At 63.8% G+C, this 115,343-nt stretch carries 97 protein-coding genes (2 of these 97 cut by a window edge); 52 read left to right on the top strand and 45 right to left on the bottom strand.

Features of this window, described 5'->3' with window-relative positions:
* The 9 genes from murD to lpxC form a co-directional block, all read left to right on the top strand.
* Positions 1-1,338 carry the 3' portion of a UDP-N-acetylmuramoyl-L-alanine--D-glutamate ligase gene (gene murD, locus PVE35_RS20435; RefSeq protein WP_277372816.1) on the top strand. 9 nt of this gene lie to the left of the window's left edge, so 1,338 of the gene's 1,347 nt are visible here — the last part of the coding sequence; its start codon lies off the left edge, out of view; its stop codon occupies positions 1,336-1,338.
* A complete protein-coding gene (ftsW, locus tag PVE35_RS20430) occupies positions 1,338-2,570 on the top strand; it encodes a putative lipid II flippase FtsW (protein ID WP_277372815.1) in 1,233 nt (410 codons plus the stop codon). Before murD ends, ftsW begins: the two co-directional genes overlap by 1 nt.
* On the top strand, positions 2,560-3,630 hold the full coding sequence (gene murG, locus PVE35_RS20425; protein ID WP_268178911.1) for an undecaprenyldiphospho-muramoylpentapeptide beta-N-acetylglucosaminyltransferase: 1,071 nt from the start codon (positions 2,560-2,562) through the stop codon (positions 3,628-3,630). Before ftsW ends, murG begins: the two co-directional genes overlap by 11 nt.
* Before the next feature lie 34 nt (positions 3,631-3,664).
* Entirely contained in the window at positions 3,665-5,065 is a 1,401-nt protein-coding gene (gene murC / locus PVE35_RS20420; RefSeq protein ID WP_268184377.1) for a UDP-N-acetylmuramate--L-alanine ligase, read from the top strand.
* Positions 5,062-6,003, top strand: coding sequence for a D-alanine--D-alanine ligase (locus PVE35_RS20415; RefSeq protein WP_277372814.1), 942 nt, complete (start codon positions 5,062-5,064; stop codon positions 6,001-6,003). Before murC ends, PVE35_RS20415 begins: the two co-directional genes overlap by 4 nt.
* A 3-nt stretch (positions 6,004-6,006) precedes the next feature.
* Positions 6,007-6,873 (top strand): cell division protein FtsQ/DivIB, encoded by an 867-nt coding sequence (locus PVE35_RS20410; protein ID WP_268178909.1) that lies wholly within the window; start codon positions 6,007-6,009, stop codon positions 6,871-6,873.
* Positions 6,874-6,889: 16 nt separating this feature from the next.
* Positions 6,890-8,137, top strand: a complete 1,248-nt coding sequence (gene ftsA / locus PVE35_RS20405; RefSeq protein ID WP_268178908.1) for a cell division protein FtsA — start codon at positions 6,890-6,892, stop codon at positions 8,135-8,137.
* A 45-nt stretch (positions 8,138-8,182) separates the two neighbouring features.
* Positions 8,183-9,376 (top strand): cell division protein FtsZ, encoded by a 1,194-nt coding sequence (ftsZ, locus tag PVE35_RS20400; RefSeq protein WP_268178907.1) that lies wholly within the window; start codon positions 8,183-8,185, stop codon positions 9,374-9,376.
* A gap of 111 nt (positions 9,377-9,487) precedes the next feature.
* A complete protein-coding gene (gene lpxC / locus PVE35_RS20395) occupies positions 9,488-10,399 on the top strand; it encodes a UDP-3-O-acyl-N-acetylglucosamine deacetylase (protein ID WP_268178906.1) in 912 nt (303 codons plus the stop codon).
* 1,136 nt (positions 10,400-11,535) lie between these two features.
* Here the strand turns inward: lpxC and PVE35_RS20390 are convergent.
* Positions 11,536-11,991: a DciA family protein gene (locus tag PVE35_RS20390; protein ID WP_268178905.1), complete on the bottom strand. Its 456-nt coding sequence runs from the start codon at positions 11,989-11,991 to the stop codon at positions 11,536-11,538.
* A 78-nt stretch (positions 11,992-12,069) separates the two neighbouring features.
* On the opposite strand from PVE35_RS20390, the gene PVE35_RS20385 reads away from it, so the two are divergent.
* The 5 genes from PVE35_RS20385 (at position 12,070) to PVE35_RS20365 (ending at position 19,308) form a co-directional block, all read left to right on the top strand.
* Positions 12,070-12,990, top strand: coding sequence for a M23 family metallopeptidase (locus tag PVE35_RS20385; protein ID WP_268178904.1), 921 nt, complete (start codon positions 12,070-12,072; stop codon positions 12,988-12,990).
* Positions 12,991-13,233: 243 nt separating this feature from the next.
* The gene (secA, locus tag PVE35_RS20380; RefSeq protein WP_277372813.1) at positions 13,234-15,969 is read left to right on the top strand and encodes a preprotein translocase subunit SecA; all 2,736 of its coding nucleotides are present in this window, start codon (positions 13,234-13,236) and stop codon (positions 15,967-15,969) included.
* A gap of 282 nt (positions 15,970-16,251) precedes the next feature.
* Positions 16,252-17,469 carry a bifunctional glutamate N-acetyltransferase/amino-acid acetyltransferase ArgJ gene (argJ, locus tag PVE35_RS20375; protein WP_277372812.1) on the top strand — a complete coding sequence of 406 codons (1,218 nt, stop codon included), beginning with the start codon at positions 16,252-16,254 and terminating at the stop codon, positions 17,467-17,469.
* Positions 17,470-17,731: 262 nt separating this feature from the next.
* Positions 17,732-18,364 (top strand): glutathione S-transferase family protein, encoded by a 633-nt coding sequence (locus PVE35_RS20370; protein WP_277372811.1) that lies wholly within the window; start codon positions 17,732-17,734, stop codon positions 18,362-18,364.
* Positions 18,361-19,308, top strand: coding sequence for a Nudix family hydrolase (locus PVE35_RS20365; protein ID WP_277372810.1), 948 nt, complete (start codon positions 18,361-18,363; stop codon positions 19,306-19,308). The genes PVE35_RS20370 and PVE35_RS20365 overlap by 4 nt, the downstream gene beginning before the upstream one ends.
* Positions 19,309-19,404: 96 nt before the next feature.
* Here the strand turns inward: PVE35_RS20365 and PVE35_RS20360 are convergent, their stop codons facing one another.
* The 4 genes from PVE35_RS20360 to PVE35_RS20345 all read right to left on the bottom strand — a co-directional run bounded on the left by PVE35_RS20360 (position 19,405) and on the right by PVE35_RS20345 (position 23,992).
* Positions 19,405-19,980 (bottom strand): cob(I)yrinic acid a,c-diamide adenosyltransferase, encoded by a 576-nt coding sequence (locus tag PVE35_RS20360; protein ID WP_277372809.1) that lies wholly within the window; start codon positions 19,978-19,980, stop codon positions 19,405-19,407.
* A 3-nt stretch (positions 19,981-19,983) separates the two neighbouring features.
* On the bottom strand, positions 19,984-22,005 hold the full coding sequence (locus PVE35_RS20355) for an ATP-binding protein (protein ID WP_268178898.1): 2,022 nt from the start codon (positions 22,003-22,005) through the stop codon (positions 19,984-19,986).
* A 116-nt stretch (positions 22,006-22,121) separates the two neighbouring features.
* A complete protein-coding gene (locus PVE35_RS20350) occupies positions 22,122-23,033 on the bottom strand; it encodes a putative 2-dehydropantoate 2-reductase (RefSeq protein ID WP_277372808.1) in 912 nt (303 codons plus the stop codon).
* The gene (locus tag PVE35_RS20345; RefSeq protein ID WP_268178896.1) at positions 23,030-23,992 is read right to left on the bottom strand and encodes a response regulator; all 963 of its coding nucleotides are present in this window, start codon (positions 23,990-23,992) and stop codon (positions 23,030-23,032) included. The genes PVE35_RS20350 and PVE35_RS20345 overlap by 4 nt, the downstream gene beginning before the upstream one ends.
* A 136-nt stretch (positions 23,993-24,128) precedes the next feature.
* Between PVE35_RS20345 and PVE35_RS20340 the strand changes: the two genes are divergently transcribed.
* Both PVE35_RS20340 and PVE35_RS20335 read left to right on the top strand, forming a co-directional pair.
* A complete protein-coding gene (locus PVE35_RS20340; protein WP_003459380.1) occupies positions 24,129-24,608 on the top strand; it encodes a YajQ family cyclic di-GMP-binding protein in 480 nt (159 codons plus the stop codon).
* Between the two features lie 102 nt (positions 24,609-24,710).
* Positions 24,711-25,538 carry a mechanosensitive ion channel domain-containing protein gene (locus PVE35_RS20335; RefSeq protein WP_277372807.1) on the top strand — a complete coding sequence of 276 codons (828 nt, stop codon included), beginning with the start codon at positions 24,711-24,713 and terminating at the stop codon, positions 25,536-25,538.
* A gap of 687 nt (positions 25,539-26,225) precedes the next feature.
* Here the strand turns inward: PVE35_RS20335 and PVE35_RS20330 are convergent.
* Both PVE35_RS20330 and PVE35_RS20325 read right to left on the bottom strand, forming a co-directional pair.
* Entirely contained in the window at positions 26,226-28,025 is a 1,800-nt protein-coding gene (locus PVE35_RS20330; protein WP_277372806.1) for an AmpG family muropeptide MFS transporter, read from the bottom strand.
* 42 nt (positions 28,026-28,067) lie between these two features.
* Positions 28,068-28,430 (bottom strand): MGMT family protein, encoded by a 363-nt coding sequence (locus PVE35_RS20325; RefSeq protein WP_268178893.1) that lies wholly within the window; start codon positions 28,428-28,430, stop codon positions 28,068-28,070.
* A 199-nt stretch (positions 28,431-28,629) separates the two neighbouring features.
* Between PVE35_RS20325 and PVE35_RS20320 the strand changes: the two genes are divergently transcribed.
* Positions 28,630-29,643 (top strand): DUF481 domain-containing protein, encoded by a 1,014-nt coding sequence (locus tag PVE35_RS20320; RefSeq protein ID WP_268178892.1) that lies wholly within the window; start codon positions 28,630-28,632, stop codon positions 29,641-29,643.
* Between the two features lie 57 nt (positions 29,644-29,700).
* Here PVE35_RS20320 and PVE35_RS20315 read toward each other — a convergent pair whose 3' ends face one another.
* Both PVE35_RS20315 and upp read right to left on the bottom strand, forming a co-directional pair.
* The gene (locus PVE35_RS20315) at positions 29,701-30,963 is read right to left on the bottom strand and encodes a uracil-xanthine permease family protein (RefSeq protein WP_268178891.1); all 1,263 of its coding nucleotides are present in this window, start codon (positions 30,961-30,963) and stop codon (positions 29,701-29,703) included.
* 2 nt (positions 30,964-30,965) lie between these two features.
* Positions 30,966-31,604, bottom strand: a complete 639-nt coding sequence (upp, locus tag PVE35_RS20310) for a uracil phosphoribosyltransferase (protein ID WP_268178890.1) — start codon at positions 31,602-31,604, stop codon at positions 30,966-30,968.
* Between the two features lie 306 nt (positions 31,605-31,910).
* On the opposite strand from upp, the gene PVE35_RS20305 reads away from it, so the two are divergent.
* Complete coding sequence (locus tag PVE35_RS20305; RefSeq protein ID WP_277372805.1) at positions 31,911-32,468, top strand: hypoxanthine-guanine phosphoribosyltransferase; 558 nt, start codon at positions 31,911-31,913, stop codon at positions 32,466-32,468.
* A gap of 133 nt (positions 32,469-32,601) precedes the next feature.
* Here PVE35_RS20305 and dauA read toward each other — a convergent pair whose 3' ends face one another.
* Positions 32,602-34,329, bottom strand: coding sequence for a C4-dicarboxylic acid transporter DauA (gene dauA / locus PVE35_RS20300; RefSeq protein ID WP_277372804.1), 1,728 nt, complete (start codon positions 34,327-34,329; stop codon positions 32,602-32,604).
* 163 nt (positions 34,330-34,492) lie between these two features.
* Between dauA and PVE35_RS20295 the strand changes: the two genes are divergently transcribed.
* Positions 34,493-34,780 (top strand): PA4642 family protein, encoded by a 288-nt coding sequence (locus tag PVE35_RS20295; protein ID WP_268178887.1) that lies wholly within the window; start codon positions 34,493-34,495, stop codon positions 34,778-34,780.
* Between the two features lie 242 nt (positions 34,781-35,022).
* Here PVE35_RS20295 and rpsT read toward each other — a convergent pair whose 3' ends face one another.
* On the bottom strand, positions 35,023-35,301 hold the full coding sequence (gene rpsT / locus PVE35_RS20290; protein WP_277372803.1) for a 30S ribosomal protein S20: 279 nt from the start codon (positions 35,299-35,301) through the stop codon (positions 35,023-35,025).
* Between the two features lie 190 nt (positions 35,302-35,491).
* Between rpsT and murJ the strand changes: the two genes are divergently transcribed.
* The 6 genes from murJ (at position 35,492) to ispH (ending at position 42,892) form a co-directional block, all read left to right on the top strand.
* On the top strand, positions 35,492-37,033 hold the full coding sequence (gene murJ / locus PVE35_RS20285; protein WP_277372802.1) for a murein biosynthesis integral membrane protein MurJ: 1,542 nt from the start codon (positions 35,492-35,494) through the stop codon (positions 37,031-37,033).
* Positions 37,034-37,094: 61 nt separating this feature from the next.
* Positions 37,095-38,045, top strand: coding sequence for a bifunctional riboflavin kinase/FAD synthetase (ribF, locus tag PVE35_RS20280; protein ID WP_277372801.1), 951 nt, complete (start codon positions 37,095-37,097; stop codon positions 38,043-38,045).
* Positions 38,042-40,876 (top strand): isoleucine--tRNA ligase, encoded by a 2,835-nt coding sequence (gene ileS / locus PVE35_RS20275; protein ID WP_277372800.1) that lies wholly within the window; start codon positions 38,042-38,044, stop codon positions 40,874-40,876. The genes ribF and ileS overlap by 4 nt, the downstream gene beginning before the upstream one ends.
* The gene (gene lspA / locus PVE35_RS20270) at positions 40,869-41,378 is read left to right on the top strand and encodes a signal peptidase II (protein ID WP_268178883.1); all 510 of its coding nucleotides are present in this window, start codon (positions 40,869-40,871) and stop codon (positions 41,376-41,378) included. The genes ileS and lspA overlap by 8 nt, the downstream gene beginning before the upstream one ends.
* Positions 41,375-41,812, top strand: a complete 438-nt coding sequence (locus PVE35_RS20265) for a peptidylprolyl isomerase (RefSeq protein ID WP_268178882.1) — start codon at positions 41,375-41,377, stop codon at positions 41,810-41,812. The genes lspA and PVE35_RS20265 overlap by 4 nt, the downstream gene beginning before the upstream one ends.
* 135 nt (positions 41,813-41,947) lie before the next feature.
* Positions 41,948-42,892, top strand: a complete 945-nt coding sequence (ispH, locus tag PVE35_RS20260) for a 4-hydroxy-3-methylbut-2-enyl diphosphate reductase (RefSeq protein WP_277372799.1) — start codon at positions 41,948-41,950, stop codon at positions 42,890-42,892.
* A gap of 85 nt (positions 42,893-42,977) precedes the next feature.
* On the opposite strand, the gene PVE35_RS20255 is transcribed toward ispH, so the two are convergent.
* The 7 genes from PVE35_RS20255 to PVE35_RS20225 form a co-directional block, all read right to left on the bottom strand.
* Positions 42,978-43,349: a type IV pilin protein gene (locus tag PVE35_RS20255; protein WP_277372798.1), complete on the bottom strand. Its 372-nt coding sequence runs from the start codon at positions 43,347-43,349 to the stop codon at positions 42,978-42,980.
* A gap of 3 nt (positions 43,350-43,352) precedes the next feature.
* The gene (locus PVE35_RS20250; RefSeq protein WP_277372797.1) at positions 43,353-47,924 is read right to left on the bottom strand and encodes a PilC/PilY family type IV pilus protein; all 4,572 of its coding nucleotides are present in this window, start codon (positions 47,922-47,924) and stop codon (positions 43,353-43,355) included.
* 44 nt (positions 47,925-47,968) lie between these two features.
* Entirely contained in the window at positions 47,969-48,406 is a 438-nt protein-coding gene (locus PVE35_RS20245) for a PilX N-terminal domain-containing pilus assembly protein (RefSeq protein WP_277372796.1), read from the bottom strand.
* Between the two features lie 4 nt (positions 48,407-48,410).
* Entirely contained in the window at positions 48,411-48,995 is a 585-nt protein-coding gene (locus PVE35_RS20240) for a prepilin-type N-terminal cleavage/methylation domain-containing protein (RefSeq protein ID WP_277372795.1), read from the bottom strand.
* The gene (gene pilV / locus PVE35_RS20235) at positions 48,992-49,531 is read right to left on the bottom strand and encodes a type IV pilus modification protein PilV (RefSeq protein WP_277372794.1); all 540 of its coding nucleotides are present in this window, start codon (positions 49,529-49,531) and stop codon (positions 48,992-48,994) included. The genes PVE35_RS20240 and pilV overlap by 4 nt, the downstream gene beginning before the upstream one ends.
* A gap of 14 nt (positions 49,532-49,545) precedes the next feature.
* Complete coding sequence (locus PVE35_RS20230; protein ID WP_277372793.1) at positions 49,546-49,968, bottom strand: GspH/FimT family pseudopilin; 423 nt, start codon at positions 49,966-49,968, stop codon at positions 49,546-49,548.
* A 146-nt stretch (positions 49,969-50,114) separates the two neighbouring features.
* A complete protein-coding gene (locus PVE35_RS20225; protein WP_277372792.1) occupies positions 50,115-50,624 on the bottom strand; it encodes a GspH/FimT family pseudopilin in 510 nt (169 codons plus the stop codon).
* A gap of 56 nt (positions 50,625-50,680) precedes the next feature.
* Between PVE35_RS20225 and thiO the strand changes: the two genes are divergently transcribed.
* Positions 50,681-51,784 carry a glycine oxidase ThiO gene (thiO, locus tag PVE35_RS20220; RefSeq protein WP_277372791.1) on the top strand — a complete coding sequence of 368 codons (1,104 nt, stop codon included), beginning with the start codon at positions 50,681-50,683 and terminating at the stop codon, positions 51,782-51,784.
* Between the two features lie 50 nt (positions 51,785-51,834).
* Here the strand turns inward: thiO and PVE35_RS20215 are convergent, their stop codons facing one another.
* The 3 genes from PVE35_RS20215 to rluD form a co-directional block, all read right to left on the bottom strand.
* The gene (locus tag PVE35_RS20215; protein ID WP_277372790.1) at positions 51,835-52,944 is read right to left on the bottom strand and encodes an NADH:flavin oxidoreductase; all 1,110 of its coding nucleotides are present in this window, start codon (positions 52,942-52,944) and stop codon (positions 51,835-51,837) included.
* A 171-nt stretch (positions 52,945-53,115) separates the two neighbouring features.
* Complete coding sequence (gene pgeF, locus PVE35_RS20210) at positions 53,116-53,847, bottom strand: peptidoglycan editing factor PgeF (protein WP_277372789.1); 732 nt, start codon at positions 53,845-53,847, stop codon at positions 53,116-53,118.
* Positions 53,844-54,818: a 23S rRNA pseudouridine(1911/1915/1917) synthase RluD gene (rluD, locus tag PVE35_RS20205; RefSeq protein ID WP_268178868.1), complete on the bottom strand. Its 975-nt coding sequence runs from the start codon at positions 54,816-54,818 to the stop codon at positions 53,844-53,846. Before rluD ends, pgeF begins: the two co-directional genes overlap by 4 nt.
* Before the next feature lie 139 nt (positions 54,819-54,957).
* On the opposite strand from rluD, the gene PVE35_RS20200 reads away from it, so the two are divergent.
* The 4 genes from PVE35_RS20200 (at position 54,958) to PVE35_RS20185 (ending at position 59,292) form a co-directional block, all read left to right on the top strand.
* A complete protein-coding gene (locus PVE35_RS20200; RefSeq protein WP_268178866.1) occupies positions 54,958-55,950 on the top strand; it encodes an outer membrane protein assembly factor BamD in 993 nt (330 codons plus the stop codon).
* 171 nt (positions 55,951-56,121) lie between these two features.
* Positions 56,122-56,364 carry a PP0621 family protein gene (locus PVE35_RS20195; RefSeq protein WP_268178864.1) on the top strand — a complete coding sequence of 81 codons (243 nt, stop codon included), beginning with the start codon at positions 56,122-56,124 and terminating at the stop codon, positions 56,362-56,364.
* Positions 56,348-57,949: an ATP-binding protein gene (locus tag PVE35_RS20190; protein WP_268178862.1), complete on the top strand. Its 1,602-nt coding sequence runs from the start codon at positions 56,348-56,350 to the stop codon at positions 57,947-57,949. Before PVE35_RS20195 ends, PVE35_RS20190 begins: the two co-directional genes overlap by 17 nt.
* 2 nt (positions 57,950-57,951) lie before the next feature.
* On the top strand, positions 57,952-59,292 hold the full coding sequence (locus tag PVE35_RS20185) for a sigma-54 dependent transcriptional regulator (RefSeq protein WP_268178860.1): 1,341 nt from the start codon (positions 57,952-57,954) through the stop codon (positions 59,290-59,292).
* 8 nt (positions 59,293-59,300) lie between these two features.
* Here the strand turns inward: PVE35_RS20185 and PVE35_RS20180 are convergent, their stop codons facing one another.
* Positions 59,301-60,497 carry a glycosyltransferase family 1 protein gene (locus PVE35_RS20180; protein WP_268178859.1) on the bottom strand — a complete coding sequence of 399 codons (1,197 nt, stop codon included), beginning with the start codon at positions 60,495-60,497 and terminating at the stop codon, positions 59,301-59,303.
* 68 nt (positions 60,498-60,565) lie between these two features.
* Positions 60,566-61,297, bottom strand: coding sequence for a sulfate transporter CysZ (gene cysZ / locus PVE35_RS20175; RefSeq protein ID WP_268178858.1), 732 nt, complete (start codon positions 61,295-61,297; stop codon positions 60,566-60,568).
* 258 nt (positions 61,298-61,555) lie between these two features.
* Here cysZ and trxB point away from each other — a divergent pair, with 258 nt between their 5' ends.
* The gene (gene trxB / locus PVE35_RS20170) at positions 61,556-62,503 is read left to right on the top strand and encodes a thioredoxin-disulfide reductase (protein ID WP_277372788.1); all 948 of its coding nucleotides are present in this window, start codon (positions 61,556-61,558) and stop codon (positions 62,501-62,503) included.
* A gap of 1,182 nt (positions 62,504-63,685) precedes the next feature.
* The gene (locus PVE35_RS20165; RefSeq protein ID WP_277372787.1) at positions 63,686-66,085 is read left to right on the top strand and encodes a membrane-bound PQQ-dependent dehydrogenase, glucose/quinate/shikimate family; all 2,400 of its coding nucleotides are present in this window, start codon (positions 63,686-63,688) and stop codon (positions 66,083-66,085) included.
* 28 nt (positions 66,086-66,113) lie between these two features.
* On the opposite strand, the gene PVE35_RS20160 is transcribed toward PVE35_RS20165, so the two are convergent.
* Both PVE35_RS20160 and PVE35_RS20155 read right to left on the bottom strand, forming a co-directional pair.
* Positions 66,114-66,818: a response regulator gene (locus PVE35_RS20160; protein WP_277372786.1), complete on the bottom strand. Its 705-nt coding sequence runs from the start codon at positions 66,816-66,818 to the stop codon at positions 66,114-66,116.
* A complete protein-coding gene (locus PVE35_RS20155) occupies positions 66,793-70,188 on the bottom strand; it encodes an ATP-binding protein (protein ID WP_277372785.1) in 3,396 nt (1,131 codons plus the stop codon). The genes PVE35_RS20160 and PVE35_RS20155 overlap by 26 nt, the downstream gene beginning before the upstream one ends.
* Before the next feature lie 360 nt (positions 70,189-70,548).
* Here PVE35_RS20155 and urtA point away from each other — a divergent pair, with 360 nt between their 5' ends.
* From urtA to PVE35_RS20110, 9 genes are all read left to right on the top strand, one after another.
* The gene (gene urtA / locus PVE35_RS20150) at positions 70,549-71,781 is read left to right on the top strand and encodes an urea ABC transporter substrate-binding protein (protein WP_277372784.1); all 1,233 of its coding nucleotides are present in this window, start codon (positions 70,549-70,551) and stop codon (positions 71,779-71,781) included.
* 96 nt (positions 71,782-71,877) lie between these two features.
* Positions 71,878-72,795 carry an urea ABC transporter permease subunit UrtB gene (gene urtB / locus PVE35_RS20145; protein ID WP_277372783.1) on the top strand — a complete coding sequence of 306 codons (918 nt, stop codon included), beginning with the start codon at positions 71,878-71,880 and terminating at the stop codon, positions 72,793-72,795.
* Positions 72,796-72,883: 88 nt separating this feature from the next.
* Entirely contained in the window at positions 72,884-74,059 is a 1,176-nt protein-coding gene (urtC, locus tag PVE35_RS20140) for an urea ABC transporter permease subunit UrtC (protein WP_277372782.1), read from the top strand.
* Positions 74,056-74,817: an urea ABC transporter ATP-binding protein UrtD gene (gene urtD / locus PVE35_RS20135; RefSeq protein WP_277372781.1), complete on the top strand. Its 762-nt coding sequence runs from the start codon at positions 74,056-74,058 to the stop codon at positions 74,815-74,817. The genes urtC and urtD overlap by 4 nt, the downstream gene beginning before the upstream one ends.
* Positions 74,818-74,919: 102 nt before the next feature.
* A complete protein-coding gene (urtE, locus tag PVE35_RS20130; RefSeq protein ID WP_277372780.1) occupies positions 74,920-75,609 on the top strand; it encodes an urea ABC transporter ATP-binding subunit UrtE in 690 nt (229 codons plus the stop codon).
* 275 nt (positions 75,610-75,884) lie between these two features.
* Entirely contained in the window at positions 75,885-77,114 is a 1,230-nt protein-coding gene (gene fmdA / locus PVE35_RS20125; RefSeq protein ID WP_277372779.1) for a formamidase, read from the top strand.
* A 61-nt stretch (positions 77,115-77,175) separates the two neighbouring features.
* Positions 77,176-77,523 (top strand): zinc ribbon domain-containing protein, encoded by a 348-nt coding sequence (locus PVE35_RS20120; RefSeq protein ID WP_277372778.1) that lies wholly within the window; start codon positions 77,176-77,178, stop codon positions 77,521-77,523.
* 94 nt (positions 77,524-77,617) lie between these two features.
* Complete coding sequence (locus tag PVE35_RS20115) at positions 77,618-78,658, top strand: aliphatic amidase (RefSeq protein WP_277372777.1); 1,041 nt, start codon at positions 77,618-77,620, stop codon at positions 78,656-78,658.
* Positions 78,659-78,721: 63 nt separating this feature from the next.
* Positions 78,722-79,756, top strand: coding sequence for an AAA family ATPase (locus tag PVE35_RS20110; protein WP_277372776.1), 1,035 nt, complete (start codon positions 78,722-78,724; stop codon positions 79,754-79,756).
* An 81-nt stretch (positions 79,757-79,837) separates the two neighbouring features.
* Here PVE35_RS20110 and PVE35_RS20105 read toward each other — a convergent pair whose 3' ends face one another.
* Positions 79,838-81,421, bottom strand: a complete 1,584-nt coding sequence (locus PVE35_RS20105) for a peptide chain release factor 3 (protein ID WP_277372775.1) — start codon at positions 81,419-81,421, stop codon at positions 79,838-79,840.
* Between the two features lie 235 nt (positions 81,422-81,656).
* On the opposite strand from PVE35_RS20105, the gene PVE35_RS20100 reads away from it, so the two are divergent.
* From PVE35_RS20100 to PVE35_RS20090, 3 genes are all read left to right on the top strand, one after another.
* A complete protein-coding gene (locus PVE35_RS20100; RefSeq protein WP_277372774.1) occupies positions 81,657-84,173 on the top strand; it encodes a sulfite reductase flavoprotein subunit alpha in 2,517 nt (838 codons plus the stop codon).
* A gap of 446 nt (positions 84,174-84,619) precedes the next feature.
* Positions 84,620-85,783 (top strand): type III PLP-dependent enzyme, encoded by a 1,164-nt coding sequence (locus PVE35_RS20095; RefSeq protein WP_277372773.1) that lies wholly within the window; start codon positions 84,620-84,622, stop codon positions 85,781-85,783.
* Between the two features lie 200 nt (positions 85,784-85,983).
* Positions 85,984-86,871 (top strand): PA4780 family RIO1-like protein kinase, encoded by an 888-nt coding sequence (locus PVE35_RS20090; protein WP_268178852.1) that lies wholly within the window; start codon positions 85,984-85,986, stop codon positions 86,869-86,871.
* A 1,173-nt stretch (positions 86,872-88,044) separates the two neighbouring features.
* On the opposite strand, the gene PVE35_RS20085 is transcribed toward PVE35_RS20090, so the two are convergent.
* From PVE35_RS20085 to yaaA, 17 genes are all read right to left on the bottom strand, one after another.
* Positions 88,045-89,205 carry an AAA family ATPase gene (locus PVE35_RS20085; RefSeq protein WP_277372772.1) on the bottom strand — a complete coding sequence of 387 codons (1,161 nt, stop codon included), beginning with the start codon at positions 89,203-89,205 and terminating at the stop codon, positions 88,045-88,047.
* 21 nt (positions 89,206-89,226) lie between these two features.
* The gene (locus PVE35_RS20080; RefSeq protein WP_277372771.1) at positions 89,227-89,595 is read right to left on the bottom strand and encodes a hypothetical protein; all 369 of its coding nucleotides are present in this window, start codon (positions 89,593-89,595) and stop codon (positions 89,227-89,229) included.
* Complete coding sequence (locus PVE35_RS20075) at positions 89,592-90,425, bottom strand: SDR family oxidoreductase (RefSeq protein WP_268178849.1); 834 nt, start codon at positions 90,423-90,425, stop codon at positions 89,592-89,594. Before PVE35_RS20075 ends, PVE35_RS20080 begins: the two co-directional genes overlap by 4 nt.
* 179 nt (positions 90,426-90,604) lie before the next feature.
* A complete protein-coding gene (locus PVE35_RS20070; RefSeq protein ID WP_268178848.1) occupies positions 90,605-91,069 on the bottom strand; it encodes a multidrug transporter in 465 nt (154 codons plus the stop codon).
* A 178-nt stretch (positions 91,070-91,247) separates the two neighbouring features.
* Positions 91,248-92,684, bottom strand: coding sequence for a mannose-1-phosphate guanylyltransferase/mannose-6-phosphate isomerase (locus tag PVE35_RS20065; RefSeq protein WP_277372769.1), 1,437 nt, complete (start codon positions 92,682-92,684; stop codon positions 91,248-91,250).
* A gap of 97 nt (positions 92,685-92,781) precedes the next feature.
* Positions 92,782-93,429: an alginate O-acetyltransferase AlgF gene (locus PVE35_RS20060; RefSeq protein WP_268178846.1), complete on the bottom strand. Its 648-nt coding sequence runs from the start codon at positions 93,427-93,429 to the stop codon at positions 92,782-92,784.
* Between the two features lie 22 nt (positions 93,430-93,451).
* A complete protein-coding gene (locus PVE35_RS20055) occupies positions 93,452-94,585 on the bottom strand; it encodes an alginate O-acetyltransferase (RefSeq protein WP_277372768.1) in 1,134 nt (377 codons plus the stop codon).
* 13 nt (positions 94,586-94,598) lie between these two features.
* The gene (locus tag PVE35_RS20050; protein ID WP_277372767.1) at positions 94,599-96,065 is read right to left on the bottom strand and encodes an MBOAT family protein; all 1,467 of its coding nucleotides are present in this window, start codon (positions 96,063-96,065) and stop codon (positions 94,599-94,601) included.
* A gap of 133 nt (positions 96,066-96,198) precedes the next feature.
* Positions 96,199-97,272, bottom strand: coding sequence for a mannuronate-specific alginate lyase (locus tag PVE35_RS20045; RefSeq protein WP_268178842.1), 1,074 nt, complete (start codon positions 97,270-97,272; stop codon positions 96,199-96,201).
* 8 nt (positions 97,273-97,280) lie between these two features.
* Entirely contained in the window at positions 97,281-98,711 is a 1,431-nt protein-coding gene (locus PVE35_RS20040) for an alginate O-acetyltransferase (RefSeq protein WP_268178841.1), read from the bottom strand.
* Positions 98,712-98,723: 12 nt separating this feature from the next.
* Positions 98,724-100,256 (bottom strand): mannuronan 5-epimerase AlgG, encoded by a 1,533-nt coding sequence (gene algG, locus PVE35_RS20035; protein ID WP_277372766.1) that lies wholly within the window; start codon positions 100,254-100,256, stop codon positions 98,724-98,726.
* Between the two features lie 11 nt (positions 100,257-100,267).
* The gene (locus tag PVE35_RS20030) at positions 100,268-101,716 is read right to left on the bottom strand and encodes an alginate export family protein (RefSeq protein WP_277372765.1); all 1,449 of its coding nucleotides are present in this window, start codon (positions 101,714-101,716) and stop codon (positions 100,268-100,270) included.
* A gap of 14 nt (positions 101,717-101,730) precedes the next feature.
* A complete protein-coding gene (gene algK / locus PVE35_RS20025; RefSeq protein WP_277372764.1) occupies positions 101,731-103,107 on the bottom strand; it encodes an alginate biosynthesis TPR repeat lipoprotein AlgK in 1,377 nt (458 codons plus the stop codon).
* A 10-nt stretch (positions 103,108-103,117) separates the two neighbouring features.
* Positions 103,118-104,281: an alginate biosynthesis protein Alg44 gene (locus PVE35_RS20020; RefSeq protein WP_277372763.1), complete on the bottom strand. Its 1,164-nt coding sequence runs from the start codon at positions 104,279-104,281 to the stop codon at positions 103,118-103,120.
* A gap of 26 nt (positions 104,282-104,307) precedes the next feature.
* A complete protein-coding gene (gene alg8 / locus PVE35_RS20015; RefSeq protein ID WP_268178835.1) occupies positions 104,308-105,789 on the bottom strand; it encodes a mannuronan synthase in 1,482 nt (493 codons plus the stop codon).
* Between the two features lie 52 nt (positions 105,790-105,841).
* Positions 105,842-107,152, bottom strand: a complete 1,311-nt coding sequence (gene algD / locus PVE35_RS20010; RefSeq protein ID WP_268178834.1) for a GDP-mannose 6-dehydrogenase — start codon at positions 107,150-107,152, stop codon at positions 105,842-105,844.
* A 626-nt stretch (positions 107,153-107,778) separates the two neighbouring features.
* A complete protein-coding gene (gene yaaA / locus PVE35_RS20005) occupies positions 107,779-108,558 on the bottom strand; it encodes a peroxide stress protein YaaA (RefSeq protein WP_277372762.1) in 780 nt (259 codons plus the stop codon).
* Positions 108,559-109,198: 640 nt separating this feature from the next.
* On the opposite strand from yaaA, the gene PVE35_RS20000 reads away from it, so the two are divergent.
* The 4 genes from PVE35_RS20000 (at position 109,199) to moaE (ending at position 111,979) form a co-directional block, all read left to right on the top strand.
* The gene (locus tag PVE35_RS20000; RefSeq protein ID WP_268178832.1) at positions 109,199-110,590 is read left to right on the top strand and encodes a PhoH family protein; all 1,392 of its coding nucleotides are present in this window, start codon (positions 109,199-109,201) and stop codon (positions 110,588-110,590) included.
* 177 nt (positions 110,591-110,767) lie between these two features.
* The gene (moaC, locus tag PVE35_RS19995; RefSeq protein WP_268178831.1) at positions 110,768-111,244 is read left to right on the top strand and encodes a cyclic pyranopterin monophosphate synthase MoaC; all 477 of its coding nucleotides are present in this window, start codon (positions 110,768-110,770) and stop codon (positions 111,242-111,244) included.
* The gene (locus tag PVE35_RS19990) at positions 111,241-111,483 is read left to right on the top strand and encodes a MoaD/ThiS family protein (protein WP_268178830.1); all 243 of its coding nucleotides are present in this window, start codon (positions 111,241-111,243) and stop codon (positions 111,481-111,483) included. The genes moaC and PVE35_RS19990 overlap by 4 nt, the downstream gene beginning before the upstream one ends.
* Before the next feature lie 40 nt (positions 111,484-111,523).
* The gene (gene moaE / locus PVE35_RS19985; protein WP_277372761.1) at positions 111,524-111,979 is read left to right on the top strand and encodes a molybdopterin synthase catalytic subunit MoaE; all 456 of its coding nucleotides are present in this window, start codon (positions 111,524-111,526) and stop codon (positions 111,977-111,979) included.
* Positions 111,980-112,067: 88 nt separating this feature from the next.
* Here moaE and PVE35_RS19980 read toward each other — a convergent pair whose 3' ends face one another.
* Together PVE35_RS19980 and PVE35_RS19975 are read right to left on the bottom strand one after the other, a co-directional pair.
* On the bottom strand, positions 112,068-112,232 hold the full coding sequence (locus tag PVE35_RS19980; protein ID WP_268178828.1) for a hypothetical protein: 165 nt from the start codon (positions 112,230-112,232) through the stop codon (positions 112,068-112,070).
* Between the two features lie 68 nt (positions 112,233-112,300).
* Positions 112,301-112,627 (bottom strand): Rieske (2Fe-2S) protein, encoded by a 327-nt coding sequence (locus PVE35_RS19975; protein ID WP_277372760.1) that lies wholly within the window; start codon positions 112,625-112,627, stop codon positions 112,301-112,303.
* A gap of 492 nt (positions 112,628-113,119) precedes the next feature.
* On the opposite strand from PVE35_RS19975, the gene PVE35_RS19970 reads away from it, so the two are divergent.
* The 4 genes in view from PVE35_RS19970 to PVE35_RS19955 are tightly spaced (at most 20 nt apart) and all read left to right on the top strand, a layout consistent with a single transcriptional unit that may run on beyond the window.
* Complete coding sequence (locus tag PVE35_RS19970) at positions 113,120-113,242, top strand: hypothetical protein (RefSeq protein WP_268178826.1); 123 nt, start codon at positions 113,120-113,122, stop codon at positions 113,240-113,242.
* A complete protein-coding gene (locus tag PVE35_RS19965) occupies positions 113,242-114,276 on the top strand; it encodes an iron ABC transporter permease (RefSeq protein ID WP_277372759.1) in 1,035 nt (344 codons plus the stop codon). The genes PVE35_RS19970 and PVE35_RS19965 overlap by 1 nt, the downstream gene beginning before the upstream one ends.
* On the top strand, positions 114,276-115,043 hold the full coding sequence (locus PVE35_RS19960) for a heme ABC transporter ATP-binding protein (protein ID WP_277372758.1): 768 nt from the start codon (positions 114,276-114,278) through the stop codon (positions 115,041-115,043). Before PVE35_RS19965 ends, PVE35_RS19960 begins: the two co-directional genes overlap by 1 nt.
* 20 nt (positions 115,044-115,063) lie before the next feature.
* On the top strand, positions 115,064-115,343 hold the beginning of the coding sequence (locus PVE35_RS19955) for a ChaN family lipoprotein (RefSeq protein ID WP_277372757.1). Its footprint extends 605 nt past the window's final position; the window shows 280 of its 885 coding nt (coding positions 1-280); the start codon lies at positions 115,064-115,066; its stop codon lies beyond the right edge, outside the window.

Here is a 115,343-nt window from a genome sequence, read left to right as displayed (position 1 = left end):
ATCGCTTCCGACCAATTCCGCATCGTTGTCGGCCTCGGCAAGAGCGGCATGTCCCTGGTGCGCTTCCTGGCGCGTCAGGGCGTGCGTTTTGCCGTGGCCGATACGCGCGCGAATCCGCCGGAGCTGGAAGCGCTCAAGCGTGACTACCCGCAGGTGGAAGTACGTTGCGGCGAGCTGGACGTGGACTTCCTCTGCCGCGCCTCGAAACTGTACGTGAGCCCGGGCCTGGCTGTGGCGACTCCAGCGTTGGCCGAAGCGGCTGCGCGCGGGGTGAAGCTGTCCGGTGATATCGACCTGTTCGCCCGCCACGCCAAGGCGCCGATCGTCGCCATCACCGGCTCCAACGCCAAGAGCACCGTCACCACCCTGGTGGGCGAGATGGCCGCCGCCGCTGGCAAGCGTGTCGCCGTGGGCGGCAACCTGGGCACCCCGGCGCTGGATCTCTTGGCCGACGACATCGAGCTGTACGTGCTGGAACTGTCCAGCTTCCAACTGGAAACCACCGATCAGCTCAACGCGGAAGTGGCCACCTGCCTGAACCTCAGCGAAGACCACATGGATCGCTACAGCGGCCTGCCGGCCTACCATCAGGCCAAGCACCGCATCTTCCGTGGTGCGCGTCAGGTGGTGGTGAATCGTGACGACGCCTTGTCGCGGCCGCTGATCGCCGACCAGGTGAGCTGCTGGGAATTTGGCCTGGGCAAACCCGACTTCAAACGTTTCGGCCTGCTGGAAGAGAACGGCGAAAAGTGCCTGGCGTTCCGCTTCGAGGCCCTGCTGCCGGTGAGCGAACTGAAGATCCGCGGCGCGCACAACCAGTCCAATGCCCTGGCGGCGCTGGCCCTCGGCCATGCCGTCGGCCTGCCGATGGAGGCCATGTTGGCCACCCTGCGCCAGTTCGCCGGGCTACCGCACCGCTGCCAGTGGGTCGGTGAACGCGCCGGCGTGAACTACTACGACGACTCCAAGGCCACCAATGTCGGCGCGGCGCTGGCAGCCATCGAAGGCCTCGGTGCGGATATCGCCGGCAAGCTGGTACTGATCGCCGGTGGCGACGGCAAGGGCGCCGATTTCTCCGCGCTGAAGCAGCCGGCCGCGCGCTTCTGCCGCGCCGTGGTGTTGCTGGGCCGCGATGCCGAGCGCCTTGCCGAGGCGCTGGGTGACGCCACGCCGCTGGTGCGGGTGAAAACCCTGGACGAAGCCGTGCAGCGCTGCAGCGAGCTGGCCGAGCATGGCGACGCCGTGCTGCTGTCGCCGGCCTGCGCCAGCCTGGACATGTTCAAGAATTTCGAGGAACGCGGGCGCCTGTTCGCCCAGGCCGTGGGAGGGCTCGCCTGATGTTGAGCTTCCTGCGCGTTCGTCCTTCACCTTTGCTGGGTCGTGGCTTCGATGTCGACTTCCCCATGCTGGCCGGCTGCCTCGGCCTGCTCGGCCTGGGTCTGGTGATGATCACCTCGGCTTCTTCGGAAGTGGCGGCGGCGCTGTCCGGCAATCCGCTGTACTACATGATCCGCCATATCGTTTACCTGCTGATCGGGCTGGGGGCAGCCGGCGTGGTGCTGATGATCCCCATGAGCTTCTGGCAGCGCTATGGCTGGATGATGCTGCTGGCCGCCTTTGCCCTGCTGGTGCTGGTGCTGATTCCCGGCATCGGCCGCGAGGTCAACGGTGCGCGGCGCTGGATCGGCTTCGGTGCGTTCAACGTGCAGCCCTCGGAAATCGCCAAGGTGTTCGTGGTGGTCTATCTGGCCGGTTATCTGGTGCGACGCCAGGAAGAAGTGCGCGAGAGCTGGATGGGCTTCTTCAAACCCTTCATCGTCCTGCTGCCGATGGCGGGGCTGCTGCTGCTGGAGCCGGACTTCGGTGCCACTGTGGTAATGATGGGCTCGGCCATGGCCATGCTGTTCCTCGGCGGCGTCGGTATGCTGCGCTTCGGCCTGATGGTGGCGCTGGCCGTGGGCGCGGTGTTCGTGCTGGTACAGACTCAGGAATACCGCCTGCAGCGTCTGATCACCTTCACCGACCCCTGGGCCGATCAGTATGGCGCCGGCTATCAGCTGACCCAGGCGCTGATCGCCTTTGGCCGTGGCGAATGGTTCGGCGTCGGCCTGGGCAACAGCGTGCAGAAGCAGTTCTACCTGCCCGAAGCGCATACCGACTTCGTGTTTTCGGTGTTGGCCGAAGAGCTGGGGCTGATCGGCTCGCTGGCGACCCTGGTGCTGTTCGTCTTCGTTTGCGTGCGCGGCCTGTACATCGGTCTGTGGGCCGAGAAGGCCAAGCAGTTGTTCTCCGCCTATGTCGCCTATGGCCTGTCGTTCCTGTGGATCGGCCAGTTCCTCATCAATATCGGGGTGAACACCGGCCTGCTGCCGACCAAGGGCCTGACCCTGCCGTTCCTCAGCTATGGCGGTTCGTCCCTGGTGATCTGCTGCATCAGCCTGGCGATCCTGCTGCGTATCGAGTGGGAAAGCCGTCACGTGCTGGGCAATGAGGATGTGGAGTTCGACGAATCGGATTTCGCCATCGAGCCGCCTTCCTTCGTCCTGGAGGAGCCTCGTCATGCGCGGTAACGTCCTGATCATGGCCGGCGGCACCGGCGGGCACGTGTTCCCGGCGCTGGCCTGCGCGCGCGAATTCCAGACCCGTGGCTATGCCGTGCACTGGCTGGGCACGCCGCGCGGCATCGAGAACGAGCTGGTGCCGCAGGCCGGTCTGCCGTTGCACCTGATCAATGTCAGCGGCCTGCGTGGCAAGGGCAAGCTGTCCCTGCTCAAGGCACCGTTCCAGCTACTGCGCTCGCTGCTGCAGGCGCGGCGCATCGTGCGTGAGCTGCAGCCGGTGTGCGTGCTCGGCATGGGCGGTTATGTCACCGGGCCGGGCGGTCTGGCCGCGCGCATGGCCGGCGTGCCGTTGATCATCCATGAGCAGAATGCCGTCGCCGGTACCGCCAACCGTTTGCTGTCACGTATCGCCACGCGCATCTGCGAGGCCTTCCCGGACACCTTCGCGGCTTCCGCCAAGCGTCGCACCACCGGCAATCCGGTGCGCGAGGAGTTGTTCCTGGAAACCCCGCGCGAGCCGCTGGCCGGGCGCAAGCCCAAGCTGCTGGTGCTGGGCGGCAGCCTGGGCGCCGAGCCGCTGAACAAGCTGTTGCCCGCCGCGCTGGAAAAACTGCCTGGCGAGATTCGTCCGCAGGTCTTCCACCAGGCCGGCAAGCAACACGCCGAGATCACCGCGGAGCGTTATCGCGATGCTGCGGTCGAAGCCGAGGTCGCGCCCTTCATCAAGGACATGGCGCGGGCCTATGGCTGGGCCGATCTGGTGATCTGCCGCGCCGGTGCGCTGACCGTCAGCGAACTGGCCGCCGCCGGCCTGCCCTCGCTGCTCGTACCGCTGCCGCACGCCATCGACGATCACCAGAGCCGCAATGCCGAATACCTGGCGAAGGAGGGCGCTGCCGTCCTGCTTGCGCAACATGCCACTGACGCGGCCAAGCTCGCCGCGCAGCTCACCGAGGTTCTGATGCACCTGGAAAAACTCACTGTCATGGGCGCCACCGCGCGTCGCCTGGCCAAGCCCGATGCCACCCGCACGGTGGTCGACATCTGCCTGGAGGTGGCCCGTGGCTAAGTCTCCCGCTGCGGTCAAGGCCGAAGTCCGGCGCATGCGCCGCATCCGCCGCATTCACTTCGTCGGCATCGGCGGCGCCGGCATGTGCGGCATCGCCGAAGTGCTGATGAACCTGGGCTACGAAGTGTCCGGCTCCGACCTCAAGGCCTCGGCCGTGACCGAGCGCCTGGCGAACTTCGGCGCCACCATTTTCATCGGCCACCGTGCGGAAAACGCCGAGCAGGCCGACGTGCTGGTGGTGTCCAGCGCCATCAACACCGCCAACCCGGAAGTGGCCACTGCTCTGGAACGCCGTATCCCGGTGGTGCGCCGCGCCGAGATGCTCGCCGAGCTGATGCGCTACCGCCACGGCATCGCCGTGGCCGGCACCCATGGCAAGACCACCACCACCAGCCTGCTGGCTTCGGTGTTCGCTGCCGGTGGCCTGGATCCGACCTTCGTCATCGGTGGCCGGCTGAACGCCGCTGGCACCAACGCACAGCTCGGTTCCAGCCGCTTCCTGATCGCCGAGGCCGACGAGAGCGACGCCAGCTTCCTGCACCTGCAGCCGATGGTTTCGGTAGTCACCAATATCGACGCCGACCACATGAGCACCTATGGCGGCGACTTCAATGTATTGAAGAAAACCTTCATCGAGTTCCTCCACAACCTGCCGTTCTATGGCCTGGCCGTGCTCTGCGTGGACGACCCTGTGGTACGCGAGTTGCTGCCGCAGGTGGGCCGCCCCACCGTCACCTACGGTTTCTCCGAGGACGCCGACGTGCGCGCGATCAACGTGCGCCAGGAAGGCATGCGCACCCATTTCACCGTGCTGCGCCCGGACTGCGAGCCGCTCGATGTGTCGGTGAACATGCCGGGTAACCACAACGTGCTCAATGCCCTGGCCACCATCGCCATCGCCACCGACGAGGGTATCGACGACAGCGCCATCGTCGCCGGGCTGTCGGGCTTCCAGGGTGTCGGCAGGCGCTTCCAGGTCTACGGCGAACTGCCGGTGGACGGCGGCAGCGTGATGCTGGTGGACGACTACGGCCATCACCCGCGCGAAGTGGCCGCGGTGATCAAGGCCGTACGTGGTGGCTGGCCGGAGCGGCGTCTGGTGATGGTCTACCAGCCGCACCGCTACAGCCGCACCCGTGATCTGTACGACGACTTCGTGCAGGTGCTGGGCGAGGCCAACGTGTTGCTGCTGGTGGAGGTCTACCCGGCCGGCGAAGAGCCGATCCCCGGTGCCGACAGCCGGCAGATGTGTCACAGCATTCGCCAGCGTGGCCAGCTCGACCCGATCTACGTCGAGCGCGGCGTGGATCTGGCGCCGCTGCTCAAACCGCTGCTGCGTGCCGGCGACATCCTGCTGTGCCAGGGCGCCGGCGATATCGGCGCGGTGGCGCCGCAACTGATCAAGCACCCACTGTTCGTCGGGGAGTCGAAATGAGCCTGCACAGTACCCTCGATCCCAAGGCCTTCGGTCGCGTCGCCGTGCTGTTCGGCGGCAAGAGCGCCGAGCGCGAGGTGTCGCTGAAATCCGGCAATGCCGTGCTCAGTGCCCTGCAGGCGGCCGGCGTGGACGCCTTCGGCATCGACGTGGGCGATGACTTCCTGGCTCGCCTTGCCAGCGAGAAGATCGACCGTGCCTTCATCGTGCTGCATGGCCGTGGTGGCGAGGATGGCTCCATGCAGGGCCTGCTCGAATGCGCCGGTATTCCCTACACCGGCAGCGGCATCCTCGCTTCGGCGTTGGCCATGGACAAGCTGCGTACCAAGCAGGTCTGGCACAGCCTCGGTCTGCCGACACCGCGCCATGCCGTGCTGAGCTCGCAGGCCGATTGCGAGGCCGCTGCGCTCGAACTTGGCTTCCCGCTGATCGTCAAACCGGCCCATGAAGGTTCCAGTATCGGCATGGCCAAGGTCGACAGCGTCGAGGCGCTGATCGCGGCCTGGCAGGACGCCGCGCGTTATGACAGCCAGGTGCTGGTGGAGCAGTGGATCGCCGGCCCGGAATACACCATCGCCGTACTGCGTGGCCAGGTGCTGCCGCCCATCGGCCTGGGTACACCGCACACTTTCTATGACTACGACGCCAAGTACCTGGCCGATGACACCCAGTACCGCATTCCCTGCGGCCTGTCTGCGGAGAAGGAGGCCGAGCTGAAAGACCTCACCGCGCGTGCCTGCGAAGCCGTGGGTACCCAGGGCTGGGCGCGCGCCGACGTGATGCAGGACGCCAATGGCCAGTTCTGGCTGCTGGAAGTGAATACCGTTCCGGGCATGACCGATCACAGCCTGGTGCCGATGGCCGCGCGCGCCGCCGGACTGGATTTCCAGCAACTGGTGCTGGCGATCCTGGCCGACAGCGTCGAGGCGAGGGGTTAAGCCATGGTCACCGCCGTGCGTCATCAGGATTCGCTGAGGGCTCCGCTACGCGGCAAGCCCGTGCCGCGTGGCGCCAGCCGTCTGGTGGCCAAGGAGCCGGTGCGTCTGCGCCTGCCCAAGGCGGACTTCTCCTGGGTTACCCGTCTGGCCTGGCCGTTGTTGCTGGTTGGCCTCGGCTTCGGTGCCTACGAAGGCGCACAACGTTTGCTGCCTTACATGGATCGGCCGATCGCGCGCATCAGTGTGCAGGGCGATCTGGCTTATGTCAGCCAGGACGCGGTGCAGCGGCGCATCGCGCCTTTTACCCAGGGCAGCTTCTTCAGCGTCGATCTGCGCAGCATGCGCGAGGAACTGGAGCGCATGCCCTGGATCGCCCATGCCGAAGTGCGCCGGGTATGGCCGGATCAGATCGATGTGCGCCTGGAAGAACAACTGCCCATCGCCCGCTGGGGCGACGAGGCGCTGCTCAACAACCAGGGCCAGGCCTTCGCCCCGCAGGAGCTGAACAACTATCAGCACCTGCCGCAACTGTCCGGTCCCAAGCGGGCGCAGCCGCAGGTGATGCAGCAGTACCAGATGCTCAGCCAGTTGCTGCGCCCCATGGGGTTCACCGTGGTCGGGCTGCAGTTGCGCGAGCGTGGTAGCTGGTACCTCTCGGCCACCGAGAATGCCAGCGGGCAGCGCATCGAGATACTCCTGGGGCGCGACCATGTGGTGGAGAAGATGCGTCGGTTCGCCGCCATCTACGAACGCGAATTGAAGGAACAGAGCGCGAACATCGCGCGCATCGACCTGCGTTATGCCAACGGCCTGGCCGTGGCCTGGCGTGAGCCGGTGGAGCCGGCCACGGCCGAGCAGAAAGTGAATTGAGAAGAGGCAGGACACTATGAGTAGCGCGCAAAGCGGCAAGATGATCGTCGGCCTGGACATCGGCACCTCCAAGGTAGTGGCGCTGGTGGGCGAGGTGACGGCCGATGGCCAACTGGAAATCGTCGGCATCGGCACTCATCCGTCGCGCGGGCTGAAGAAGGGCGTGGTGGTCAATATCGAGTCCACCGTGGCATCGATCCAGCGCGCCGTGGAAGAGGCGCAACTGATGGCCGGCTGCCGTATCCACTCGGCCTTCGTCGGCGTGGCTGGCAACCATATCCGTAGCCTCAACAGCCATGGCATCGTCGCCATTCGCGACCGTGAGGTCAGTGGCGCGGATATCGAGCGCGTGCTCGACGCCGCCCAGGCCGTGGCCATTCCGGCCGACCAGCGGGTGCTGCACACCCTGGCGCAGGACTACGTGATCGACAACCAGGAAGGCGTGCGCGAGCCGCTTGGCATGTCCGGCGTGCGCCTGGAGGCCAAGGTGCATGTGGTCACCTGCGCGGTGAACGCCGCGCAGAACATCGAAAAATGCGTGCGCCGCTGCGGCCTGGAAGTTGACGACATCATCCTCGAGCAGCTCGCCTCGGCCTACTCGGTACTGACCGAGGACGAGAAGGAACTGGGCGTGTGCCTGGTGGACATTGGCGGTGGTACCACCGACATCGCCATCTTCACCGAGGGCGCCATTCGCCACACCGCGGTCATTCCTATTGCCGGCGACCAGGTCACCAACGACATCGCCATGGCCCTGCGTACGCCGACCCAGTACGCCGAGGAAATCAAGATCCGCTATGCCTGCGCCCTGGCCAAGCTGGCCGGCGCCGGCGAAACCATCAAGGTGCCCAGCGTCGGTGATCGTCCGCCGCGCGACCTCTCGCGCCAGTCCCTGGCCGAGGTGGTCGAGCCGCGTTACGACGAGCTGTTCACCCTGATCCAGGCCGAGCTGCGTCGCAGCGGTTACGAAGACCTGATTCCCGCCGGCATCGTCATGACCGGTGGCACGGCGAAGATGGAAGGCGCAGTAGAGCTGGCCGAGGAGATCTTCCACATGCCGGTGCGCTTAGGCGTGCCACATAGCGTCAAGGGCATGGCCGATGTGGTGCGCAACCCGATCTATTCCACTGGTGTGGGCTTGCTGTTGTACGGGCTGCAGAAGCAGCACGACGGCATTTCCATGTCGGTTGGCAGTCCTTATCAGGACGAAGGCAAGACCCCGGTATTCGAGCGCATCAAGCGCTGGGTACAAGGCAATTTCTGATTTTTGCAGTAGGCGTTACACAACTAGAAGGGAAGGAGAGAGATCATGTTTGAACTGGTAGATAACGTTCCACAAAGCGCGGTGATCAAGGTCATCGGTGTCGGTGGTGGCGGCGGTAACGCGGTCAATCACATGGCGGTCAGCAACATCGAGGGCGTCGAGTTCATCTGCGCCAACACCGATGCGCAGGCCTTGAAGAACATCGGTGCGCGCACCGTGCTGCAGCTCGGCCCAGGCGTGACCAAAGGCCTGGGCGCTGGCGCCAATCCGGAGGTCGGTCGTCAGGCCGCGCTGGAAGACCGTGAGCGCATCGCCGAAGTCCTGCAGGGCACCGACATGGTGTTCATCACCACCGGCATGGGCGGCGGTACCGGTACCGGCGCTGCCCCGGTGATCGCCGAAGTGGCCAAGGAGCTGGGCATCCTCACCGTTGCGGTGGTGACCCGTCCGTTCCCCTTCGAGGGTCGCAAGCGCATGCAGATCGCCGATGAAGGCATCCGCGCGCTGGCCGAGAGCGTCGACTCGCTGATCACCATTCCCAACGAGAAGCTGCTGACCATCCTCGGCAAGGACGCCAGCCTGCTGTCCGCCTTCGCCAAGGCTGACGACGTACTGGCTGGTGCCGTGCGCGGTATCTCCGACATCATCAAGCGTCCGGGCATGATCAACGTCGACTTCGCCGACGTGAAGACCGTGATGAGCGAGATGGGCATGGCCATGATGGGCACTGGCTGCGCCAGCGGTCCGAACCGTGCGCGTGAAGCCACCGAAGCGGCCATCCGCAACCCGCTGCTGGAAGACGTCAACCTGCAGGGCGCCCGTGGCATCCTGGTGAACATCACCGCCGGCCCGGATCTGTCCTTGGGTGAATACTCCGACGTGGGTAACATCATCGAGCAGTTCGCCTCCGAGCACGCCACCGTCAAGGTGGGTACCGTGATCGACGCCGACATGCGCGACGAACTGCACGTCACCGTGGTCGCTACCGGCCTCGGTGCGCGCATGGAGAAGCCGGTCAAGGTGGTCGACAATACCGTGCAGGTCGCTGCCAGCCAGCCGGTTGCCCAGCAGCCCGTGACCCAGCCGCGCGGCGAGCAGTCGGTCAACTACAAGGACTACGAGCGCCCGACCGTACAGCGTCAGAGTCATAGTGGTGCGGCCACTGCAGCCAAGCTCAATACCCAGGACGATCTCGATTACCTGGATATTCCGGCTTTCCTGCGTCGTCAGGCCGATTGATGGAATGTATCAGGAGTATGAAGGTGATTGGTGTTCAGCAAAGGTCGGTTCTGCTATCATCCCCGACCATTGTTGAAAACAGTTCGCAACTAGCGATATAGCGGCCAAGCCATGATCAGACAACGCACCCTGAAGAACATCATCCGTGCCACCGGCGTTGGCCTGCATTCGGGGGAAAAGGTTTACCTGACCCTGAAGCCGGCTCCGGTGGATACCGGCATCGTGTTTCGTCGCACCGATCTCGACCCTGTCGTGGAAATCCGCGCACTGGCCGGGAACGTCGGCGAAACCACCATGTCGACCACATTGATCAACGGTGATGTCAAGGTAGATACGGTAGAGCACCTGCTTTCGGCCATGGCAGGCCTGGGCATCGATAACGCCTACGTCGAGCTCTCCGCATCCGAAGTGCCGATCATGGATGGTAGCGCTGGTCCCTTCGTATTCCTGATTCAATCGGCTGGCCTGCAGGAGCAGGACGCGCCGAAGAAGTTCATCCGCATCCTGCGTGAGGTCACGGTGGAGGAGGGCGACAAGCGCGCCACCTTCGTGCCTTTCGATGGCTTCAAGGTGAGCTTCGAGATCGATTTCGATCACCCTGTGTTCCGCAATCGCACGCAGAGCGCCAGTGTGGATTTCTCCAGCACCTCTTTCGTCAAGGAAGTCAGCCGGGCCCGCACCTTTGGCTTCATGCGTGACATCGAGTTCCTGCGTTCGCAGAACCTGGCACTCGGTGGCAGCGTGGAAAACGCCATCGTGGTCGACGAGTATCGCGTATTGAACGAAGACGGCCTGCGGTACGAGGACGAATTCGTCAAACACAAGATTCTCGATGCCATCGGTGACCTGTACCTGTTGGGTAACAGCCTGATCGGCGAGTTCAAGGGCTTCAAGTCCGGTCACGCACTGAACAACCGTTTGCTGCGTACGCTGATCGAGCAGACCGATGCCTGGGAAATGGTGACCTTCGAGGACGCCACACTCGCGCCGATCTCCTACATGCGCCCGGCTGCGGCGGTGTAAAAAACTCTCTTTCCAGCTTTATTTGAGGCCACCTTCGGGTGGCCTTTTTTTATGATTCTTTGCGGAGTTTCGGGAAGGCCAATCTTTACATCGGACTGGCAATTGTGTGTTTTGGTGTTCAAGCTGCTTATCGGCGTTTAGCTGATATATCCCGTTTCGCCCCCCCCCGGCGACCTTCTTTTGTCAAACGCCACAAAAGAAGGCAAAAAGGCTTGGCCCCGCCACCCGAGCTAGGCGCCCCCGCCCTGCTGCGCCGGGGTTCGTTACTCGCTTCGCTCGCCCTTCGGGCCAGCCTCCGGCTGTTACTCCGCTTCGCTACGTTTCGCTCCATCGTCGCTCCGAGGGTCTGCGTACATGGGTCATCCCTGGCTCATTACGCCTCTCGCCGCGTCCCTGCGGCTCGCCCCTCTGCGCAACGATTCCACTCACCCTCCTGAAGGGGCCATTCGCGCGCCTGAACGAACCGGCATTCCAAAGAATGCTCGGCGTGTTCTGGTAACAGTGGAACCACGACGTGGCTGTCGAATTAAACCAATAGTTTCATTCGCGCAATTTCATGCAGTGAACAGCTTGCCGGCTTCCAGCCGGCATCCTGGTCAGCCTTAAGGCTGACCCATGTTCAAGCACTCCACGCTAATTCTGGGTTACCGCAGGTTCAGGCGCGTGCAGAGCCCGCCCAGGAGGGCGAACGGAATCGTCGTGGAAGAGGTTGAGCGGCATGGATGCCGCGACGACTGCATGGATGCAGAAGGTAGAGCGACGCAGGATGCCAAAGCCGAGAGCCGCGATGGGCCAGGGATGGCCCTTCGTCGGTGGGCCGCATCCGGTCGGGCCTCTGGAACGGCGATGGAGTGAGCGAACCCTCGCGTAGCGAGGGCCGGATGAAAGGGCGGAGGTTTTGGTTACTTTTGCCCCAAAAGTGATTCGCCCGGGAGGGCGAAACCAAAAACATCAACGAAAACGCGGCAATCCGGAACAGGCACAAGAACAACCAACACAAGCTCGCCAGCCCAGCATGAACCGACCCCTGACCATAACGAAATCAGGCCACTAGCCATGGCCAGTCGGCCTCAATCAGATCAATCCGGTGCCTGATGGCGATTTGACGTCAAATTTGCCGACGAGCGGCAACAGCCTCATTCGTCTTCACGGACATGACTGGCCAGCCGCTCGAGAGCCGCGCGCAGTCTGGGGTCACTGATGCCTTCGGCGCTGGTCTGGATACCTTGCGCGGCGCCCTTTGACAGGTAAGGGGCGTGACGAGTTCCACGATTATGTCCGCTTTGTGGTTGCACCTTGAACAGTATTTTCGTTAAGGTCGCGAACTCTTCCAGTAGCTGTAGCTGCCTCTGCAGTCGGCGTTGCTGGTAGCGCAATCGTGTTGCCCAGTGGCCATCGGTCACGATCAACAACAGACAACCGCCTCGCCAGGACGCGACATGACAGTGTTCCCGGGCGGCAGGTTGTAGCTGGCTTTCGACAAGACGCTGCAGATGCGCGAGGCGTTGGGCCTCATCGAACAGCGCTTTCAGGGGCTTGGCTTCGCGTAACAGCGTAGCGGGTGCCTGGGCCGGCAAGGGACGGAACGACATGGCAGGAAGCCTTGAGTTACGGAGTCGCCATGGTAGCAGAACCCTCCATCGGCTGATCCTCCGTCATTAGGGGAAGCCATGCACATCATCTTGCTCAATGGTCGACAGGGTTCGGCCAGATCCATTCATATCAATCTGCGCTGGCTGGCGCTGGCTGCCGTATTGGCGGTGCTGTCGAGCCTGGCGGCAGGTGCCGCGTTGGGCGCCAAGTGGCTGACCGCCGAGCCGCTGTCCGACAGCCGCTTGGCCGCGGCGCTCGATCAGCAGCGCCAGCAGGTTGGTGCGGTGCGCGAGGATGCTCAGCGCCAACTGGACGCCTTCGCCGCGCACGTGGCCGAGCTGCAGGCCCGCCTGACCCGTCTCGATGCCCTGGGTGAGCGTCTCACCGAGCTGGCCGACCTCGACTCCAGCGAGTTCGACTTCTCTCTCGATGTCGGTCAGGGTGGTGCCGAGGATTCGCTCGGCGCTTCGGTTTATGCGCCGCCGCCTTTCATGACTGCACTCGATGAACTGGCGCTGCGCGTGGATAGCCGCGAACAACAACTGGAAGTACTTGAACAACTGCTTGGCGAGCGTCGCCTGAATGAGGCGGAAACCCTCTCCGGGCGGCCCGTGCTGCAGGGCTACATCTCTTCGCCCTTCGGCCGGCGGGTGCATCCGCTGACCGGACGGGTCAGCGTGCACAAGGGCATCGACTTCGCCGCCAAGCCCGGCAGCGATGTGGTGGCCGTGGCAGCAGGCGTGGTGACCTTCGCCGGGCGCAAATCGGGTTACGGCAATGTCGTGGAGATCAGCCACTCCGACGGCTACACCACCCTCTACGCGCACAACCGCGGTAACGTCGTGCAGGTTGGCGATCTGGTGCAGCGTGGCCAGACCATCGCCAAGGTGGGCAGCACCGGGCGTTCCACTGGCTCGCACGTGCATTTCGAGGTGACCAAGAACGGCCGTGCGGTCAACCCGGCGCTGTACATCGCCCGTAACAGCGGTGTCGAGTGATGCCTTGCCCTGTCACGACCTTGAATTCTCCTTGCGCGCCCCCATCTAGAACCCCGTGATCACTCGCCTCGGCGCTACCGAGGCGGTGTGGCGTACCTCGGTCGATGCCTGTAGCGAGCTGAGAACGTCACTTTCCTCCCGGGTTTTTCCGGGTAGAATGCTCCCTTCGTCCAGCAGCCATGCTGGCTGCCAGGTCGCGATTTGCGCCGACCTCCATCCATTTCGCCGGAAGACCCTGCCGATATGTTTGCGCCTTTGTTGAAAAAACTTTTCGGAAGCAAGAATGAGCGTGAAGTCAAACGCATGCTCAAAGCGGTGCAGTCCGTGAACGCCCTGGAAGAGCAGATGATCGCGCTCTCGGACGAGCAACTGCGGGGCAAGACCGAAGAGTTCAAGGCCCGTCTGGCCAAGGGCGAAACCCTCGATCAATTGTTGCCCGAAGCCTTCGCCGTGGCTCGTGAGGCTGGCAAGCGGGTGATGGGCATGCGCCACTTCGATGTGCAGCTGATCGGTGGCATGACCCTGCACGAAGGCAAGATCGCCGAGATGCGTACCGGCGAGGGCAAGACCCTGGTGGGCACTCTGGCCGTCTACCTCAACGCACTCTCCGGCAAGGGCGTGCACGTGGTCACGGTCAACGAATACCTGGCACGCCGCGACGCCAACTGGATGCGTCCCTTGTACGAGTTCCTCGGCCTCTCCGTGGGCATCGTCACTCCCTTCCAGCCGCCGGAAGAGAAACGCGCTGCCTACGCTGCCGATATCACCTACGGCACCAACAACGAGTTCGGCTTCGACTACCTGCGCGACAACATGGCCTTCAGTCTGGAAGACAAGTTCCAGCGCGAGCTGAATTTCGCCGTGATCGACGAAGTCGATTCCATCCTCATCGACGAAGCCCGTACTCCGCTGATCATCTCCGGTCAGGCCGAAGACAGCTCCAAGCTGTACATCGAGATCAACAAGCTGATTCCGCGCCTCAAGCAGCACATCGAGGAGGAGGAAGGCGTGGTGACCCAGGAAGGGCACTACAAGGTCGATGAGAAATCGCGTCAGGTCGAGCTCAACGAAGCCGGCCACCAGCAGGTCGAAGAAATGCTCACCGCAGTCGGTCTGCTGGCCGAGGGGGAGAGCCTCTACTCGGCGCACAACCTCGGTCTGCTGACTCACGTCTATGCCGGCCTGCGTGCGCACACGCTGTTCCACCGCAACGTCGAGTACATCGTGCAGAACGGCCAGGTCATCCTGATCGACGAGCACACCGGCCGTACCATGCCGGGCCGCCGCCTGTCCGAGGGCCTGCACCAGGCCATCGAGGCCAAGGAAGGGGTGAACATCCAGGCCGAGAGCCAGACCCTGGCCTCGACCACCTTCCAGAACTACTTCCGTCTGTACACCAAGCTCTCCGGCATGACCGGCACCGCCGATACCGAGGCCTTCGAGTTCCGCCAGATCTACGGTCTGGACGTGATGGTGATTCCGACCAACAAGCCGGTCGCGCGCAAGGATTTCAATGACCTGGTCTACCTGACCCAGGAAGAGAAGTACCAAGCCATCATCGCCGACATCAAGGACTGCCAGGCCCAGGGCCGGCCAATTTTGGTCGGCACCGCGACCATCGAGACTTCCGAGTACGTCAGCCAGTTGCTGAACAAGGAAGGCATCGAGCACAAGGTGCTCAACGCCAAGTTCCACGACAAGGAAGCCGAGATCATCGCCCAGGCCGGTCGTCCGGGGGCACTGACCATCGCCACCAACATGGCCGGTCGTGGTACCGACATCCTCCTCGGTGGTAACTGGGAAGTGGAAGTCGCCGCGTTGGAAAACCCCACCGACGAGCAGATCGCGCAGATCAAGGCCGAATGGCAGAAGCGTCACCAGCAGGTGATCGAGGCCGGCGGCCTGCATGTGATTGCCTCCGAGCGTCATGAATCGCGGCGTATCGACAACCAGTTGCGCGGTCGTGCCGGCCGCCAGGGTGACCCGGGTTCCAGCCGCTTCTATCTGTCGCTGGAAGACAACCTGATGCGCATCTTCGCCTCCGACCGGGTGAAGAACTTCATGAAGGCCCTTGGCATGCAGTCCGGCGAGGCCATCGAACACCGCATGGTGACCAACGCCATCGAGAAGGCGCAACGCAAGGTCGAGGGCCGCAACTTCGACATGCGCAAGCAACTGCTGGAATTCGACGATGTGGCCAACGAGCAGCGCAAGGTGATCTATCACATGCGCAACAGCCTGCTGGCGGCCGAGAACGTGGGTGACACCATCGCCGAGTTCCGCGAGGAAGTGCTGACCGCTGCCATCAACGGCCACATTCCGCCGCAGTCGATGCCCGAGCAGTGGGATGTCGCTGGCCTGGAATCCACCCTGCAGAGCGACTTCGGTCTCAAGCTGCCGATCCAGCAGTGGCTGGACGAAGACGACAAGCTGTACGAAGAGACTCTGCGCGAGCGCATCCTCGCCGAGCTGATCGCCGCCTACAACGAGAAGGAAACCCAGGCCAGCGCCGAAGCCCTGCGTACCTTCGAGAAGCAGATCCTGCTGCGCGTGCTGGATGACCTGTGGAAGGATCACCTGTCCACCATGGATCACCTGCGTCACGGCATTCACCTGCGTGGTTATGCGCAGAAGAACCCCAAGCAGGAATACAAGCGCGAGTCCTTCACCCTGTTCCAGGAACTGCTGGATTCCATCAAGCGCGACACCATCCGCGTGCTCTGCCACGTGCAGGTACGCCGCGAAGACCCGGCCGAGGAAGAGGCCCGTCTGCGCCGCGAAGCCGAGGCCATGGCCGAGCGCATGCAGTTCCAGCACGCCGACGCCTCGGCCCTGGCCGCTACCGAAGGTGCCGCCGAGGAGGGCGATGTCGCAGTCGCTACCGCCCCGGTGCGCGCCGAGCAGAAGGTCGGCCGCAACGAGCCCTGCCCCTGTGGCTCGGGCAAGAAGTACAAGCACTGCCACGGTCAGATCGGCTGATCGCGCCACTTGCAGTAGCGGGCGCTTCGGCTATGCTGCCAGCGCCCTGACAACGCCGCGAACGGCCAGAGACTATCCATAATCTGCTGCGCGTCGGCCATGCTTTGTCAAAAGCAAGCTCGGAATGCTCATTTACAGCTCGTAAACTGCGCTTCCTCGCTTGCTTTTTCCTCGCATGGCTCTAGCTCGCAAGATTCTGAATGGTCTCTTAGCCGCTCGCGGCGTTTTACCATCTCATCCGGTCGCCGAGGCGATCACCGCATACTTGAAGGAGCGCATCTCATGGCTGTTGGTCTTGGCCCGCTGTCTACCCTGCACCCGGTTCCCGGTTTCGAGCTGGGCATCGCCTCGGCCGGCATCAAGCGTCCCGGGCGCAAGGATGTGGTAGTGATGCGCTGCGCCGAAGGTTCGCGCATCGCCGGGGTGACCACCACCAATGCCTTCTGCGCCGCGCCCGTGCTGCTCACTCGTGAGCGCCTGGGGGGTGAGGTGCGTTACCTGCTGACCAACACCGGCAACGCCAACGCCGGTACTGGCGACGATGGCCTGGCCCGCGCACGCCGTGCCTGCGCGCGCCTGGCCGAGCTGACCGGCGTGGCGGAGAGCGCCGTGCTGCCGTTCTCCACTGGGGTGATCGGCGAGCCGCTGCCGGTGGAGAAGATCGAGTCCGCTCTGCAAGCGGCGCTGGATGATCTCAGAACCGACAACTGGGAAGCGGCCGCCACCGGCATCATGACCACCGACACCCTGCCCAAGGGCGCCAGCCGTCAGTTCCAGCACGATGGCATCACCATCACCGTCACCGGCATCAGCAAGGGCGCCGGGATGATCCGCCCGAACATGGCCACCATGCTCGGCTACATCGCCACCGACGCCAAGGTCGCCCAGGGCGTGCTGCAGGATCTGGTACGCGACGCGGCGAACAAGTCGTTCAACCGCATCACCATCGACGGTGACACCTCCACCAACGACTGCTGCATGTTGATCGCCACCGGTCAGGCCGCACTGCCGGAAATCGCCGAGGCCAGTGGCGAGCTGTTCGCCAAGCTCAAGCAGGCGGTGTTCGAGGTGTTCATGGAAGTGGCGCAGGCCATCGTCCGCGATGGTGAAGGCGCGACCAAGTTCGTCACCGTGCAGGTCAATGGCGGCAGCACTCATCAGGAGTGCCTGGACGTGGCCTACGCCGTGGCCCACTCGCCGCTGATCAAGACCGCGCTGTTCGCCTCTGACCCTAACTGGGGGCGCATCCTCGCCGCTGTGGGCTATGCCGGCGTGCCGCAACTGGACGTGAGCAAGATCGACGTCTTCCTCGGCGAGGTCTGCATCGCCAGCAAGGGCTGCCGTGCCATCACCTACACCGAGGAGCAGGGCGCGGCGGTAATGGCCCGCGAGGAAATCACCATCCGCATCGAGCTGGGCTGTGGCGACTGCAGCGAAACCATCTGGACCACCGACCTGTCTCACGAATACGTCAAGATCAACGCCGAATACCGGACTTAAAAGCAGCTACAAGCTGCAAGCCATAAGCTGCAAGTAAACGCCTGGATACTTGACACTGAAGTCGGAATCGCCCTTCGCTTGCAGCTTGCAGCTTGCAGCTTGCAGCTTGCAGCTTGCAGCTTGCAGCTTGCAGCTTGCAGCTTGCAGCTTGCAGCTGCTCTGCCATTCCCGCGCCTCATGACCCCATGAGGCGCGGGAATTTGCTATTGCGGCGGCGGACTTTTAACGTCGAATCAGGACTTTCATCTGACAGGGGCGCGAAATGGCTTTGCAATTGGTGGTGGGCGACAAGAATTACTCTTCCTGGTCGTTGCGTGCGGCGCTGGTCGTCGAGCTGGCGGGGGCTGCCTGCGATGAGGTGCGGGTGCGGCTTTACCAGCCTGACAGTCGCGCCCGCCTGCTCAGCCATTCGCCGGCGGGCAAGGTGCCGGTGCTGCTCACCGAGCATGGCCCGGTGTGGGACTCACTGGCGATTGCCGAGTACCTGGCCGAACATTTTCCCGAGGCCGGGCTGTGGCCCCGGGACGTTGCTGCCAGGGCCTTGGCACGCAGCGTCTGTGCGGAAATGCACAGCGGTTTCGTCGCCTTGCGCAGCCACCTGCCGATGGATCTGGCCCGTGACCAGGCATTGGCCGAGATTCCGGCGGATGCCAAGGCCGATATCGAGCGCGTGTGTGCGATCTGGGCTGACTGCCGCGAACGTTTCGCCGATCAGGGTGACTACCTGTTCGGCCAGGCCAGCATCGCCGATGCCTTCTACGCGCCGGTTGCGGCGCGTTTGCGCAGCTATCGGGTGGCGCTGCCGGAGACAGCAGCGGCCTATGTCGAAACCATCTACCGCTGGCCGGCCTTCCAACGCTGGTACCAGGCAGCGTTGCAGGAGATAAAGGGGTGAAGCGTGTACATGTCGCAGCGGCGGTGATTCGGGGTGTCGATGGTCGCATCCTGATCGCCAAACGTCCGCAGGACAAACACCAGGGCGGCCTGTGGGAGTTTCCCGGCGGCAAGGTGGAGGAGGGCGAGGCGGTGAGCCTCGCTCTGGCCCGTGAGCTGGAGGAGGAGCTGGCCATTCGCCCCACGGCGGCGCGTCCGCTGATCCAGATTCGCCATGACTACCCCGACAAGCAGGTATTGCTGGATGTCTGGGAAGTCACGGCCTTCACCGGCGAACCGCACGGCGCCGAAGGTCAGCCGCTGGCCTGGGTCAGCGAGCGGCAGTTGCTGGAGTACGAATTTCCCGCGGCCAACAAACCCATAGTGGCAGCGGCACGCTTGCCCGAGCGCTACCTGATCACCCCCGATGGGCTGGAGCCGGGCGAGTTGCTGACCGGGGTGCGCAGTGCCTTGGCAGAAGGCGTGCGGCTGATCCAGTTGCGCGCGCCGAAGATGTTCGATGCACAGTACCGTGACCTGGCGGTGGACGTGCAGGGCCTGTGTGCCGGCAAGGCGCAACTGATGCTCAAGGGGCCGCTGGAGTGGCTGGGGGATTTCCCGGCAGCCGGCTGGCATCTGACAGCCGAGCAGTTGCGCAAGTATGCCGCCGGTGGCCGACCCTTCCCTGAGCAGCGTTGGCTGGCTGCGTCCTGCCACAGCGCCGAGGAGCTGGCCCTGGCGGCGCAGATGGGGGTGGACTTCGTCACCCTCTCCCCGTTGCAGGCGACCGCCACTCACCCCGAGGCGCAGCCTTTGGGCTGGGAGGCAGCCCGCGAGATGCTGTTGGCCTGCAATCTGCCGACATACCTGCTCGGTGGCGTCGGCCCGACGGATATCGAGCGTGCCTGGCAGGTTGGCGCCCAGGGGGTGGCGGGCATCCGCGCGTTCTGGCCGCACGCTCGGTAGGAGCGGATTTATCCGCGAAGAGCGGTTGGCGCCGAGGCCGTGATGATCGCGAATGAATTCGCTCCTACAGGCCTGGCGTGCCGGGCGTAATCGCTTCTACGGTTTGTCTGCGGCTTTCCATAGGACTTCGTCGATGCCCTGGCGCCTGGCAATCAGGCGTGCGGCGACGAACAGCAGGTCGGAGAGCCGGTTGATGTAAGCCAGGCCTGCGGCGCGCAGCGGCTCGACGGCGTTGAGGTGCTGGCAGCGGCGCTCGGCGCTGCGGGCGAAACTGCGGCAGACGTGGGCCTGAGCAATCAGTCGCGAGCCAGCTGGCAGAATGAAGTTCTCCAGCGGCCCGACCTCTTCGTTCCAGCGGTCGATCACCGCCTCCAGGCGCTCCACTTCGCCAGGTTGCAATGCCTGGTACTCGGGCATCGCCAGTTCGCCACCGAGGTCGAACAGGCGGTGCTGGCAGGGGCCGAGCACCTCGATCAGCTCATTCAGCGCCGGGTATTGCGCTGTCGCCTCGGCCAGCTCGGCCAGCAACAGCCCCAACTGGCTGTTGAGGGTATCCAGCTCGCCGATGGCTTCGATGCGTGGGTGATCCTTGCCGACCCGGCGGCCGTCGGCGAGGCCGGTTTCGCCCTTGTCGCCTGTACGTGTGTAGATCTTGGAAAGGCGGTAACCCATGGTTCAGAGTCCTGTACTGCTGTCGTGAGGAGCATTCAGGGGCAGGCGCAGGGTGAAGCAGGTACCCTGGCCCTGGCGCGAGTGCACTTCCATCTGCCCCTTGTGGTTGTTGGTGATGATGAAATACGACACGGCCAGGCCCAGGCCGGTGCCCTGGCCGACCTCCTTGGTGGTGAAGAAGGGCTCGAAGATGCGCTTGCGGGTGGCCTCGCTCATGCCGGTACCGTTGTCTTCTACCTGTATCTCCGCCCAATGCCCGACCTGACGTGTACGCAGGGTGATGCGCCCCGGTTCGCTGCGCTGCTCGACCTGGTGAATGGCCTGGGCGGCGTTCTTCAACAGGTTGAGCAGCACCTGTTCCAGTTCGTTGGCGGTGGCCGGTACCGGGCCCAGGTGCGGGTCGAAGTCGCGGACGATCTGCAGGGTCTTGAAGTCGAAGCGATCGGCCAGGTCGAAGTCGTTGCCGGCGATCTCCAGGGCCTGGTCGATCAATCCGGGCAGATCGCAAGGGGCTAGTTGCCGGTCGCTGCGACGGCTGAAACTGAGCATGTGGCTGACGATCTTGGCCGCACGCTGGCCTGCCTGCTGGATACCGTCGAGCAGTCTCGGGATGTCCCGCGCCTGCAGATACTGGTCGATGGCCTGCAGACTCACGCCCGTCTGTTCGGCTTGCTCCAGGTTCTTTTCCAGCTCCGGCGACAGGCGCCTGCGGATGTTCTGCACGTTGTGCAGGATGGCGCCGAGCGGGTTGTTGATTTCGTGCGCCATGCCGGCGGCCAGGCCGCCGACCGAAAGCATCTTTTCCGATTGCACCATCATTTCTTCCAGGGACAGGCGCTGGGTGATGTCGTCGATGCGAATGACCACGCCATGGCCAATGCCGCCCATTAGCGGGTAGAACGTCAGGGCGTAGTAGCGTGGTTCATCGTCCTTGGGCCAGGTGATGCGCTCGATCTTTTCCACTCGTAGCTGCTCGGCGGTGCGCTTGAGTTGCGGCAAAAAGGGTTTGAGCAGGGGGAAGGCGAGGAACACCGGCTGATTCAGCGCCTCGTTCATGGGGGTGCCGGAAAGCGCGCTGGCCTCCTGGTTCCATTGGGTGACGTAGAGCTGCTCGTCGAGGGCGATGAGCGCCGAGGGCATGGAGTCGATGATGCTGTTGAGGTAGTTCTGGAAGCCGGTGAGTTTCTTCTCGATCTTGCTGCGCACCTGCACTTCCAGTTCCAGCTTGCGGTTGGAGTGGCGGGTTTCCTCGGCCAGGCTCTGCGCCTGATCGAAGGCCTGCTGGGCATCGTCGCGCGCGCGCTTGAGCTGTTGTTCGCGCGCCTCCATGCGCATCAGCATGGTATTGAAGGCGTCGGCCAGGCTGCCGATCTCGTCCTTGTGGCCACGCTGGGCGCGCAGGGCGTAGTTTTCCTCGCGGGTGACCTGGCGCGAGAGTTCTTCCAGGCGACGGATGGGTTTGGTCACCAGGCGGCGGATCTGCCGCGCTACCAGGAACCACAGCGCCACGCTCAGCGCCAGGATCGCCAGGCTGGCGGTCAGGGTGCCGGTGTAGAAGGCGCCGGGCAGCTCGCTGGAGGCCACCAGCAGCAGGGCGCCCGGGCGGCCGCTGGGGTGCGGCAGCTCCACCAGCAGGTTGGTGCGAAAGGCCGTTTCCCGCCAGCTTTCCAGTTCGCCGAGGTGTTGTGGCAGTTTCAGTTTCTCGCCGCGTTGCAGTTGCGCCAGGCTGTCGCCATTGCTGTCGTAGATCACCGCCGCGCGCAGCGGCGCATAGTCGTCCAGGCGACGCAGCACGGCTTGCGCCGAGTTTGCCGAGTGCAGCGCCTCACCACTCAGCGCCGGGCTGGCGATCAGCCGGCCGAGGGTGTGCAGGGCTTGTGGTGCCATGCTCTGCTGGGTGATCCAGTAGGCCGCGCTGATGAAGGCCAGGTTGGCGATCAGCAGCACCGCACTGAGCAGTACGAGCAAGGCCGCGAGCAGCTTGCGGCCGACGGGCAGGTTTTCGAGGTGCTGGCGCAGGGTCATGGCTGGGGGCGTCGTCGGGCGAACTGGCAGGTTAGCGCGCTCGCGTCGTCATTGCCATCTAGGGTCTGTTGCCATTTGGCGCAGCAATGCGGCTCGCGTCGAAACGGCAACAGCCCCTAATCCAGGGGCAGGCCGCGTTTGGCCAGGTGGGCACGCAGCCGTTGCAGCAGGGCTTCGAGCCGTGGCAGGTGCAGATCCTGCTGCCGGGCTGCGGTGCAGGCGTAGCCGAGCAGGTAGCTGATCTCGGTACGGCGCCCCTGCGTCACGTCCTGATGCATGGATGAGTAGTTGGCGGCGGTGGCGTCGATGACGCGCAGCACCTCTTCGTGCAACTGCTCGGCGGCGGCTGCCTGGCCGCATTGCTGCAGCAGCTCGCTGAGTTCCTGGCACAGGCCGGCGACTTCGTCGGCATGCTCGTGCAGGCCGCCGTTGCGGCAATCATGCAGCACGGTCAGCGGGTTGATCGCGCAGTTCAGTGCCAGCTTGCGCCACAGCCGGCCGAGGATGTCCGGGCTCCACTGATGGGGGATGTCGGCGGCCTGCAGATCGGCCAGGCAGGCGGGCGGACTGGCATCCTGCGGGTCGCCCAGCCAGGTATGCCCGGCGCCGGCGAACACCACCTGGAAATCTGCCTGGCGAAAGGCGCCTTCGGTACTGGAGAGGAACAGGCAGCGTTGAGTCGGCAGATGGCGCGCCACGGCGTCCTGACTGCCGAGGCCGTTCTGCAGCAGGAGGATCTCGGCGTCAGGCTGCAGGCGCGGCAGTACTTCGAGGATCGCCGCTTCGGCATCGTAAGCCTTGCAGGCCAACAGCAGGCGCTGGATTGGCGTCTCGGCATCGGCCAGCTCGGCGCCTATGGCATGGCGTTGCACCTGGCCTTGCTCGACCAGGGTCAGGCCACCGGCCTGCACGAACGCGGTGAGGCGTTGGCGGTCGCGCAGGATCAGGCGTACGGGCAGGCCGACGCGGGCCAGGCGGGTGGCCCACAGGGTGCCCAGGCTGCCGGCGCCGAGTACGTGCCAGCTCATGCCAGCGGCAGGCGCGTGGCGGCGACCCGGCCGCTGGCATAGGCGTCGGGCAGCGCCTTCTCGGCATGTTGCATCAGGTTGTCGGCCTCCAGTGGCAGTGCCTTGGCATCCAGGCCTACCAGGCTGATGCCGGCCTTCAGCGTGATGAAGCCCTCGCTGGTCTTGAAGGCCTTGAGGTTGAGTCCCTCGTGCAAGCGCTTGAAGCTGCTCGGTGAGCACTCGTGGAGGTCTTCGAGCAGGGTCAGCAGGCCGAAGTGGTTGCCGTCCAGGCGGCTCAATACGTCGAGCGGGCGCACCAGTTGCTGCAGGCGTCGGGCTACGCCGTGGATCAGTTCGTTGTAGAAGCGCTCGCCATGCTTGCTGCGCAGTTGCTCCACCTCCTGCAGACCGATCAGCAGGTAGCACAGGGCGCCGCCGCGCGATTCGATCTGGCGCAGGCTGTCGGTCATCTTCTGGCGCAGATAGCGCAGGTTACCCAGGCCGGTAAGCGGATCCACCAGATTGCGCCGTTCCAGGCTGGCGACGCTCTGGGTGAGCATGCGGTTTTCCTGCAGCAGGCGCTGCAGGGTATTGCACAGACGGTCAGCGGCATACACGCGCGGCACCAGTTGCTCGTTCATCGCCGCCTTGCTGATGAAATCGTCGACACCACGGTCGAAGGCTTCGCCGAGCACGTTCTCGCCTTCCTTGCCGGTGAGCAGGATGACGTAGGTGTAGTGATCGGCGGTTTCGTCCAGTTGGCGTACCCGGGTGGTCAGCGCCAGGCCGTCCATTTCCGGCATCAGCCAATCGGCCAGGAGCACACTGGCCGGGCGCTGCTCCAGTTGCTGCAGGGCTTCGGCGGCGCTGCTGGCGAAGCGCACGTCCTGATAACCGGCCTGGGCGAGCGCGCGACCGATCATGGCACTGGAAAACTTGGCGTCGTCCACCACCAGAATGCTGAGATGGGGGTTGGGCATGGGGCTGGCTCACGGCAGAAGGAAGGACGCCAAACGGCGATAATCAGTCCGGGTATAATGAGCCGGCTACAGTTATCGTCAAGTCAGGCGTGCTCCCTCCGTGAAGCGGATCGCGCCGTCCATCAGGAGCTTACTCATGCCTTCGTTCGACGTGGTGTCGGAACTGGACAAACACGAACTGACCAATGCGGTCGACAACGCCATCAAGGAACTCGACCGTCGTTTCGATCTGCGCGGCAAGTGCAGCATCGAGAGCAAGGACAAGGCGCTGACCTTGACCGCCGAAGCCGAATTCATGCTCGAGCAGATGCTCGACATCGTGCGCAGCAGCCTGATCAAGCGCAAGATCGACTGCCAGTGCATGGAGACCAAGGAGCCCTATGCCTCGGGCAAGGTGATGAAGCAGGAAGTCACTTTCCGCGAAGGCATCGACAAGGAGCTGGCGAAGAAGATCGTCGCTCACATCAAGGATGCCAAGCTCAAGGTGCAGGCCGCCATTCAGGGCGAGCAGGTGCGTGTCACCGGCAAGAAGCGTGACGATCTGCAGGAAGCCATCGCCTTGTTGCGTGGTCACGAGTTCGGCATGCCGCTGCAGTACAACAACTTCCGCGATTGAACCTTTGCGCCGCTTCGCTATCGCACTCTAGGTTGATAGCACTTTGACCGCCATGGCCTGCCATGGCGGTTTCGTTTCATGTACGGGAAACAGGAGCACCCCATGGAGATGAACGTCGATGAACTGGTCAAGCTGTCCGAAGCCTGGCTGCCCGTGGTGCTGGAGTACAGCGGCAAGCTGACCCTGGCACTGTTCACCCTGCTGATCGGCTGGTGGCTGATCGGCAAACTGACCAGCAACGTCGGCCGCCTGCTCGAGGCGCGCAAGGTCGACCGCGCCCTGAGCAGTTTCATCGGTAGCCTGGTCAGTATCATCCTGCGCATTCTGCTGCTGATCAGCGTGGCTTCGATGATCGGCGTGGAGACCACCTCCTTCATCGCCATGATCGGTGCGGCCGGTCTTGCCATCGGTCTGGCCTTGCAGGGCAGCCTGGCGAACTTCGCCGGTGGCGTTCTGATCATGCTGTTCCGCCCGTTCCGCGCTGGTGACTGGATCGAGGCCCAGGGTGTGTCGGGCAGCGTCGACAGCATCCATATCTTCCACACCACGCTGAAGACCGCCGACAACAAGGTGGTGATCGTGCCCAATGGCTCGCTGTCCAATGGCCACATCACCAACTACTCGCGCGAGGCCACACGCCGTGCCGAGATCGTCGTCGGTATCGATTACTCCAGCGACATCAAGCGTGCCCGCGAAGTGCTGCTGGAGATCGCCAACGACCCGCGCGTGCACCGCGATCCGGCCCCGGTGGTGTTCGTCACCGGACTGGGCGACAACGCGGTGAACCTGTCGCTGCGCGTGTGGGTCAACACCGGTGACTTCTGGCCGGTGACCTTCGAGTTCATCGAACTGGCCAAGGAGCGCCTGACCGCTGCCGGTATCGGTATTCCCTTCCCGCAGCGTGTGGTGCATATGGCCAAGGCCGACTGAAGACCCTGCTGGGGCTTCCTCGAAAATCCGATGTCAGGTTCTGGCATCGGATTTTTTGTTTTCGGGGTGGGCAAGGTTGTGTGACTGGTTGTTTTAGTCTTTAAGCTGTTTATCGGCGTTTCGCTGATGGCTCTCGTTTCGCCCTCCCGGGCGAGTCACTTTTGACGGGCAAAAGTAACCAAAACCCTCCGCCCGATCATCCGGCCCTCGCTGCGCGAGGGTTCGTTACTCGCTTCGCTCGCCCTACGGGCCAGCCTTCGGCTGTTACTCCGCTTCGCTACGTTTCACTCCATCGCCGCTCCAGAGGCCCGCCACGGTGGGCCATCCCTACCTAGGCGGCCCCGGCCATCGTGGCTCTCGGCTTTGGCATCCTGCGTCGCTCTACCTCCTGCATCCATGCAGTCGTCGCGACATCCATGTCGCTCAACCTCTTCCACGACGATTCCGTTCACCCTCCTGGGCGGGCTCTGCACGCGCCTGAACCTGCGGTAACTCAGGTGGAGCTCGGAATACTCTGGCAAGAGCAACAGCGAACGACTGTGGTCGTCGAATCGAACCGATAATTTCAGGCGCCCGAGGGGGCGAAACCCGGAATACCTAAAAAAAACGAAGTAGCGTCAAGAACACCAAAGCAAGACAACGCACAAATCTTCCAAGGGGCTTCATCTGACGCTTGTCATTTCGAGCTCAGGTTTTCTCTACAAGGTCGGGCGTGTCGCTCGGCTGGCTGGGCGCCTGCTGGTCGCGGCGCCACTGCAGGACGATGAGGATGAGCGTGGGAATACCCAACAGCGCAGTGGCCAGGAAGAAGTGGGCATAACCCAGTTTCTCCACCATGACCCCCGAGTAGCCGCCGATCAACCTGGGCAGCAGCAGCATGATGGAGCTGAGCAGGGCGTACTGGGTGGCGGAGAACTTGAGGTTGGTCAGGCTCGACAGGTAGGCGACGAAGGCCGAGGTGGCCAGGCCGGCACTGAAGTTGTCGCAACTGATGGTCACCACCAGCATCTGCAGGTGGGCGCCCATGCCCACCAGGGCCATGAACAGCAGGTTGGTCGCCGCCGAGGCCAGGGCGCCGAGGAAGAGGATCGGCATGATGCCGAAGCGCACGATCAACAGGCCTCCGGCGCCGGCGCCGAGCAGGGTCATGATCAGGCCGAAGACCTTGCTGACGCTGGCGATCTGCTCCTTGGTGAAGCCCTGGTCAATGTAGAACACGTTGGCCATCACCCCCATCACCGTATCCGACAGGCGATAGGTGGCGATCAGCGTCAGCAGCAGCAGGGCCTGCCAGCGGTAGCGCAGGATGAAGTCGTTGACCGGCGTCAGCACCGGCGCCATGCCGCCCCAGAACAGGCTGGAAATCGACAGCCCGGTGAGCAGGGTATAGAGCAGGGCACGGAGGAAGGCGCGGTCGTAGTACAGCAGCTCCTGCAGGCTCATCTGGCCCTGGAACACCAGGCCCAGATCACTTTCGTAGAACTGCGTGAGCATCGCCGGCACCGAGATCAGCAGGATGATCAGCAGCAGCACCGAGAGCAACTGGTGGAAGAAGCCGTATTTGGCCGCCGCCGTCTTCAGCACCGGCGCCAGACCACCCCAGAACAACCCCGAGGCGCAGACGCAGGCCAGGGTGGTGTAGAGCATGGCGCGCAGGAAGGCGCGGTCGTTGTACAGCAGCTCCTGGGCGCTGACGTCGCCCAGCAGCATCGGCACCAAGTCGCTCTGGTAGAACTGGATGAACAGGGTCGGCACGGAAATCACCAGTACGATCACTGCCAGGATCGACAGCAACTGGTGGAAGAAACCGTGCTTGGGTGGCGCTGCGTGGATATGTGGCGGAGCCGCTGGCTCGCGCATCCAGATCGAGGTCAGCAGGCCCGGTAGCATGAGCAGGGCGAACACCAGGTAGGTGCCGGTCCAGGCGCTGAATTGGTAGCTCTGCGCGGTGGAGCCGAAGCCTTCGGCGAAGTACAGGGCGCCGGCCGTGGCCAGCAGGGCGGCGACCCGGTAGCCAGTCATGTAGGCGGCGGCCAGGGCGGCCTGATGCTCGTCGCCGAGAATTTCCAGACGGTAGGCGTCGACGGCGATATCCTGAGTGGCCGAGGCGAAGGCCACCAGCACGGCCAGTGCGATCAGCCAGGACAGGTGCGTCTGCGGGTCGAAGTTGGCCATGCCGACCAGGCCGATGGCGACCAGGCCCTGCGACAGTACCAGCCAGGAGCGGCGGCGGCCGAGTTTGCCGAGCAGCGGCAGGCGCCATTGGTCGAGCATCGGCGCCCACACCCACTTGAAGGCATAGGCCAGGCCGATCAGGCTGGCGAAGCCGATGGTCTCGCGCGCCACGCCGGCCTCGCGCAGCCAGACCGAAAGGGTGGAGAACACCAGCATGTAGGGCAGGCCGGCGGCGAAGCCCAGGAGCAATAACGCCAGCGTGGCGGGGTTGGCATAGGTAGCGAGAGCTTCTCGCCAGGATTTGCGTGGCATCAGACTCGAATCAGGGCTGGGTCAGCGGATCGGTAGCGCACTCTAACTGCTGTGCTCCATCGGGCGCCAGCCATGACGACGCATATCCACCCGTTCGTTCAGTATGCTGATGCCCTCGGCGCGCAGGCGGGCGCGTTGTTCGGCACCGGAGGCGCTGCCGGCCGGTAGGCTGAGGCGCCCGCCAGCAGCGATCACGCGGTGCCAGGGCAGGCGTGTGCCTTCCGGCAGTTGGCTGAGGGTGCGTCCGACCCAGCGCGCGGCGCGCCCGAGCCCTGCCAGCGCCGCCAGTTCGCCATAGCTGATCACTCGTCCAGGGGGAATCTGCGCCAGTGCCAGGTACAGGGCTTCGCGGCGAGTGTCGGGGTTGGCGATGCCCAACTCCTGGATGTGTTCTCGTCCTGTCATGTGGGGCGCTCACAGGGCGCAGATGCGCTCGTCTCGGAGGGATTGCGCTTCGATCATACTCTGCACGGTGCCGCGCATTCGACACTGCCATTGGGCGGGCGGTGCTGAACTCTGCTGCGCTACGTCGGTCAGCTCTTGCTCTGCTGCCGGGTATCCGCATAATCCCCGGCTTTTCGCCCAACCGAGCTGATTGTCTCTTATGTCGCGCCCAACTTCGTTATCCCTGCTCAGTCTGAGCATCGTCCTGTTCAGCGCCCCCGTCCTTGCCGATACCGTCTGGATGAAGAATGGTGACCGCCTCAGCGGCACCATCCGTGTCTTCGATGGCAGCAAGCTGCTGCTGCAGACCGACTACGGTGGCTCCATCCCTCTGGATTGGAAGAAGGTCGCCACCTTGGAAAGCGACCATGAACTGCTGGTCAAGATGGGGCCGATCGATGGTGAGCGTGCCAAGTCACTGCTTGCGGCGGAGCCGGGCAAGGTCACCCTGGCCAACGGCGAGGCGCCGAAGACCGTGGAACTGGCGCAGATCGAGCAGATCATGAAGCCCAAGCCACTGGTCGAGGACTTCGTCTGGAAGGGCAATATCGATCTGGCACTGGATTACAAGCGGGCCGAGAGCGATACCGACGATTACAACGTCGATATCAACACCAAGGCGCGCCATGGGCTGTGGCGGCACAACGCGCAGGTCGAATACAACCGCGAGCTGAAGAACGAGGTGGTCAGTACCGACAACTGGTCGACCGAATATGCCCTCGATCGCTTCCTGGGGGAAAAGCTCTTCTGGCAGGGGCGTGCCGAATACAAGCGTGACCGGGTCGAGGAGCTGGAGCGCCAGCGCACCCTGGGTACCGGCCCGGGTTACCAGTTCTGGGATGACGAGCTGGGCGCGCTGTCGGTGGCCACGCTGGTCAACCGCAGCGACTACAGCTTCAGCAACGGCGAGCAGAATCGCTTCTACGAGCTCAGTGTGAAGTGGGACTACAACCGTTATCTGATCGGCAAGACGGTGGAGTTGTTCAGCACTGGCGAGGTGGGTAGGCCGCTGAGTGGCGCTGCCGATTTCAGCCTGGATGCCGAGGTGGGCCTGCGCTACAAGGTCACCGACTGGGCATCGCTGAACATGAAGGCCGAGAAGGATGTGGTCAGCGGTGCCGAGGGCGATCTGGACGAGACGCGCTACACCCTGGGGTTCGGGGTTGGTTGGTAAGCGTCATGTCGTCTGTAATGCAAAAGGCCCGCGAGTTGTTCGCGGGCCTTTGCGTTTTCAGCCTCGATCTTCTTCCGGCTGGCGTTTGTTCCAGCCCTTGCCGCCGGGCAACAGCAGGTTGAGCAGCAGCGCGCTGATGGCGCACAGGGAAATGCCCGAGAGGGCGAACTCCTCGCCGCCGATGACCATGCCGCCGATGCCGAACACCAACGTCACCGAAACGATGATCAGGTTGCGCGCCTCGGACAGATCCACCTGATGGCGGATCAGGGTGTTGAGGCCGACCACGGCGATGGAGCCGAACAGCAGGCAGAGAATGCCCCCCATCACTGGCACCGGGATGCTCTGCAGGGCCACGCCGAACTTGCCGATGAAGGCCAGGGCAATGGCGAACAGCGCCGCCCAGGTCATGATCTTGGGGTTGTAGCTCCTGGTCAGCATCACCGCGCCGGTCACTTCGGCATAGGTGGTATTGGGCGGGCCGCCGAACAGGCCGGCTGCCGAGGTGGCCAGGCCGTCACCGAGCAGGGTGCGGTGTAGGCCGGGCTGCTTGATGAAGTTCTTGCCGGTGACGTTGCCGATGGCCACCACGCCGCCGATGTGCTCGATGGCCGGCGCCAGTGCCACCGGCACCATGTACAGGATGGCGCCCCAGTGCAGTTCGGGGGCGATGAAGTTGGGCATGGCGAGCCAGGAGGCTGCCGCCACGGCCTTGGTATCGATCACCCCGAGCAAGGCGGCGATGGCGCAGCCCACGGCGATACCGGCGAGGATCGGCACCAGGCGGAAGATGCCACGGCCGAGCACGGCCACCAGCAGGGTGGTGATCAGTGCCGGCATGGAAATCATCATCGCCGTGGCGTAGGGCACCAGCGCCACGCTGCCGTCACCGGCCTTGCCCATGGCCATGTTCACCGCCACCGGCGACAGCGCCAGGCCGATGGAGATGATCACCGGGGCGATCACCACCGGCGGCAGCAGGCGGTCGATGAAGCTCGGCCCGCGCAGTTTCACCAAGGCCGAGAGCAGGATGTACACCAGGCCAGCGGCGACGATGCCGCCCATTACCGCCGGCAGGCCGAACTGGCCCTTGGCCGCCAGGATCGGCGCGATGAAGGCGAAGCTGGAGGCCAGGAATACCGGCACCTGGCGCCTGGTCACCAGTTGGAACAGCAGGGTGCCGATACCGGCGGTGAACAGCGCCACGTTGGGATCCATGCCCGTGATCAGCGGCATCAGCACCAGGGCGCCGAAGGCCACGAAGAGCATCTGCGCGCCGGAGATGATCTGCCGTGGCAGCGGATCGTTGTACTCGCTCATGCTCAGGCGTCCTTCTGCTTGGTGCCGAAGATCTTGTCGCCGGCATCGCCCAGGCCGGGGATGATGTAGCCCTGTTCGTTGAGACGCTGGTCGATGGAGGCGGTGTAGATCACCACGTCCGGGTGCGCGTCGTTCACCGCCTTGATGCCCTCTGGGGCAGCGACCAGCACCATGGCACGGATTTCCTTGCAGCCGGCCTTCTTCAGCAGGTCGATGGTGGCGACCATGGAGCCGCCGGTGGCCAGCATCGGGTCGATGATCAGCGCCAGGCGCGAGTCGATCTCCGGTGCCAGCTTCTCCAGGTAGGTGTGCGCCTGCAGGGTTTCTTCGTTGCGCGCCACGCCCACGGCGCTGACCTTGGCGCCGGGAATCAGGCTGAGCACGCCGTCGAGCATGCCAATGCCGGCACGCAGGATCGGTACCACGGTGATCTTCTTGCCAGCGATCTTCTCCACTTGTACCGGTCCGGCCCAGCCCTGGATCTCGTAATGCTCCAGGGGCAGATCGTTGGTGGCCTCGTAGGTGAGCAGGGCACCGACTTCCTGAGCCAGCTCGCGGAAGTTCTTGGTGCTGATGTCGGCGCGGCGCATGAGGCCGATCTTGTGGCGGATCAGCGGATGGCGAATCTCGCGAATGGGCATGGGGGTATCTCTCCGGCTGGCTGAACGTCCGCCCACGGCCTCGCCTGCTCGCGCCGGGGCATTCGAGCGATCATGGCAGGACATGGGCGGATTTTGAAAAAATCGCGATAGAGTAAAGCATTGCTGCGGCCAAGTGTTGACCGACAGGCCCGGCACACGGCAAAACTCTGGCAAGGCGCTACGCTTGTCCGTCCGGGCTTGTTCAGGGCCGCGCGGGTCTGTACCTTTGCCCGCTTTTATCTGACGGCTCGATCAGCTTTCATGCTGCTCGGCCGCCGCCATTGCCAGCCGAAGAGAGAAAACCTCATGTCCGCCGATCTCGCGCACATACGCCAAGTCATGGAACAAGCCGATTGCCTGTTCAGCGAAGCCCAGGTGGAGGCTGCCATCGACCAGGTGGCGGCACGCATCAATGCCGAGCTGGCCGAGTGCAACCCCGTGGTGTTCTGCGTGATGAACGGTGGGTTGATCTTTGCCGGCAAGCTGCTGACCAAACTGGATTTCCCGCTGGAAGCCTCCTACCTGCACGCCACCCGTTATCGCAATGAAACCAGCGGCGGCGAGTTGTTCTGGAAGGCCAAACCGGAGGTCTCGTTCATCGACCGTGATGTGCTGATCATCGACGACATTCTCGACGAGGGGCACACCCTTGGCGCCATCATCGACTTCTGCCGCCATGCCGGCGCGCGTGCCGTGCACACGGCGGTACTGATCGACAAGGAGCACGAGCGCAAGGCGCGCCCGGATCTGAAGGCCGATTACGTCGGGCTCAAGTGCATCGACCGTTACATCTTTGGTTATGGCATGGACTACAAGGGCTACTGGCGCAACGCCGCCGGCATCTATGCGGTCAAGGGCCTGTAAGGCAGTAGGGTGCGCTGCGCGCACCGGGCGCTCGCAAGGGGAGCGTGCGCACGGTGCACCCCTACGCTTGCCGCAGCGCTGCTGCTCACCCAGCGCGTAGCCCGGATGCAATCCGGGGCCGGCTGCCGCTGGGCTATTCCGGCTGCCGCTCGCCCAACCAGCGCAGGGCCTTCTCCCGCGCCTGCGCCAGGTTGCGCACGTAGGCTAGCTCGCCCTCGTGACGCTGCACCCCGGCGCGCCGCAGTTGCAGGCGCACCTGCGCGGTGGAGCCGCTGAGAATCAGCGCCACGCCCTGCTGGCGATAGTCCCGTAGCACGTTGTCCAGGGCGGCGATGGCGGTCATGTCCAGCAGCGGCACGGCGCTGATGTCGACGATCACTACCTTCACCCCGGGGCTGAAGCGGCGCAGCACGCTCAGCGCCTTTTCCGCCGCGCCGAAGAACAGCGGGCCGCGAATGCTGTAGGCCAGCACCTGCTCGGGCATGTCGAGCAGTGCCTGGCGTTGTTGGCGATCCAGCGCGGCGGTGTCGGTCAGCTCGCTCATGCGCTTGATGAACAGGCCGGCTGCCAACAGCAGGCCGACGCCCACCGCCAGCACCATGTCGAACAGCACCGTCAGCACCAGGCAGGTGAGCAGCACCAGCACGTCGCCCCGTGGTGCGATGCGCAGGGTGTGGGCCACGTGTTGGGGTTCGCTCATGTTCCACGCCACCCGCAGCAGCAAGGCTGCCAAGGCTGCCATCGGCAGGTAGCTGAACAAGGGCGCCAGCAGCAGGATGGCGGCCAGCACCACGCCGGCATGGACGATGGCCGCCAGTGGTGAGAAGGCCCCGGCGCGCACGTTGGCAGCGGTGCGAGCGATGGCAGCAGTGGCGGTGATGCCGCCGAAGAAGGGCGCGGCCAGGTTGCCCAGGCCCTGGCCGATCAGTTCGGCATTGGGGTCGTGCTTGCTGCCGGTCATGCCATCGGCCACCACGGCGCACAGCAGTGACTCGATGGCACCGAGCATGGCGATGGCGAACGCCGGCGCGATAAGCTGGCGGATCAGCTCGAAGCTCACCACTAGCTGTTGGCCATCGGCGCCCGGCAGTGTCCAGGGCAGTGCCAGGCTGGGCAGGAAAGGTGGGATGCCGGGATGTTCGATGCCATCGAGGTTGTAACTGAAACGCTCGCCCAGCGTGGCCACATGCAGGCCGAAATATTCCAGCAGCAGCGCCAGCAAGGCGCCCAGGGTGAGGGCGACCAGATGTGCCGGCACCCTGGGCACCAGGCGCGGCCAGAGCAGCAGAACGGCCAGGCTGCACAGTGCCACCAGGCTATCGCCCAGGCTCAGGCTAGGCAGGCCGCGCACCAGCAGCACCAGGGTGTCGGTCAGGTGGGTGGCACTGCCGGGCAGGGTCAGGCCCAGCAGATCCTTGACCTGCAACACGGCGATGACGATGCCGATGCCGGCGGTGAAGCCCAGGGTGACCGGGTAGGGTACGAATTCGATCAGGCGCCCGGCGCGCAGCAGGCCCATGGCAATGAGGATAAGCCCGGCCATTAGCGTGCACAGCAACAGACCGCCAAGCCCGTGCTGCTGGGTGATGGGCAGCAGGATCACCACGAAGGCTGCGGTGGGGCCGGAGATATTGAAGCGCGAGCCGCCGCACAGGGCGATCAGGGGGGCGGCGATCAGCACGGTATACAGCCCATGCTGCGGCGGGGCGCCAACGGCAATGGCCAGCGCCATGGCCAGAGGGATGGCGATGATGCCCACCGTCAGCCCGGCGCTGAGATCGCCGCGCAGGGCCGGCCAGGAATAGCCGACGCGCAGAACCTGGCGCCAGGCGGAGAACAGCGGTAAGGATCGGCGCGACATGAGGGCCCCCTGAAAGCTCGCCGACATTATAAAGCCAGTGGCCCTATAACCTGCATTGACCTGGATCGCCTCTGTCACGGGCGTTGTGGCATGTGGGTGCGTTGAGCGTGGCGGGCGGCGGCGTTACACTGCCGCCCCTTTTCTACAGTTGGCGGAGTGGGCGATGCGTAAAGACAAGAAGCAGGTGATTGGCGAAGAGATCAGCGACGACGCCATCAAGCTGTTCCTCGACGTGGAGCCGGCCGATGCCACGCCCGCGTCCCTGCACAAGCTGATCAAGGCCTATCGTGGCCTGCGCGTCGATGACTTCGAGCGTTTCGTCGGCTTTTTCGTCGAGGCCGGCTACGACCTCTCGGCGCGCGATGCGCAGGGCAACGACTTCGTCGCCCTGATTCAGGATCAGCGCAATGCCGAGCCTTATATCGAGGTGATCGAGGCGGCGCGCCGCTGAAGGGGCTCTCTAGAAACGATCTGCGATGCCGCCGCGCTCGTCGGGATCGCGAATAAATTCGCTCCTACAGGGTTTCCCGCCCGTGGGTGCCTGGGGGCGCGGTTGGTAGGAGCGGATTTATCCGTGAAAGGGCTGGCACCGCGCCCGTCGGGAGCTCGAATAATTTCGTGCCTGCACGGGGTTTACTACGGCCAATAAAAAACCGGCCGCGAGGGCCGGTTTTTCAAGAACCTGCGCGCGACTTAGGCGGCAGCAACTTCGCCCAGCGCTTTGATGTGCGCGTTCAGGCGGCTCTTGTGACGAGCGGCTTTGTTCTTGTGGATGATGCCTTTGTCAGCCATGCGGTCGATGACCGGAACGGCAGCGGTGTAGGCGGTCTTGGCAAGCTCGAGATCCTTGGCAGCAATAGCCTTGACCACGTTCTTGATGTAGGTACGAACCATCGAGCGCAGGCTGGCGTTATGACTACGGCGCTTCTCAGCCTGTTTGGCGCGTTTTTTGGCAGAAGGTGAGTTGGCCACCGTCAAGCTCCTCGAAAACTGGGGGGTTACACAAATTAAGGCCGCGAATCTTGCCGGGCTGCCGGGCCGATGTCAAGTCCGCTGGCAGTTTTCGCCGCTGGCCTGACCAATGGCGGCTCGCTACACTCGACGCTTTTGCGCGAACAGGGGATTCTCCGCTCTCGCGCTCGATCGGGAAAGCCCCACGTTCATGAATCTGCTCAAATCCCTGGCTGCCGTCAGTTCCCTGACCATGGTCTCGCGCGTGCTGGGTTTCGTGCGCGACACCCTCATCGCCCGTACCTTCGGCGCCGGCGTGGCCTCCGACGCCTTCGTGGTCGCCTTCAAGCTGCCCAACCTGCTGCGGCGGATCTTCGCTGAAGGTGCATTTTCTCAGGCCTTCGTGCCGATTCTCGCCGAGTACAAGATGCAAAAGGGTGAGGAGGCTACGCGCACCTTCGTCGCCTATGTCAGCGGCCTGCTGACCCTGGCCCTGGCGCTGGTCACCGCCCTCGGCGTGCTGGCCGCGCCCTGGGTGGTGTGGGTGAGCGCGCCGGGGTTCGCCGAGGATGCCGAGCGTTTCGCGCTGACCGTCGACCTGTTGCGGGTGACCTTTCCTTACATCCTGCTGATCTCGCTGTCCTCGCTGGCCGGGGCCATCCTCAATACCTGGAACCGCTTCTCCGTGCCGGCCTTCGTGCCGACTCTGCTCAACCTCAGCATGATCCTCTTCATGCTGTTTCTCGCCCCTTATTTCGACCCGCCGATCATGGCCCTGGGCTGGGCGGTGCTGGCCGGTGGCCTGGCGCAACTGCTGTGGCAACTGCCGCACCTCAGGCGCATCGGCATGCTCGTGCTGCCGCGCCTGAACCTGCGCGACACGGGGGTGTGGCGTGTGCTCAAGCAGATGGGGCCGGCGATCTTCGGCGTCTCTGTGAGCCAGATCTCGCTGATCATCAATACCGTATTCGCCTCCTTTCTGGTGGCCGGCTCGGTGTCCTGGATGTATTACGCCGACCGCCTGATGGAGTTGCCCTCGGGGGTGCTCGGCGTGGCCCTCGGCACCATCCTGCTGCCGGCCCTGTCGAAGACCTACGCCAGCCAGAATCGCGACGAGTACTGCCGCCTGCTCGACTGGGGGCTGCGCCTATGTTTTCTGCTGGTGCTGCCTTGCACCCTGGCGCTGGCGATCCTTGCCGAACCCCTGGTGGTGTCGCTGTTCCAGTACGGCAAGTTCGGCGCCGAGGATGCGCTGATGACCCAGCAGGCGCTGATGGCCTATGCGGTGGGCCTGCTGGCGCTGATCCTGATCAAGATCCTCGCCCCTGGCTTCTATGCCCAACAGAACATCAAGACGCCGGTGCGCATCGCCGTGATCAGCCTGTTGGCGACCCAGGCGATGAATGCCTTGTTCGTCTTCGGCCTGGAGCTGGCGCACGTCGGCCTGGCGCTTTCCATCAGCTTGGCGGCCTGCCTCAACGCCGGCCTGCTGTTCTGGCAGTTGCGCCGTGCCAATATCTTCCAGCCGTTGCCGGGCTGGGGCCTGTTCCTGTTCAAGCTACTGTTGGCGGTGGCGGTGATGGTCGCGGCGCTGCTAGGGCTGCTGCAGGTCATGCCGGCCTGGGCCGAGGGCGAGATGCCTGTGCGCCTGTTGCGCCTCGGCGCGCTGGTGACGGTGGGCGCGGCGGTATACTTCAGCATGTTGTTGCTGCTGGGTTTTCGCCCGCGCGACTTTGCCCGCAAGGCGCTGTGATGCCTGTTGTACGCCACGCGCTGTGCGTATAATCGGCCACTTTGTGAACAAGAAGCCTGTTATGCAGCTGGTTCGAGGTCTTCATAACCTGCAGCCGCCCGAGCGGGGCTGTGTGGTCACCATCGGTAATTTCGACGGCGTTCATCGTGGGCACCAGGCCATCCTGGCGCGTCTGCGTGAGCGTGCGGCGGAGTTGGCCGTGCCCAGTTGCGTGGTGATCTTCGAGCCACAGCCACGTGAGTACTTCGGCCCCGACACCGCGCCGGCGCGCTTGACCCGGCTGCGTGACAAGCTGGCCTTGCTGGCGGCCGAGGGCGTCGACCTGGTGCTGTGCCTGGCCTTCAACCGCCGCCTGCGCGAGCTATCGGCGGCTGAGTTCGTCCAGCGCGTGCTGGTGGACGGGTTGCGGGTGAAGGATCTGGAGATCGGCGACGACTTCCGCTTCGGCTGCGACCGTGCCGGGGATTTCGAGTTTCTCAAGGCCGCTGGCAAGCGCCATGGCTTCAGCGTCGATGCCTCGACCACCATCGAGGTGCGCGGTGGCCGCGTCAGCAGCACCCGCGTACGCGAGGCGCTGGCCGCTGGCGATTTCGGCCTGGCCGAAGCCCTGCTGGGGCGGCCGTTTCGCATCGCCGGAAGGGTGCTGCACGGGCAGAAGCTTGGCCGCCAGCTCGCGGCACCCACCGCCAATATCCAGCTCAAACGGCGCAAGGTGCCGCTCAACGGCGTCTATACCGTGAGCTGTGAAGTGGACGGCAAGGTTCAACAGGGCGTCGCCAATATCGGCGTGCGCCCCAGCGTTGCCGGCGACGGCAGCGCCCATCTGGAAGTACACCTTCTGGATTTCGCCGGCGACCTCTATGGCCGGCGCCTCTCGGTGGCTTTCCACCACAAGCTGCGTGATGAGCAGCGTTTCGCCTCGCTGGAGGCCCTGAAGGCGGCGATTGCCGCCGATATTGCCGCTGCCCGTGAATATTGGCAGAGCCACCCGCTGATGAAGAGCCCGACATGACCGATTACAAAGCCACGCTGAACCTGCCCGACACCCCCTTCCCGATGAAGGCTGGCCTGCCGCAACGCGAGCCGCAGACCCTGCAGCGCTGGATTGACATTGGCCTGTACGAGAAGCTGCGCAAGGCGGGTGAAGGTCGCCCGAAATTCATCCTGCACGATGGCCCTCCTTACGCCAACGGCAGCATCCATATCGGCCACGCGCTGAACAAGATCCTCAAGGACATCATCACCCGCTCCAAGACCCTGGCCGGTTTCGACGCGCCCTACGTGCCGGGCTGGGACTGCCATGGTCTGCCCATCGAGCACAAGGTGGAGACCACCTTCGGCAAGAACCAGCCGGCCGGCCTGACCCGCGAGCGTTGCCGCACCTACGCCACCGAGCAGGTCGAGGAGCAGAAGGCCGGTTTCGTCCGCCTCGGTGTGCTGGGGGACTGGAACAACCCCTACCTGACCATGAACTTCGCCAACGAGGCCGGCGAGATCCGTGCCCTGGCCGAGATGGTCAAGAACGGCTTCGTGTTCAAGGGCCTCAAGCCGGTCAACTTCTGCTTCGATTGCGGTTCGGCACTGGCCGAGGCCGAGGTCGAGTACATGGACAAGAAGTCCGAAGCCATCGACGTGGCCTTCCCGGTCGCGGATGCCGACAAGCTGGCCGCCGCCTTCGGCCTGGCCAGCCTGAGCAAGCCGACCGCCATCGTCATCTGGACCACCACGCCCTGGACCATCCCGGCCAACCAGGCGCTGAACGTGCACCCGGAATTCACCTACGCGCTGGTGGACGTGGGCGACCGCCTGCTGCTGCTAGCCGAGGAAATGGTCGAAAGCTGCCTGCAGCGCTATGGCCTCGAAGGCCAGGTGGTTGCCACCGCTCAGGGCGCGGCACTGGAACTGATCAACTTCCGCCACCCGTTCTATGACCGCCTGTCGCCGCTGTACCTGGCCGACTATGTCGAGCTGGGCGCCGGTACCGGCATCGTCCACTCGGCGCCGGCCTATGGCGAGGACGACTTCCATAGCTGCAAGCGCTATGGCATGAGCAATGACGAGATCCTCAACCCGGTGCAGAGCAACGGCGTGTACGTCGACTCGCTGCCGTTCTTCGGTGGCCAGTTCATCTGGAAGGCCAACCCGGCCATCGTCGCCAAGCTCGAGGAAGTCGGCGCGCTGCTCAAGCACGAGACCATCAATCACAGCTACATGCATTGCTGGCGCCACAAGACGCCGCTGATCTACCGCGCCACGGCGCAGTGGTTCGTCGGCATGGACACCCAGCCGAAGGAAGGCGGCACCCTGCGTGAGCGCTCCCTGGCGGCCATCGAGCAGACCAAGTTCGTCCCGGCCTGGGGCCAGGCGCGTCTGCACAGCATGATCGCCGACCGCCCGGACTGGTGCATCTCGCGCCAGCGCAACTGGGGCGTGCCGATCCCGTTCTTCACCCACAAGGAAAGCGGCGAACTGCACCCGCGCACCGTCGAACTGATGGAAGAAGTGGCGGGGCGCGTCGAGCAGGAGGGCATCGAGGCCTGGTTCAAGCTGGATCCCGCCGAGCTGCTCGGCGCCGAGGCCGAGCAGTACGACAAGAGCCGCGACACTCTGGACGTGTGGTTCGACTCCGGCACCACCCACTGGCACGTACTGCGCGGCTCCCACGCCGAGCTGGCACATGCTAAAGGCCCGGTTGCCGACCTCTATCTGGAAGGCTCCGACCAGCACCGTGGCTGGTTCCATTCCTCGCTGCTGACCGGCTGCGCCATCGACGGCCACGCGCCCTACAAGGAACTGCTGACCCACGGTTTCACCGTCGACGAACAGGGCCGCAAGCAGTCCAAGTCCCTCGGCAACGTGGTCGCCCCGCAGAAGGTGATCGACAGCATGGGCGCCGACATCCTGCGCCTGTGGGTAGCCTCCACCGACTACTCCGGCGAGATGGCGGTTTCCGACCAGATCCTGCAGCGCAGCGCCGACGCCTATCGCCGTATCCGCAATACCGCACGCTTCATGCTGGCTAACCTCAACGGCTTCGAGCCGGCCCGGGATCTGCTGCAACCCGAGCAGATGCTCGACCTCGACCGCTGGGCGGTGGACGCCACTGCACGGCTGCAGGACGAACTGACCGAGGCCTACGCCGAGTACCGCTTCTGGAACGTCTACTCCAAGGTGCACAACTTTTGTGTGCAGGAGCTGGGCGGCTTCTACCTGGACATCATCAAGGATCGTCAGTACACCACCGCGGCCGACAGCGTGGCGCGTCGCTCCTGCCAGAGCGCACTGTTCCATATCTGCGAGGCGCTGGTGCGTTGGGTCGCGCCGATCCTGGCCTTCACCGCCGAGGAAATCTGGCAGTTCCTGCCGGGCGAGCGCGCCGAGTCGGTGATGCTGGCCACCTGGTACGAGAACCTCCCCCGCCTGCCGCAGGGCTTCGAGCTGGATCAGGCCTACTGGCAGCGCGTCATGGCGGTCAAGGGGGCGGTGAACAAGGAGCTGGAGAACCTGCGTGCGGCCAAGGCGATTGGCGGCAACCTGCAGGCCGAAGTCACCCTGTATGGCGATGACGCCCTGCGGGCCGACCTGGCCAAGCTGGGTGACGAGCTGCGCTTCGTGCTGATCACCTCCGCTGCCGAGGCTGCACCGCTAGCCGAGGCGCCGGCCGATGCCGTGGTCACCGAGGCGCCGGGGCTGAAGCTGAAGATCGTCAAGTCGGCTCACGCCAAGTGCGGTCGTTGCTGGCACTTCCGCGCCGATGTCGGCAGCCATGCCGAGCACCCGGAGTTGTGTGGGCGTTGCGTGAGCAACATCGAAGGCAGCGGCGAGGTGCGCAAGCATGCGTGAAGCCCGTTTCGGCAAATTGCCCTGGTTGCTGCTGAGCCTGCTGATCCTGATCGGTGACCGCATCACCAAGGATATCTTCGAGGGCGGCCTGAGCATGTATCAGCGCATCGAAGTGATCCCCGGTTATCTGGACTGGACGCTGGCCTATAACACCGGCGCCGCCTTCAGCTTCCTGGCCGATGCCGCTGGCTGGCAGCGCTGGTTTTTCGCCGGCATCGCCGTGCTGGTCAGCGCCGTGCTGGTGATCTGGCTCAAGCGCCTCAAACCCAGCGAAACCCTGCTGGCCGTGGCCCTGGCCATGGTGCTTGGCGGCGCTTTGGGCAATCTCTATGACCGCGTGGTGCTGGGCCACGTGGTCGACTTCATCCTGGTGCACTGGCAGAACCGCTGGTATTTCCCGGCCTTCAACCTGGCCGACAGCTTCATCACCATTGGCGCCATCCTGCTGGCGCTGGACATGTTCAAGAGCGACAAGTCGGCGAAGAAGGAGGTGGCGCAATGAGCGAGGTACGCATCGGCCCGGACCGGCAGGTGACCCTGCATTTTGCCCTCAAGCTGGAAAACGGCGACGTGGTGGACAGCACCTTCGATAAGCAGCCAGCCACCTTCAAGGTCGGCGATGGCAACTTGCTGCCTGGCTTCGAGCAGGCGCTGTACGGCTTCAAGGCCGGTGACAAGCGCAGCGTGCAGGTGCAGCCCGAGCAGGGCTTCGGCCAGCCCAACCCGCAGAACGTGCAGGTCATGCCGCGCAGCCAGTTCGAGGGCATGGAGCTCTCCGAAGGCCTGCTGGTGATCTTCAACGACGCCGCCAATGCCGAGCTGCCGGGCGTGGTCAAGGCTTTCGACGACCAGCAGGTGACCATCGACTTCAACCACCCGCTGGCCGGCAAGGTGCTGGACTTCGAGGTGGAGATCATCGAAGTCAAAGCGCTGTAAGCGTCAGTAGCCCGGATGCAATCCGGGTGCTGCCATCAATGCCTCGGATGCGTCCGGGCCATGCCAAGCGGGAACGATGTTCGCTCCCGCGTTACACTTGCCTTCTCCTGCAACGACCGCGTGCCGAGAGTCATCATGCATATCAAACTCGCCAACCCCCGCGGCTTCTGTGCCGGTGTCGACCGCGCCATCGAAATCGTCAATCGCGCCCTGGAAGTCTTCGGCCCACCGATCTACGTGCGTCACGAAGTGGTGCACAACAAGTTCGTGGTGGAAGACCTGCGCGCCCGTGGTGCCGTGTTCGTCGAGGAGCTGGATCAGGTGCCGGACGACGTCATCGTCATCTTCAGCGCCCATGGCGTCTCCAAGGCCGTGCGCGACGAGGCCGCGCGCCGTGGCCTCAAGGTCTTCGACGCCACCTGCCCGCTGGTGACCAAGGTGCACATGGAAGTGGTGCGCTACAGCCGCGAAGGGCGCGAATGCATCCTGATCGGCCATGAAGGCCACCCGGAAGTGGAAGGCACCATGGGCCAGTACGACGCCAGCAACGGCGGCGCCATCTACCTGGTGGAGGACGAGTCGGATGTTGCCGAGCTACAGGTGCGCAACCCGCAGAACCTGGCGTTCGTCACCCAGACCACCCTGTCCATGGATGACACCAGCAAGGTGATCGACGCCTTGCGTGCCAAGTTCCCCGCCATCGGCGGGCCACGCAAGGACGATATCTGCTACGCCACGCAGAACCGCCAGGATGCCGTCAAACAGCTCGCCAGCGAATGCGACGTGCTGCTGGTAGTGGGCAGCCCCAACAGCTCCAACTCCAACCGCCTGCGCGAGCTGGCCGAGCGCATGGGCACCCCGGCCTATCTGATCGATGGCGCCGAGGATCTCCAGCTCGAGTGGTTCGAGGGTGTCGGCGGAGTAGGGATCACCGCCGGCGCCTCTGCCCCGGAAGTGCTGGTGCGCGGTGTGGTCGAACGCCTGCGCGCCTGGGGCGCGGTGGGGGAGACGGAACTCGATGGCAGGCCGGAGAACATCACGTTCTCGATGCCCAAGGAGTTGCGGGTGAAGGCGGTTTGAGTGTTGGCAAAAAATAACCCCCTGCCTCCGTTGGAGAGCCGGGGGTTATTCTTTCGGCGTTTCGACTACTTCAAGACGCTAAGCCTTACCAACCACATTTATCCATGAGCGTGCCGCCGTGTGCGTTAGCTGCGGTAAGCGTCATATTGCCATCGATACGGGCTGAGGCGGTTGTCGATACGGTTAATGTATAGGCTGTGGCCGTTACATCGCTGGCTCTTACCGAAAAAACGGTGCTGCTGCTGTTGATCGGAGTATTTGCATCGTACTTCCCGCCATTTTCCGCCCGGCGCCGTTCCATCTGCTGGGCTGCGCTGCTGAGCAGCGCTTTGCCATCTTCGCACTGTGCTCTTTCCACGTAGCTGATATAGCTGGGTATTGCGATTGCAGCAAGAATCCCCAGCACGACGCAGGTGAGCATCAGCTCGATCAAGGTGAAGCCATTCTGCTTGTTCATCAGTTACTTCTCTTCGGATTTGTCAGTCCAATACAGGCGGCTCTTGCTGGCCATGTCATATGCGCAGGGTTGGCCCGCTTTGCACACCTCCTGATCACAAGATTCACCTTCTTTGCACTCATTTTCAGGTTGGCGTACCAACTGGGATGGATCGTTGTACGCCCAGCAGGTGTCGCCTTTGCAGTAGACCTGGGGGTTGGACGGCAGTGTCGCTCCTTTCAGCACTGTGAAACGCGTGTTATCAACAGCAGTACCATCGAGCAGATTCACGCGATAACCGCGCGAGATGCCCAATGTGGCACTGCAGGCGCTCTGCGCGGGTACGGGTTGGTAGGTGTTGAAGTACAGATTCCCGGATATTGCCAACGTATTGGATAACGCCTTTTCCCCATTGCTGGCCAGGGTGATAAACCAGCCTTTCTTGTCGAGAATCGCCTGCTGCTGATCCGGGCCGGCAGTCAACAGGCTCGTCGCGTTGTAGAGGCTGCTTTCGGTCAGGGTCGTATCCAGTTTGTTCAGCTCTTCCGTACGGAAGGAATAGAAGCGATCCTGAATAACCTTATCGAGTGGATGGCCACGATAGCCAGAGCCTATATTGACCGTCAGATAGACCTTGTTGTTGGCGCTGAGCAAGGCAATCGCCGGTTCGTTATAGAAGCGACGTGCGCTGGCTTCGTCGTCACCCGCAACGTTGGCGAATACGTTACCGCTGGCCAGGTTATTGCCTGAACCGCCGTTATTGATCAGGAAGCGCCATACCTGACCACCCATGTCGCCGACGAATATCTGCGTGGCCAGGCCTTCCGGGTTGAGGGCGGGCTGGCCGGTAGCGTCGGTCTGCAAGCCAATAACGGCAGCCTTACTGGGCACGCTGTATTTCATGTCGATGCCGGCCGAAGAAGCTGACCACAGCTTGGCACCTGTCTTGGCGTTGACGATGAACAAGTCATTACCCTGTGTGTCGGTACGGCGCACATTGGTCTGGTTCTTCAGCGGATCCTGGTTGGGGTCATAACCGCCGCCAAAGATCAGGACGTCAGTGATGGTACCGCCGACCTTGATCTTGGTCTTGATCGGGGCAGACCAGGTTTGCCCCAGCCTGGTGAAGTTGTCACTGCCACCCTGGATGATCCACATGATCTTCGGTGAGGTGGGGTTGGTGATATCGAGCGCATAAAGGTTGCGCCCACCCCGGCCCATGCTGGCATAGGCATAGACGAACTCACCACTGTCGATTTCGCCGTTCTCGTTGGTGTCTTCTGCCCATACGGTCACGCTGTTGTCCATGCCGTATACGTGGTCAAGATCGCCGGTATTGGCGTTGGCCGACAGACGCTTGATATTGCCCAGGAGTTTATTCGGCATGAAGGCGAATTGCTCGATGCCCGTATTGGTATCGAACATCTGCAAGAAGCCTTCATTGGTTCCGAGGATTGCACTCTCGATTTCGCTGATGCAGTTGCCGGCGTTGTCTCTAGCCGAGCAGCCGTAGGTCACCACGCTGGGGGTGGAGTGGATAGGGTCGCCCAGAGCCATGCGCAGGCTGGTGGTGCCGGTTTCATAGCCTCTGATGTAATTGATTAGAGCATCACGCTCGGCGTTGTCTTTCGCGCCAATCTGCGCGGGTGTCAGGTTAGTATCGAGCCTGTTGAGCGTAGTATTGCCATCGATATTGGTCAGCAGGTTACGGTTGTCAGGAGTCGGCAGCTTGTTGGCCGCACCACCCGCTGCGACGTTGCTGCCGTCGTTGCCGTTTGTCCACCAGCTACGTGCATTACTGCGGAAGAAGCCGGTATTGACGTCGATAGCAGGCGTGTCGTCTTGATCGAGAACCAATGGCGAGCCGTTTTGGATGCCCATGCGGTAGCGCTTGAGGTTGCCGGGCCAGCGGTCGGTGGTGGATGGCCGGAACAGGGAGAAATAAAGTTGATCCTTGTGATCCTGGCGGTTGAAGGAGTTCACCGGCGCTGTTGCGCTGACGAAGGTCGTGTCGGTCGCCAATGCTTCCTGAATGATGCTGTTGAAGGCGTTTGCCAGAGCGTTCGCATCATTGGCCGTATAGGCCTTGCCGCCACCGGCGGTTGCAATGTCTTCCAAGTATTTCTTGGCACCCTCGCTGGCCTGCAAGGCGAAGCCTACCGTGTGGGTGGTGACCAGGTTGTCACCATCCAGAGTGCTGGATTGGTCGGTGCTGTTCAGCCATTTGGCAAGTTCGACACCGCAGGTTTCACCGTTCGTCTGCTCGCCGCTGTCACGTGGGACGCAGGAGCCGCCAGTCAGGTTCTTGGCGTTGCTGACGGTGGTCGCATTGTTGCTGTTGGCTTGGCCGTCGGTCATGAGCACCAGATAGTTGGCCTGGCAACTGCTCTGGATCGGGCTGGTTGGGCCTTTGTGCTTGCCGGAAAGAGCGGTGTAGTAGCTGGCGCCCTGATACATGAGTTCGACGATGGGGGTGCCATTATTGGCCTGCATGTCGTTGACCACACCCTTCAGGTAATCGCGCACCTTGTAGGTGTTGTCGCTCAGATCCGTGCCCTTGGCCAACTTGACTTGCAGGCGGATGGCCGCTGCCTTGCTGCTCTCGAAGGCGTTAATGCTCAGATTGGATGAGCCGGAGGTCTGTTTGATCAGTACGCTCAGGGCGTTACCATCCTTCCAATCGCTACGGGCTAAAACGTTCTGCAGAGCTGTTTTAAGATTTGCGGCTTCGCAGGAAACTGGGATACCTGGGCCCTGACTGGTGAAGGTACAGGTCGCCGAAGTAGTTGCAGCTCGCTGGCCCAGGTTGTTATTGCTGGTATTGAAGGCGGCTGAATTGCCAACGTTCTCGAAATAAACATTGGCCGTGACAGTGGTGTTCTTCGCACTGCTGGGGGTGACGATCAGGCGGGCTTCTTCGATGGTCGCACCGTTCTTGAAGGGAACCTGCTGGAAACGGGCACCGACATATGTGTAATCGTCATCGAAGTACAGGATGCTTTCATTCACGCTTACCGCTCTGTTGTTCCTGTTCCACCACGAGCCGGTGCGGAATTGCCGTGCATCATCTTTATCGTCGACCAGGCTCAGGTCGACGATGGGCTTGGTACACCCATTATCGCCACCCGTATAGCTGATGCTGAGTGTGGGTTTGAAACCATCATTGCCATCTTGGCTGACTGCCGTGCGGCCGCCGTCTCCACTGCTGGGGGTCAGGAAAAAGGCCATGGAGTTGTTACCGCACCAACCGCCTCGGTTCACTACCTCCTGTACCTGTGAGGTGACATCAGCGCCACTCTCCGTGTAGACCGGCGGGTTGGCGGTACTCCAGGGAGCTGGTGTCCAGGTGTTGGTGCTGGTCTTGGGGCGTAAGGAGAAATCACCGCCGCTGAAGTCGCTGGCGTTGTCGCTGGCTTCTGCCGCGACATTGAAACTTACCGTGCGGTCATCCGAACTGGCAGGTACGAAGTTCAGGGTGGCACGGGTGATGGTGGCACCTTGCGGAATATTGACCGTCTGAAAGCGCAGGCCAGTGGTGCGATCAGTATTTTCTGCGCCAGTGTAGGTAATCGTCAGTTGCGGAGCATTTTCAACATCCCCTACAGCATAGGAAAAGTCATTTCGGTTCGTGGCACGCAGACGTATCGCCAAGTCTCCAATAGGGTTCAGGGTCGGGGTCAGGTTCTGCTGGTCTGCCAGTAGGCTGGTGACGTTAAGGCTGTGTACTCCGGCGCTGACAGCACTGGCTCTAGCTGTATTGGCGGTGAATGTACTGACCAGCGGAGAGCTGTGGTTGAACGCTTCGGGGGTTTTTGAGTTGACCAGGCTCAGATTGAATGTGGTGGATCCTGTTGCTATAACCGGAGTCAGGTCGAGCGTGGCACTGGTGATGGTTACACCTTTGGGAATATTCAGGTTTCGGAACAGCAGCAGGCCGTCTTGCCCCGCATTACCACTGCCTGAGTTGATCTCGGTGATCTTGCCAGCAGGACACTCACTGGTCGCATCCATTTTCACCGAGCAGGTGAAGCCGTTGCGTACGTAGTAAGTGGTGTTGTTGTTCGAGTAGGTATTGGGGGCACCCAGGCTTCGCACGACAGTGCCTGTAGTGCTGGGATTCTTGATGTAGCCCATCACCAGAGTAGGGTCGCTGATGTTATTACTGCCGTTGTAGCGGCTGGCATCGTCGGCGCTGACTTTGATTTCCGGGCTGGACACCTTGACGTTTATCGGCGCATCGATGTCGTCGACCGGCTGCAGGAGGCGCGGTACGCTGCTATCCCCGGGTGTTCCCGCCGAGTTGTTCATCACCATCAAGCCGACGTTGACACCACTGGTGGTATTGAGCAGGTTGGTCATTGTCTCCTTGAGAGCTTTCATCCTGTTGTCGGGGTTACAGGTCTTGTTGCTGTTGATGCACCAATTCATGGAGCCCGAATCATCGAGGATGAACAGAACGTTTGGCCGTGTATCGTTATCCGGCTGCGTGCCAAAGAAAATCTCGGTATCGTCGGCCACGCTGACTGCACTGTGCAGTATCAGGATTCCGGCCAGGCCGAAGAAACTGGTGCGGCGCGCGAACTGGAAGGGCGTCATTGCAGATGTCCTGAGAGTGTGGCGATAAAAGATATGTGATGGCTTCATTGGATATCCCCCCGGCGCTGTCCACCCTGGCGATGAATGGTTTTCACTGCGCAGACGCCGTTTTCGCAAACGCTGCCGCCTTCGACTGTCAGATCGAAACAGTCCATTCGTGGTAGTCCGCTACCTTCGCGGATTTCGCTTCCGGGGCAGGCGACATCCCAGCGGGACTTGCTCGAGACGATATTGAATGAGGTATCACCGACGGTGCCTGTGGTCGGGAGTTGTGAGTTCTTCTGCCCGGCAAGATAGGCGCCGACCCAGTTCGATATACCGGCCTCTGCCGCCTGGAAAGCCATCGTGCGTTGTTCGCTATTGGAGGAAATACGCAATTGCAAGGTGGCCTGGTTCGACGCGGTGATGGCGATCAGGGTCAGCATGAGTAAAAGAACGAGGCTGACCAGTAGAACCATGCCTTTTTGTTTGGATGCATTCATGAGCTCAATCCCGGACAATGAGGCGATTCTTGAATTCGTAGGTAGAACTGAATTCACGGGCGCTGAAGTTTTCTTGCGAACTTTTCACCTTGATTGTGATTTGCACGGCATTGGCCGTATCAGGATCGCTGTCATCCGGTAATAGTGTGAAGCTGCCTTCGACTGGCTCCTTGTCGTCGCCCAGAAGGGGTTGGGCGGGGTTGCCATTGACCGCCTTGCTCAGGCCGTTATTGGCGAAGGTATAGGTGATGGTTTGTTCGGCTGCGCCAATGTCGTCGCAGTTCTGCGGGTCGATGTACTTCAGGCTGAGAGTCTTCTTGGTGCTGTCGAGCGCAACGGCGTCCTGGATTGATGAGGCAGACCAGTTGTTGGTCGTGCAAGTCGACAGGCCTGCCAGGCGAACGTCCGAACCGATGACCTCCATTGCAAGGCGGCCATTCTCCTGGATACGTGCGAGCTCCGAGTTGCTTCTGCCGGACATGAACGAACTCTGGAACAGATCGGTGACCCCTAGAATCAGGATGGAGCTGATCACCACGGCGACCATCACCTCAATCAAGGACAGACCACGTTGTTTGAGGGCTTTCATAGGGAGGTCACCACTTCAACGTATTGGCTCTGGCTGCCGTCTTTGCTGTTGTCCTGCCACTGGATCCTGACGGTAACCATGGCCGTTCCGAGCGTATCCAGCTTGCTGGTATCGAAGGAAATCTTGGTATTGGCTGCATCGACGCTGGGAAGGCTGGACTTCAAGGATGCGCACCAGGATGCAATGTCATAGCTGGCCCTGCTTTCACCACCGGCTGGAACGGCTCCCGTTGGCGCTGTGCAATCTGGCAGGCTACTCAATGCATATTCAGCGGCGTTACTGCTGCTCTGGGTAACGAACAGCACTTTGTACTTCTTGTCGCTACTGGCTGGATCCACGATGTTGGCACGCATGCGTTCGACGATGTCATAGGCCATCAATGTCGCCTGGCCGCGGGCATAGGCCCCTTCATTGGACTTCTGGCTGCGAGCCATCAGGCTGGCCATGCCCAATAGACCAACGGCCAGGATGACCACGGCAACCATCACCTCAATCAGCGTGAAGCCTCGTTGACTCGAGGAGAGCGGTCTGTACATCAGTCGTACTCCTATCAGTTGAGTTTGGCTGCGCCGACAATGTTCACGGAAATGCTCTTGTCCGCGATGCTGATGCTGCTGGCAGTCGTGGTTCCGTCGTCATTGAAGGTGATGGCATTACCGGTGATCACGACTTCAGGGGCCGGTGGGATGGTGCGTAGGAGTGTCGTCCCATCCAGCACTACGCCGCCCGCGCTCCAGTCGTTGCCGTTGCAGCTAGTGCCGCCGCCGCTGGCGCATACCTTCACGTCGCTGCGACGGGTAACGGCTTCACTGCGAGCAAATTGCAGGGCACCCAGGAGATTGTTGATAGCCGATGTCTTGTGACCTGCTTCGATGCTGCTCTGGTAGCTGGGCACGGCCACGGCCGCAACGATTGCGATAATGGCAAGCACCACCATCAGCTCTATCAAGGTGAACCCTCTACTCGACTCCATGAATGCTCCGGTCGCAGCTAACCTGAAAATACGCTGGTAATGTAGCAACCGGCGCCTCCACAAACCTGCTGGAGCCAGACAGGCGGACATATTGGCGGATGAGGAGCACACCGTCTGTCCGCACTGTGATGGTGGTCACGCGAGTATTAGCAACGGGATTTCCCCCTGGCCTGCTCCGTACGGATTCGCCCCGATAAGCTGATCACGATCTGGCTTTGAGGGGCGTTGTCCTTGCACAGGGTCAGGGTGCCGTTCAGGGATCTAGTGGAGCCGTCGGCTTCAAACTGAACGTATCCTGCTGTTCTGTTCCAATGCCAGGAGAAATCTTTGTTGATAATGGCTTGGTGCAGTACTTCCTCATCATCGTCGAGCCTGCCATTGGCATTCTTGTCGATGAATATCAGAAGCTGGTCTCGCCACCTCTGCTTGCCTGAGCAATCGTTCTGACCGCTACAGAGGGTGATGACTTGTCGCAGGAATACAGCACTGCTACGTGCATGTTGGAGCGCAGCAGCCATCTGGTTGTTGGTCTGGATGCGCTGATTGCCATCGAGCAGGGGCTGCAGGTTGGGGAGGGAGATTGTCAGAAGGATCGAGATGAGAGCCAGCACACTCATCGTTTCGATGAGCGTCCGCCCATAGCTTTTCCAGGCCATGTTCCAGCATCCTTGCTAGTTGTTCGGAACTGAAGATATTAGCTCAGGATGGTCGTATGAAAAGTGCTGGACAGGAATTAATTGTCGGCGGTGGAGCCCTGGGTGCGCTCACTGCTCTTCTGCTGGCGTCTAGCGGGGCTTCTGTCACGGTCGTTGAAGCTGGCGAAATCGGCCGTGAGTCCTCCTGGGCCGGTGGTGGCATCGTTTCGCCGCTCTATCCCTGGCGCTACAGCGCGGCGGTGACGGCGCTGGCGCATTGGTCGCAGGATTTCTACCCGCGTCTGGCCGATGAGCTGCTGGCCATGACGGGGATCGACCCGCAGGTGCATGTCACGGGGCTGTATTGGCTCGATCTGGACGACGAGGCCGAGGCCCTGGCCTGGGCGCGGCGGCAGGGGCGGGCGCTGGATCCGGTGGCGATGGCGCAGGTGTATCGGCAGGTGCCGGTTCTGGGGCCTGGCTTCGAGCGCGCCATTCATATGCCGGGCGTGGCCAATGTGCGTAATCCGCGTCTGGTCAGGGCGTTGCGTGCGGCGTTGGCGAGTCTGTCCAACGTGCAGGTGCATGAGCATTGCCCGGTGCGTGGCTTCATTCAGGAGCAGGGGCGTGTATGCGGCGTGCTCACCGACAGCGGCGAGATGCGTGCCGAGCGCGTGGTGCTGGCGGCCGGGGCCTGGAGCGGCGAGCTGCTCAAGACGCTGGGTCTGGCGCTGCCGGTCGAGCCGGTGAAGGGACAGATGATTCTTTACAAATGCGCCGAGGATTTCCTGCCGAGCATGGTACTGGCCAAGGGGCGCTACGCCATCCCACGGCGCGATGGTCATGTGTTGGTGGGCAGCACTCTGGAATATGAAGGCTTCGACAAGACCCCGACCGATAGCGCGTTGGCAAGCCTCAAGGCTTCCGCCGAAGGGTTGTTGCCGGCGCTGGCGGATGCCGAGGTGGTCGGGCATTGGGCGGGGCTACGGCCCGGCTCGCCAGCCGGGGTTCCCTTCATTGGCGAGTTGGTGTCGCACCCGGGACTGTGGCTCAACTGCGGGCATTTCCGCAACGGACTGGTGCTGGCGCCGGCGTCCTGTCGACTGCTGACCGATCTGATGCTGGGCAACAGGCCGATCATCGATCCGCGTCCTTATGCAGTCGATGGCCGCCTGGCCTGACGCATGAAAGAACGCCGCGCCCATGCGCATGGGCGCGGCGTTCTTTGCTTTTACACCAGGGTATTCAGGGCTTCGCGGCTGAAGGGCTGGATGTCCTGTTCGCGACCTTCGCGCACTTTCAGTGCCCAGTCCGGATCTACCAGCAGGGCACGGCCCACGGCCACCAGGTCGAATTCCTGCTTGTTCAGGCGTTCCAGCAGGTTTTCCAGGCTGGCCGGTTCGGCCACCTTGTCGGTCTTGACCATGAACTGCAGGAACTCGCCATCCAGGCCGACACTGCCCACGGTAATGGTCGGCTTGCCGGTGAGCTTGCGCGTCCAGCCGGCCAGGTTGAGGTCGCTGCCCTCGAACTCCGGCTCCCAGAAGCGACGGGTGGAGCAGTGGAAGATGTCCACGCCGGCTTCGGACAGCGGCTTGAGGAAGGCTTCCAGCTCTTGCGGGGTCTGCACCAGGCGCGCGCTGTAGTCCTGCTGCTTCCACTGCGAGAAGCGCAGGATGATCGGGAAGTCCGGGCCGACCGCAGCGCGCACCGCCTGGATCAGCTCGATGGCGAAACGCGAACGTGCCGCCAGGTCACCGCCGTACTGGTCGCTGCGCTGGTTGCTGCCTTCCCAGAAGAACTGGTCGATCAGGTAGCCATGGGCGCCGTGGATTTCCACGCCGTCCATGCCGATGGTCTTGGCATCGCGCGCAGCCTGGGCGAAGGCGGCGATCACCTCGTCGATGTCGGCCTGGGTCATGCCGTGTACCACCACCTGGCCGTCCTTGAGCTTTTCCATGGGGCCATAGCCGGGCACGCTGGCGTCCGGCTCGGTGCCCAGGCGGCGCACGTTACCCACGTGCCAGAGCTGCGGGACGATCTTGCCGCCTTCGGCGTGGACTGCCTCGACCACCTGCTTCCAGCCGGCCAGGGCATCCTCACCATAGAAACGCGGCACGTTCGGGTAGCCGTTGGCGGCCTTGTGGCCGACGGTGGTGCCCTCGGTGACGATCAGGCCTACGCCCGCTGCAGCGCGGCGGCGGTAATACTCGACCACATTGGCGCCCGGCACACCGCCCGGCGAGAAGGAGCGGGTCATCGGGGCCATGACCACACGGCTCGGCAGCTCCAGCTTGCCGAGCTGGAAGGGGGTGAACAGGGCTTGTACGGAGGCGCTCATCATCTTTCCTCTTACTGGTCAGGCTGCGCAGGGCTGATGCGCTGGATGCCGGCGAGAATAAGGTTAGTCGCTGTGCCAGGCACAGCACTATTGATGGCAGTGATTAAGGTTCAGTGCGTGTGGGGGCGCAATGGCAGCGCCTAAGCCTGGGCCGCACCGGGCGCCCATGGCTCAGGGTTGCAGCCAGATCAGCGAGGCGAAGCGCCCGGTGCGGGCACTGCGGCGGTAGGAGTAGAAGCGTGGGTCGTGATAGGTGCACAGCCCGCCGCCACTGACGGCCGTGACGCCGATGGCCGCCAGGCGAATGCGCGCCAACTGGTAGATATCGGCCATGAACTTGCCCGCGACCGCTCCTGGCACGAACGCCTGCTCGGCCTCGGCATGCTGGCGCACGAAGGCCTCGCGCACCTCGCCACCCACCTCGAAAGCAGCCGGGCCGATGGCCGGGCCGAGCCATACCAGCAGTTCCTGCGGTGCAACGTTCAGCGCCTGCACGGTGGCTTCCAGCACGCCCCCGGCCAGCCCGCGCCAGCCGGCATGGGCCGCTGCCACACGACTGCCGGCGCGGTCGCAGAACAGGGCTGGCAGACAGTCGGCAGTCATCGCCGTGCAGGCGATACCGGGCGTGGTTGTCCAGTTGCCGTCGGCTTCGATCACTGTGGCGGGATCGGCCTCGGCCACCAGAATGCCATGCACCTGACGCAGCCAGGCCGGCTGGCAGCCGAGGGTGTCGACCAGATGCACGCGATTGGCGGCGACGGCAGCCGGGTCGTCGTCGACATGGTCACCGAGGTTGAAACTGTCGAACGGCGCCGCACTGACCCCGCCGCTGCGCGTTGTCACGCAGGCGCGTACGTTGGCCGGCGCGGGCCAGTCGGGTAGCAGCCAGTCGTGGGCGCTCACCCGACGAAGGCCTCGCGATCCTGACGCAGCAGGGTGAGCAGCCAGACCAGGTCGTCCGGCAACGGTGACTCCCACTTCATGCGCTGGCCGGTGGCCGGGTGGTCGAGTTCGAGGAAGCGTGCATGCAGGGCCTGGCGCGGAAACTCTTTGAGGCTCTGCACCAGGCTCTGACTGGCTGCTGGGGGAATGCGGAAGCGCCCGGCGTACACCGGGTCGCCCACCAACGGATAGCCGACATGGCTCATGTGCACGCGGATCTGGTGGGTACGCCCGGTTTCCAGCTTGACCCGTGCATGGGTGTGCGAGCGATAGCGCTCCAGCACGCGATAATGGCTAATGGCCGGTTTGCCACCATCGGTCACCGCCATGCGTTGGCGCTGGCTGGAGCTACGGCCGATGGGCGCGTCGATGGTGCCGCCGGCGGTGATCACACCGATGCAGATGCATTCATAGATGCGGCTGACGCTGCGTTTCTGCAACTGCTCGACCAGGTTGGTCTGCGCCTGCAGGGTCTTGGCCACCACCATCAGGCCGGTGGTGTCCTTGTCCAGGCGGTGAACGATGCCGGCGCGCGGCACGTTGACGATGTCCGGCACGTGATGCAGCAGGGCGTTGAGCAGGGTGCCGTCGGCATGCCCGGCGGCCGGATGCACTACCAGGCCGGCCGGCTTGTCGATCACCAGCAGGTGTTCGTCCTCATAGACGATGTTCAGCTCGATGTCCTGCGCCAGCCACTCACCCTGGGCTTCCTGCTCGGCATCGAGCACCAGCTTGGAGCCTGCATGCACGGTGTCGCGTGGGCGCGCCACGGCGCCGTCGACGGTCAGGCGGCCGTCCTTGATCCAGGAGGAGAGGCGCGAGCGGGAGAACTCGTCGAACAGTTGTGCGGCGACCTGATCGAGGCGCTGGCCGCCCAGTTCGAAGGGCACTTCGGCCTGGAGTTGGATGGGCTGTTTGATCGTGGAAGTCATCTTCGGCAACGGCGGGCGCCCGGCCTTTGGTTTCGGCGACAGGCTTGTGGTTAAATACGGCGTCTTTGCCCCAGGGGTTTCCAGGGGGCGCTCATCATAACAGGACGGCCCTGCAGCCGTCACAGGGACGCAAGCCGCTATGCAAGTGAAACACCTGCTGCTGATCGCCATCCTCGCCCTTACCGCCGCCTGCTCTTCCAAGCAGCCGGAGGTCGATGAAAACCTCAGCGAGGCGGAGCTGTACCAGCAGGCCCAGGCCGACCTGGACAGCCGCAGCTATACCCAGGCCATCGCCAAACTCAAGGCGCTGGAGTCGCGCTACCCCTTCGGCCGTTATGCCGAGCAGGCGCAACTGGAGCTGATCTACGCCTACTACAAGAACGTCGAGCCGGAGGCCACCAAGTCCTCGGCCGAGCGTTTCATCCGCTTGCATCCGCAGCACCCCAATGTCGACTACGCCTACTACCTCAAGGGCCTGGCCTCGTTCGACCAGGATCGCGGCCTGCTGGCGCGCTTCCTGCCGTTGGACATGACCAAGCGTGACCCGGGCGCGGCGCGCGACTCTTTCAACGAGTTCGCCCAGCTCACCAGCCGCTACCCGACTAGCCGCTACGCGCCGGACGCCAAGCAGCGCATGATCTACCTGCGTAACCTGCTGGCGGCCTATGAAGTGCATGTCGCTCACTATTACCTCAAGCGACAGGCCTACGTAGCAGCTGCCAACCGTGGTCGCTACGTGGTGGAGAACTTCCAGGAAACGCCGTCGGTCGGTGATGGCCTGGCGATCATGACCGAGGCCTACCAGCACCTTTCCCTGGATGACCTGGCTGCCACCAGCCTGGAAACCCTCAAGCTCAACTACCCGGATCACCCCAGCCTGCAGGACGGCCAGTTCGTACCGCTGGAAGAGGGTGACGACGAGCACTCCTGGCTGGCCAAGGCCACCCTCGGGTTGCTCGATTCCGAAGCGCCGTTGCCGCCGGGCGAGACCCGCGCCAGCCAGGACGTGATCCGTCAGTACGAAGACGCTGTGCAGCAGATTCCGCGTGAGCTGCAGCAGGATGCCAAGACCGGCCAGACCGAGAAGAAGCGTTCCTTCTGGAGCTACCTGACCTTCGGCCTGTTCGACTGATTCAGGCATCACCGCAGACAAAGGAGGCTTCGGCCTCCTTTTTCATGGGCGTGATGAAGCGCCAGTGGCGCGCTGCCTTTGCCGAACTGCGCACGGCTTGCCATTTGGCCTCTGTGCCGACGGCCTGCGCTTGGCTAAACTGCCAGCCTCGACCAAAGGAAAGCATGCACCATGGGACTGTTTCGCCTGTTGTTCTGGATCGCCATCATCTGCGCGGCGGTCTGGGTCTGGCGCCGTTACATCAGCGCGCCCAAACCTAGCCGGCAGGCGCCGCCGGCCGATGCCGCCGCGCCCATGGTGCGCTGCGCTCATTGTGGCGTGCACGTCCCCCAGAGCGAGGCGCTGAGCCAGGATCAGCAGTGGTTCTGCAGCCAGGCACACCTCGAGCAAGGCCCGCATGCCGGTGATCGCTGAGAGCTTCGCAGGCCTGGACAGCGTACCGGCCCGGCGGATTCTCAGGCTTTACCATTTCTATCGGCTGAGCATCGGCCTGGCGCTGGTGCTGCTGATTTCCAGTAAGCTCGACGAGCAGTTGCTCGATCTGGTGCATATCGAGCTGTTTCGCACCGGTAGCTGGATCTACCTGATCACCAATATCTTCATCGCCGTGCTGGTGCACAAACCCCGGCACATGCTGCAACTGTTCAGCCTGGCGCTGGTGGATGTGATCTTCCTCTCGGCCCTGTTCTACGCCGCCGGTGGCACGCCCAGCGGTATCGGCAACTTGCTGGTGGTGGCGGTGGCCATTGCCAATATCCTTCTGCGCGGCCGTATCGGTCTGCTGATCGCCGCCATCGCCGCGCTGGCGCTGATCTTCACCACCTTCTACCTGAGTCTGCGCTACCCCGCCGCTTCGTCCCAGTACGTGCAGGCGGGGGCCCTGGGCTCGCTGTGTTTCGCCGGCGCCCTGTTCATTCAGGGCATCACCCGGCGCCTGCGCCTGAGCGAGACCCTGGCCGAACAGCGCGCAGCGGATGTGGCCAACCTCGAAGAGCTCAACACCCAGATCATCCAGCGCATGCGCACCGGCATCCTGGTGCTCGATACCCAGCATCGTGTGCTGCTGGCCAATCAGGGCGCCACACAGTTGCTGGGGCAGGGCGAACTGGCCGGCAAGATCCTCGACCCGCATTGCCCGGAGCTGGTCAAACGCCTGCAGCAATGGCAGCACAACCCCACCCTGCGCCCGGCAAGCCTGCAGGCCCAGATCGACGGCCCGGTGCTGCAACCCAGCTTCATCTCCTTGCAGCGCGGCATGCAGCAGCACACCCTGGTGTTTCTCGACGATATCTCGCAGATCGCCCAGCAGGCGCAGCAACTCAAGCTGGCCTCGCTCGGGCGCCTGACCGCCGGTATTGCCCATGAGATCCGCAACCCGCTCGGCGCCATCAGCCATGCCGCGCAATTGCTGCAGGAGTCCGAGGATCTGCAGGGGCCGGATCAGCGTCTGGCGCAGATCATTCAGGATCATTCCAAGCGCATGAACCTGGTGATCGAGAACGTGCTGCAGCTTTCCCGGCGGCGCCAGGCCGAGCCGCAACTGCTCGACCTCAAGTACTGGCTGCATCGCTTCGCCAGCGAGTTCCGCAGCTCGGCGCCGGCCGACCGGCAGCTTCACCTGCAGACCCAGAGCGGCAGCCTGCAGACGCGCATGGATCCCCAACAACTGAACCAGGTGCTGACCAACTTGGTGCAGAACGGCCTGCGCTACAGCGCGCAGAAGCACCGGCTCGGCCAGGTCTGGCTGCGCCTGTTCCGCGACGAGGCCAGCGACCTGCCGGTGCTGGAGATACTCGATGACGGCCCAGGCGTGCCGCCCGAGCAGAAGCAACATATCTTCGAGCCGTTCTACACCACGGAGAACAAGGGCACCGGCCTGGGCCTGTACATCTCCCGCGAGCTGTGCGAAAGCAACCAGGCCCGCCTCGATTACAAACCCCGCGAAGAGGGCGGTAGCTGTTTCCGCATCACCTTCGCCCATCCGCGCAAACTGAGCTGACCATGACCCGCCAGAGAGCCTTGATCGTCGACGACGAACCGGATATCCGCGAATTGCTGGAAATCACCCTGGGCCGCATGAAGCTGGACACCCGTAGCGCACGCAACGTCAAGGAAGCGCGCGAGTGGCTGGCCCGCGAGCCCTTCGACCTGTGCCTGACCGACATGCGCCTGCCCGATGGCACCGGTCTGGATCTGGTGCAGCACATCCAGCAGCGTCACCCACAGGTGCCGGTGGCGATGATCACCGCCTACGGCAGCCTCGATACCGCGATCAATGCGCTCAAGGCTGGCGCCTTCGACTTCGTCACCAAACCGGTGGAGCTGGGCCGGCTGCGCGAACTGGTGGCCGCTGCCATGCGCCTGCGCACCCCGGAGGATCAGGAGGCACCCGTCGACAGCCGCCTGCTCGGCGAGTCGCCGCCGATGAAGGCACTGCGCAAGCAGATCCACAAGCTCGCGCGCAGTCAGGCGCCGGTGTACATCAGCGGCGAGTCGGGCAGCGGCAAGGAACTGGTGGCGCGCCTGATTCACGAGCAGGGCCCGCGCGCCGAGCGGCCCTTCGTCCCGGTCAACTGCGGGGCGATTCCCACCGAGCTGATGGAAAGCGAATTCTTCGGCCACAAGAAAGGCAGCTTCACCGGCGCTATCGAAGATAAGCAGGGCCTGTTCCAGGCGGCCAACGGCGGCACCCTGTTCCTCGATGAGGTGGCCGACCTGCCATTGCCGATGCAGGTCAAGCTGCTGCGTGCCATCCAGGAGAAGGCCGTGCGCGCGGTGGGTGGGCAGCAGGAAGTGGTGGTCGACGTGCGCATCCTCTGCGCCACGCACAAGGATCTGGCAGCCGAGGTGGCGGCGGGGCGTTTTCGTCAGGATCTCTACTACCGCCTCAATGTCATCGAGCTGCGCGTGCCGCCCCTGCGCGAGCGCCGCGAGGACATCGCCCAACTGGCCGAAGTGATGCTGGCGCGGCTGGCCGAAGGCAGCGGCCTGGAGCCAGCCAGGCTGCAAGCCGAGGCCCTGGAAAAGCTGAAGAACTACCGCTTCCCTGGCAACGTGCGGGAGCTGGAGAACATGCTCGAGCGCGCCTACACCCTCTGCGAGGACGACCAGATCAGCGCCGCTGACCTGCGCCTGGCCGATGCCTGCAGCCCCGCGGGGGAGGCCGGGGAGGCCAGCCTGGCGCAGATCGACAACCTCGAGGACTACCTAGAGGACATCGAGCGCAAGCTGATCATGCAGGCGCTGGAGGAAACCCGCTGGAATCGCACGGCGGCGGCCCAGCGCCTGGGGCTGACCTTCCGCTCGATGCGCTATCGCCTGAAGAAACTCGGTATCGACTGAGCCGGCCTTCAGCCTCTGGAGACACGGCTGCCGATGGCCGCGTTGCCGTTGGCCTGTGCAGGCGCCTGCAGGGCGCTGTGCAGGTGCTGCTCGAACTGGCTGACGATGCCATCCCAGCTCAGGTGGCTGGCATGCCGCCTGGCATTGAGGCGTACTCGGCGCAGCATTTCAGCATCGTGCAGCAGCCAGATGGCGGCCTCGCAGAAACCCTGCTCGTCGCTGGGCCGGGCCAGGGCGCCATTGTGACCGTGGTGGATGTGCTGGGCCGCTGCGGCCTGATCGAAGGCGACCACCGCTAGCCCCGAGGCCAGGGCTTCGAGCACCACGTTGCCGAAAGTCTCCGACAGGCTGGGGAAGAGAAACAGGTCGCCCGAGGCATAGTGTGCCGCCAGGGTTTCGCCCCGTTGCAGGCCACAGAACAGGGCCTCCGGCAGTTGCGCCTGGAGGCTGCTGCGCAGCGGGCCGTCACCGACCAGAATCAGGCGCATGCGCCGCTGCGGATAGGCTGCCTGCAGGCGCTCGTAGGCCTTGACCAGCAGGCCGAGATTCTTCTCCGCCGCCAGGCGGCCGACATGCACCACGGCCAGCTCATCCGGCCCCAGACCCCAGCTTGTGCGTAGCGCATCACTGCGCCGGCCGGGGTTGAACAACTGGCTGTCGACGCCACGGGCGAGCAGGGCCAGGCGCTCGAAGTCACGCCGTTCCAGTTCCACCTTCTGGCCGACGCTGGGCACCAGGGTCAATTGCGTGCGGTTGTGGAACCAGCGCAGGTAATTGGTCAGCGCGCGGGTCAGCAGGCCGACCCCGTAGTGCCCGGTGTATTGCTGGAAGTTGGTGTGGAAACCGCTGACCACCGGAACCCCCAGACGCCGCGCAGCGCGCAGGGCGGAAAGACCGAGCGGGCCTTCGGTGGCGATGTAGAGCACATCCGGGCGCTGCCGCTGCCAGCGACGCAGGAGCTTGTGCAAGGACGACTGGCCCCACTGCAGGCCGGGGTAACCGGGCAATGGCCAGCCGCGTGTCAGCAGCAGTTCGGCATCGCTTTGCGTGCCTGCGTCGTCCGCCTGGCGCGGGCGCACCAGTTGCACACGATGGCCGCGCCCGCGCAGCCCCTCGACCAGGCGGCCGAGGGTATTGGCGACGCCGTTGATTTCCGGCGGGAAGGTTTCGCTGATCAGCGCAATATGCAGAGAGGATGCGTTCATGGGAGCAGTCTCTGCCTGGCCGATGTAACCAATGTGTCGTTGTCGTGGCGCTTTTGTGACGACGCCGGCTAGCCGCGCTCGCGCACCCAGAACAGCGTGGCACCGGCCACCGCTGCCGGCATCATCAGGATATTCAGCCCCGGCACCAGCAAGGCCAGGTAGGTGATGCCGCCGAAGCTCAGGCTCTGCCAGCGCTTCTCGCGCAGCCAGGCGAGCATGTCCTGCCAGCTCATCTTGTTGTTGTCGGCCGGGTAGTCGATGTACTGCACGGCCATCATCCACACGCCGAACAACAGCCATAGGGGCGCGGCCACCAGGTTCACCACCGGGATGAAACTGAGGATCAAGAGGGCGATGGCGCGCGGCAGGAAGTAGGCCAGCTTGCGCATCTCCCGGCCCAGGGTGCGGGGCACCATGGCCGTCAGCTCGGCAAGGCTGAACGGCGGGAAGTGATCCTCGCCGCGTACCACCACTTCCACCTTCTCGGCGAGAAAACCGTTGAACGGCGCGGCAATGATGTTGGCCAGCAGAGTGAAGGTGAAGAACACCATCAGCAGTACCAACACCACGAACAGGGGCCAGAGGATGTACTGCAGGAAGCTCAGCCAGCTCGGCAGGGTGGGCATGAAGGTATCCACCCAGCCGCCGAATTCGCGCACGGCAAAACCGATCAGCAGGCTGAACAGCAGCAGGTTGACCGCCAAGGGCAGCAGCACGAACAGGCGCAAGCCAGGGCTGAGCACCAGCTTCAGACCTTCGCGCAGGTATTGCGGGCCGGACAGGACGGGAGCGGCGGGCATGATGGCCTCCTGATGATGGTTTGGCGCGACCATACCGACTTCATCGTTGCGGCGAAAGTTCAGCGCGCCAGCGGGCGGCGATAGGGCCGCTCTATGCCGGAAATTGGCAATGCAAATTTCCTGGCGCCAGAGCGGCTCGGTAGCCTTGGGCGCAGCCTCGCTTTCCGGGGGCTCTCACCCCCGCAAGCCTTCCCCAAGTGCTTCGAGAGTCCCCTTTTTATTACGTGCTGGCCGTTCGCGCCAGCCAGGAGTCACTGCATGAGCAACCTTCGTCACGCCCGGGTCATCATCCTCGGTTCCGGCCCGGCCGGTTACAGCGCGGCGGTCTATGCCGCGCGAGCCAACCTCAAGCCCCTGTTGATCACCGGTATCCAGGCCGGTGGCCAGTTGACCACCACCACCGAAGTGGACAACTGGCCGGGTGACCCCCATGGCCTGACCGGCCCGGCGCTGATGCAGCGCATGCAGGCACATGCCGAACGCTTCGACACCGAGATCGTCTTCGACCATATCAATGCCGTGGATCTGGCGGGCAAGCCCTTCACGCTGATCGGCGACAGTGGGCGTTACAGTTGCGATGCCCTGATCATCGCCACCGGCGCCAGCGCGCGCTACCTGGGCTTGCCCAGCGAGGAAGCCTTCATGGGGCGTGGTGTGTCGGCCTGCGCCACCTGCGATGGCTTCTTCTACCGGGGCCGTGAAGTGGCTGTGGTGGGTGGGGGTAACACGGCGGTGGAAGAGGCGCTATACCTGGCCAACATCGCCAGCAAGGTGACCCTGATCCATCGCCGCAACGCCTTCCGTGCCGAGAAGATCCTGCAGAATAAGCTGCAGGCGCGTGTCGCCGAGGGCAAGATCGAGCTGCGCCTGAATGCCGAGGTCGAGGAGGTGCTGGGCGATGCCCGCGGTGTCACCGGCGTACGCCTGAAACACCAGGATGGCGCCCGCAGCGAGCTGGCGGTGGAAGGGCTGTTCGTCGCCATCGGCCATACGCCCAACACCGCCTTGTTCGAGGGGCAACTGACTCTCAAGGACGGCTATCTGGTGGTCAACGGCGGGCGCGACGGCAACGCTACGGCCACCAATATCCCCGGCGTATTCGCGGCTGGTGACGTGGCCGACTCGGTGTACCGCCAGGCCATTACCTCCGCGGGGGCCGGCTGCATGGCGGCGCTGGATGTGGAGCGTTATCTCGATGGGCATTGAGGGCCTGTGCCTCGGTAGGCCGTTGAAAACTACCTCGGCTTTGGCATCCTGCGCCGCGCTGATGTCTGCATTCGTGCAATCGTCTGTGGTTTTCAATGGTCTTCGTATTTTTAGGGGGGGAGTGCTGGGTTGATACTGGACTGGCAAGTTTGTGTTTCGTGTTGGTTGTCCGGGGGCCTGTTCCGAATTGCCGCGTTTTTGTTGATGTTTTTTGTTTCGCCCTCCCGGGCGAGTCACTTTTGACGGGCAAAAGTAACCAAAACCCTCCGCCCGATCATCCGGCCCTCGCTTCGCGAGGGTTCGCTCACTCCATCGCCGTTCCAGAGGCCCGCCGCGGTGGGCCATCCCTGGCCCATCGCGGCTTTCGCGACATCCATGTCGCTCAACCTCTTCCACGGCGATTGCGTTCGCCCTCCTGGGCGGGCTCTGCACGCGCCTGAACCTGCGGTAACACAGAATTAGCACAGAATGTTTGAGAGCCCAGCCGTAGGGCGGACTCAGGAGCGCCAGCGAACAGTCCGCCGGGCCATGCCGAGTTCGGCACCACAACCTACGTCCCGTACTCCCAACGGCGTACTGCTTCGCGAGTACGCCCTACGCGAATGAAACGATTGGTTTAATTCGACAGCCACGTCGTGGTTCCACTGTTACCAGAACGCGCCGGACATGTCCGGAGCCAATGTACGTTCAGGCGCGCTAACTCCCCCTTCAGGAGGCCGAACGCAGGCATTGCGCAGGGGGCGAGCGGCATGGATGCCGCGAGATACCGATGGCGGCCCCGCTTGAAGGGCCAGAGATGGCCCTTGTAAGCCGACCCCGGAGCATTGCCGGAGTGAGGGAAGTCGAGCGCAGCATGACGGGGACGCCTAGTTCCGGATTGCGGGGGTGCGTTTCTTTTGCTTACTTTTCTTTGCGCTGGGCGGCAATCCGATTTCAAAGAAAAGTGAGTCGCCCGAGGGGGCGAAACCCGGAATATCTGAATACACCGCAGCGGCGTCCAGACACCAAGCAACACACAAACTTGCCAGTCCGCTATCAAGACTGATCTCCCAAGCTTCCGCAAAGAATCTAACGGCCTGTAAACCTCGCCAATCGTTCAGAATCGCTGAACTCTCACCCCAGCTCCGTATCCATTGACCAGGGCCCCGATTCCCGGCGGGGCCGTGGCAAGGGGAATGGAGAATGACTGAAAACAAGATGACCCAGCCCCTGCGGGTAAGAGTCACGGCCTGGGTGGCCGGTATCCTGGGTGTGCTGATGGCGCTCGGTGGCGCTTATCTGGCGTGGCTGGGTGGCTCCTGGTATTACCTGCTCGCTGGTCTCGGCCTGCTGGCGGTGGCGGTGCTGATCCTCCAGGGTCGCCGCGCAGGACTATGGCTATACGCCCTGTTGCTACTGGCTAGCCTGGCCTGGGCCATTTACGAAGTCCGTTTCGACTGGTGGCAACTGGCACCGCGCATCGACCTGTGGTGCGTGCTGGGGTTGTGGTTGCTGCTGCCGTGGATCAACCGGCATATCGCACCGGGACGTTCCTGGCGCGATGGTGCCAGCGTTCTGCTGGGCCTCGGCCTACTGGCAGGGGCAGGCATGGCGGGCTATTCGCTGACGCAGGACTACCATCGCCTGGCGGGCAGCTTCGAGGCGGAGCGCATGGCCGCGCCTCCAGGCGAGCCCTCGGCCCGAGACTGGACGGCCTACGGCGGCTCGGCGCAGGGTGACCGCTACAGCAGCGCCGCGCAGATCACCCCGGACAATGTCGGCCGCCTGAAGAAGGCCTGGGAGTTCCATACCGGCGATCTGCCCGGTGAGGGCGACCCCTCCGAGCTGACCAACGAGGTGACGCCGCTGAAGATCGGTGACAACCTGTTCATCTGCACCCCGCACAGCATCGCCATCGCCGTGGATGCCGATACTGGCAAGGAGCGCTGGCGTTTCGACCCGGCGATCAACCGCCAGGCCGAGTATTACCAGCACATGACCTGTCGTGGCCTGGCCTACCACGATGCCGCCGCCTACGCTGCGGATAAGCCTGACGCCGTGGCCGCCGCTGGCAGCGCGGCACCGCCACGCTGCACCCAGCGCCTGTTCCTGCCAACCAACGACGCTACCCTCTATGCCCTCGACTTGTACGACGGCAAGCCCTGCGAGGACTTCGGCGAGGGTGGCAAGGTCGACCTCAAGGTGGGGCTGGGCGACGATGCCCTCGGCGTCTACCTGCCCACCTCGCCGCCGGTGGTAACCGAGCACCTGGTCATAGTCGGTGGTTCGATCACCGACAATGGTTCGGTGGATTCTCCTGGCGGGGTGATCCGTGCCTACGACGTGAACAGCGGCGAGCTGGTGTGGAACTTCGATCCCGGCCGTCCAGACGCCACCGAGCCGCTGCCGGCCGGTGAAACCTACGTGCGCAGCACGCCCAATTCCTGGACCATCGCCACGGCGGATGAGGCGCTGGGCCTGGTGTACATCCCCATGGGCAACCAGACGCCCGACCAGTGGGCAGTGCAGCGCAGCCCCGAGGCCGAGCGCTTCACCGCGACGCTGGTGGCCCTCGACCTGGCCACCGGCAAGGTGCGTTGGGAGCTGCGCACGGTCAACCATGACCTCTGGGATCGCGACCTGCCGTCGCAGCCCACCCTGGTCGATATCCAAGGCCCCGACGGCCCGGTGCCGGCGATCATCCAGCCGACCAAGCGCGGCGACCTCTACGTGCTCGACCGGCGCAACGGCCAGCCCATCGTGCCGGTGAGCGAGCATCCGGTGCCGCAGGGCACGGTGGAGGGCGATTTCACCGCGCCGACCCAGCCGGCGTCCAAGCTCAGCTATGCCCCGCAGGAGCCATTGCGCGAGCGCGACATGTGGGGCGGCACTCCGTTTGATCAATTGGCCTGCCGTATCCAGTTCCACCGCCTGCGCTACGAGGGCGATTTCACCCCGCCGTCGGAACAGGGCTCGCTGATCTACCCGGGCAACGTCGGCGTATTCAACTGGCCGTCGGTGGCGGTCGATCCGCAGCGGCAGATCCTCTTCGGCGCGCCCAACTACCTGGCGTTCGTCTCGCGTCTGGTCAAGCGTGAGGGGGGCGATGAACAGGCCGTTGCCGGTGGCAGCGAACACGGCCTGCAACCCAATCGCGGGGCGCCCTACATGGTCAGCCTGAAACCCTTCCTGTCGCTCCTTGGCCTGCCCTGCCAGGCGCCGCCATGGGGCTATGTGACGGCGGTGGATCTGCGCAGTATGGACAAGGTCTGGCAGCACAAGAACGGCACCAGCCGTGACAGCGCGCCGCTGGGTATCCCCCTGACCGTCGGCGTGCCGAACCTCGGCGGGCCGTTGATCACCGGCGGTGGCCTGGGCTTTCTCAGCGGCACCCTGGACTACTACCTGCGCGCCTACGACATGCACACTGGCGAGGAACTGTGGAAAGACCGCCTGCCAGCCGGTGGCCAGGCCACGCCGATCAGCTATGTGTCAGGCAAGACCGGCAAGCAGTACGTGGTGGTGATGGCGGGCGGCCACGGCTCGTTCGGCACCCGCATGGGCGACTCGTTGGTAGCCTGGACGCTGGAGGACGAGAAATGAGTGCTGTCCATGATCAGGGCAGCAGGCCCTAGGATTCGCTCAGCGCCGCCAAGGCCACCGACGCGGCGGCGGTGCGGGTCTCCACGCCCAGCTTCACGTAGACATGCTCCAGGTGCTTGTTCACCGTGCGCGGGCTGAGACCGAGGATGTCGCCGATGTCGCGGTTGGTCTTGCCGCAGGCCACCCAGCGCAGCACCTGCACCTCGCGCTCGGTGAGCTGGAAGCGCGCTGACAGGCGCGCGTGCGCGGTGGCGTCGTCAAGGCTCAGGCTGAGCGGTTTCGAGGCCGCTCGCGCGGCCTGCAGGACACGCGCGGTGCGCAGGTGCGAGGCGACGCGGGCGAGCACTTCCTCGGGGCTGATCGGCTTGGTCACGTAGTCGATGCCACCGGCCTCGAAGCCCTGCACCACATGTTCGCTGTCGGTCAGCGCAGTCATGAACAGCACCGGGATGTCGGCGCTGCTCGGCTCGGCCTTGATCCGCCGGCAGGTCTCGAAGCCATCGAGGCCCGGCATCATCGCGTCGAGCAGGATCAGGTCAGGGCGCCGCCGCTGGATGCGCGTCAGCGCACTGGCACCGTCCAGCGCCACCAGCACCATGTAGCCGGCATCGTCGAGGGCGTCGGAGAGCAGGGCGAGGTTGTCCGGCGTGTCGTCGACGATGAGGATGATGCCGCGTTCGCTGGGCAGGCAGGCTGGCGTCCTCGACTCAGTCGTGTGGAGCGGCGCATTCATGTTCGGCCTCCTTGAGTTGGCGGTTGAGTTCGTCGAGCTGGAAGCTTTTCAGTAGCACCCGCAGGGCGGCGGTGAAGCTGGCGCAGGCCGGCTGGCGCTGATCGATCTCGTCCAGGCGTTGCTGCAGGCCGCGCACATAGCCCAGGGCGCCCAGCTCGCGCAACGCTTGCAGGTCGTCGCTGCCCGGCAGTACCAGGGCTTGGGGCGGCGGCGCGGGATGCGCGCTGCGGTGCAGCCAGGTCAGGCTGAGCTGCTGCTGGATGCGTTCGAGCAACTGCGGGGTATGCACGGGCTTGGCCAGGTAGTCGTCGCAGGAGGCGGCGACGCTGCGCTCGCGGTCGTCGGTGAAGGCATTGGCGGAGATGGCGATGATCGGCGCCGGGCACTGGGTGTTGCGGCGGATCAGGCGGCTGGTTTCCCAGCCATCCATCTGCGGCATGGACAGATCCATGAGGATCAGATGCGGATTGTGCAGCGCTACCTGGCGGATCGCCTCCTGGCCGCTGGCCGCCTGGATCACCTCGAAGCCCAGCGGTTCGAGCATGCCGGCCAGTACCCGGCGGTGTTCGAGATGGTCGTCCACCACCAGAATCAGCCGGCGTTCACCCTGATAGCCGACGATGTCGTGCTCGACATGCACCACCGCCTGCGGCACACGCACTTCGGAGAGAAACAGGCGCACCTGAAAACGCGTACCCTGGCCAGGCTGACTATGCACAGACAGCTCGCCGCCCATCAGTGCGGTGAGCATGCGGGTGATGGTCAGACCGAGGCCGACACCGTTGTCCTGGCGCATCAGGTCGCCGCGCTCGAAGGGCTGGAAGATGCGCTCGATCTGCTCGGCGGCGATGCCGACGCCGGTATCGATGATCTCGAAGGTGGCGGTTTCGCGCATGTAGCCGACCCGTAGGCGCACCTCGCCGCGTTCGGTGAAACGCACGGCGTTGCCCAGCAGGTTGATCAGGATTTGCCGCACGCGCTTCTCGTCGCCGCGCACCACCGCCGGCATGCGGCCGATACAGTCGAGGCGAAAGTGCAGGCCCTTTTCCGCCGCCTGCGGGGTGAACATGCGTTCGAGCTGGTGGATGAACTCCGGGAAGGGGATTTCCGCCAGCTCCAGGTGCAGCTTGCCGGCTTCGATCCTGGCCACGTCGAGCAGGCCATCGATCAGTGACAGCAGGTGCGAGCCGCTGCGCAGGATGGTGGCCAGGGCATCCTGATACTGCCCCGGCATGGCCGCATCGCGTTGCAGGATCTGGGTGTAGCCGAGGATGCTGTTGAGCGGCGTGCGCAGCTCGTGAGACAAGCCGGTGACGTAGCGGCTCTTCGCCGCGTTGGCCGCTTCCGCCGCCTCCTTGGCCTGCTGCAGGGCCTCGTCGGTCTTACGGTGCGCCTCGATCTCCTGCATCAGCAGCAGGGTCTGGCGATCCGACTCCTCCTGCGCCACGCGTCGGCTTTCGCGGGTCAGCACCAGCCACCAGGCGAGCATGGCGGCGAACAGCGAGAGGGTCAGGAAGGCCTTGAGAAAGGCCTGGAACAGTGTCTGACGCATCTCCGGTTCCTGCGTCGGCAGGCCCAGCGACACCTGGCTGTAGATCAGCGCCAGGGCGCCGGACAGCAGCAGCACCAGCAGGCTGAGCAGGCCCAGGTATTGCGCCAGACGGCTGTGCAGGCGGGCGATGGTGCCCCGTGGAAAGACCCAGCCGATGAAGTCATCGAGCTGATCGGCCAGACGGGCACGGGGTTTGCAGCGGTCTTCGCAGCGGGCATCCAGCGAGCAGCACAGCGAACAGATCGGCGCGCCATAGGCCGGGCAGTGGGCCGTGTCGGGCTCCTCGAAGCGGTTGCTGCACAGGCAGCACTGCACCATGCCGGCCTCGGCGTAGGGGTAGAGCAACTGCGGCTGGCGCTCGCGGGCGATGTAGTAGCGCCCGCCGGTGAGCCAGGCCAGCAACGGTGCCAGGACAAAGGCCGAACCCAGCGCCACCATCGGCGAGGCCGCCTGCGCCAGGGCGCCGAACAGCCCCGCATGGGCCAGCATCGACAGCAGCGAGGCGATCAGCATGGCACCGACACCCACCGGGTTGATGTCGTAGAGGTGCGCGCGCTTGAACTCGATGTACTTGGGCGACAGGCCCAGCGGTTTGCTGATCACCAGGTCGGCCACCAGCGCGCCGATCCAGGCGATGGCGATATTGGCATAGAGGCCGAGCACTTCCTCGATGGCGTCGAACACCCCCAGTTCCATCAGCATCAGGGCGATGGCCACGTTGAACACCAGCCAGACCACGCGGCCTGGGTGGCTGTGGGTGATGCGGGCGAAGAAATTCGACCAGGCCAGTGAGCCGGCGTAGGCATTGGTGACGTTGATCTTCACCTGGCTGACGATGACGAACAGCACCATGGCTGCCAGTGCCCATTGCGGCGAGGCGAACACGTAGTTGAAGGCCACCAGGTACATCTGCGTCGGCTCGGCGGCGCGCTCCATGGGGATCTCGTGCTGCAGGGCGAGAAAGGCCAGGAAGGTGCCGGCGAGCATCTTCAGGGCGCCAGGGATGATCCAGCCAGGGCCGGCCAGCAACAGCGCCGTCCACCAGCGCACGCGGTTGGCGCGGGTCTTTTCCGGCAGGAAGCGCAGGTAGTCGACCTGTTCGCCGATCTGCGTGACCAGAGCCAGAGCCACGGTGCAGGCGGCGCCGAAGTGCAGCAGGTTGAAGCTGCCGGGGTCGCCTTCGCGGCCGGCGAAGCTGGTCCAGTCCGACAGGGCCTCGGGGTTCTTGGCGATGACGAACACATAGGGCAGCACCAGCAGGAACAGCCACAGGGGCTGAGTCCACATCTGCAGGCGGTTGATCAGGGTGATGCCGTAGGCCACCAGCGGAATGATGATCACCGAACAGACCACGTAGGCCAGGGCCAGCGGCATGTCGAAGTACAGCTCCAGGGCCAGCGCCATGATCGCCGCTTCCAGGGCGAAGAACAGGAAGGTGAAGCTGGCGTAGATCAGCGAGGTGATGGTCGAGCCGATGTAGCCGAAGCCGGCGCCACGGGTCAGCAGATCCATGTCCAGGCCGGAGCGGGCGGCGTAGTAGCTGATGGGCAGTCCGGTGAGGAAGATCACCAGGCTCACCGCGAGCACGGCCCACAGGGTGTTGGTGAAGCCGTAGGACAGCGCCAGGGCGCCGCCGATGGCCTCCAGGGCGAGGAACGACACGGCGCCCACGGCGGTATTGGCGATGCGCAGTTCCGACCATTTGCGGAACGACCTGGGGGTGAAGCGCAGGGCGTAGTCTTCCATGGTCTCGTCGGCGACCCAGGTGTTGTAGTCGCGGCGAATCTTGATGATGCGCTGGGTGCCGGTTGGCTGCACGGGCGAAGTCCTGCTGACGTTATCGGTTATTGAGCCCGTCCCTGTCGCGCGTCCCTGTAGGAGCCGGCTTGCCGGCGATCTGTGTGACCAGCAAGAACGCATCGCATGCAAGCGGGCTCCTACAGGGCGGATATCAGCAACTTCCATGCCCTACTGCGGCAAGCCCTCTACCGCGCGCGCGAGCTTCTGTCTGCCTGGTTGCTTGCGGGCCAGCTTGCACCAGCCTGGCGCGCGGCGCTGTACGTCAGATGACGTATGCCCTTACGTCATGCTGCGTATACCCCGCGCGGCGGGGGCAAACGCATCCTAGCTGCGAAGCCGGCGTGGTTCGGCACGAATAACCAGCACAGGAGCACGACCATGGATTCTCAACCGATTCGACTTCTACCGCGCCGGTTGGCGCTAGGGGCTGCGGCGCTGTCGCTGGTGGCCGCCAGCCTGTTCGGCCAGATGGCCCATGCCGAGGTGAATACTACCGGCCTGGCGGTGACCGACAGCGAGGTCACGGTCGGCATCCTGCATTCGGCCACTGGCACCATGGCCATCTCCGAGACCGGGTCGATCCAGGCCGAGCGTCTGGCCATCGAGCAGATCAATGCCAGCGGTGGCGTGCTCGGTCGGCAGATCAAGGTCGTTCAGGAAGATGGGGCTTCCGACTGGCCGACCTTCGCCGAGAAGGCGCGCAAGCTGCTGGTCGGCGACAAGGTCGCCAGCGTGTTCGGCTGCTGGACCTCGGCCTCGCGCAAGGCGGTGCTGCCGGTGTTCGAGAAGGAGAACGGGCTGCTCTACTACCCGACCTTCTACGAGGGCCTGGAGCAATCGAAGAACGTCATCTATACCGGCCAGGAGGCGACCCAGCAGATCCTCGCCGGCCTCGACTGGGTGGCCAAGGAGAAGGGCGCCAAGACCTTCTACCTGATCGGCTCCGACTACATCTGGCCGCGCACCTCGATGAAGATCGCGCGCAAGCACATCGAGAAGGTGCTCGGCGGCAAGGTGGTGGGTGAGGAGTACTACCCGCTGGGCAACACCCAGTTCGGCTCGCTGATCAACAAGATCAAGCTGAAGAAGCCTGACGTGGTCTTCGCTGCCGTGGTCGGCGGTTCCAACGTGGCCTTCTACAAGCAGATGAAAGCGGCCGGCGTGACCTCGGCCAAGCAGACCCTGCTCACCCTGTCGGTAACCGAGGACGAGTTGCTCGGCATCGGTGGCGAGAACATGGAAGGTTTCTACGCCTCGATGAAGTACTTCCAGAGCCTGGACAACCCGAACAACAAAGCCTTCGTCGAAGCCTTCAAGGCCAAGTACGGCCAGGACGCGGTGATCGGCGACGTGACCCAGGCCGCCTACCTCGGCCCCTGGCTGTGGAAGGCCGCCGTGGAAAAGGCCGGCAGCTTCGATGTGGACAAGGTGGTTGCTGCCTCCCCGGGCATCGAGCTGACCACTGCACCGGAAGGCTACGTCAAGGTGCACGAAAACCATCACCTGTGGAGCAAGACGCGTATTGGTGAAGTGCAGAAGAACGGCCAGTTCAAGGTGGTCTACGAGTCCGACCTGATCGAACCGAACCCCTTCCCAGAAGGTTACCAGTAACAGCAGCGACGAGCGGCAAGCCTCAGGCGGCAAGTGGAGCGGGCTCTGCTTGCGGCTTGAAGCTTGAGGCTTGCAACTTCTTTTGAGGGGGCTTGTATGGAATGGCTATCGGAATTCGGCGCCATCGCGGCCATGCAGGGGTTCAACGGCTTGTCCGTGTTCTGCGTGCTGCTGCTGATGGCCCTGGGGCTGGCGATCATCTTCGGGCAGATGGGGGTGATCAACATGGCGCATGGCGAGTTCCTCACCATCGGCGCCTACACCACCTTCGTGGTCTCGATACTCACCGAGCAGTACGCGCCGGCCTTCGGGCCTTACTACTTCTTCCTCGCCATCGTCCTCTCGTTCTTCATCGCCGGCGCCATCGGCTGGCTGGTGGAGTGGGCGATGATCAGCAAGCTCTACCAGCGCCCGCTGGATACCCTGCTGGCCACCTGGGGCCTGTCGCTGGTGATGCAGCAGGGCTTTCGCTCGATCTTCGGCGCCCGTGAGGTCAGCGCCACCCTGCCGGAATGGCTGATGGGCTCGTGGAACCCCACCGAGGCCATCGACATTCCGCGCAACGGCCTGTTCGTCATGGGCCTGACCATCCTGCTCACCGCGCTGCTGTTTCTCATGCTGTACCGCTCGCGCTGGGGCCTGCAGGTACGCGCCACCATGCAGAATCGGGTGATGGCGCGCGCGGTCGGTATCAATACCAAGCGCGTCGACCGCATGACCTTCGCTCTCGGTTGCGGCGTGGCCGGGGTGGCCGGCGCGGCCTTCACCACCATCGGTTCTACCGGGCCAACGGCGGGTTCGCTGTACATCGTCGACACCTTCCTGGTGGTGGTCTTCGGCGGCGCCTCCAGCCTACTCGGCACCATCGCCTCGGCATTCGGCATCGCCCAGGCGCAGTCGCTGCTGGAGTTCTTCACCAGTGGTTCGATGGCCAAGGTGCTGACCCTCTCCGCCGTGGTGCTGATCCTGATGCTGCGCCCGCAGGGGTTGTTCTCCAGCAAGGTGCGCAAATGAAAGGTAGGAGCCCGCTTGCGGGCGATTGCAACGCTGTTCATCGCCCGCAAGCGGGCTCCTACAGGATTATTGAAGTGAGGGCACGAGCATGAATCCGACACTCGACAAACTGCTCGGCGGCAAGCAGGGCGCCATCGGCCTAGCGTTGCTCGCCGCGCTGATCCTGGTGGTGTTTCCGCTGGCGCTGGATGCCTTTCGCCTGAACATGGTGGGCAAGTACCTGACCTACGCCTTCGTCGCCGTTGGCCTGGTGCTGTGCTGGGGTTATGGTGGCATCCTCAGCCTGGGGCAGGGCATCTTCTTCGGCCTCGGTGGCTATTGCATGGCCATGTTCCTCAAGCTCGAGGCGTCCGACCCGGAGAGCACCAGGATCCAGTCCACCCCCGGCATCCCGGACTTCATGGACTGGAACCAGATCACCGAGCTGCCGCTGTTCTGGGAACCCTTCCACAGCCTGAGCTTCACCCTGATCTCGGTGGTGGCGGTGCCGGTGCTGCTGGCGCTGGTGATCGGCCTGGCGATGTTCAAGCGCCGTGTCGGCGACGTGTACTTCTCCATCGTCACCCAGGCCATCGCGCTGATCCTCACCGTGCTGATCATCGGCCAGCAGGGGCTGACCGGCGGGGTCAACGGCATCACCGACCTGCGCACGCTCAAGGGCTGGGACATCCGCAGCGACGAGGCCAAGCTGATCCTGTATTTCGTCAGCGCGGCGTTGCTGATCGGCTGCATCCTCATTGCCCGTTTCATCATCGCCTCCAAGCTTGGCCGGTTGCTCCTGGCGATGCGCGACAAGGAAGAGCGAGTGCGCTTTTCCGGCTACGACGTGGCCAGCTTCAAGATCTTCGTGTTCTGCGTCGGCGCGGCCTTCGCCGGCATCGGCGGGGCGATGTTCACCTTGCAGGTGGGCTTCATGTCGCCGAGCTTCGTCGGTATCGTGCCGTCGATCGAAATGGTCATCTTCGCCGCTGTCGGCGGGCGCCTGTCGCTGCTCGGCGCGGTGTATGGCGCGCTGCTGGTCAACTTCGGCAAGACCTACTTCTCCGAGAGCTTCCCCGAGCTGTGGCTGTACCTGATGGGTGGCCTGTTCATCGTCGTGGTCATGTACTTCCCCAATGGCCTGGCCGGCCTCTGGGACAGCCATGGCAAGCGCTGGCTGGCACGCCTGCAGCGCAAGCCACAGGCCCGGATCGCCGAGCAGCCAGCGGCCAGGAGCGCCACCTCGAGCAAACAACCCGCCCCCGAACTGGAGAGCACGCCATGAGCCAACCCAGCGGTTTCCAGATGCCCAAGCCGGTGCTGGCCATCGAAGGGCTGACCGTGTCCTTCGACGGTTTCAAGGCCGTCGACGACCTCAACCTGTACATCGACCGCAACGAGGTGCGGGTGGTGATCGGCCCCAATGGCGCCGGCAAGACCACGGTGCTCGACCTGATCTGCGGCAAGACCAAGGCCACTGCCGGCAGCATCCAGTTCGAGAACCGCGAGCTGACCCGCATGCGTGAGTACGACATCGTGCGCGCTGGGGTTGGGCGCAAGTTCCAGAACCCCTCGATCTACGAAAACCTGACGGTATTCGAGAACCTGGAAATGTCCTACCCGGCCGGGCGCAAGGTGTTCGGTGCGCTGTTCTTCAAACGCACGCGCGAGGTGATCGAGCGGGTCGAACAGGTGGCGCAGGAGATCATGCTCGGTGATCACCTGCACCTGCAGGCCGACCTGCTCTCCCATGGGCAGAAGCAGTGGCTGGAGATCGGCATGTTGCTGATGCAAGACCCGCAACTGCTGATGCTCGACGAACCGGTGGCCGGCATGAGCGTGTCCGAACGGGTGGCCACTGCCGAGTTGCTGGGGCGCATCAGCCAAGGCCGTTCGGTGCTGGTCATCGAACACGACATGGAGTTCGTCAAGAGCATCGCCCACCGCGTCACCGTGCTGCACCAGGGCAAGGTGCTGGCCGAGGGCAGCATGGACGCGGTGCAGAGCAACCCCAAGGTGATCGAGGTGTATCTCGGCCATTGATCCGCCGAGCCCGCCACCGACCGTAGGGTGCGCTGTGCGCACCAAGCGACCGAGCCGCGTAGCCCGGATGAAATCCGGGACCTGTTCAGCAAGGAGTCATCCATGTTCCAGATCAGAAACCTCGCTTCCGGCTACGGCCAGAGCCAGATCCTCCACGAGCTCAACCTCGACGTGGCGAAGAAGGAAATCGTCGCGGTGATGGGCCGCAACGGCATGGGCAAGACCACCCTGTTCAAGAGCCTGATGGGCATACTGCCGCAGTGGGGCGGGCAGATCAGCGTCGACGGCAAGGAGGTGTCGACGCTGGAGACCCACCAGCGGGTGGAGAGCGGCATTGCCTATGTGCCGCAGGGACGGATGATCTTCCCCAGCATGACCGTGCTGGAAAACATCCAGACCGGGCTGCCGGCCAGCGCCAGTGGCAAGGTGCCGGACGATCTCTATTCGCTGTTCCCGGTACTGCACGAGATGCGCCATCGCAAGGGCGGCAACCTCTCCGGCGGCCAGCAGCAACAGTTGGCCATCGCCCGCGCCCTGGCCACCAACCCCAAGGTGTTGCTGCTCGACGAGCCCACCGAGGGTATCCAGCCGTCGGTCATCAAGGACATTGCCCGTAGCCTGAAGGAGATCCGCAACATGCGCGACCTGACCATCGTGGTGTCCGAGCAGGTGCTGTCGTTCACCCTGGAAATCGCCGACCGCTTCCTGGTCATCGAGAAGGGCCGCTTCGTGGTCGAGGAAAGCCGCGACAAGGTCGACGAGGCCAGTATCAGCCGCTATCTGTCGGTGTGATGCATCTGTAGGAGCCCGCTTGCGGGCGATGCTGTCGTTTGTAATCAATCTCCGGCAAGCCGGCTCCTACACATACAAATTCCCGCTTTACGGTCGCTGTGTTCTCCATGCAGCGGCCGCTTTTTAGCACCTGCGAGAAAGGCCTGCAGGCCTCGTGAAACCTGGCCTCCAGGCATACGTCATCCAACGTATTGGCCGATTTCTCGGCGCGTTCGAGACTGGCTGCGTACCCCGGCACAGGCCGGCATTCCTCACAGGTGTTATGGAGCTCTGTCATGACCGATACGCTGATCAAGGTCGACCTCAACCAGGCTGCGACCGCTAACGAGCAGGTACACAACCGTTGGCACCCGGACATTCCCATGGCCTGCTGGGTCAACCCGGGCGATGACTTCATCCTCGAGACCTACGACTGGACCGGTGGGGCGATCAAGAACGACGACGACGCCAGTGACGTGCGCGACGTCGACCTGTCCACCGTGCATTACCTGTCCGGGCCGGTGGGGGTCAAGGGCGCCGAGCCGGGCGACCTGCTGATCGTCGAGTTGCTCGATATCGGCGCCAAGCAGGACATGCTCTGGGGCTTCAACGGCTTCTTCTCGAAGAACAACGGCGGTGGCTTTCTCACCGACCATTTCCCCTCGGCGCAGAAGTCGATCTGGGACTTCGAGGGCATGTTCACCAGGAGCCGGCACATTCCCGGCGTGCGTTTCGCCGGCCTGATCCACCCGGGGCTGATCGGCTGCCTGCCGGATCACAAGATGCTCACCGAGTGGAACAAGCGCGAGCAGGCGCTGATCGACAGCAACCCGACCCGCGTGCCGCCGCTGGCCAACCCGCCGTTCGCCAGCACCGCGCACATGGGCAAGATGACGGGCGAGGCGCGCGACCTAGCCGCCGCCACCGGCGCGCGCACCGTGCCGCCGCGTGAGCACGGCGGCAACTGCGACATCAAGGACCTGTCGCGTGGCTCGAAGATCTTCTTCCCGGTCTACGTCGATGGCGCCGGCCTCTCGGTGGGCGACCTTCACTTCAGCCAGGGCGACGGCGAAATCACCTTCTGCGGCGCCATCGAAATGGCCGGCTGGGTGCACATGAAGGTGGAACTGATCAAGGGCGGCATGGCCAAGTACGGCATCAGGAACCCGATCTTCAAGCCCAGCCCCATCGTGCCCACCTACAACAACTACCTGATCTTCGAGGGCATCTCGGTGGACGACGAGGGCAAGCAGCACTACCTTGACGTCAACCTGGCCTACAAGCAGGCCTGCCTCAACGCCATCAACTACCTGACCAAGTTCGGCTACTCGCCGGCCCAGAGCTACTCGCTGCTCGGCTCGGCGCCGGTGCAAGGGCATATCAGCGGCGTGGTCGATATCCCCAACGCCTGCGCCACGCTGTGGCTGCCGACCGACATCTTCGAGTTCGACATCAACCCCAGTGCCAGCGGCCCGACCAGGTTCCTCGACGGCAGCATCGACCTGCCCATCGCCTACGACAAATGATGCCCGCGCGCACGGCCGCCGTAGGGTGCGCCGTGCGCACCGAATTTACCGAGGTATTGCCATGCCCATCTACGAATACGACTGCCCAAGCTGTGGTGATTTCACCCTGCTGCGGCCAATGGCCGAGCGTGACCAGCCCTGTGCCTGCCCGCACTGCGACACTGTCAGCGAGCGGGTGATCCTCAGTGCGCCGGGCCTGGCCAGCATGGCCGGCAGCCAGCGCCGCGCCCACGAAACCAACGAGCGCAGCGCCCACGCGCCGCAAAGCCTCGAAGAGTACAAGGCCAACCGCAAGCACCCGGCCGGTTGCAGTTGCTGCGGCCCGAGCAAGCCGGTCGAGCGCACCAAGGCCAACCCCCACGGCCTCAAGGCCAGCCCCTCGGCACGGCCGTGGATGATCAGTCACTGAAAAGCAGCGGCAAGCTGCAAGCCACAAGCGGCAAGCAGGGCGCGCTCTTGCTTGAGGCTTGCAGCTTGCGGCTTGAAGCTCAGGAGAGTTTTTTATGCGCCATGGCGATATTTCCAGCAGCCCAGATACCGTTGGCGTTGCCGTCGTCAACTACAAGATGCCGCGCCTGCACAGCAAGGCCGAGGTGCTCGACAACGCGCGCAAGATCGCCGAGATGATCAAGGGCATGAAGCTCGGCCTGCCCGGCATGGATCTGGTGGTGTTCCCCGAGTACAGCACCATGGGCATCATGTACGACAAGGACGAGATGATGGCCACCGCCGCGACTATCCCAGGCGAGGAAACGGCGATCTTTTCCGCCGCCTGCCGCGAGGCCAAGACCTGGGGCATCTTCTCGCTCACTGGCGAACGCCATGAAGAGCACCCGCACAAGGCCCCCTACAACACGCTCATCCTTATCGATGATCAGGGCGAGATCGTGCAGAAGTACCGCAAGTGCATTCCCTGGTGCCCCATCGAGGGTTGGTATCCGGGTGACCGCACCTACGTGTCCGCAGGCCCCAAGGGCATGAAGATCAGCCTGATCATCTGCGATGACGGCAACTACCCGGAAATCTGGCGCGACTGTGCGATGAAGGGCGCCGAGCTGATCGTACGTTGCCAGGGCTACATGTACCCGGCCAAGGAGCAGCAGGTGCTGATGGCCAAGACCATGGCCTGGGCCAACAACTGCTACGTGGCGGTGGCCAACGCCACTGGCTTCGACGGGGTGTACAGCTACTTCGGCCACTCGGCGCTGATCGGCTTCGACGGCCGCACCCTGGGCGAGTGCGGCGAAGAGGAAATGGGCATCCAGTACGCCCAACTGTCGGTGTCGCAGATCCGCGATGCGCGCGCCAATGACCAGTCGCAGAACCACCTGTTCAAGCTGCTCCATCGTGGCTACACCGGCGTGTACAACTCCGGCGACGGCGACAAGGGTGTGGCCGACTGCCCGTTCGAGTTCTACCGCACCTGGGTGCTGGATGCGCAGAAGGCCCAGGAAGACGTGGAGAAGATGACCCGCTCGACCGTCGGGGTGGCCGATTGCCCGGTGGGCGAGTTGCCGCATCCGGGCAAGGAACGTTTCGCGTAGGGTGCGCCGTGCGCACCATGAGAACCATTGGTGCGCACGGCGCACCCTACCGGTGATCGTCTCATGCCTTTTGCCAACGACCTGATCGACAGCAACCGCGAGCGCCTGGAGCACCAAGGCGTTACTCGACTGCAATCACGTTTCCTGTTCGAGCCGGCTGCCGTGATGGCCCTGCTGCGCTCACGTATCGTCGGCCAGGACGCGGTGCTGGCGCAGGTCGAGGCCATGCTCAAGGTGATCAAGGCCGACATCGGCGAGCGTGAGCGGCCACTGGCGGTCAACCTGTTCATGGGCCCGACCGGCGTGGGCAAGAGCGAGATCGTGCGCTTGCTGGCCCAAGCCATTCATGGCCGCGCCGATGCCTTGTGCCGCATCGACATGCATACCCTGGCCCAGGAACACTACGCCGCCGCCCTGACCGGTGCGCCGCCCGGTTACGTTGGCAGCAAGGAAGGCACCACGCTGTTCGATGCAGAAGCCATCGCCGGCAGCTTCGGGCGGCCTGGCATCGTGCTGTTCGACGAACTGGAGAAGGCCAGCCCTGAGGTACTGCGCAGTCTGCTCGGCATTCTCGAGCATGGCCGCCTGACGCTTACCGCCGGCAGTCGCACCCTGGACTTTCGCAACAGCCTGATCTTCATGACCAGCAACCTCGGTGCGCAGCAGGCGCAGCGTTACCGCGAGCGTTTTGCCCATGGCTGGCGGCGTTGTCTGGGGCTTGCTCCGAAAGGCGAAGCGGCGCTGTTGGAGAAAGTACTGCACGAGCGCTTCGAGCCGGAATGGCTCAACCGCCTCGACCGCATCCTGGTCTTCGAGCGTGTCGACGAACAATGGCTGGATGCCTTGCTGGATATCGAACTGGAAAAGCTCAACCAGCGCCTGGGTCGCCAGGGACGCTCGCTACAGGTGGAACAGAGCGCCCGCACCTGGCTGTGCCGCGAGCATGACATCCGCTTCGGTGCTCGCGCCCTAGCGCGCCGCATACGCACCGAACTGGAACCGGCAGTCGCCGAGCATCTGCTGGACGATCCAGCAACGACGCGACTGCTCTGCACCTGCGAGCACGATGGCCTGAAGGTAAGGCCACGCTCTTCGTAGGAGCCGGCTTGCCGGCGATGCTTTTTCGTCAGCCATGATCGCCGGCAAGCCGGCTCCTACAAAGAGTAGTCGTGCAGACCTTTAGTGATGCTCGCGCGTCGCGCGGAATTTCACGTCCGGCCAGCGCTCTTCCATCAGGCTGAGGTTGACGCGGGTCGGCGCCAGGTAGGTGAGGTGGCCACCGCCGTCCACGGCCAGGTTCTCATGGGCCTTGTCCTTGAATTCCTTGAGCTTCTTCTCGTCGCTGCATTCGATCCAGCGCGCCGACCAGACGTTGATCGCCTCGTAGGCGCATTCCACCTTGTATTCCTCCTTCAGGCGGCTGGCCACCACGTCGAACTGCAGCACGCCGACCGCGCCGAGGATGATGTCGTTGTTGCGCTCGGGGAAGAACACCTGGGTGGCGCCTTCTTCGGCCAGTTCCTGCAAGCCCTGGCGCAACTGCTTGGATTTCAGCGGATCCTTCAGGCGCACGCGGCGGAACAGCTCCGGGGCGAAGTGCGGGATGCCGGTGAAGCCCAGGTTCTCGCCTTCGGTGAAGGTGTCGCCGATCTGGATGGTGCCGTGGTTGTGCAGGCCGATGATGTCGCCGGCATAGGCCTCTTCCAGGTGCTCACGCTCGCTGGAGAAGAAAGTCAGCGCGTCGCCGACGCGCACGTCCTTGCCCAGGCGGGCATGGCGCATTTTCATGCCCTGGGTGTACTTGCCCGAGCAGATGCGCATGAAGGCGATGCGGTCGCGGTGTTTCGGATCCATGTTCGCCTGGATCTTGAACACGAAGCCGGAGAATTTCTCTTCGGTCGGCTCCACGCTGCGCTCGTTGGCGGCGCGCGCCAGCGGGCGCGGCGCCCAGTCGACCACGGCGTCGAGTACGTGGTCGACGCCGAAGTTGCCCAGTGCGGTGCCGAAGAACACTGGGGTCATCTCGCCCTTGAGGAAGGCGTCAGGCTCGAATTCGTGGCAGGCGCCCTGCACCAGCTCCAGCTCTTCGACGAAGCGCTCGTACATGTCGCCAAGGTGGTTGCGGGCCTCGTCGGAATCCAGCTTCTGGATGATCCTGGCTTCGGTGCGCTCGTGGCCGTGGCCCGGGGTGTAGACCACGATGTAGTCGCCGCTCAGGTGGTAGACGCCCTTGAAGTCCTTGTAGCAGCCGATCGGCCAGGTGATCGGTGCGGCCTTGATGTTGAGCACCGCCTCGATCTCGTCGAGCAGTTCGATGGGGTCGCGGATGTCGCGGTCGAGCTTGTTGATGAAGCTGACGATGGGCGTATCGCGCAGGCGGCACACATCCATCAGCGCGATGGTGCGCGGCTCCACGCCCTTGCCGCCGTCGAGCACCATCAGCGCGCTGTCCACAGCGGTCAGGGTGCGGTAGGTGTCCTCGGAGAAGTCTTCGTGGCCGGGGGTGTCGAGCAGGTTGATGATGTGCTCGCGGTAGGGGAACTGCATCACCGAGGTGGTGATGGAGATGCCGCGCTGCTTCTCCATCTCCATCCAGTCGGAGGTGGCGTGGCGGTCGGACTTGCGCGACTTCACGGTGCCGGCCACTTCGATGGCCTTGCCCATCAGCAGCAGCTTCTCGGTGATGGTGGTCTTACCGGCGTCGGGGTGGGAAATGATGGCGAAAGTACGGCGCTTGGCGACTTCGGCGGCCTGGGTGGTCATGGATGCGTGCCTGGGTTGAATCGTTGAGGACGCCCTAGCATGGAACCTGGCGCCCGGAAAACTGGCGATTATACCGATAACTGCAGGCTCTGGCCGAGGGGCGTGGATAGGCCTGCGGTGCGGGCATTGGCAGGCGACTCGCGATGCGTAAAAAACACGTAAATGAATGGTTATGAAAATTATTCTTATATAGAGTAGCCGCCCGTCGTGAGGGTCAGGCAGGGGTGGCTCCGTCGTGTTCAAGAAAATCGTCTTCCAGTTGCACTGGTTCTTCGGCATCAGCGCGGGGCTGGTGCTGGCCATCATGGGTATCACCGGCGCGCTCTACAGCTTCGAGGGCGAGATCACCCGAGCGCTGAACGCCGAGCAGAGCCGACCCAGTGCGCAGGGCTACCTCACACCCGCCGAACTGGCGGCACGGATCGAGGCCGCCACCGCCGACCGTGTTACCAGCCTGTGGGTCGATGGTCGGCATGACGGGCCCGGCACGGCCTTCCTGTCGCCGCCGCCGGGCGAGCGGCGCGGCCCGCGTATCGTCTTCGACCCCTACACTGGTGAGGTGCTGGCCGAGCCCGTCGGTCAGGGTTTCTTCCGCCTGATGCTGAACCTGCATCGCTTTCTCGCCATGGGCGAGGTGGGCAAGCAGATCACTGCCGCCAGCACCCTGGCGCTGCTGTTCTTCTGTCTGTCCGGGTTGTACCTGCGCTGGCCGCGCCAGGCGTTGAACTGGCGCGTCTGGCTGACCCTGGACTGGAAGAAGAAAGGCCGCAGCTTCAACTGGGATCTGCATGCCGTCGCGGGCACCTGGGCGCTGCTGTTCTACCTCTGTGCCGGCCTCACTGGCCTCTATTGGTCCTATGACTGGTACCGCGAAGGGCTGACGCGACTGCTCGCCGATACGCCGCAACAGCAGGGTGGCGGTCGGGGTGCCCATAAAGTCTCCAATGGCCCGGTGCCCGAGGTTGGCTACGAGGCCATGTGGCAGGGCATCCAGCAGGCGGCCGGGCCCCATCTGGTGGCCTGGAACCTGCGTCTGCCGGCCGCTGCCGGGGAGCCAGCGACCGTCTTCTACCTGCTTGATGACGCCGAGCACCCACGGGCCTTCAACCAGTTGCAGATCGACCCGAAGAGCGGCGAGGTCAGCGGCCACGAGCGTTATGCCGACAAGAGCCTCAAGGCACAGTTGCTGGTCAGTCTGTATTCGCTGCACGTCGGCGAATATTTCGGCATGCCGGGGCGCATCCTGATGCTGCTGGCCTCGGCAAGCATGCCGCTGTTCTTCATCACCGGTTGGCTGCTGTACCTGGATCGGCGACGCAAGAAACGTGCGGCGCTGGCGGCTCGCGCCGGGCTGCAGGCTGACGATTCAGGTGAAGGCTGGCTGGTGGGCTTCGCCAGTCAGAGCGGCTTCGCCGAACAACTGGCCTGGCAGAGCGCCGGGCAGTTGCAGGCCGCCGGCATCCCGGTACGGGTCGAGCCGCTGTCGCGGGTCGATGCCGACAGTTTGCGCAAGACGCGCAAGGCGCTGTTCGTGGTCAGCACCTTCGGCGATGGCGAGGCGCCGGACGCCGCCCAGGGCTTCGAGCGCAAGGTACTCGGCGCTTCGCTGCCGCTGGAGCAACTGAGCTACGCCGTGCTGGCCCTGGGGGATCGGCAGTATCAGCACTTCTGCGGCTTCGCCCGGCGTATCAACCACTGGCTGGGGCTGCAGGGCGCGCAGCGGCTGTTCGACAGTGTCGAGGTCGATGGTGCCGATCAGGCCGCGCTGCAGCGTTGGCAGCAGCACCTCAGCGAGTTGACCGGTGCCGCGCCGGTACACTTCGAGCAGGCGCCCTGGCAGCGCTGGACGCTGGCCGAGCGCCGTTTGCTCAACCCCGGTAGCCAGGGCGCGCCGGTGTATTTCATCGGCTTGACGCCGCCGGCACAAAGCACCTGGCAGGCCGGCGACATTCTCGAGATACGCCCGCGCCATGCGTCAGCGCGGGTGCAGACCTGGCTGCAGCATTCCGGTTTAGCCGGTGGCGAGGCGGTGACGCTGGATGGGCAGCATCTCGAGCTGCGCGAGGCTCTGGCCGAACGGCAGTTGCCGGACAGCTTCGCCCATCTGGTCGGGCTGCATGCCCAGGCTCTGGTTGATGCCTTGGTGCCGCTGAGCACACGGGAATATTCCATCGCTTCGGTGGTGGCCGACGGCGTGTTGCAACTGATCGTGCGCCAGACCCGGCTAGCCGACGGCAGCCTGGGCCTCGGTTCCGGCTGGCTGAGCCAGCACCTGCCCGAGGGCGGCCAGTTGCTGGCGCGGGTGCGGCGTAACCGTGGCTTCCATCTGCCGGAGGACGACTGCCCGCTGATCCTGATTGGCAGTGGCACCGGTCTGGCCGGACTGCGTTCGCTGCTGCGGGCACGCGCCCTGGCCGGGCAGGGGCGCAATTGGCTGCTGTTCGGCGAGCGCAACCGCGCTTGCGACTTCTTCTGTGGCGACGAACTGCAGGCGGCGCTGGTCGCGGGTGAGTTGCAGCATCTGGATCTGGCCTTCTCCCGCGACCAGGCCGAAAGGCGCTACGTGCAGGATTTGCTGCGCGAACAGCACGAGCGCCTGCACACCTGGCTGGCCGAAGGGGCGGCCATCTACGTCTGTGGCAGCCTGCAGGGCATGGCCGGCGGCGTCGATACGACGCTACGCGAGTTGCTCGGTGAGCAGGTGGTGCAGGAGCTGGTCGAGGACGGGCGTTATCGCCGCGACGTGTATTGATCCCGCTGGCCTGGCCTGTGTTCCGGGCGGGTCGATGCGCTGGTTGAAACGGCACTGCAATGGCATTGAAACACGGCTGCGCCAAACTGGCTGAAAGCCGCGCCTGTTCAGCATTCCAGGGCATTTCGTGCGATATCCGGAACGATGTGAAATTAGCGGGAATTTCCGGTTGATCTGGAGGGGCGCATGGTCTTAAAGTCCGCGCCCGAACGTCCATGCTGGAAACGATCCATCCGGCTCAAGTACTGACGACGAGAGATCGCAGGTGGCTCACCGCGATCGGCGATGCTCGGCGACATGCCTTGGGAAGTAGGCGAACCAAAGTGGGGAAACTGTCAGACGTTCAGGCACGCGCGTTGCGCGGCCACCCCCTACACGTAGCGGAACCTGTCAGGTGTTTCGCTGCCCGAATCCATGTGTTCCCGGTTTAGCCAATGGAGTCCCGCATGTCGATCAAGGTCGAAGACTACTACGCACCCGCCACTTTCCAGCGCATGAAGGCGTTCGCCGATCAGCACGACACCCCTTTCGTGGTGATCGACCGGAAGATCATCGCCGATGCCTATGACCAACTGGGCACCTGCTTCCCCTTCGCCAAGACCTATTACGCGGTCAAGGCCAACCCGGCCATCGAGATCATCGAACTGCTGCGCGACAAGGGCTCGAGCTTCGACATCGCCTCGATCTACGAGCTGGACAAGGTGATGGGCGCCGGCGTCGGCCCCGAGCGTATCAGCTACGGCAACACCATCAAGAAGGCGCGCGACATTCGCTACTTCTATGAAAAGGGTGTGCGCCTGTTCGCCACCGATTCCGAAGCCGACCTGCGCAACATCGCCAAGGCCGCACCGGGGTCGAAGGTCTACGTGCGCATCCTCACCGAAGGCTCCACCAGCGCCGACTGGCCGCTGTCGCGCAAGTTCGGCTGCCAGCCGGACATGGCCCTGGATCTGCTGATCCTGGCCAAGCAACTGGGCCTGGTGCCCTATGGCATCTCCTTCCACGTTGGTAGCCAGCAGCGCGACATCGACGTGTGGGACGCGGCCATCGCCAAGGTCAAGGTGATCTTCGAGCGCCTCAAGGAAGAAGACGGCATCACCCTGCAGATGATCAACATGGGCGGTGGCTTTCCGGCCAACTACATCCAGCGCACCAACGACCTGGAAACCTACGCGGCGGAAATCACCCGCTTCCTCAAGGAAGACTTCGGCGACGAGCTGCCGGAAATCATCCTCGAGCCGGGCCGTTCGCTGATCGCCAACGCCGGTGTGCTGGTATCGGAAGTGGTGCTGGTGGCGCGCAAGTCGCGTACCGCCGTGGAGCGCTGGGTGTATGCCGACGTCGGCAAGTTCAGCGGCCTGATCGAAACCATGGACGAGGCCATCAAGTTCCCCATCTGGACCGAGAAGAAGGGCGAGATGGAAGAAGTGGTGATCGCGGGTCCCACCTGCGACAGCGCCGACATCATGTACGAGAACTACAAGTACGGCCTGCCGCTGAACCTGGCCAGCGGTGACCGCCTGTACTGGCTGTCCACCGGTGCCTACACCACCAGCTACAGCGCCGTGGAGTTCAATGGCTTTCCGCCGCTGAAGTCCTACTACCTGTAACGCCTTGCAGGTCAGCGACGCCCACCTCGTGTGGGCGTTCGCGTTTCTGCCCGTAGCTGTCGGCGTGGATGTTCCGCCGCGCGGCTCCGACCATCGTCGGGATGCTCATGCAGATCGAGGGTCGGCATCGCCTCCAGGCTGTGAGACGATGGCAACCAGCCTTTACGCTTTTCGCCACGCAGGAGCCACGATTCACACCGATGAAGACGCCCAAACGAATCGAACCCCTGGTCGAGGATGGACTGGTGGATGAAGTGCTACGCCCGCTGATGAGCGGCAAGGAAGCCGCGGTCTATGTGGTGCGCTGTGGTGACGAGCTGCGCTGCGCCAAGGTTTACAAGGAGGCCAACAAACGCAGCTTCCGCCAGGCCGCCGAGTATCAGGAAGGCCGCAAGGTACGTGGCAGCCGCCAGGCGCGCGCCATGGCCAAGGGCAGCAAGTACGGGCGCAAGGAACAGGAACAGGCCTGGCAGAACGCCGAGGTGGCTGCACTGTTCCGCTTGGCCAGTGCCGGTGTGCGCGTGCCCAAGCCCTACGATTTTCTCGACGGCGTGCTGCTGATGGAGCTGGTCGACGATGGCGAGGGCGATGTGGCGCCACGCCTCAACGATGTCGAGCTGCACCCGGACGACGCCCGCGAATTCCATGCCTTCATGATCCAGGAGATCGTCAAGATGCTCTGCGCCGGCCTGGTGCATGGCGACCTCTCCGAATTCAACGTGCTGCTCGGCGCCGAAGGCCCGGTGATCATCGACCTGCCCCAGGCGGTGGATGCCGCTGCCAACAACCATGCCTTCGCCATGCTCGAGCGCGACGTGCGCAACATGGCCGAGTATTTCGGCCAGTTCGCTCCGGAGCTCAGGTACACCAAGTACGCCAAGGAGATGTGGGCGCTCTACGAGGCCGGCAAGCTGCAGCCCGATAGCCAGCTCACCGGCGAGTTCGCCGAGCCAGAAGATGCCGCCGACATTGATGCGGTGATGCGCGAGATCAAGGCTGCGCTGGCCGAGGAGGCGCGGCGCAAGGCGTTGCTGGAAGCCGAGGACGCGCCCAAGGATGCCGAGCCCACGCCGCCCTGGATGCGCTGAGCCTGGTGTAGGCGACGACTGCATGGATGCAGGGAGCGAAGCAGGAAGCTCGATCCGAGGCCGCCAGTGCAATACCGATGGCGGCCCCGCAAAAACAGGCGAAACGACCAACGGGCGTAACAGCCGAAGGCTGGCCCGAAGGGCGAACGCAGTGAGTCAAAACGGTCGGAGTCGCGCTCGACTTTACGAGCTGTAAATGAGCATTTTTGACGGGAGCGCCTAGCTTGGGCTCGCACACGAGCCTGTTTTTATTTTGCGTGGGATCGTTTGCTTGATACCGGACTGGCAAGTTTGTGTGTTGTCTTGTTGGTCTGTGTTGGTCTTCTGGACGCCGCCTTGGGTGTGTCCAGATATTCCGGGTTTCGCCCCCTCGGGCGACTCACTTTTCTTTGAACTGCGCAAAGAAAAGTAAGCAAAAGAAACGCACCCCCGCCATCCGGGTCTCGCTTCGCTCGACTTCCCTCACTCCGGCATCGCTCCGGGGTCGGCTTACAAGGGCCATCCCTGGCCCTTTAAGCCTCTCGCGGCATCCATGCCGCTCGCCCCCTGCGCAATGCCTACGTTCGGCCTCCTGAAGGGGGAGTTAGCGCGCCTGAACGTACAGTTGTTCCGAGCATGCGCGGCGTGTTCTGGTAGCAGTGGAAGCACGACGTGGCTGTCGAATTAAACCAATAGTTTCATTCGCGCAGTTTCATGTATTGAACGGCTTGCCGGCTTGCAGCCGGCATTCAGGTCAGCCCTAAGGCTGACCCTGTACTCAAAACTCCGTGCTACTTCTGGGTTACCGCTGGTTCAGGCGCGTGCAGAGCCCGCCCAGGAGGGCGAACGGAGTCGTCGTGGAAGAGGTCGAGCGACATGGATGTCGCGAGAGCCACGATGGGCCATGGATGGCCCACCGTGGCGGGCCTCTGGAGCGGCGATGGAGTGAGCGAACCCTGGCGAAGCCAGGGCCGGATGACCGGGCGGAGGGTTTTGGTTACTTTTGCCCGTCAAAAGTGACTCGCCCGGGAGGGCGAAACCAGAAACATCAACAAAAACGCGGCAAGCCGGAACAGACACAAGAACAACCAACACCTTATTGCCAGTCCGGTATCAACCAAGCATTCCCCCTGAAAATGCCAAGAACCTGTTTTTAACGCAGCAATGGCAACCTAGGTGGCTTTCAACGGCCTGCTAGTCCGGCCAGCGCCAGAGCGGCTCATCCAGCATGCCCTGGCCGCGGATGCAGGTCTGCCCCAGTGGTTTGTCCAGTTCCAGGGTATTGCAGCCGGGGTCTTGCTTGAGCGTGGCGATCAGGCGGCTGGCGTGAGATACCACCCACACCTGCGTGTGGTGCGAGGCGGCGATGATCAGGCGCCCGAGCGCCGGTAGCAGATCCGGGTGCAGGCTGGTTTCGGGTTCGTTGAGCACCATCAGCGACGGTGGCCTGGGTGTTAGCAGGGCGGCGATCAGCAGCAGATAGCGCAGGGTGCCGTCGGACAGCTCGGCGGCGCTCAAGGGGCGTAGCAGACCTTCCTGGCGCAGCTCGACGGCGAAGCGCCCACCGGCCTGGAAATCGATGTGCAGACGGCTGCCAGAAAAGGCGTCGTCGATGGCGGCGTCCAGCGCAGCGCGGTCGCCTATTTCGCGGATGGTCTGCAGCGCGGCGGCCAGGTCGCGGCCATCGTGGTGCAACACTGGCGTGCGCGTGCCCAGTTGCGGCTGGCGCGCGGGTGCCTCGGCGTCGCTGCGAAAGTGATCGTAGAAGCGCCAGCGGCGAATGGTTTCCCGTAGCTGGAAGACTTCCGGGCAATTGGGGTCGTTGCCGATCTGGTCGAACAGGCTGTCGTAGTTCGGCACGTGCTGGGCCAGTACCTGCCAACTGCGTCCTTCGCGCATGCGCACCAGAGGCCCGCCCCGATCCACCAGCAGCGAGGCGGGGCGGTAGTTGGCGCCGGCCCAGATGCACTCGCGCTTGATCTCTGGGTCGAGGGAGAAGGCCGAGTTGCTCGGCTCGGGCAGACCCAGCGCGATGGCATAGCCGAAATCCTCACCGGCAAAACCCAGGCGCAGGCGCATCACGTTCTGCCGCGGGCCGCCCTGCACGGGTACCTCGCCCTTGAGCATGCGTCGGGAAATCTTCTCCGGCCCGGCCCAGAAACTCGACTCCAGCCCGCCTTCGCGGGCCAGGGCGTTGACCACGCCGCCCTGGGCGGTTTCCGCCAGCAGACGCAGGGCGCGATAGAGGTTGGACTTGCCGCTGCCGTTGGCGCCGGTGATCAGGTTGAGCCGGCCCAGCGGCAGGATCAGGTTGTTGATCGAGCGGTAGTTGGCAACGGCAAGGGTGTGCAGCATGAGTGTCGTCCTGACGGGAGATCAGCGGCCGTAACGTGGCGAGAACGCCAGCCAGGCCAGCAGCGGGTAGCACAGGTAATGCAGGCTGAACAGAAGCAGGCCCATGGGGCTGGGCGTGTCCTGCAGGGCCATCATGCCCAGCAGACTCAGATAGAGCAAACCCAGCATGCCGCCGTAGAGCAGGGTCAAGCGCCAGCGTTCGGCAGCGCTCGGCGCGCGGCCCTGGCGCCAGTGGAACACCAGGGCCAGGCCAGTGGCGATGGCGGCGGCGATCAGCAGGGTGGTGAACACCCCGCCCAGACGCACGAAGGTGCGCAGCAGCAGGTTCAGCAGCACGGCCGCGATCACCCCGGCCAGGGCGTAATGGCGCACCTGCACCGCGGGGGTCATAGCGCGCGAGCCAGGCCGAAGCGTTTGCGCAGTATCCGTTCCAGCAGTGCCTTGGGCACCAGGGTGGCGGTCAGCGGCAGGGCACGGCTGCCATTGCCCAGGCGTAGCAGGCGCGGGCGTTTGTCACGCTGCACGGCGGCCAGAAGCTGCGTGGCGAAATCGCTGGCCGGCGTAGGTTTGTCCTGCGAGGCGTTGGCGCGGGCGCGGATGCCTTCGCGCAGCGGCCACCAGGGTGAGTCCTGGCGGATCAGCGCCTCGGCCTGCTGGGTGGCGTTGCTGCCGAAGCTGGAGGCGATAGCGCCCGGCTGCACTTCCATGACATCGATGGAGAAAGGCGCCAGCTCCATGCGCAGGGCGTCGCTCAAGGCATGCACGGCGGCCTTGGAGGCGCAGTAGGCGCCGGCGAATGGTGTGACCAGTACTGCCGAGACGCTGCCGATGTTGACCACCAGACCACGGCTGCGACGCAGCAGCGGGAAGAAGGCGCGGGTCACGCCGACGATGGCGAAGACGTTGGTCTCGAATTGCTGACGCATGGCTTCCACGCCGCCATCGAGCAGCGGCCCCATGGCGCCGTAGCCGGCATTGTTGATCAGCACGTCGAGGCCGCCGATTTCACCTTCCAGGCGCTTGGCCAGGGCTTGCGCGGCCTCGGCATCGTTGACGTCCAGGTGCAGCGCATGGAAGCCGGCCTGTTGCAGATTGGCCAAATCCGCCTCCTTGCGTGCGGTGGCCCAGACAGCGTAGCCGGCCGCCTGGAAGGCATCGGCCAGAGCGCGACCTATGCCGCTGGAGCAGCCGGTGATAAGGACGTTGGGTTGATCAGCCATGCGCAAGACTCCCTGAAAAAGTGATGGACGATCAGCTTAGCAGGCCGCTTGGGTCGCAAAGGGAAAAATGAGAGCAGACTCAACTTTAGCTGGCAGGCCTCGGGCATGCCCGGCATTGGCTAGCCCCTGTACAGGTAGGAGCGAGTGTTCGGACCGGCTCGGCAGACGTTCGGCGCGGATCAACGGACGAACCTGCCCTGCAGGCGTTCGGCTCGGAACTCCAGGGTTTGCGGGCGGTAGCCGCTGCGCAAGTCGGGTAGGGGCAGGCAGTCTTCCCAGGTTTCGCCGGGTAACAGCTCGCCAGGGCCGTCGTAGCGCGGCGATTCGTACAGGCGTTGAGCCAGGTTGGTACTGGTGCCGGGGCGGTAGGCGGCCACTTGCCAATGCAGTTCCTGCAGAGCCGCGTCGCTGCCGTTCTTCAGCTCCACGGCCAATGGTCGGTCAGCCGGGCATTGTTGTGGTGCGTACTGGATGCGCAGTTCGAGATGGGCGAGATCGCGGGCCTCGCGGCTTTCCTGCCAGATCACCCAGGTCGCCACCAGGCCCAGGCCGATGAGCGCCGCTGCCGAGACGGGCAGGGCCTTGCTCGGGTAGCGGATCAGCAGGATCAGCCAGGTGATGACGAGTACGGCACCGAACAGCATGAGAGCAACCTTTTGCAAAGTCTGCCTTCATCCTACACAAGCTGTCAGGTCAGGGTAACCGCATGGGCTGTCGCAGGGTGTGACAGGCCCGTAGGTGGGCATGAACGGTGGGAGAGGCGTAGCCCGGATGCAATCCGGGGCCGGGATCGACCCGGATTGCATCCGGGCTACGAACAGCTCAATGGGCGGCGCCGACGGCTAGCGCATCGCTGCGCCCATAGACATCCTCCAGGCGCTCGATGTCGTCCTCACCCAGGTAGGTGCCCGATTGCACTTCAATGATTTCCAGCGGGATCTTGCCCGGGTTGGCCAGGCGGTGCACCGAGGTCATCGGGATGTAGCAGGACTGGTTCTCGGTGAGCAGGAACTCACGGTCGTCGCAGGTCACCTTGGCCGTGCCGGAGACCACGATCCAGTGCTCGGCGCGGTGGTGGTGCATCTGCAAGGAGAGCTGCGCACCCGGTTTGACGGTGATGTGCTTGACCTGGAAGCGCCCGCCCATGTCCACCGAGTCGTACGAGCCCCATGGGCGGTACACCTCGCAATGGTTCTGGGTTTCGCTGCGGCCCTGCTTGTCGAGCCTGCTCACCAGCTTCTTGACGTCCTGCACGCGATCCTTGTGCGCCACCATCATGGCGTCCTTGGTTTCCACCACGACTATGTCGTCCAGGCCGAGCACCGAGACCAGCTTGCCGTTGCCGTGGATCAGGCAGTTGCGGCTGTCCTCGACCACCACGTCGCCCTTGGTGACGTTGCCAGCGTCGTCCTTGTCGTGCACTTCCCAGATCGACGACCAGCTACCGACGTCGTTCCAGCCGGCGGCCAGCGGCACCACGCAGGCGCGGCTGGTCTTCTCCATCACCGCGTAGTCGATGGAGTTGTCCGGGCAGCAGGCGAAGGTGGCCGGGTCGATGGCGATCTCGACGTCCTTGCGCTGGCTGCGCTCCAGGGCCAGCAGGCAGGTGTCGTAGATGTCCACGTCGTGATGCTTGAGTTCTTCCAGGAAACGGCTGGCGCGGAACAGGAACATGCCGCTGTTCCAGAAGTAGTCGCCGCTCTTCACGTATTCGCTGGCGCGCTGGGCGTCGGGTTTCTCGACGAAGCTGGCGACCCGCGCCACGCCTTCGGGCAGTTCCTCGTCGGCCTGGCCGCGGATGTAGCCGTAGCCGGTTTCCGGGCGGTTGGCCGGCACGCCGAACAGCACCATTTCGCCTTTCTCGGCGGCCACGGTGGCCAGGGCCAGGGCCTGGCGGAAGGCCTGCTGGTCATCCAGCACGTGGTCGGCCGGCAGTACCAGCATCAGCTCGTCACGGCCTTCGGCCAGCAGTTGCAGGGCGGCCATGGCCACCGCTGGTGCGGTGTTGCGGCCGAAGGGTTCGAGCAGCAGCAACTGCGCCTGCTGGCCGATCTGCTCCAGTTGCTCCTGGACGATGAAACGGTGTTCCTGGTTGGCCACCAGTACCGGCGGCTGCATGCCGTCGAACGCGAGGCGCTGCAGAGTCTGCTGGAACAGGGTTTGCTCGCCGGTCAGGGCGAGGAACTGCTTGGGATACAGCTTGCGCGAAAGAGGCCAGAGTCGGGAGCCGCTGCCACCGGAAAGGATGATGGGGGTCATGATGTGTCTCTCCTTAACGTTCATTGCGAGATGGATGCCCGTGTCGTGTCGGTGCGGCGTGTGCCCGCCGTTTTCCTTGTTCTAGAAACCTGTTGCTTCAACCGTCGATGGGGCGCTTGACCCACACCGGCGACAACTTGCCCTGGCCGCCGGTGACGAACAGGCTGACCACTTCGCCGCGCTCGAGGGTGACCGGCTTGAGGTCGGTGATCTTCTTGTCGCCGGCAAACAGCGCCAGGCCGACCTTGACCGGGTTGATCTCGCGCTCACCGCGACCGTTCGGCGCCACGTCGGCGACCACCGGGGTCTTGCCGTCGGCGGTCTTCACGCTGAGCTTGCTGTCGCTGAGGTTCTGCACGCGCAGCATGGCCTTCTGCTTGTTGCTGAAGGCCGGCTCCTCCACCAGGCGCGGCGCGCTGCCGGTCTGGTTGACCAGGGTGTAGTAGTGCGCGGCTTCCAGTTTCACCGGCAGGGCGTTGCTGCCGACCTGAGCCTGGTAGCTACCCGCGGGCAGGAACTTGAAGTCGCTGGAGCCCAGCGGCGCGACCTGCTTGAGCTGCACCTCGCCGACCTTGACGTCCAGCTCGGCATTGCCAGCGTTGTAGGCGCGGACGAAGGCCGAGCCCTTGGGCGCTTTCGGCCCGTACAGGGCCGCGTCACCAGCGTGAGCCTGGAGCATGCCCAGACCGAGAGCCAGGGCGCAGGCACCGAGGGTGAAGCGACGAAGGGTGGTTTGAGTCTTCATGGGTAGTCCTCCTTGGGATGGATCAGCGATTGGCCGCAGCCAGTTTTTGCTGCTCGCCGTCTGCCTTGAGGGCGGCGAGCCAGTTCGGGTCGAAATCGTTCAGGTCACCGGCCATCGGCAGGTAGCGCTCGGGGAACTCCCAGATCACCACCTGCGGCGGGTTGTTCTTCAGTTCATCGCTCTGCAGGTACTTGAGCATCGGCACCAGCGGGCCCTGGCCTTCCTCGGCGTGGTTGACCACATCGCGCTCGAGGTACTGGCGCAGGGCGCCGGCGAAGTTCCACGAGGGATTGGCGCTGTAGCTGGTGCCGACCAGGGCCACCGGTATGTCGCGGTCGCCGAACAGATCGCCACCGCCGGCCTGGGCGGCGTGGGTTTCGCGCTGCTGCAGACGGTCGGCGCGCGGCATCAGGCTGTCGAACAGCGGCGCCAGTGGCAGGAAGCGGGTCAGGTCGCCCTGGTGATCGCGGGTTTCCACGGTTTCGGTGACGAACTGCTGCGGCTCGCCACGCAGCGGTACGGCGCTGCGGATCACCTCGCTGAGGGTGCGGGCGGCCACCTCGGCGCCTTCCGGTGTCCAGTGCGTGTCGGTACGCAGGAACACCTGTTCGTCCCGTTTGGCCGCCTGCAGCGGGCCGAGTAGATCCGGTGCGGCGATGCCGGCAGCCTGCACGGCCTGATGGAAGCTCGGGTAGAGGTTGCGTTGCAGAGCGCTGGGGCTATGGCTGCCGGTGTGCTCCGGGTACAGACGGGTCTTGGCCGGGACGATGGCCAGCAGCAGGTGGATGTCGCGCTGTTCGAGCTGGCGCTGCACACCGCGGATCAACGCCAGGTTGTCGCGGATCTGGCGTTGACCGTCTGCCACCGCATCGAATTCCTCGTCCGAGTACAGCCAGCCATCCTTGCCTATCACCAGGCCGGCGCGGCCCTCGCCGAAGGCCAGGTACTCCAGGGCGGCCCAGAGGTTGATACCGAACTGCTTGAGGGGAAACTCCTCGTCGTAGTGATGTTCGATGCTGCGAGCCAGCTCGCCGTCGAGCACCTCGGGGTCTGCCGGCATGTCGTAGCTGGCCAGGCTGGACAGGGCCAGCAGGCTGGTGGGCAGTAGCGCCAGGAGGAACAGGGCGACGTACAGGGTCTTGAATGAACGCGTCATGGCGGGCCTCCGCTCAGAACTGGAAGTAGAGGAAGGGGGAGTAGCTTTGCGCCGAGAGCTTGAGCAGCGAGGCGCAGAACAGCAGGAGCAGGGCGCCTTGCAGCAGCAGGGTGCGGTGGTGCACGCGGCTCATCACTCCGGCCCCGCTGGGTAGCCACTGCACGGGAGCGCCATTGCCGGTCTGCGTCTGGTGCTGCTTGAGGAACTGCAGCGCGCCATTGACCGCGATCACCACCCAGGCCAGGGCCAGGGTGGCCATCTGCAGGCTGCTGATCTGCGCCAGTGTCAGCTCGCTCAGGTGCCAGTCGCCGAAGGCGAACAGCGCCGCGTACATGCGCCCGGCCACCTCAAGGTTCTCGGCGCGGAAGATCACCCAGCCGAGCATTACCAGCAGCAGGGTGAAGGCCCACTTCAGCGGGTTGAAGACGGTCGGTGCGGCCTTCACCCCCAGGGCTCGCTCGATGGCCAACCAGGTGCCGTGCCAGGCGCCCCAGATCAGGAAGGTCCAGTTGGCGCCATGCCAGAAACCACCGAGCAGCATGGTCAGGAACAGGTTGCGATAGGTGTTGAAGGTGCCATGGCGGTTGCCGCCCAGGGGCACGTAGAGGTAGTCGCGCAGCCAGGTGGAGAGGCTGATGTGCCAGCGCCGCCAGAACTCGGTGATCGACTGACTGATATAGGGCTGGTTGAAGTTCTCCATGAAGCGAAAGCCCATCATCAGGCCCAGGCCGATGGCCATGTCGCTGTAGCCGGAGAAGTCGAAATAGAGCTGCGCGGTGTAGGCGATCATGCCCAGCCAGGCATCGCCGGTGCTGGGGTTCTGCAGGGCGAAGCAGTGATCCACCAGCGGCGCCAGGCTGTCGGCGATGAACACTTTCTTGACGAAACCCTGCATGAAACGTGTGGCGCCTTCGCTGAACTTGTCCAGGCTGTGGGTGCGGTCGGTGAACTGGTCGGCCAGATCCTTGTAGCGCAGCACGGGGCCGGCGATCAGTTGCGGGAACAGGGCGATGAAGGCAGCGAAGTTGATCAGGTTGCGGGTCGGCTCGGTGTCCTTGCGGTACACGTCGATCAGGTAGCTGATGGACTGGAAGATGTAGAAGGAGATGCCGATTGGCAGGATCACCGAGGTCAGCACGAAGGGCTCGAAACCCATGGATTCGAGTACGGCATTGATGTTGGCCACCCCGAAGTTGGCGTACTTGAAGTAGCCCAGCGTGGCCAGGTTGCCGACCACCCCGGCCACCACCCAGCGCCGCGCCGCCTCGGTGCCGGCGTTGGCCTGGATGCGCAGGCCGAAGACGTAGTTCCACAGCGTCACGGCGGCGAACAGCAGGAGGAAGTCCACCCGCCACCAGGCGTAGAAGATGTAGCTGCCGATCAGGATCAGCAGGTTGCGCCCGCGGTTCGGGCACAGGTAGTACAGGCCGAGAAAGATCGGCAGGAACAGGAACAAAAAGACGTTGGATGAAAAGACCATCCTTGCTTCTCCGTGAAGACTCGGGGCAGCGCCCCCCTTTCCCCCCGCCTGCGAGGGGCTTGTTTTTGCTACTTCCTGTAGGAGCTGGCTTGCCGGCGACGCTGTGCAAGGCAGATCGCCGGCAAGCCGGCTCCTACGGTTTGCCGAACACCTGGGTCACCTCGCCACCTAAGCGGAAGCTGTTGAACGGCCCCATGTCCTTGTTCAGTTCGCGGGCTTGCGGGCCGCAGTCGTAAAGGCTGCAGTAGGGTGCCAGCCAGGCGTACTTGTAGTCCTTGCGCAGTTCGCCCATGTCCTGCTTGGCGCCGCTGCGCTGGGCGAAGATCTTCGGGTTCTGCGCCCCCTCCAGCACTCGCTCGGCCAGGCGCTGCAGGGCGCCATGGTTCTCGCCGCGCAGATCGACGCCGTTGGCCTGGGCGAAGGCGGCGATCATCGCCAGCGGTGGCAGGGCGTAGTTGTGGTAGGCCAGGGCGCGCTGGCGGCGACGTATCTCGTTGGGCAGAAAGCCTTCGTCGTCCACCTGGTTGGCGGCGACGCGGAACTGCTCCACGGACCAGTCGAACAGGTCGCGCCGGTCACTGACCACCGCCACCGCCATCACCGACCAGGCGGCCCAGTAGCTGTGGTTGTTGATCTTCTTCAGCGGCAGGTCGCTCCACTCGCGCACGGTGTGTTCGGCCAGGTTGAGGAACCAGCGCTCGATGCGCTCGCTCTGCTCGGGGTAGTCCTTCAGCGGCTGCGACTCGGAGAACTTCAGGCGTAGCCAGGCGCCGGCGAGGCTGCCCAGCGCCCATTTGCGGATCGACTTGCCGGTGTGATTGAAACGCTCGGATTCCAGGGCATCGGCACTGGCCCAGCGATCCAGCCACTGGATAGCGCAGTCCAGGCGCTCGCGCTGGCCGGTGCGCATGTAGCCGGTGATCAGCCGCCCGGCTTCCTTCTCCAGGCGGGTGATGTCGGAGGTCTGCTGGCGGAAGCTCTTCTCCGCACGGGCATTGAGCGTGGCGCGCGCGCTGTCGGAGCCGGCGTACTTGCTGGTGAAGTGCATCTCGCCGATGTACGGCTGCGGCGCTGCCGAGCAGGGCGCGGCATGTCCCTGGCGCTGCTCCACGGGGGCGCGGTAACCGGCGGGTGGTTGCAGGGCGGCATGCGCCGCACTGCTGAGCAGCAGGGCGCTGAGCAGGGCAAGTGGCGAGAGTCTGTGCATGGCGAACCTCAGCTTTCGGTGGCGTTGTGGGCGACCTGCTGGGCAGGGCCGGAGGGACGTTGGCACAGGCTGGCCTGCACCTTGACGTCGTCGGCGCTGTCCTCGGGCTTCTGGAGTTCCAGGGCGAAGAAGTTCTCCTCGCCCCAGCCCGGCCCGTCGCGCAGCTCGAAGGTGAAACGCCCGTCGGTGTCGACGGTGTTGGGCTTTTCCAGCTTGAGCTGTTCGCGCTGGCCATTGAGGTACCAGATGGTCGCGTCGATGCGCTTGATCGAGGTGTCGCTGAAACGCAGGTCAAGCTGGTGGCGGTTGCCGGGCAGGGTCAGCAACTTGTTCTGGCCATTGACCAGCACCTCGTTGCTGCCGGGGCGCAGGCGTTTCTCGCTGCTCAGCAACGCGGTCTGGCCGCTGCAGCCGTTGTTCAGCGCCGCCATGAGCTGGCGGTGGGTCTTGTCCGAGGCCAGGTCGTAGAGCGGTGAGAATTCCCACACGATGATTTTCGGCGGGTCATTCTGGAACGCATCGCTGGCCAGGTATTCGAGCATCGCCCCTTCCAGGCCGCCGCCGGGGAAGGCGGCGTTGAGCACGTCGGTGCCCAGGTACTGTTCGAGAAAACCGCCGAAGTTGTAGTTCTTGCCGCTGTGGCTGGTACCGATCAGAGCGATCTGCGGGCTGCTCTCGTCGCCGAACAGGGCATCGCCGCCACTGGCATCCTTGGGTTCGGTGAGGAACTGGTCGACGTACTGCACGGCATAGCCGGTGCCGCAGAGCTGGCTGGCGACATTCTGCATGGTGCCGGTCTTGCCCATCAGGCCGATGCGCTCGGTGACGAACTCCTTCTGCGGCAGATCGCTGAAGCCGGGGATGCGCTTGATCGTCTCGGCCACCAGGCGCGCGGTGCGTTCGGCGCCGTAGGGGGTCCAGTGCTGGTCGCGGCGGAAGTAGAACTCCTTGGCGTCCTTCTCGTCGGTCAGCGGCGTCAGATCCGGCACCCAGATGCCCAGTTGCTCGAAGCGCGCCAGGGTCTGGCGGTAGTTGCGCAGGGCCTTGTCGTAATCGAAGCGCTGGTACTCCTCGGGGGCGAGCTTTTCCCGATTGACCAGGCCGCGCGTGGGTTGGTAGACCACCACCAGTTCCACGCCACGTTGCTTGAGGCCGTCGCGCAGTTCCTTGAGGTAGCGGTAGCCGGTCTCGTTGGTGCCGAACTCGGTGCGCAGGTCTTCCACGCTGCGGAACAGCCAGCCATCGCGGGCGTCGAGCAGGGTGACGAAGTTCTTCATGTAGTTGGTGGTGTAGTTGCTGGCATCGTGCGCGGCCGGGCACAGCGAGCAGCAGTCCTGCACCTGATACTCTGGAGCGGGGCGTTCGGCGGCCTGCAGCAGGCTGCCGTAGGCGGCGCAGGTCACCGCCAGGGCGAGGGTCTTGAGTTTGGATACGCTCATGCTTGGGCCTCGTCAGTTGGTCATCTGCGCAGGGCCGACCGGGTCGATCAGCACGGGTTGGCGCTTGCGCAGCAGCAGGTCGAGGATTTCGTCCTGTTTCTCGCCGAGAATGCCGGCCAGCTGGATGCCGGTGCTCTTGCTCGGGGCGAGCATCTTCACGCGGTACAGCTCGACCGACAGCGGCGAGTCGATGTTGATGGGGCTGGAGCCGTTACCGGCCAGGGTGCCGCCGACGATGATCATCGACACCTTGGTGTCGAACGGGTCGAGCTTCAGGTTGCGGTCGGTGTCGGACAGATCCTTGATGTGGCCGTAGACGCCGGTGAGCTGGTTGAGCGCCGCGACGTTCTCGTACAGGCGGATGTTCTCGCTGTTGCGGATGCGGATGCCGTGGCGCTGGTTGCCCAGCACCTGATTGCCCCACAGCAGGTTGTCGCCGCTCTCGTACAGGGTGATGCCGTCGGAGTGGTTGCCGTGCACGCGGTTGTGGGCGATCAGGTTGCGCACGCTGTTACGGTCGATGACGATGCCCGAGAGCTTGTTGTCGTAGCTCTGGTTGTTGATGATCCAGCTATCGTTGACCTCGCGCGAGATGATGATGCCGTGCTTCTTCTTGGTACCGAACACCTCGTTCTCGGCGATGATCAGGCCGTGCGAGCGGTCGTGCGGGTCGATGCCGTAGACGATGTTGTCGCGGTAGGTGTTGCCCTTGATCACCACGTTCTGCGCCTCGTAGCAGTAGAAGCCGTACCAGTGGTCGACGAATTCCGAGTCGATCAACCAGCCGGTCGGTTCCGGGCGTTGCAGGCGTGCATGCATGTTCGGCGTGTACTGGGTGATCGACACGCCATAGGACTTGGAGTTGTCGTAACCCAGGCTGGTGATCACGCTGCTGGCGATGTACAGCTCGCTACCGCCCCAGGACACCAGGAAGGGGCGGAACTCCTTGGGATCGCGGAAGGTGGCCGGGCCGTTGTCGGCCTCGCGCCAGGCAGTGACGCGGGTATCGGTAATGAACATCAGGCCGTCGTTGATCAGGAACGCGCCACGCTCCTGCGACAGGCGCAGTTCGCGGGTGTCCTTGCCGACGTGCAGCGCCGCGCCTTGAGCCACGACGATGGGCAGACGGGCGAGGTACACGCCCGGTGCCTGCTCGGCGAACTGGCTGTCGGGCAGGGCATCGGCCAGATCCTGCGCGGTGACCAGGCCGCCTTCGATGAAGATCGCCTGGGGCATGCCCTGCTGACGCTTGATCCATTCGCGCAGGCGTTCGTTACCGCCGGTGAAATCCTTCAGCGCGTCCTGGCGCAGCATGCGCCGCACCACCACCTTGCCTTTGGCGCCGTGCGGGATCTTGGCCAGCACGGCCTCCTTGGTGTAGCCGGACAGGTCCGGCAGCTTGGGCGCTTCCATGTGCAGCTCGTCGGCCGGCGCGCTACGCACGCGGTAGTCGAGCAGGTTGTCCTGCGGGTTGGCCTGTGCCAGCGGCGCCGTGAGACACAGCGCGCTGAGCAGCAGGGGTAGGGCTAAGCCATTGGGTTGCATGATCCGATCCCTCAGAAGCGCCAGATGAAGTCGACGAAGGCGCGGTGCATCACCGAGTCGGTGCCGCTGCCATAGGCATCGCCCGGGCGGAATACGCCGGCACGCAGACGTACCAGGGCCGAGCGCTCGTCCAGTTGTTCGGCGACGGCCGCCGGCAGCAGGCCCTGCTTGAAGTAGCGGGTCAGCACCACGTCGACTTCCTGGCCGAGGTCTTTCTCGCCGGCCACCAGCGGTGCGGTGATGCCGCTGTCGCCGACGTCCTGATCGCCGTCGACGCGCCAGAAGCGGTGGTAGACCAGGCTGGCGTCGTAGTCCTCGTTCAGCTCCCAGGAGCTGAAGGCGCTGGCCACCTGCAGGTTGGAGAGCTCGCCGCGGAAGGCCTCGCCATAACGGTGCAGGCGCGATTCGACGCCGGTGAAATTGGCGCGGTTGCTGTGCAGGCCGGTCTGCATGAACTGCCGCGACTTGTCCTCGTCGCCACCGCCGCTGCCGCGGGAGTAGGCGGCGCCGACCTTCCAGTTGTCGTCGAGGTCGTAGCGCAGGCCCAGATCCACGGCCCAGGCATCCACGTCCTGGCTGCGCGAGCCGGTGGCCTGGCGTTCGTTGCCGACCACCTGCTGTTGCAACTGATCGGTGTCGCCCTTGAGCCAGGTGAACTGCGCCCAGTAGTTGAGACGGTTGCGCGAGTTGCGCTCGAAGAAACCGCCATCGGCATGCAAGCCGTACCAGGTCAGGTCGCCGGTGTAGCGCTTGCTCAGTTCGTCGAGGCGCTCGCCGGGCCGCGCCAGATGGCCGTCGTCGCGGCTGTGATGGAGGTTGGCGCCGATGCGGTGGCCGGGCGTCCACTGGTAGTCGAGGCCGGCGAAGTAGTGGCGGCGATCCTCGTCCTCGGGGGCCAGGTCATCGAGATCGGTGCGGTATTCGGAGAAACGCTCGGCGACACCAGCCTTGGCGCGCAACAGGGTGGTATCGAATTGCCATTGCACGGCTTCGATGTTGGTGTCCATCCAGGCCCCGTCATCGCTGCGCAGGCGCTGGCGGCCCACGCGCAGGTGTTCGCCGGGATAGGCGGTGAGGCCGGCGTAGTCGACCCAGAACTCGCGCATGGCCAGGTAGCTCTTGTCCGGCTGGCGCGCGTCGCCGCGCTGTGTGCTGTCTTCGCCGTCGTCCTGCAACGGGTCGGTTTCGATGGTGTCGGTGGCGGTGACCGCCTGACCCATGGCGAAGGCGCTCCAGTCGCCACGCTCGCCATAGACCCAGGGGCGCAGGTCGAGGCCGAGACCGCTGACGTCGCCACCCTCGCGGGTGCCGAGGTCACGGTCGTCTTCCGATTGTGCGGTGATCTTCACGTCCAGGCCGAAATTCCTCGGTACCTCCGCCGCCCAGGCGGTGCTGGCGGCACTGGCGACCAGCAGGCTGGCACTCAGGCCTAGCTGGCTGACGATCCTGTTTAACTGCATGCAGAAATCCTTGTTCATGGCTGGCTGACCTGCAGGGCGGCCTGCTGCTGCAGGACGTTGCCGCGTACCTCGCGCTCTTCGCGCAGCAGGCGCTGGCCTTCGGCCAGTTGGGCTGGGGTCAGGCTGGCGGCGATGGCGTCGGCCAGCTCCTGGGTCTGCGGCGTCTGGCGGGGCAGGGCCAGTTGGCTGAAGACGTAGGCATTGACCGGATCCGGCTTGATGCCGCGTTTCTGGCTGTACATCTGCGCCAGGGCGAAGTCGGCGCTGAGCTGGCCGGCGCGGGCGGCGCTGAGCAGGTGGTCGAGGGCCTTCTGCGCATAGACCTCACCGAGGTAGCCGCGCAGGTAGATCTGCCCCAGGTAGTAGTTGGCGCTGGGCTCGCTGGGGGCGGCCTTGCGCAGGTGTTCCTCGGCCTTGTGCGGCTGCTTGGGCAGCAGCTTGCCCTCGTAGTACAGGCGTCCGAGCAGCAGTTCGGCGCGCGGCAGGGCGGCTTCGCGGCCCTTGTCCAGGTAGCCGAGCAGGGTTTCGGTATCGCCCTGCTGCGGGTAGTCGTAGAGCAGGCGGGCCAGGCTGACCCAGGCGGCGGGGTAATCCGGGGCGATGGCTTCCAGCAGCTCCTGCGCGCGTTGTGGTTGCGGCTGGCCCAGTTCGGGGTCGCTCAGCACCCCGGCCACGGCCTCGACCTGGTTGGGCGAGACGCGACCGGCGCGGTAGCCGGCCAGCAGCCGCTCGGTCAGGGCATCGCGGGCATCGGCGCGGTCCTGCTTCTGATAGACCGTGGCCAGTTCGGCATAGCAGGCTTCTTCCTGAGTCAGGCGCGCCTGGCAGATGCGTTCGATCTCGCCGAGGTGCTGATCGTAGGAACCTTCGCTGCGGTACAGGAGAATCTGCGCCAGTTCGGCCTGCGGCAGGCCCTGCTGGCGCCAGTCATGGATACGCTGGGCAACGTTCATGGTGGGAAAGTCCTGTGGGTAGAACAGGTAGAGTTCGGTCAGGGGCAGCAGCGCGCTGGGCTCGCCAGCGCGGTTGGCACGTTCCAGCAGTTCGGCGGCCTCGCGGCGCTCGACCAGGGTGCTGCCGGGCTTGCGCGCCAGCAGCTTGCCCAGGCGCGCTTCGGCGCGCGGTGAGCCATCCAGGGCCTGGCGATAGATGCGCTCGGCTTCCTGCATGTCCTGGTTCTGGCCGCTGGCCGCGTAGATATCGGCCAGGCCGATCTGCGCGTTGCTGTAGCCCATCTCGGCGAGTTGGCGGAAATGCCATTCGGCAGTCTGCTGATCGCCGCTTTGCAGGGCTTCGCGGGCCAGGCGCTCGTCCGGCAGGCCGGCGCAGCCGACCAGCGTGGCGCTGACGGCCAGGCCGAGCAGGGCAGGGCGAAGTAGAGGCATGCTCACGGCGATCTCCTCAGCGGCCGGCGGCTACGGCGTGGTCGACCAGACCGCCGAGGGACGGACCACGGTCGATGACCACGTCCACCGGCTGGCCGGCGAGGTTGGCCGGCAGCACGTCCTGCGGTTTGATCACCACGCGGATGTCCGAACTCAGGCCGCCGTCGTGCAGGCTGGTGCTGATGATCTGGCCATGACGGGCATCGTCCTCGCCGGCCACCTTGAAGGTCACCGGGGTGCCGGGGCGTGCCTGTTCCAGGTTGCGATAGGGGAAGCTGGCGGCGACGGTGGCGACGCCGTCCTGTGGCACCAGCTCGAAGATCACGTCGCCCTTGCTGGCGAACTGACCGTCGGCCACCAGTTGGCGAGCAACCTTGCAGTTGCACGGGCTGGTCAGGGTGCCCTGCATCTCGCGGGCGAACAGGGCCTCGATCTGGCTCGGTTCGAGCTGGTCTTCACCCAGGTGGCCCTTGAGCATCTCCAGCATGCTGGTGGTGAAGGTGGCGATGGGCGCACCTTTTTCCACCACGGCGTCTGGCTGTACCAGGGCCTGCACGCTGCCTTCACGCGGCATGGTGACCTGCAGCGCGGGCAGGCTGATCTGCGCCGACTTGGCATGGGTGACGAAGTACAGGCCATACACCGACTTGCCGATGTAGCCGAAGGCCGCCAGGCCGACGAGGAAGATGGCGCCACTGAAGGTCACGGCGCGCAGGCGACCGAGCATGCTCATGCCGCCGCCCGTACCGTTCTTGCGTGCCTTGGTGAAGTTGTCGCGCTGCAGGATGTGCAGCACCTCGCCGACGTTGATCAGCTCACCCCCCAGATGCGCGCTGATCAGGTGGCGCAGGGCCGCCGCTTCACGTGCGCCAAGGTTATGGAACTGGCAGCCGACACGGTTGTGTTCGGCCTGCACGGCGTTGACCTGGAATTCCACATCCAGCCCCAGCACCAGGCCGTCGAGCTGGAACTGCAATTGGCCACGGTGATAGTCACCGACCTTGTGTGTGGTTTTCTCGCTGGTGAAGCTGAAACCGCCGGCAGAGACATCCTGCAGGCGTGCATCGACGCGTTCGCCCTTGGCGGTGGTGTAGCGCAGGCGCCCGGGCAGCTTGACACGGGCGTGCTGGCGCTGGGCTTCGGACTCATGGACGACGTTGAGATTGGCGACGGAGTTCATGGTGGCTAATTCCTATTCGAGTTCGGTCATACCAGCGCCAGCAGCGCGGCGATGAATACAGAGGCAGCAGAGAAGGTCATGGCGCGTGACGACCAACTGTTGAACCAGTTGGCGAAGCTGGACAGGCCGCGGTTGAGCTTGGTGTTCTGGCGCGTCCAGGACTGCTGATCGAGGCGGAAGAACACGTAGATCTTCACCAGGGCGCCGACGATCTGGTTGTAATAGAGCAGCACCGGGTAGGCCGGGCCGATACGGTGGCCGGACAGCATCAGCAGCAGGGTCAGGATCAGGCGGGTCAGGCCGATCCACAGCAGATAGACCAGCAGGTACATCACGCTGTACTTGATGCTGGCGATGATCGCCACGCACAGGCCGAGGATGCAGGTCCACATCGACACGCGCTGATCGAACAGCACCAGGCTGGTGAAGGCGCCGAGGCGGCCCATGCCCAGACGCAGGGCGCGTGAGTTCTGCCGCAGGTTGTTGCCGTACCAGCGGAACATCAGCTTGCGGCTGGCCTTGATGAAGCTCTTCTCCGGCGGGTGTTCCACCGTGTTGATGGCGGCGTCCGGCACGTAGAAGGTGTCGTAGCCCAGGCGCATCAGGCTGTACCAGCTAGACTTGTCGTCACCGGTGAGGAACTGGAAGCGGCCCAGGCGCCAGTGCTCCAGGTGGTCGGCTTCGACGTCGCGGATGAATTCGGGGTCGGTCACCACGCTGGCGCGGAACACGGACATGCGCCCGGTCATGGTCAGCACGCGTTTGGAAAGCGCCATGGAGCACATGTTGAGGTGACGCTGGGCGAAGCGCAGCTTGTGCCACTCGCTCATGATGTAGCTGCCGCGTACCTCGCAGAACTCGTTGGTGGTCAGGCCGCCGACGTTGGGGAAGAGCTTGAACCAGGGCACGGTCTTCTTCACCACATCGGCTTCGAGCACGGTGTCGCCATCGATCACCGCCACCACCGCATCGCGATCCGGCATCTGCCGGGAGATGGCGCGGAAACCGTGGGCCAGGCCGTCACGCTTGCCGGTGCCGGGAATGCGTACGATGTCCAGCTTGACCCGTGCTGGCGGCTGGGCCTGGGCCCAGAGGTTCTTGATCAGCAGCTCGTCGGAGAGCTCGACGATCGAGCAGACCACGGTGCAGGGGTAGCCGCAGTCGATCGCTTCGCGGATCACCGAGCGGTAGACCATGGCGGTGGTCAGCGCCTCGATGCGGAAGCTGGTGACCATCAGAAATACATGAGAGGGGTCGGCGTCCTTGCCGAGTTTTTGCACCTTGCGGCGATACCAGGGGTACACCAGGTAAAGGAACAGGCAGCCGCGCACGAAGTGCATGGCGCCCATGGAATAACGCCAGATGCCGACGATGCCGATGAGCAGGAGGAAATTCCGCGAATCGGGGTCGAACACCGTACGGGGCAGAGCCAGTGCCAGGAGCATCAGCAGGCTGAGATAGAGTATCCAGCCGCTGGCCTGATTGAGGCCGTTCTTGAGCTTGTCCATATGCGTCTCCGGCTACCGCCCGGGATTGACCAGGCGGTAGCTCGCGGCCTCGTTACCAGCAGATGCCTTCGGCCACGCCATTGCTGGCGTGAGGCATGAAGCCCACCAGGTCGATCACCCGCTTGCCGCTCGGTGCCTGCTCGGCGAGCTTGGCGAAGCGCTCGTCGCTGTTGCCCAGGACGATGATGTCGGCCTTCGCCACCACGTCGTCCAGATCACTGTTGAGCAGCGAGGAAACGTGTGGGATCTTCGACTCGATGTAGTCCTTGTTGGCGCCGTGGACACGGGCGTATTCGACGTTGCGGTCATAGATGCTCAGGTCGAACCCCTTGCCGATGAGCATTTCCGCCAGTTCCACTTGCGGGCTTTCGCGCAGGTCATCGGTGCCGGCCTTGAAGCTCAGGCCGAGCAGGGCGACCTTGCGCGAATGGTGGCTGGCGATGATGTCGAAGGCCTTCTGCACCTGGGCGGCGTTGCTGCGCATCAGCGAGCCGATCAGCGGGGCTTCCACGTCCAGGCTGCTGGCGCGGTAGTTCAGGGCACGTACGTCCTTGGGCAGGCAGGAGCCGCCGAAGGCGAAGCCAGGCTTCATGTAGTACTTGGACAGGTTGAGCTTGTGGTCCTGACAGACCACGTCCATCACCTCGCGGCCGTCGACGCCGACTGCCTTGGCGATGTTGCCGATCTCGTTGGCGAAGGTGACCTTGGCCGCATGCCAGACGTTGCAGGTGTACTTGATCATCTCCGCGACTTCGATGTCCTTGCGGATGATCGGCGCGTCCAGCTCGCTGTAGATGCTTTCCAGCAGGTCGCCGGAGGCCTTGTCCAGCTCACCGATGACGGTCATCGGCGGGAAGTCGTAGTCCTTGATCGCGGTGCTTTCGCGGAGAAACTCGGGGTTCACCGCCAGGCCGAAGTCGACGCCGGCCTTCTTGCCCGAGCAGTCTTCGAGAATCGGCAGTACCACGTTCTTCGCGGTGCCCGGCAGTACGGTGCTGCGTACCACCACGGTGTGGCGCTCGGCCTTGTCGCGCAGAGCGAGGCCGATCTCGCGGCACACGCCTTCGATGTAGTTCAGCTCCAGGTCGCCGTTCTTCTTGCTCGGCGTGCCGACGCAGATGAACGACACATCACTTTCCAGTACGGCTGCGATGACATCGGTCGTACCACGCAGGCGACCCTGGCGCAGACCCTGTTGCAGCAGTTCTTCCAGGCCCGGCTCGACGATGGGCGATTTGCCATTGTTGATCAGGTCGATCTTGTTCGCGGATATATCCACACCGATTACGTCATGGCCGCGAGCCGACAAACAGCCGGCACAAACTGCGCCCACATAACCCAAACCGAAGATACTGATACGCATGGTTTTCACCTCGTCCGTTTGATGCAATTTAAAACCTGGCCACTTTATTTAGGCCAAGCGAGTCCTTGAACTTGCTGTACGGCAGTCAGCGAGTTCGTTTAGGCATAAGTAGAGGGTGGTGCTGGATGGAGCACCAGAATGGGGCCTTTATACTGGGTGATGGCCCTTGGATATTGTTTCGATTGCCCTGATGGAGGGCTCTATATCAATGGTCTGCAGTGCTTCGGTCTCTCCCTTATGCGCAGTTGAAGTTGGCTCGGTTGGAACTTTCGATATCACCTTAATAGCGCTTGGCTTATCAGGCGTAACGAGAAGTTACGAGCGATCATGGTGTGCGCTGTATGAGTTCGGGGCTTCCTTGATAGTTCCGACCGTTCGTCAAAATGCTGAACCGGAGCTGAACGGTAGTGGCTATTAAAATAATGGCATTATTGCAGCTTGCATGATGGCAACTTTGCAAGTTGCATGATGGCACGCGCCGTATTAATGCCTTGGCTGTTATGGGATAAAACCCGTGCGGATAAGTTCTATGTTTGGGAAGTTAAAGCTGAAAGTGTGAAGTAGTGCGGGGTTTGAGCGGGGAGGGGCGTGCCGCAAGGACGCGGCACGGGGGGAGGTGTGAGCGATCAGCCCTCGGGATGATCGCGCAGGAACACCAGGCTGTCGGCTTTCGAGTGTTCGGCCGAGTAGCGATAGCCCTGATAGGTAAAGTCCTTGAGGCCAGCAGGGTCGCGCAGGCGTTCCTTGATCACGTAGCGCGCCATCAGGCCGCGGGCCTTCTTGGCGTAGAAGCTGATGATCTTGTACTGGCCGTTCTTCAGATCCTTGAACTCGGTGTCGATGATGCGTGCATTGAGCGCCTTGCGCTTGACCGCGCCGAAGTACTCGTTGGACGCCAGGTTGAGCAGCACGTCATCGCCCTGTGCGGCCAGTGCCTCGTTCAGCCAGGTGCTGATGCGCTCGCCCCAGAAAGCGTAGAGATCCTTGCCGCGTGGGTTGGCCAACTTGGTGCCCATTTCCAGGCGGTAGGGCTGCATCAGATCCAGCGGGCGCAACACGCCATACAAGCCGGAGAGCATGCGCAGGTGCGCCTGGGCGAAGTCGAAATCTGCCTCGGAGAAATCCTCGGCATTCAAGCCGGTATAGACGTCGCCCTTGAATGCCAGCAAGGCCTGCTTGGCGTTCTCTGGGGTGAATTCGGGGTGCCAGCTACCGAAGCGTGCGGCATTGAGGCCGGCGAGCTTATCCGACAGACCCATCAGCTCGGCAATCTGCGCCGGGCTGAAGTCGCGTAGCTGAGCGATCAGTTCCTGGGCGTGGTCGAGGTATTCGGGTTGGGTGAAGCGCGGGGTTGCCGGCGGTGTCTCGTAGTCGAGGGTCTTGGCCGGTGAAATCACCATCAGCATGTGCAGGTCTCCAGAAAACGTGACGGCGATTCTAGAAGCATGGCGATAGGCAAGGCCACCTATCGGTGCGATTGAGCAAGGCGTTGTAGGAGCGAGCTCTGCTCGCGAAGGGGCTGGCAAGGATTCGGGTGGAGCACCCTCTGCAGGGCACCTCTAAAAACGTAGGCGAGACAGCCAGCGCAAGGCAAAAACAGGCGAAAAAGCGCAGTTTACGCGCTGTAAATGAGCATTTTGATCGGACTCGCGCACGAGCCTGTTTTTAACGCCGCGATGGCAACGCAGGTAGTTTTTAGAGGTGCCCTGCACCCGATTGGCACGGCGTGCTGCAAATGGGGGCGGGTGGGTGAAACGAATCGCAGCAGGTAGGACTTCGGACTGTAACCCTGTCACCTGGGGTCGCCAAGCGCTTTTCGTCGAGAAGAAAAATAAAGTTCAAAAAGCTGAAAAGTTCTTTTGCCTGTCATCTTTTTTGGAGTATCTAAAAAGCAAGACCGCCGAAACCTGCAGACAGGTGGCGGCCATTGGCCCTCACCTTGCTTGCCACCTTTCGGCCCCGATCTGAAAAATCGGCGGTCTCTGTCCGGCGCAGCACCGCCCTAGGTATTGCGTCGCCCGGCTACGACAAGAAGGTGACCGACGTATGGATGACCACGGACGCTCCAAGCCCACCGCTCCAACCCTCTACGCCCTCGACACCAACGTCCTGATCCACGACCCCAATGCCCTGCTGAACTTCGAGGAACACCACGTCGCCATTCCGATGACGGTGCTGGAGGAACTCGACAAACTGAAATCCGGCAAACATGGCGTCGCCGCCGAATGCCGCCAGGCGATCCGCCTGATCGATCAGATCCTCGCCGGGGCCGAACCCGAAGACGTCGAGTTCGGTGTACCCATCCAGCGCGGCAAGAGCGGCCCATGCGGCAGCCTGTCGATCCTCATGAGCAAGAGTGCCTCGCCGGTGACCTGGCTGCCGGAGAACCTCAACGACAACAAGATCATCAACCAGCTCGTCGAGCTGAAGACGCGCAATCCCGGTCTGTCCGTGGTGCTGGTGACCAAGGACATCAACATGCGCCTCAAGGCTCGTGCCTGTGGCATCGATGCCGAGGACTACCACACCGACCAGTTGGTGGATGACGTCTCGCTGCTATCCAAAGGCTATCACGATCTGCCCGGCTCGTTCTGGGATCGCGTGAGCAAGGTGGAGACGCGCCAGGATCACGGCCGCACCTGGCATCGCGTGCAGCTCACCGACAACCTGCCGGCGGTGCACGTCAACGAGTTCATCCTCGATGAGCAAGGCTTCGTCGGCTGGATCAAGGCGATCAAGGGTGACGAACTGGTCATCCTCGACATGCACCAGGAGCCGCTGCTGCATCAGGAAGCCTGGGGCCTGAAACCGCGCGATATCCACCAGGCGCTGGCGCTGTTCGCGCTGCTCGACCCGGACATCCATCTGGTCAACCTGTCCGGCGCCGCCGGCTCCGGCAAGACCATCCTGGCGCTGGCTGCGGCCATCGAGCAGACCATGGTCAGCAAGCGTTACCGGCGCATCATCGCCACCCGCAGCGTGCAGGGGCTGGATCAGGAGATCGGCTTTCTGCCCGGCACCGAGGCGGAGAAGATGGAGCCCTGGCTCGGCGCCATCACCGACAACCTCGAAGCGCTGCACATGGACGACGAGAGCACCCATGGCAGCGTCGACTACATCCTGCAGAAGGTGCCGCTGCAATTTAAATCCCTCAACTACATCCGCGGGCGCAGCTTCCAACAGAGCCTGATCCTCATCGACGAGTGCCAGAACCTCACCCCACACCAGATGAAGACCATCATCACCCGCGCCGGCAGCGGCTCGAAGGTGGTGTGCCTGGGTAACCTGGCGCAGATCGACACCCCCTACCTGTCGGCGCCCAGCTCGGGCCTGACCTACCTCACCGAACGCTTCAAGGATTTCCCCCACGGCGTTCACATCACCCTGCAAGGCGTACCGCGCTCGATCCTGGCGGAGTACGCCGAAAGCCACATGTAGCTACAAGCTGCAAGTAAAAGACCCGGAGCCTTCGCAGGCTCCGGGTCTTCGTTTTCAGCCTGTAGCCCGGATGCAATCCGGGGACGCTTGGCACCCCAATCCCCGGATTGCATCCGGGCTACGGTACTTGCCGCCTGCTATTGCTACAATCGGTCGATTCCCGTCAGGAGTTTTGCCGTGCTGACCCACCTCGATTCCCAAGGCCGTGCGCACATGGTCGATGTCACCGACAAGGCGACCACCTTCCGTGAGGCCAGCGCCGAAGCGCGCGTGCGCATGCTGCCCGCCACCCTGCAGATGATCGTCGCCGGTGAGCACCCCAAGGGCGATGTGTTCGCCGTGGCGCGCATCGCCGGCATCCAGGCGGCGAAGAAAACCAGCGATCTGATCCCTCTGTGCCACCCGCTGATGCTTACCGGGGTCAAGGTCGAGTTGAGCGCCGAGGGTGACGACGCGGTGCGCATCGTCGCGCGCTGCAAACTGTCCGGCCAGACCGGGGTCGAAATGGAAGCGCTGACGGCTGCCAGCGTCGCCGCGCTGACCATCTACGACATGTGCAAGGCGGTGGATCGCGGCATGGTGATCGAGCAAGTACGCTTGCTGGAAAAACTCGGCGGCAAGAGCGGTCACTACAAGCTGGAGGAGCAAGCATGATCCGCGTGCAGTATTTCGCCCGTTACCGTGAAGCCCTGGGCCGTGACGAGGAACAGGTCAGCGGCGACTTCGTCACCCTCGACGACCTGCGCCTGCACCTGCTGGCCCGTGGCGGCGAGTGGGAGGTGCTCAGCGAGCAGAACCTGATGTGCGCGCGCAATCAGGAACTGTGCAGCCTCGACGAGCCGCTGGCCGAAGGCGACGAGGTGGCCTTCTTTCCCACCGTTACCGGTGGCTGATGCCGCCCCTGACCATCGCTACCCTCGAGAGAACCAGCGCATGACCGTCCGCGTCCAAGCCCAACCCTTCGATCCCGGCAGCGAACTCAATGCTCTGCATGCCGCCAACCTCGGCATCGGCGCGGTGGTCAGCTTCGTCGGCTACGTGCGCGACTTCAACGAGGGGCGCGAAGTCGGCGGCATGTTTCTCGAACACTTCCCCGGCATGACCGAAAAGGCCCTGGCCAAGATTGCCGAGCAAGCGCGCGAGCGCTGGCCGTTGCTGGGTACCGAGATCATTCACCGCATCGGTCGCCTGGAGCCGGGCGAGCCCATCGTCTTCGTCGGCGTCAGCAGCGCTCACCGACAGGCCGCGTTCGATGCCTGCAACTTCGTCATGGATTATCTCAAGACCCGGGCGCCCTTCTGGAAGAAGGAAGATACCGCCGAGGGCCCGCGTTGGGTGGAAGGGCGCGACAGCGATCAGGTCGCTGCCGAGCGCTGGCAACGGCCGTAGGGTGCGCTGCGCGCACCGGCTCTTCGTAACGCCATGCCTGCATGAATAGCGATCGGTGCGCATGGCGCACCCTACGGTGGTCAGAGCCCTATGCCAACGCCAGGTGCACCCGCAGGGCAATGGGCACCAGCATGATCAGTACGCCGAAACCCAGCAGGCGCACGCCCCACTCGTGCTCGCGAAAGTTGAAACCCACCCCCAGCAGCAGAAAGCCGCCAATCAGCAGTGCCAACATCAGATGATAGTGATCCATTGCCCGTCTCCCGCGCGATGACCCTGATTGCAGTCTAGTCGCTTGGCTGGGCCCGAGCCTGACAGGGATCAAGATTCGCTGCCCAGCAGCCAGATGCTGCCGGCTTCCTCGCGGCAGGGCAGGGCCTGCAGTGCCTGCCCGGCACAGGGGCCGGCCACGCATTCACCGGAGTCGATGAGAAACAGTGCACCATGGGTGGCGCAACGAATCAGGCTGGCGCTGTCGTCGAGAAAGTCGTCCGGCTGCCATTGCAAGGACACGCCACGATGCGGGCAGCGGTTGCGGTAGGCATGCACCTGGCCGTCCTTGCGCACCACGAGCAGATGCAGATCATCGAGGTTGAAGCCCCGGCTCCGGCTTTCGGCCAGTTCGTCCGAGGCGCATAGGCGGATCATGGTGACCTCCCAGGGCTGGTGGCGGATTATGGCGCAAGTGCCGCCGGTCGGTCAGCAGTCCAGGGCTGCAATGCGAGCGCTCCTGGCTTTGATGATGGAAGGTCAAGTGGCCTGAGCATCAGGTCGTTTTCGACAATCCGGTTGCTTATCGCGTTTCGCTGATTCCATCACTCGAGCGTTCAGGGCGACCTTTTCCTCAATCCTGTAGCGAGTTCAGTTGCGACAGGCTTTGGGTTCGTACCTGGCCATGATCTCGAATAAACTTTCCCTTTGTGGCGAATCCTTGGCTGCAGTGGAGGGCACCTCTAATGGCTACCTTCGTTGCCATCGCAGCGTTAAAAACATACTCGTGCGCGAGTCCGAGCTGGGCGCCCCCATCAAAATGCTCATTTACAAAGCGTAAGCTACGCTTTTTTCGCCTGTTTTGCGGGGCCGCCATCGGTTGCGCTGGCCGCCTCGCCTAGGTTTTTAGAAGGATCCTGGAGAGATGGGATGACCCTCATGCTGGAACCTGTGCTGTTCGGCCTGATGGCACTTGCCGACGCCTTGCCGCAGCGCCTGGTGCAACTGGCGGCCGCGTTCCATCTACATCTTTTCTATGGCGGCAGCCGCTGATGTCATCGTGTCGACCTCGCACCTTGTTGCTGGCGCTGAGCGCGCTGTTGCTTCTGAGCATCTGGTTGTCGCTGACCCTGGGGGCGGTGAGCCTGCCCTTGGCGGACACGGCTCTTGCCCTGCTGCGACTGCTCGGTGCGCCGGTTGGCAGTGAGGGCTCGCAGCAGGCCGCGCTGATCGTCGCACAGATTCGCATGCCGCGTACCTTGCTGGGGCTCTGCGTTGGCGCCGTGCTGGCGTTGACCGGGGTGGCCATGCAGGGGCTGTTTCGCAATCCGTTGGCCGATCCGGGCCTGGTCGGGGTCTCGGGTGGTGCCGCGCTGGGAGCTGCCCTGGCTATAGTCGGGGGCAGCCAACTGGGCAGTCTGCCGCCGACCTGGTCGCCTTACGTACTGTCGCTGAGCGCTTTCCTCGGTGGCCTGCTGGTCACGGCCCTGGTCTATCGCCTGGGCCGCCGCGATGGCCAGACTCAGGTGGCCACCATGCTCCTGGCCGGGGTGGCGATGACCGCCCTGGCTGGTGCTGGTGTCGGCCTGTTCACCTACCTGGCCGACGATGCCACCTTGCGCAGCCTGACCTTCTGGAACCTGGGCAGCCTTAATGGCGCCAGTTATTCGCGCCTGTGGCCGCTGCTGCTGGTCGCTGTCGGCGTGGCCTGTTGGCTGCCGCGCCGCGCGGCGGCGCTCAATGCCTTGCTGTTGGGCGAGTCGGAGGCCCGCCACCTGGGCTTCGAGGTCGAGCGTCTGAAGCGCGAGCTGGTCCTGTGCACGGCACTGGGTGTCGGCGCGGCGGTAGCGGCAGCCGGATTGATCGGTTTCGTCGGCCTGGTGGTGCCGCATCTGATGCGTCTGCTGGTGGGGCCGGATCACCGGGTGTTGCTGCCTGCTTCGCTGCTGGCGGGCGCCAGCCTGTTGCTGCTGGCCGACCTGTTGGCGCGCATGCTGCTGGCGCCCGCCGAGTTGCCGATCGGCATTGTCACCGCACTGATCGGCGCGCCGTTCTTTCTCTATCTGCTGGTGCGAGGACGAGCCTGATGCTGCGCGCGGACGATCTCGGCGTGCGCCGTGGCGATAATTTGGTGCTGCAGGGCATCGATCTGCAGGTGCAGCCTGGCGCCGTACTCGGGGTACTCGGACCCAACGGCGCCGGCAAGAGCACGCTGCTGGCGGCCTTGAGCGGCGAGGTGGCGGCGTGCCAGGGCAGCGTCAGTCTGGACGGGCGGCCCTTGGCCAGTTGGCCAGGGCAGGCGCGAGCGCAGCGTCTGGCGGTCTTGCCGCAAAGCTCCAGTCTGAGTTTCGCCTTTGCCGTGCGTGAGGTGGTGGCCATGGGCCGCCTGCCGCATGCCAGCGGGCGCCAGCGCGACGCTGAAATCGTGCTACAGGCGCTGCGTGCCGCCGATATCGAACACCTGGCCTCGCGCAGTTATCTGACGCTTTCCGGCGGCGAACGCCAGCGTGTGCACCTGGCTCGCGTTCTGGCGCAGTTATGGCCGGGTGAGCAGAGCTGCAGCCTGCTGCTCGACGAGCCGACATCGGCGCTCGACCCACTGCATCAGCACACCACCCTGGCGGCGGTTCGTGCGTTCGCCCAGCGCGGCGCGGCCGTGCTGGTGATCCTGCATGACCTCAATCTGGCCGCGCGTTACTGCGATCACCTGGTGCTCCTGCATCTGGGCCGTGTGCAGGCGCAGGGTTCGCCCGACCAGGTGCTGCAGGCCGACCTGTTGCGCAGTGTGTTCGGGCTGGAGGTCTTGATCCAGCGCCATCCCGAGCGTGATCATCCGCTGATCGTCGCGCGTTGAAACCTGCTGGAGCCTGCCTCATGCGCATTCTTTTCCTGTGCGGCCTGTTGTTGCTGGCTGCTTGTCAGTCGCACGTCATCCTGCCGCCCCCGCAGCCCTTGGCGCCTCTGGCGCGCGAACATGCCGAACTCGGGCAGATCCACGACCTGCGTACGGGCGAGCGAATCTCCCCGGAGCGTTTGCTCGAACGTCTGGCCAGTGTGCAGCGGGTATTGGTGGGAGAACGGCACGACAATCCGGATCACCATGCCCTGCAGCTCTGGCTGTCGCGTGGCCTGGCCGCGTACCGGGCGCAAGGCA

This window comes from Pseudomonas sp. AA-38 (genome assembly GCF_029457475.1).
In the GTDB taxonomy this organism is placed as follows: Bacteria; Pseudomonadota; Gammaproteobacteria; order Pseudomonadales; family Pseudomonadaceae; genus Aquipseudomonas.
Note: the sequence above shows the minus strand (reverse complement) of the source record. Positions and strands in the feature narration are given on the sequence as shown.

Bases quoted from the DNA above. Each gene is read 5' to 3' on its own strand.
- ftsW (WP_277372815.1), top strand. From the start codon at position 1,338: ATGTTGAGCTTCCTGCGCGTTCGTCCTTCACCTTTGCTGGGTCGTGGC.
- murG (WP_268178911.1), top strand. From the start codon at position 2,560: ATGCGCGGTAACGTCCTGATCATGGCCGGCGGCACCGGCGGGCACGTG.
- murC (WP_268184377.1), top strand. From the start codon at position 3,665: ATGCGCCGCATCCGCCGCATTCACTTCGTCGGCATCGGCGGCGCCGGC.
- PVE35_RS20415 (WP_277372814.1), top strand. From the start codon at position 5,062: ATGAGCCTGCACAGTACCCTCGATCCCAAGGCCTTCGGTCGCGTCGCC.
- PVE35_RS20410 (WP_268178909.1), top strand. From the start codon at position 6,007: ATGGTCACCGCCGTGCGTCATCAGGATTCGCTGAGGGCTCCGCTACGC.
- ftsA (WP_268178908.1), top strand. From the start codon at position 6,890: ATGAGTAGCGCGCAAAGCGGCAAGATGATCGTCGGCCTGGACATCGGC.
- ftsZ (WP_268178907.1), top strand. From the start codon at position 8,183: ATGTTTGAACTGGTAGATAACGTTCCACAAAGCGCGGTGATCAAGGTC.
- lpxC (WP_268178906.1), top strand. From the start codon at position 9,488: ATGATCAGACAACGCACCCTGAAGAACATCATCCGTGCCACCGGCGTT.
- PVE35_RS20390 (WP_268178905.1), bottom strand. From the start codon at position 11,991: ATGTCGTTCCGTCCCTTGCCGGCCCAGGCACCCGCTACGCTGTTACGC.
- PVE35_RS20385 (WP_268178904.1), top strand. From the start codon at position 12,070: ATGCACATCATCTTGCTCAATGGTCGACAGGGTTCGGCCAGATCCATT.
- secA (WP_277372813.1), top strand. From the start codon at position 13,234: ATGTTTGCGCCTTTGTTGAAAAAACTTTTCGGAAGCAAGAATGAGCGT.
- argJ (WP_277372812.1), top strand. From the start codon at position 16,252: ATGGCTGTTGGTCTTGGCCCGCTGTCTACCCTGCACCCGGTTCCCGGT.
- PVE35_RS20370 (WP_277372811.1), top strand. From the start codon at position 17,732: ATGGCTTTGCAATTGGTGGTGGGCGACAAGAATTACTCTTCCTGGTCG.
- PVE35_RS20360 (WP_277372809.1), bottom strand. From the start codon at position 19,980: ATGGGTTACCGCCTTTCCAAGATCTACACACGTACAGGCGACAAGGGC.
- PVE35_RS20355 (WP_268178898.1), bottom strand. From the start codon at position 22,005: ATGACCCTGCGCCAGCACCTCGAAAACCTGCCCGTCGGCCGCAAGCTG.
- PVE35_RS20350 (WP_277372808.1), bottom strand. From the start codon at position 23,033: ATGAGCTGGCACGTACTCGGCGCCGGCAGCCTGGGCACCCTGTGGGCC.
- PVE35_RS20345 (WP_268178896.1), bottom strand. From the start codon at position 23,992: ATGCCCAACCCCCATCTCAGCATTCTGGTGGTGGACGACGCCAAGTTT.
- PVE35_RS20340 (WP_003459380.1), top strand. From the start codon at position 24,129: ATGCCTTCGTTCGACGTGGTGTCGGAACTGGACAAACACGAACTGACC.
- PVE35_RS20335 (WP_277372807.1), top strand. From the start codon at position 24,711: ATGGAGATGAACGTCGATGAACTGGTCAAGCTGTCCGAAGCCTGGCTG.
- PVE35_RS20330 (WP_277372806.1), bottom strand. From the start codon at position 28,025: ATGCCACGCAAATCCTGGCGAGAAGCTCTCGCTACCTATGCCAACCCC.
- PVE35_RS20325 (WP_268178893.1), bottom strand. From the start codon at position 28,430: ATGACAGGACGAGAACACATCCAGGAGTTGGGCATCGCCAACCCCGAC.
- PVE35_RS20320 (WP_268178892.1), top strand. From the start codon at position 28,630: ATGTCGCGCCCAACTTCGTTATCCCTGCTCAGTCTGAGCATCGTCCTG.
- PVE35_RS20315 (WP_268178891.1), bottom strand. From the start codon at position 30,963: ATGAGCGAGTACAACGATCCGCTGCCACGGCAGATCATCTCCGGCGCG.
- upp (WP_268178890.1), bottom strand. From the start codon at position 31,604: ATGCCCATTCGCGAGATTCGCCATCCGCTGATCCGCCACAAGATCGGC.
- PVE35_RS20305 (WP_277372805.1), top strand. From the start codon at position 31,911: ATGTCCGCCGATCTCGCGCACATACGCCAAGTCATGGAACAAGCCGAT.
- dauA (WP_277372804.1), bottom strand. From the start codon at position 34,329: ATGTCGCGCCGATCCTTACCGCTGTTCTCCGCCTGGCGCCAGGTTCTG.
- PVE35_RS20295 (WP_268178887.1), top strand. From the start codon at position 34,493: ATGCGTAAAGACAAGAAGCAGGTGATTGGCGAAGAGATCAGCGACGAC.
- murJ (WP_277372802.1), top strand. From the start codon at position 35,492: ATGAATCTGCTCAAATCCCTGGCTGCCGTCAGTTCCCTGACCATGGTC.
- ribF (WP_277372801.1), top strand. From the start codon at position 37,095: ATGCAGCTGGTTCGAGGTCTTCATAACCTGCAGCCGCCCGAGCGGGGC.
- ileS (WP_277372800.1), top strand. From the start codon at position 38,042: ATGACCGATTACAAAGCCACGCTGAACCTGCCCGACACCCCCTTCCCG.
- lspA (WP_268178883.1), top strand. From the start codon at position 40,869: ATGCGTGAAGCCCGTTTCGGCAAATTGCCCTGGTTGCTGCTGAGCCTG.
- PVE35_RS20265 (WP_268178882.1), top strand. From the start codon at position 41,375: ATGAGCGAGGTACGCATCGGCCCGGACCGGCAGGTGACCCTGCATTTT.
- ispH (WP_277372799.1), top strand. From the start codon at position 41,948: ATGCATATCAAACTCGCCAACCCCCGCGGCTTCTGTGCCGGTGTCGAC.
- PVE35_RS20255 (WP_277372798.1), bottom strand. From the start codon at position 43,349: ATGAACAAGCAGAATGGCTTCACCTTGATCGAGCTGATGCTCACCTGC.
- PVE35_RS20250 (WP_277372797.1), bottom strand. From the start codon at position 47,924: ATGACGCCCTTCCAGTTCGCGCGCCGCACCAGTTTCTTCGGCCTGGCC.
- PVE35_RS20245 (WP_277372796.1), bottom strand. From the start codon at position 48,406: ATGAATGCATCCAAACAAAAAGGCATGGTTCTACTGGTCAGCCTCGTT.
- PVE35_RS20240 (WP_277372795.1), bottom strand. From the start codon at position 48,995: ATGAAAGCCCTCAAACAACGTGGTCTGTCCTTGATTGAGGTGATGGTC.
- pilV (WP_277372794.1), bottom strand. From the start codon at position 49,531: ATGTACAGACCGCTCTCCTCGAGTCAACGAGGCTTCACGCTGATTGAG.
- PVE35_RS20230 (WP_277372793.1), bottom strand. From the start codon at position 49,968: ATGGAGTCGAGTAGAGGGTTCACCTTGATAGAGCTGATGGTGGTGCTT.
- PVE35_RS20225 (WP_277372792.1), bottom strand. From the start codon at position 50,624: ATGGCCTGGAAAAGCTATGGGCGGACGCTCATCGAAACGATGAGTGTG.
- thiO (WP_277372791.1), top strand. From the start codon at position 50,681: ATGAAAAGTGCTGGACAGGAATTAATTGTCGGCGGTGGAGCCCTGGGT.
- PVE35_RS20215 (WP_277372790.1), bottom strand. From the start codon at position 52,944: ATGAGCGCCTCCGTACAAGCCCTGTTCACCCCCTTCCAGCTCGGCAAG.
- rluD (WP_268178868.1), bottom strand. From the start codon at position 54,818: ATGACTTCCACGATCAAACAGCCCATCCAACTCCAGGCCGAAGTGCCC.
- PVE35_RS20200 (WP_268178866.1), top strand. From the start codon at position 54,958: ATGCAAGTGAAACACCTGCTGCTGATCGCCATCCTCGCCCTTACCGCC.
- PVE35_RS20195 (WP_268178864.1), top strand. From the start codon at position 56,122: ATGGGACTGTTTCGCCTGTTGTTCTGGATCGCCATCATCTGCGCGGCG.
- PVE35_RS20190 (WP_268178862.1), top strand. From the start codon at position 56,348: ATGCCGGTGATCGCTGAGAGCTTCGCAGGCCTGGACAGCGTACCGGCC.
- PVE35_RS20185 (WP_268178860.1), top strand. From the start codon at position 57,952: ATGACCCGCCAGAGAGCCTTGATCGTCGACGACGAACCGGATATCCGC.
- PVE35_RS20180 (WP_268178859.1), bottom strand. From the start codon at position 60,497: ATGAACGCATCCTCTCTGCATATTGCGCTGATCAGCGAAACCTTCCCG.
- cysZ (WP_268178858.1), bottom strand. From the start codon at position 61,297: ATGCCCGCCGCTCCCGTCCTGTCCGGCCCGCAATACCTGCGCGAAGGT.
- trxB (WP_277372788.1), top strand. From the start codon at position 61,556: ATGAGCAACCTTCGTCACGCCCGGGTCATCATCCTCGGTTCCGGCCCG.
- PVE35_RS20165 (WP_277372787.1), top strand. From the start codon at position 63,686: ATGACTGAAAACAAGATGACCCAGCCCCTGCGGGTAAGAGTCACGGCC.
- PVE35_RS20160 (WP_277372786.1), bottom strand. From the start codon at position 66,818: ATGAATGCGCCGCTCCACACGACTGAGTCGAGGACGCCAGCCTGCCTG.
- urtA (WP_277372784.1), top strand. From the start codon at position 70,549: ATGGATTCTCAACCGATTCGACTTCTACCGCGCCGGTTGGCGCTAGGG.
- urtB (WP_277372783.1), top strand. From the start codon at position 71,878: ATGGAATGGCTATCGGAATTCGGCGCCATCGCGGCCATGCAGGGGTTC.
- urtC (WP_277372782.1), top strand. From the start codon at position 72,884: ATGAATCCGACACTCGACAAACTGCTCGGCGGCAAGCAGGGCGCCATC.
- urtD (WP_277372781.1), top strand. From the start codon at position 74,056: ATGAGCCAACCCAGCGGTTTCCAGATGCCCAAGCCGGTGCTGGCCATC.
- urtE (WP_277372780.1), top strand. From the start codon at position 74,920: ATGTTCCAGATCAGAAACCTCGCTTCCGGCTACGGCCAGAGCCAGATC.
- fmdA (WP_277372779.1), top strand. From the start codon at position 75,885: ATGACCGATACGCTGATCAAGGTCGACCTCAACCAGGCTGCGACCGCT.
- PVE35_RS20120 (WP_277372778.1), top strand. From the start codon at position 77,176: ATGCCCATCTACGAATACGACTGCCCAAGCTGTGGTGATTTCACCCTG.
- PVE35_RS20115 (WP_277372777.1), top strand. From the start codon at position 77,618: ATGCGCCATGGCGATATTTCCAGCAGCCCAGATACCGTTGGCGTTGCC.
- PVE35_RS20110 (WP_277372776.1), top strand. From the start codon at position 78,722: ATGCCTTTTGCCAACGACCTGATCGACAGCAACCGCGAGCGCCTGGAG.
- PVE35_RS20105 (WP_277372775.1), bottom strand. From the start codon at position 81,421: ATGACCACCCAGGCCGCCGAAGTCGCCAAGCGCCGTACTTTCGCCATC.
- PVE35_RS20095 (WP_277372773.1), top strand. From the start codon at position 84,620: ATGTCGATCAAGGTCGAAGACTACTACGCACCCGCCACTTTCCAGCGC.
- PVE35_RS20090 (WP_268178852.1), top strand. From the start codon at position 85,984: ATGAAGACGCCCAAACGAATCGAACCCCTGGTCGAGGATGGACTGGTG.
- PVE35_RS20085 (WP_277372772.1), bottom strand. From the start codon at position 89,205: ATGCTGCACACCCTTGCCGTTGCCAACTACCGCTCGATCAACAACCTG.
- PVE35_RS20080 (WP_277372771.1), bottom strand. From the start codon at position 89,595: ATGACCCCCGCGGTGCAGGTGCGCCATTACGCCCTGGCCGGGGTGATC.
- PVE35_RS20075 (WP_268178849.1), bottom strand. From the start codon at position 90,425: ATGGCTGATCAACCCAACGTCCTTATCACCGGCTGCTCCAGCGGCATA.
- PVE35_RS20070 (WP_268178848.1), bottom strand. From the start codon at position 91,069: ATGCTGTTCGGTGCCGTACTCGTCATCACCTGGCTGATCCTGCTGATC.
- PVE35_RS20065 (WP_277372769.1), bottom strand. From the start codon at position 92,684: ATGACCCCCATCATCCTTTCCGGTGGCAGCGGCTCCCGACTCTGGCCT.
- PVE35_RS20060 (WP_268178846.1), bottom strand. From the start codon at position 93,429: ATGAAGACTCAAACCACCCTTCGTCGCTTCACCCTCGGTGCCTGCGCC.
- PVE35_RS20055 (WP_277372768.1), bottom strand. From the start codon at position 94,585: ATGACGCGTTCATTCAAGACCCTGTACGTCGCCCTGTTCCTCCTGGCG.
- PVE35_RS20050 (WP_277372767.1), bottom strand. From the start codon at position 96,065: ATGGTCTTTTCATCCAACGTCTTTTTGTTCCTGTTCCTGCCGATCTTT.
- PVE35_RS20045 (WP_268178842.1), bottom strand. From the start codon at position 97,272: ATGCACAGACTCTCGCCACTTGCCCTGCTCAGCGCCCTGCTGCTCAGC.
- PVE35_RS20040 (WP_268178841.1), bottom strand. From the start codon at position 98,711: ATGAGCGTATCCAAACTCAAGACCCTCGCCCTGGCGGTGACCTGCGCC.
- algG (WP_277372766.1), bottom strand. From the start codon at position 100,256: ATGCAACCCAATGGCTTAGCCCTACCCCTGCTGCTCAGCGCGCTGTGT.
- PVE35_RS20030 (WP_277372765.1), bottom strand. From the start codon at position 101,716: ATGCAGTTAAACAGGATCGTCAGCCAGCTAGGCCTGAGTGCCAGCCTG.
- PVE35_RS20020 (WP_277372763.1), bottom strand. From the start codon at position 104,281: ATGAACTCCGTCGCCAATCTCAACGTCGTCCATGAGTCCGAAGCCCAG.
- alg8 (WP_268178835.1), bottom strand. From the start codon at position 105,789: ATGGACAAGCTCAAGAACGGCCTCAATCAGGCCAGCGGCTGGATACTC.
- algD (WP_268178834.1), bottom strand. From the start codon at position 107,152: ATGCGTATCAGTATCTTCGGTTTGGGTTATGTGGGCGCAGTTTGTGCC.
- yaaA (WP_277372762.1), bottom strand. From the start codon at position 108,558: ATGCTGATGGTGATTTCACCGGCCAAGACCCTCGACTACGAGACACCG.
- PVE35_RS20000 (WP_268178832.1), top strand. From the start codon at position 109,199: ATGGATGACCACGGACGCTCCAAGCCCACCGCTCCAACCCTCTACGCC.
- PVE35_RS19990 (WP_268178830.1), top strand. From the start codon at position 111,241: ATGATCCGCGTGCAGTATTTCGCCCGTTACCGTGAAGCCCTGGGCCGT.
- moaE (WP_277372761.1), top strand. From the start codon at position 111,524: ATGACCGTCCGCGTCCAAGCCCAACCCTTCGATCCCGGCAGCGAACTC.
- PVE35_RS19980 (WP_268178828.1), bottom strand. From the start codon at position 112,232: ATGGATCACTATCATCTGATGTTGGCACTGCTGATTGGCGGCTTTCTG.
- PVE35_RS19975 (WP_277372760.1), bottom strand. From the start codon at position 112,627: ATGATCCGCCTATGCGCCTCGGACGAACTGGCCGAAAGCCGGAGCCGG.
- PVE35_RS19970 (WP_268178826.1), top strand. From the start codon at position 113,120: ATGACCCTCATGCTGGAACCTGTGCTGTTCGGCCTGATGGCACTTGCC.
- PVE35_RS19965 (WP_277372759.1), top strand. From the start codon at position 113,242: ATGTCATCGTGTCGACCTCGCACCTTGTTGCTGGCGCTGAGCGCGCTG.
- PVE35_RS19960 (WP_277372758.1), top strand. From the start codon at position 114,276: ATGCTGCGCGCGGACGATCTCGGCGTGCGCCGTGGCGATAATTTGGTG.